The sequence below is a fragment of the Streptomyces sp. NPDC093094 genome, assembly GCF_044754345.1.
GTDB lineage: Bacteria > Actinomycetota > Actinomycetes > Streptomycetales > Streptomycetaceae > Streptomyces.
Genome location: NZ_JBIVOX010000001.1, coordinates 54,905 through 170,247, shown reverse-complemented (window position 1 = coordinate 170,247; position 115,343 = coordinate 54,905). Strand labels below are relative to the sequence as shown.

The 115,343-nt window shown below is 72.1% G+C and carries 87 protein-coding genes and 1 riboswitch (1 of these 88 cut by a window edge); of the genes, 23 read left to right on the top strand and 64 right to left on the bottom strand.

Going from position 1 to position 115,343, the window contains the following annotated elements; all coding sequences use genetic code 11:
• The 9 genes from ACIQGV_RS00675 to ACIQGV_RS00635 form a co-directional block, all read right to left on the bottom strand.
• A protein-coding gene (locus ACIQGV_RS00675; RefSeq protein ID WP_402488454.1) for a 3' terminal RNA ribose 2'-O-methyltransferase Hen1 crosses the window boundary here: on the bottom strand, positions 1-439 show its 5' end (the start). The gene continues 1,091 nt to the left of window position 1, outside the view; only the first 439 of its 1,530 coding nucleotides appear in the window; the start codon lies at positions 437-439; its stop codon lies beyond the left edge, outside the window.
• A 168-nt stretch (positions 440-607) separates the two neighbouring features.
• Positions 608-1,531 (bottom strand): LLM class F420-dependent oxidoreductase, encoded by a 924-nt coding sequence (locus ACIQGV_RS00670; RefSeq protein WP_402488451.1) that lies wholly within the window; start codon positions 1,529-1,531, stop codon positions 608-610.
• A gap of 280 nt (positions 1,532-1,811) precedes the next feature.
• A complete protein-coding gene (locus ACIQGV_RS00665) occupies positions 1,812-2,276 on the bottom strand; it encodes a DUF6099 family protein (RefSeq protein WP_402489445.1) in 465 nt (154 codons plus the stop codon).
• 274 nt (positions 2,277-2,550) lie between these two features.
• Positions 2,551-2,886, bottom strand: a complete 336-nt coding sequence (locus tag ACIQGV_RS00660) for a nucleotide pyrophosphohydrolase (RefSeq protein ID WP_402488449.1) — start codon at positions 2,884-2,886, stop codon at positions 2,551-2,553.
• A gap of 7 nt (positions 2,887-2,893) precedes the next feature.
• Positions 2,894-4,114 carry an ATP-binding protein gene (locus tag ACIQGV_RS00655; RefSeq protein ID WP_402488446.1) on the bottom strand — a complete coding sequence of 407 codons (1,221 nt, stop codon included), beginning with the start codon at positions 4,112-4,114 and terminating at the stop codon, positions 2,894-2,896.
• Between the two features lie 378 nt (positions 4,115-4,492).
• A complete protein-coding gene (locus tag ACIQGV_RS00650; RefSeq protein WP_402488444.1) occupies positions 4,493-4,882 on the bottom strand; it encodes a cell division protein SepF in 390 nt (129 codons plus the stop codon).
• A 414-nt stretch (positions 4,883-5,296) separates the two neighbouring features.
• Entirely contained in the window at positions 5,297-10,321 is a 5,025-nt protein-coding gene (locus ACIQGV_RS00645) for a hypothetical protein (RefSeq protein WP_402488441.1), read from the bottom strand.
• A 48-nt stretch (positions 10,322-10,369) separates the two neighbouring features.
• Entirely contained in the window at positions 10,370-13,423 is a 3,054-nt protein-coding gene (locus ACIQGV_RS00640) for a caspase family protein (RefSeq protein ID WP_402488439.1), read from the bottom strand.
• Positions 13,420-14,292, bottom strand: a complete 873-nt coding sequence (locus ACIQGV_RS00635) for a hypothetical protein (RefSeq protein WP_402488437.1) — start codon at positions 14,290-14,292, stop codon at positions 13,420-13,422. The genes ACIQGV_RS00640 and ACIQGV_RS00635 overlap by 4 nt, the downstream gene beginning before the upstream one ends.
• Positions 14,293-14,412: 120 nt before the next feature.
• On the opposite strand from ACIQGV_RS00635, the gene ACIQGV_RS00630 reads away from it, so the two are divergent.
• Positions 14,413-14,592: a hypothetical protein gene (locus ACIQGV_RS00630; protein WP_402488434.1), complete on the top strand. Its 180-nt coding sequence runs from the start codon at positions 14,413-14,415 to the stop codon at positions 14,590-14,592.
• 56 nt (positions 14,593-14,648) lie between these two features.
• Positions 14,649-15,044 carry a molybdopterin-binding protein gene (locus ACIQGV_RS00625; protein WP_402488431.1) on the top strand — a complete coding sequence of 132 codons (396 nt, stop codon included), beginning with the start codon at positions 14,649-14,651 and terminating at the stop codon, positions 15,042-15,044.
• Positions 15,045-15,062: 18 nt separating this feature from the next.
• Here ACIQGV_RS00625 and ACIQGV_RS00620 read toward each other — a convergent pair whose 3' ends face one another.
• The 4 genes from ACIQGV_RS00620 to ACIQGV_RS00605 form a co-directional block, all read right to left on the bottom strand.
• Complete coding sequence (locus ACIQGV_RS00620) at positions 15,063-19,241, bottom strand: molybdopterin-dependent oxidoreductase (protein ID WP_402488428.1); 4,179 nt, start codon at positions 19,239-19,241, stop codon at positions 15,063-15,065.
• A 147-nt stretch (positions 19,242-19,388) separates the two neighbouring features.
• Positions 19,389-20,219 (bottom strand): SDR family NAD(P)-dependent oxidoreductase, encoded by an 831-nt coding sequence (locus ACIQGV_RS00615; protein WP_402488425.1) that lies wholly within the window; start codon positions 20,217-20,219, stop codon positions 19,389-19,391.
• An 82-nt stretch (positions 20,220-20,301) separates the two neighbouring features.
• Positions 20,302-21,621: a class I SAM-dependent RNA methyltransferase gene (locus ACIQGV_RS00610; protein WP_402488422.1), complete on the bottom strand. Its 1,320-nt coding sequence runs from the start codon at positions 21,619-21,621 to the stop codon at positions 20,302-20,304.
• A 161-nt stretch (positions 21,622-21,782) separates the two neighbouring features.
• Positions 21,783-23,831: an APC family permease gene (locus ACIQGV_RS00605; protein WP_402488419.1), complete on the bottom strand. Its 2,049-nt coding sequence runs from the start codon at positions 23,829-23,831 to the stop codon at positions 21,783-21,785.
• 472 nt (positions 23,832-24,303) lie between these two features.
• On the opposite strand from ACIQGV_RS00605, the gene ACIQGV_RS00600 reads away from it, so the two are divergent.
• Positions 24,304-24,972 carry a potassium channel family protein gene (locus ACIQGV_RS00600; protein ID WP_402488417.1) on the top strand — a complete coding sequence of 223 codons (669 nt, stop codon included), beginning with the start codon at positions 24,304-24,306 and terminating at the stop codon, positions 24,970-24,972.
• On the top strand, positions 24,972-25,649 hold the full coding sequence (locus ACIQGV_RS00595; protein WP_402488414.1) for a potassium channel family protein: 678 nt from the start codon (positions 24,972-24,974) through the stop codon (positions 25,647-25,649). Before ACIQGV_RS00600 ends, ACIQGV_RS00595 begins: the two co-directional genes overlap by 1 nt.
• Before the next feature lie 87 nt (positions 25,650-25,736).
• Here the strand turns inward: ACIQGV_RS00595 and ACIQGV_RS00590 are convergent, their stop codons facing one another.
• The 9 genes from ACIQGV_RS00590 to ACIQGV_RS00550 all read right to left on the bottom strand — a co-directional run bounded on the left by ACIQGV_RS00590 (position 25,737) and on the right by ACIQGV_RS00550 (position 34,649).
• On the bottom strand, positions 25,737-26,465 hold the full coding sequence (locus ACIQGV_RS00590; protein ID WP_402488411.1) for a DUF3159 domain-containing protein: 729 nt from the start codon (positions 26,463-26,465) through the stop codon (positions 25,737-25,739).
• Positions 26,466-26,468: 3 nt separating this feature from the next.
• Positions 26,469-26,867 (bottom strand): OB-fold nucleic acid binding domain-containing protein, encoded by a 399-nt coding sequence (locus ACIQGV_RS00585; protein WP_402488408.1) that lies wholly within the window; start codon positions 26,865-26,867, stop codon positions 26,469-26,471.
• Between the two features lie 76 nt (positions 26,868-26,943).
• Complete coding sequence (locus ACIQGV_RS00580; protein ID WP_402488405.1) at positions 26,944-27,627, bottom strand: response regulator; 684 nt, start codon at positions 27,625-27,627, stop codon at positions 26,944-26,946.
• Positions 27,624-30,176: a DUF4118 domain-containing protein gene (locus tag ACIQGV_RS00575; protein WP_402488403.1), complete on the bottom strand. Its 2,553-nt coding sequence runs from the start codon at positions 30,174-30,176 to the stop codon at positions 27,624-27,626. The genes ACIQGV_RS00580 and ACIQGV_RS00575 overlap by 4 nt, the downstream gene beginning before the upstream one ends.
• Positions 30,177-30,311: 135 nt before the next feature.
• Positions 30,312-31,004, bottom strand: a complete 693-nt coding sequence (locus ACIQGV_RS00570) for an ABC transporter ATP-binding protein (protein ID WP_402488400.1) — start codon at positions 31,002-31,004, stop codon at positions 30,312-30,314.
• A 66-nt stretch (positions 31,005-31,070) separates the two neighbouring features.
• Complete coding sequence (locus tag ACIQGV_RS00565; RefSeq protein ID WP_402488398.1) at positions 31,071-32,270, bottom strand: alginate lyase family protein; 1,200 nt, start codon at positions 32,268-32,270, stop codon at positions 31,071-31,073.
• A 465-nt stretch (positions 32,271-32,735) separates the two neighbouring features.
• On the bottom strand, positions 32,736-33,506 hold the full coding sequence (locus tag ACIQGV_RS00560) for a DUF3710 domain-containing protein (RefSeq protein ID WP_402488395.1): 771 nt from the start codon (positions 33,504-33,506) through the stop codon (positions 32,736-32,738).
• Between the two features lies 1 nt (position 33,507).
• A complete protein-coding gene (dut, locus tag ACIQGV_RS00555; RefSeq protein ID WP_402488393.1) occupies positions 33,508-34,068 on the bottom strand; it encodes a dUTP diphosphatase in 561 nt (186 codons plus the stop codon).
• Positions 34,065-34,649, bottom strand: a complete 585-nt coding sequence (locus ACIQGV_RS00550; protein WP_402488390.1) for a PaaI family thioesterase — start codon at positions 34,647-34,649, stop codon at positions 34,065-34,067. The genes dut and ACIQGV_RS00550 overlap by 4 nt, the downstream gene beginning before the upstream one ends.
• Before the next feature lie 58 nt (positions 34,650-34,707).
• On the opposite strand from ACIQGV_RS00550, the gene ACIQGV_RS00545 reads away from it, so the two are divergent.
• Positions 34,708-35,172: a DUF3093 domain-containing protein gene (locus ACIQGV_RS00545; RefSeq protein ID WP_402488388.1), complete on the top strand. Its 465-nt coding sequence runs from the start codon at positions 34,708-34,710 to the stop codon at positions 35,170-35,172.
• Between the two features lie 53 nt (positions 35,173-35,225).
• Here the strand turns inward: ACIQGV_RS00545 and ACIQGV_RS00540 are convergent, their stop codons facing one another.
• The 4 genes from ACIQGV_RS00540 to ACIQGV_RS00525 all read right to left on the bottom strand — a co-directional run bounded on the left by ACIQGV_RS00540 (position 35,226) and on the right by ACIQGV_RS00525 (position 38,840).
• Positions 35,226-36,242: a hypothetical protein gene (locus ACIQGV_RS00540; RefSeq protein ID WP_402488385.1), complete on the bottom strand. Its 1,017-nt coding sequence runs from the start codon at positions 36,240-36,242 to the stop codon at positions 35,226-35,228.
• A gap of 13 nt (positions 36,243-36,255) precedes the next feature.
• On the bottom strand, positions 36,256-36,552 hold the full coding sequence (locus ACIQGV_RS00535; protein ID WP_003993510.1) for a DUF4193 domain-containing protein: 297 nt from the start codon (positions 36,550-36,552) through the stop codon (positions 36,256-36,258).
• Between the two features lie 395 nt (positions 36,553-36,947).
• Positions 36,948-38,180: a sensor histidine kinase gene (locus ACIQGV_RS00530; RefSeq protein WP_402488382.1), complete on the bottom strand. Its 1,233-nt coding sequence runs from the start codon at positions 38,178-38,180 to the stop codon at positions 36,948-36,950.
• Positions 38,181-38,186: 6 nt separating this feature from the next.
• Positions 38,187-38,840 (bottom strand): response regulator transcription factor, encoded by a 654-nt coding sequence (locus ACIQGV_RS00525; protein WP_007387794.1) that lies wholly within the window; start codon positions 38,838-38,840, stop codon positions 38,187-38,189.
• A 422-nt stretch (positions 38,841-39,262) separates the two neighbouring features.
• Here ACIQGV_RS00525 and ACIQGV_RS00520 point away from each other — a divergent pair, with 422 nt between their 5' ends.
• Positions 39,263-39,436 carry a hypothetical protein gene (locus tag ACIQGV_RS00520; RefSeq protein ID WP_402488379.1) on the top strand — a complete coding sequence of 58 codons (174 nt, stop codon included), beginning with the start codon at positions 39,263-39,265 and terminating at the stop codon, positions 39,434-39,436.
• 87 nt (positions 39,437-39,523) lie between these two features.
• On the opposite strand, the gene ACIQGV_RS00515 is transcribed toward ACIQGV_RS00520, so the two are convergent.
• Both ACIQGV_RS00515 and ACIQGV_RS00510 read right to left on the bottom strand, forming a co-directional pair.
• On the bottom strand, positions 39,524-40,339 hold the full coding sequence (locus ACIQGV_RS00515; protein WP_402488376.1) for an inositol monophosphatase family protein: 816 nt from the start codon (positions 40,337-40,339) through the stop codon (positions 39,524-39,526).
• An 8-nt stretch (positions 40,340-40,347) separates the two neighbouring features.
• Positions 40,348-41,475, bottom strand: coding sequence for a ferrochelatase (locus ACIQGV_RS00510; RefSeq protein WP_402488374.1), 1,128 nt, complete (start codon positions 41,473-41,475; stop codon positions 40,348-40,350).
• 206 nt (positions 41,476-41,681) lie between these two features.
• Here ACIQGV_RS00510 and ACIQGV_RS00505 point away from each other — a divergent pair, with 206 nt between their 5' ends.
• From ACIQGV_RS00505 to sepH, 3 genes are all read left to right on the top strand, one after another.
• Positions 41,682-42,920 carry an MFS transporter gene (locus ACIQGV_RS00505; protein ID WP_402488372.1) on the top strand — a complete coding sequence of 413 codons (1,239 nt, stop codon included), beginning with the start codon at positions 41,682-41,684 and terminating at the stop codon, positions 42,918-42,920.
• Positions 42,880-44,199 carry a D-arabinono-1,4-lactone oxidase gene (locus ACIQGV_RS00500; RefSeq protein ID WP_402488368.1) on the top strand — a complete coding sequence of 440 codons (1,320 nt, stop codon included), beginning with the start codon at positions 42,880-42,882 and terminating at the stop codon, positions 44,197-44,199. The genes ACIQGV_RS00505 and ACIQGV_RS00500 overlap by 41 nt, the downstream gene beginning before the upstream one ends.
• A 629-nt stretch (positions 44,200-44,828) precedes the next feature.
• Positions 44,829-45,866 carry a septation protein SepH gene (sepH, locus tag ACIQGV_RS00495; RefSeq protein WP_402488367.1) on the top strand — a complete coding sequence of 346 codons (1,038 nt, stop codon included), beginning with the start codon at positions 44,829-44,831 and terminating at the stop codon, positions 45,864-45,866.
• A 109-nt stretch (positions 45,867-45,975) separates the two neighbouring features.
• Here sepH and ACIQGV_RS00490 read toward each other — a convergent pair whose 3' ends face one another.
• Positions 45,976-46,827 carry a sulfurtransferase gene (locus ACIQGV_RS00490; RefSeq protein WP_402488364.1) on the bottom strand — a complete coding sequence of 284 codons (852 nt, stop codon included), beginning with the start codon at positions 46,825-46,827 and terminating at the stop codon, positions 45,976-45,978.
• A gap of 309 nt (positions 46,828-47,136) precedes the next feature.
• On the opposite strand from ACIQGV_RS00490, the gene ACIQGV_RS00485 reads away from it, so the two are divergent.
• The gene (locus ACIQGV_RS00485) at positions 47,137-47,940 is read left to right on the top strand and encodes a VOC family protein (protein WP_402488361.1); all 804 of its coding nucleotides are present in this window, start codon (positions 47,137-47,139) and stop codon (positions 47,938-47,940) included.
• A gap of 74 nt (positions 47,941-48,014) precedes the next feature.
• On the opposite strand, the gene ACIQGV_RS00480 is transcribed toward ACIQGV_RS00485, so the two are convergent.
• The 4 genes from ACIQGV_RS00480 to ACIQGV_RS00465 form a co-directional block, all read right to left on the bottom strand.
• Positions 48,015-48,665 carry a thymidine kinase gene (locus tag ACIQGV_RS00480; RefSeq protein WP_402488359.1) on the bottom strand — a complete coding sequence of 217 codons (651 nt, stop codon included), beginning with the start codon at positions 48,663-48,665 and terminating at the stop codon, positions 48,015-48,017.
• Between the two features lie 46 nt (positions 48,666-48,711).
• Positions 48,712-49,902, bottom strand: a complete 1,191-nt coding sequence (locus ACIQGV_RS00475) for an alkaline phosphatase family protein (RefSeq protein ID WP_402488357.1) — start codon at positions 49,900-49,902, stop codon at positions 48,712-48,714.
• Positions 49,902-50,489, bottom strand: a complete 588-nt coding sequence (locus tag ACIQGV_RS00470) for a DUF5998 family protein (protein ID WP_402488355.1) — start codon at positions 50,487-50,489, stop codon at positions 49,902-49,904. Before ACIQGV_RS00470 ends, ACIQGV_RS00475 begins: the two co-directional genes overlap by 1 nt.
• Before the next feature lie 97 nt (positions 50,490-50,586).
• Positions 50,587-53,475: a GNAT family N-acetyltransferase gene (locus tag ACIQGV_RS00465; RefSeq protein ID WP_402488352.1), complete on the bottom strand. Its 2,889-nt coding sequence runs from the start codon at positions 53,473-53,475 to the stop codon at positions 50,587-50,589.
• Positions 53,476-53,654: 179 nt separating this feature from the next.
• Here ACIQGV_RS00465 and ACIQGV_RS00460 point away from each other — a divergent pair, with 179 nt between their 5' ends.
• On the top strand, positions 53,655-53,936 hold the full coding sequence (locus ACIQGV_RS00460; protein WP_402488350.1) for an HPr family phosphocarrier protein: 282 nt from the start codon (positions 53,655-53,657) through the stop codon (positions 53,934-53,936).
• A gap of 191 nt (positions 53,937-54,127) precedes the next feature.
• On the opposite strand, the gene ACIQGV_RS00455 is transcribed toward ACIQGV_RS00460, so the two are convergent.
• The 4 genes from ACIQGV_RS00455 to ACIQGV_RS00440 form a co-directional block, all read right to left on the bottom strand.
• Positions 54,128-54,808 carry a GntR family transcriptional regulator gene (locus ACIQGV_RS00455; RefSeq protein ID WP_402488348.1) on the bottom strand — a complete coding sequence of 227 codons (681 nt, stop codon included), beginning with the start codon at positions 54,806-54,808 and terminating at the stop codon, positions 54,128-54,130.
• 190 nt (positions 54,809-54,998) lie between these two features.
• Complete coding sequence (locus tag ACIQGV_RS00450) at positions 54,999-55,763, bottom strand: M23 family metallopeptidase (protein WP_402488346.1); 765 nt, start codon at positions 55,761-55,763, stop codon at positions 54,999-55,001.
• 12 nt (positions 55,764-55,775) lie between these two features.
• Positions 55,776-55,939: riboswitch (cyclic di-AMP (ydaO/yuaA leader) on the bottom strand.
• A 235-nt stretch (positions 55,940-56,174) separates the two neighbouring features.
• Positions 56,175-57,563: a M16 family metallopeptidase gene (locus tag ACIQGV_RS00445; protein ID WP_402488345.1), complete on the bottom strand. Its 1,389-nt coding sequence runs from the start codon at positions 57,561-57,563 to the stop codon at positions 56,175-56,177.
• Positions 57,560-58,966, bottom strand: a complete 1,407-nt coding sequence (locus ACIQGV_RS00440; RefSeq protein ID WP_402488343.1) for a M16 family metallopeptidase — start codon at positions 58,964-58,966, stop codon at positions 57,560-57,562. Before ACIQGV_RS00440 ends, ACIQGV_RS00445 begins: the two co-directional genes overlap by 4 nt.
• Positions 58,967-59,261: 295 nt before the next feature.
• On the opposite strand from ACIQGV_RS00440, the gene ACIQGV_RS00435 reads away from it, so the two are divergent.
• Positions 59,262-61,715 carry a DNA topoisomerase (ATP-hydrolyzing) subunit A gene (locus tag ACIQGV_RS00435; protein WP_402488340.1) on the top strand — a complete coding sequence of 818 codons (2,454 nt, stop codon included), beginning with the start codon at positions 59,262-59,264 and terminating at the stop codon, positions 61,713-61,715.
• On the opposite strand, the gene ACIQGV_RS00430 is transcribed toward ACIQGV_RS00435, so the two are convergent.
• Positions 61,712-62,770, bottom strand: coding sequence for a CobW family GTP-binding protein (locus ACIQGV_RS00430; RefSeq protein WP_402488337.1), 1,059 nt, complete (start codon positions 62,768-62,770; stop codon positions 61,712-61,714). The two genes, ACIQGV_RS00435 and ACIQGV_RS00430, sit on opposite strands and share 4 nt — an antisense overlap.
• A gap of 319 nt (positions 62,771-63,089) precedes the next feature.
• On the bottom strand, positions 63,090-64,259 hold the full coding sequence (locus ACIQGV_RS00425; protein WP_402488335.1) for a citrate synthase/methylcitrate synthase: 1,170 nt from the start codon (positions 64,257-64,259) through the stop codon (positions 63,090-63,092).
• A gap of 117 nt (positions 64,260-64,376) precedes the next feature.
• Between ACIQGV_RS00425 and ACIQGV_RS00420 the strand changes: the two genes are divergently transcribed.
• The 4 genes from ACIQGV_RS00420 to ACIQGV_RS00405 all read left to right on the top strand — a co-directional run bounded on the left by ACIQGV_RS00420 (position 64,377) and on the right by ACIQGV_RS00405 (position 69,247).
• Entirely contained in the window at positions 64,377-65,633 is a 1,257-nt protein-coding gene (locus ACIQGV_RS00420) for a citrate synthase (protein ID WP_402489442.1), read from the top strand.
• 54 nt (positions 65,634-65,687) lie between these two features.
• On the top strand, positions 65,688-66,629 hold the full coding sequence (locus ACIQGV_RS00415; RefSeq protein WP_402488332.1) for a sucrase ferredoxin: 942 nt from the start codon (positions 65,688-65,690) through the stop codon (positions 66,627-66,629).
• A gap of 264 nt (positions 66,630-66,893) precedes the next feature.
• Positions 66,894-68,570, top strand: a complete 1,677-nt coding sequence (locus ACIQGV_RS00410) for an ATP-binding protein (protein ID WP_402488329.1) — start codon at positions 66,894-66,896, stop codon at positions 68,568-68,570.
• Positions 68,567-69,247: a response regulator gene (locus ACIQGV_RS00405; protein WP_402488326.1), complete on the top strand. Its 681-nt coding sequence runs from the start codon at positions 68,567-68,569 to the stop codon at positions 69,245-69,247. The genes ACIQGV_RS00410 and ACIQGV_RS00405 overlap by 4 nt, the downstream gene beginning before the upstream one ends.
• A 227-nt stretch (positions 69,248-69,474) precedes the next feature.
• On the opposite strand, the gene ACIQGV_RS00400 is transcribed toward ACIQGV_RS00405, so the two are convergent.
• The 3 genes from ACIQGV_RS00400 to ACIQGV_RS00390 all read right to left on the bottom strand — a co-directional run bounded on the left by ACIQGV_RS00400 (position 69,475) and on the right by ACIQGV_RS00390 (position 73,829).
• Positions 69,475-71,067, bottom strand: a complete 1,593-nt coding sequence (locus ACIQGV_RS00400) for a cation acetate symporter (protein ID WP_402488324.1) — start codon at positions 71,065-71,067, stop codon at positions 69,475-69,477.
• Positions 71,064-71,615, bottom strand: coding sequence for a DUF485 domain-containing protein (locus ACIQGV_RS00395; RefSeq protein WP_402488322.1), 552 nt, complete (start codon positions 71,613-71,615; stop codon positions 71,064-71,066). The genes ACIQGV_RS00400 and ACIQGV_RS00395 overlap by 4 nt, the downstream gene beginning before the upstream one ends.
• A 90-nt stretch (positions 71,616-71,705) precedes the next feature.
• Complete coding sequence (locus tag ACIQGV_RS00390; RefSeq protein WP_402488319.1) at positions 71,706-73,829, bottom strand: type IIA DNA topoisomerase subunit B; 2,124 nt, start codon at positions 73,827-73,829, stop codon at positions 71,706-71,708.
• A gap of 440 nt (positions 73,830-74,269) precedes the next feature.
• Between ACIQGV_RS00390 and ACIQGV_RS00385 the strand changes: the two genes are divergently transcribed.
• Positions 74,270-74,500, top strand: a complete 231-nt coding sequence (locus ACIQGV_RS00385; protein WP_402488316.1) for a hypothetical protein — start codon at positions 74,270-74,272, stop codon at positions 74,498-74,500.
• Positions 74,501-74,620: 120 nt separating this feature from the next.
• On the opposite strand, the gene ACIQGV_RS00380 is transcribed toward ACIQGV_RS00385, so the two are convergent.
• The 7 genes from ACIQGV_RS00380 to ACIQGV_RS00350 all read right to left on the bottom strand — a co-directional run bounded on the left by ACIQGV_RS00380 (position 74,621) and on the right by ACIQGV_RS00350 (position 86,148).
• Entirely contained in the window at positions 74,621-75,472 is an 852-nt protein-coding gene (locus tag ACIQGV_RS00380; RefSeq protein ID WP_402488314.1) for a S1 family serine peptidase, read from the bottom strand.
• 166 nt (positions 75,473-75,638) lie between these two features.
• Positions 75,639-77,180: an RNA polymerase sigma factor gene (locus ACIQGV_RS00375; protein WP_402488311.1), complete on the bottom strand. Its 1,542-nt coding sequence runs from the start codon at positions 77,178-77,180 to the stop codon at positions 75,639-75,641.
• Between the two features lie 424 nt (positions 77,181-77,604).
• The gene (locus tag ACIQGV_RS00370; RefSeq protein ID WP_402488308.1) at positions 77,605-78,492 is read right to left on the bottom strand and encodes a FadR/GntR family transcriptional regulator; all 888 of its coding nucleotides are present in this window, start codon (positions 78,490-78,492) and stop codon (positions 77,605-77,607) included.
• A 162-nt stretch (positions 78,493-78,654) separates the two neighbouring features.
• Entirely contained in the window at positions 78,655-80,676 is a 2,022-nt protein-coding gene (locus ACIQGV_RS00365) for an ATP-binding cassette domain-containing protein (RefSeq protein WP_402488306.1), read from the bottom strand.
• Between the two features lie 99 nt (positions 80,677-80,775).
• Entirely contained in the window at positions 80,776-81,534 is a 759-nt protein-coding gene (locus ACIQGV_RS00360) for an NUDIX domain-containing protein (RefSeq protein WP_402488303.1), read from the bottom strand.
• A gap of 163 nt (positions 81,535-81,697) precedes the next feature.
• On the bottom strand, positions 81,698-83,617 hold the full coding sequence (locus tag ACIQGV_RS00355; RefSeq protein ID WP_402488300.1) for a glycogen debranching N-terminal domain-containing protein: 1,920 nt from the start codon (positions 83,615-83,617) through the stop codon (positions 81,698-81,700).
• Positions 83,618-84,291: 674 nt separating this feature from the next.
• Positions 84,292-86,148 (bottom strand): DUF4192 family protein, encoded by a 1,857-nt coding sequence (locus ACIQGV_RS00350; RefSeq protein ID WP_402488298.1) that lies wholly within the window; start codon positions 86,146-86,148, stop codon positions 84,292-84,294.
• Positions 86,149-86,288: 140 nt separating this feature from the next.
• Here ACIQGV_RS00350 and ACIQGV_RS00345 point away from each other — a divergent pair, with 140 nt between their 5' ends.
• Complete coding sequence (locus ACIQGV_RS00345; RefSeq protein WP_402488295.1) at positions 86,289-88,454, top strand: RecQ family ATP-dependent DNA helicase; 2,166 nt, start codon at positions 86,289-86,291, stop codon at positions 88,452-88,454.
• A gap of 290 nt (positions 88,455-88,744) precedes the next feature.
• Positions 88,745-89,371: a hypothetical protein gene (locus ACIQGV_RS00340; RefSeq protein ID WP_402488292.1), complete on the top strand. Its 627-nt coding sequence runs from the start codon at positions 88,745-88,747 to the stop codon at positions 89,369-89,371.
• A 415-nt stretch (positions 89,372-89,786) separates the two neighbouring features.
• Here ACIQGV_RS00340 and ACIQGV_RS00335 read toward each other — a convergent pair whose 3' ends face one another.
• The 3 genes from ACIQGV_RS00335 to ACIQGV_RS00325 form a co-directional block, all read right to left on the bottom strand.
• A complete protein-coding gene (locus tag ACIQGV_RS00335) occupies positions 89,787-90,428 on the bottom strand; it encodes a hypothetical protein (protein ID WP_402488289.1) in 642 nt (213 codons plus the stop codon).
• 68 nt (positions 90,429-90,496) lie between these two features.
• A complete protein-coding gene (locus ACIQGV_RS00330) occupies positions 90,497-91,198 on the bottom strand; it encodes a ribonuclease HII (protein ID WP_402488286.1) in 702 nt (233 codons plus the stop codon).
• Between the two features lie 82 nt (positions 91,199-91,280).
• On the bottom strand, positions 91,281-91,904 hold the full coding sequence (locus ACIQGV_RS00325; protein WP_402488283.1) for a TetR/AcrR family transcriptional regulator: 624 nt from the start codon (positions 91,902-91,904) through the stop codon (positions 91,281-91,283).
• 196 nt (positions 91,905-92,100) lie between these two features.
• Between ACIQGV_RS00325 and ACIQGV_RS00320 the strand changes: the two genes are divergently transcribed.
• Positions 92,101-93,648 carry an MFS transporter gene (locus ACIQGV_RS00320; RefSeq protein ID WP_402489439.1) on the top strand — a complete coding sequence of 516 codons (1,548 nt, stop codon included), beginning with the start codon at positions 92,101-92,103 and terminating at the stop codon, positions 93,646-93,648.
• Between the two features lie 442 nt (positions 93,649-94,090).
• Here the strand turns inward: ACIQGV_RS00320 and ACIQGV_RS00315 are convergent, their stop codons facing one another.
• The 3 genes from ACIQGV_RS00315 to ACIQGV_RS00305 form a co-directional block, all read right to left on the bottom strand.
• A complete protein-coding gene (locus tag ACIQGV_RS00315; RefSeq protein ID WP_402488280.1) occupies positions 94,091-94,996 on the bottom strand; it encodes an ADP-ribosylglycohydrolase family protein in 906 nt (301 codons plus the stop codon).
• A 12-nt stretch (positions 94,997-95,008) separates the two neighbouring features.
• Positions 95,009-95,668, bottom strand: coding sequence for a histidine phosphatase family protein (locus ACIQGV_RS00310; protein ID WP_402488277.1), 660 nt, complete (start codon positions 95,666-95,668; stop codon positions 95,009-95,011).
• A 118-nt stretch (positions 95,669-95,786) separates the two neighbouring features.
• On the bottom strand, positions 95,787-96,392 hold the full coding sequence (locus ACIQGV_RS00305) for a YdbC family protein (protein WP_402488274.1): 606 nt from the start codon (positions 96,390-96,392) through the stop codon (positions 95,787-95,789).
• Positions 96,393-96,539: 147 nt separating this feature from the next.
• Between ACIQGV_RS00305 and ACIQGV_RS00300 the strand changes: the two genes are divergently transcribed.
• Complete coding sequence (locus ACIQGV_RS00300; protein ID WP_402488271.1) at positions 96,540-97,073, top strand: TerD family protein; 534 nt, start codon at positions 96,540-96,542, stop codon at positions 97,071-97,073.
• A gap of 3 nt (positions 97,074-97,076) precedes the next feature.
• On the opposite strand, the gene ACIQGV_RS00295 is transcribed toward ACIQGV_RS00300, so the two are convergent.
• The 3 genes from ACIQGV_RS00295 to nrdR all read right to left on the bottom strand — a co-directional run bounded on the left by ACIQGV_RS00295 (position 97,077) and on the right by nrdR (position 101,719).
• Positions 97,077-97,865, bottom strand: a complete 789-nt coding sequence (locus ACIQGV_RS00295) for a DUF2785 domain-containing protein (protein WP_402488268.1) — start codon at positions 97,863-97,865, stop codon at positions 97,077-97,079.
• A gap of 251 nt (positions 97,866-98,116) precedes the next feature.
• Positions 98,117-101,008: a vitamin B12-dependent ribonucleotide reductase gene (locus tag ACIQGV_RS00290; RefSeq protein WP_402488266.1), complete on the bottom strand. Its 2,892-nt coding sequence runs from the start codon at positions 101,006-101,008 to the stop codon at positions 98,117-98,119.
• A 153-nt stretch (positions 101,009-101,161) separates the two neighbouring features.
• Positions 101,162-101,719: a transcriptional regulator NrdR gene (gene nrdR, locus ACIQGV_RS00285; protein WP_402488263.1), complete on the bottom strand. Its 558-nt coding sequence runs from the start codon at positions 101,717-101,719 to the stop codon at positions 101,162-101,164.
• A gap of 569 nt (positions 101,720-102,288) precedes the next feature.
• Between nrdR and lexA the strand changes: the two genes are divergently transcribed.
• The gene (gene lexA, locus ACIQGV_RS00280; protein ID WP_402488260.1) at positions 102,289-103,068 is read left to right on the top strand and encodes a transcriptional repressor LexA; all 780 of its coding nucleotides are present in this window, start codon (positions 102,289-102,291) and stop codon (positions 103,066-103,068) included.
• 243 nt (positions 103,069-103,311) lie between these two features.
• On the opposite strand, the gene ACIQGV_RS00275 is transcribed toward lexA, so the two are convergent.
• The 4 genes from ACIQGV_RS00275 to ACIQGV_RS00260 form a co-directional block, all read right to left on the bottom strand.
• Positions 103,312-105,291 (bottom strand): ATP-dependent DNA helicase, encoded by a 1,980-nt coding sequence (locus ACIQGV_RS00275; protein ID WP_402488259.1) that lies wholly within the window; start codon positions 105,289-105,291, stop codon positions 103,312-103,314.
• 366 nt (positions 105,292-105,657) lie between these two features.
• Positions 105,658-106,509: a GNAT family N-acetyltransferase gene (locus ACIQGV_RS00270; RefSeq protein ID WP_402488256.1), complete on the bottom strand. Its 852-nt coding sequence runs from the start codon at positions 106,507-106,509 to the stop codon at positions 105,658-105,660.
• Positions 106,510-106,589: 80 nt separating this feature from the next.
• The gene (locus ACIQGV_RS00265) at positions 106,590-108,692 is read right to left on the bottom strand and encodes an IucA/IucC family protein (protein ID WP_402488253.1); all 2,103 of its coding nucleotides are present in this window, start codon (positions 108,690-108,692) and stop codon (positions 106,590-106,592) included.
• A gap of 36 nt (positions 108,693-108,728) precedes the next feature.
• Positions 108,729-110,102, bottom strand: coding sequence for an aminotransferase class III-fold pyridoxal phosphate-dependent enzyme (locus ACIQGV_RS00260; RefSeq protein WP_402488250.1), 1,374 nt, complete (start codon positions 110,100-110,102; stop codon positions 108,729-108,731).
• Positions 110,103-110,606: 504 nt separating this feature from the next.
• On the opposite strand from ACIQGV_RS00260, the gene ACIQGV_RS00255 reads away from it, so the two are divergent.
• Positions 110,607-111,830: a trypsin-like serine peptidase gene (locus ACIQGV_RS00255; protein ID WP_402488247.1), complete on the top strand. Its 1,224-nt coding sequence runs from the start codon at positions 110,607-110,609 to the stop codon at positions 111,828-111,830.
• A gap of 87 nt (positions 111,831-111,917) precedes the next feature.
• Here ACIQGV_RS00255 and hflX read toward each other — a convergent pair whose 3' ends face one another.
• The gene (gene hflX / locus ACIQGV_RS00250; RefSeq protein WP_402488244.1) at positions 111,918-113,411 is read right to left on the bottom strand and encodes a GTPase HflX; all 1,494 of its coding nucleotides are present in this window, start codon (positions 113,409-113,411) and stop codon (positions 111,918-111,920) included.
• A gap of 124 nt (positions 113,412-113,535) precedes the next feature.
• A complete protein-coding gene (locus ACIQGV_RS00245; RefSeq protein WP_402488241.1) occupies positions 113,536-115,041 on the bottom strand; it encodes a M1 family metallopeptidase in 1,506 nt (501 codons plus the stop codon).
• Positions 115,042-115,343: the final 302 nt, after the last annotated feature.

Sequence of the window (115,343 nt, the reverse complement as noted above, 5' to 3'; positions counted from 1 at the left end):
CGAGCGGTTCGAAGAGCCGTCGTACGAGGTCGGCGCCGCCGCGGGCGGGCAGGGCGGGCACCTCGACGGTGAGCGGCCGCGGCTGCCCCGGCAGCTCCGGGCGCGCGTGGCACACGCCCTTCATGGCGCTGGAGAAGACACCGCTCAGCGCGACCGCGAGCAGCGAGGAGGCCGCGTACGGGCGGTCGTTGACGTACTGCGCGAGTGCCGCGTCCGGCGCGCCGCCACGCCCTTTGCCCCTGCGGACCAGCGCCACCGTGTCGACCTCCAGGAGCAGCGCCGCCGTGCAGCGCTCGGGCCGCGCCTCGGGGTAGAGGACGTGCGCCGTGCCGTAGGAGGTCGAGAACGTCTGCGCCTTGTCGGGATGCTTGTGCAGCAGGAATCCGAGATCGGTGGCGGGACGTCCGGCCGTGCCGGTGGTCGTGATCGTCAGGAACATGGGCGGGCCTCTCAGGCCGGTGGACGATGGGCGTCGGAAGGTGCGTCACGTGCAGGAGCCCCCAGGACATGGTGATCCTGGGGGCTCCGGCAGGACGACGGTCCTACTGTCGCACAGGGCCTGTGACCGGCGCCTTCGGTTTCCGCGGCCCGCCGCGGAGGGGTGCCGTCACGCCAGCTGGGACTGCACCTGGGAGGAGATCAGCTCCAGGTGGTCCAGGTCGTGCAGGTCGAGCACCTGGAGGTAGACGCGGCTGGTGCCGACCTCGGCGTAGCGGCCGATCCTGTCGACGACCTCGGCCGGGGAACCCGCCAGGCCGTTGGCCCTCAGCTCGCCGGGCTCGCGGCCGATCGCCGCGGCTCGGCGGGCGACCTCCTGGTCGTCCTTGCCGACGCAGACGACCAGGGCGTTGGAGTAGACGAGGTCGTCGGCCTTGCGTCCGGCGGCCTCGGCGGCGGCGCGGACCCGGCCGAACTGGCGCCCGGTGTCCTCGACCGAGGAGAACGGCATGTTGAACTCGTCCGCGTACCGGGCGGCGAGACGCGGGGTGCGGGCCGCGCCGTGGCCGCCGATCAGGACCGGGATCCTCGCCTGGGCTGGCTTGGGCAGGGCGGGCGAGCCGGTGAGGTCGTAGTGGGTGCCGTGGAAGTCGTAGGTGCTGCCGGGCTCGGTGCCCCACAGTCCGGTGACGATCTCCAGCTGCTCCTCCAGCCGGCCGAACTTCTCCTTCGGGAAGGGGATGCCGTACGCCTTGTGCTCCTCCTCGAACCAGCCCGCGCCCAGGCCGAGTTCGATCCGGCCGCCGGACATCTGGTCCACCTGGGCGACCTGGACGGCGAGCACGCCGGGCAGCCGGAAGGTGGCGGCGGTCATCAGCGTGCCGAGACGGATCCGCTTGGTCTCGCGGGCCAGGCCGGCCAGGGTGATCCAGGCGTCGGTGGGGCCGGGCAGACCGTCGACGGAACCCATCTTCAGATAGTGGTCGGAGCGGAAGAAGGCGTCGAAGCCCAGGTCCTCCGTGGCCCTGGCGACGGCGAGAAGAGTGTCGTAGGTGGCGCCCTGCTGGGGTTCGGTGAAGATGCGGAGATCCATGTCCCCATCCTGCACCGTGACCGGCCCCGTCGATGATCACCGGCCGGGGCGGGGCGCGTGCGCCCGGCGTCGGTGCCCGGTCCGGAGGTCCGTCCATGACCGAGGAGACCGCGCCCGAGGGGTCGCTCCGGCGGACGGAGGGGGTGACGGCGGCGTCGGACGCGGATCCTTCCGCGCCGGACACGGGCCTCCGGGCTTCGGGTGCCTGCGGGCGTGCCCCGCCCGGCGAGGAAGCGGCGTCCGCGGACCGAGGGGGCCGGTCACCGGCGCCGGGCGCCCTCTACGAGGTCGCCGCGAGGGCCTCTTCCCCGTCCGCCAGGCGTCTGAGCATCTCCAGGACCCTGTCTCTCGACTCGTCCGCCGCGTCGATGGCCTCCATGCACTGCCAGTAGACGCCCTCGTCGTCGGCGGTGCTGGCCACGCCGACCAGGGCGATGCCGACCTCGCCGAGGAGGCCGCCGAGACACAGCAGGGCCTGGCGGGCGTCGCCCAGTTCGGTCAGCTGCGCCGCGCGCAGTTCACCGGTGTCCAGCGCCGGCTCGTCGAGCACTCCGCAGCCGCGGCCCGCCAGTTCGGTCAGGCCCAGCGCCTCGCCGCGCAGCTGGGGCGGCCCGAGGACCGCCAGCCTGCTGCCGATGGCCTGCGCGAGCGACTGCGCCTGCCACACCTCCGCCATGATCTGCGGCACTTCGCCGCTCCCCGCCAGTGCACGCCTGCTCGTCAGGATGAGCCGCACCGCGTCCATGCGCTGCCCCCGTCTGTCCCGACGCGCTCTTCGCACGTCCGCCCGAACTCCCTTGTTCACTACCCAGAGTGAAGGCGCCTGCGACGAAAAGCCAGAGGAAGACGGAAATCTGCGGACAACAATTCGGATTCAGGCCGGAATTTGACTGCGGAGAGTGAAAGCGGACGGCGATCTTCTGGTCGAGGCGGTCCCTCGGAGCACGTGCCCGTGCCCCGGGACGCATCCGTTCGTCTCCCGGGGCACGCGTCCGTTCCCCGATGTGCCCGTCCGGTCCTCAAGGCGCCGGGAACCGGCCTTCGTTGCGGTCGATCTTCGCGTCCAGCGCCGCCAGCGCGTCGATGCCGAGCACCTCGCACAGTTGCAGGAGATACGCCAGCACGTCCGCCACCTCGTCGGTGACGCGGTGCGCGGTGCCGGGGTCGTCCATCACCCGCGCCGACTCCTCCGGCGTCAGCCACTGGAAGATCTCGACCAGTTCGGACGCCTCGACGCTCAGCGCCGAGACGAGGTTCTTGGGGGTGTGGTACGGCTGCCAGTCGCGCGCCGCCGCGAACTCGGCGAGCCTGCGCTGGAGTCCGGCCACGTCCAGCGGCCGCGGGTCCTCTGTCATCCGTCCATCATCCGTCCAGGTCCACCACTGTCACGCCCGGTGTCCCCACGGCCCAGGACGCGTCGCTGACCGCGCCGACGCAGCGGATGTGCCCGTACGCGGACATCCGTACCGCGAGCCGCGTCAGTTCGGCCCGCCGGCGGGGGTCGAGCGAGCGGTCGAAGCCGTCGGCGAGCACGGTGAGCGTCCGCATCGCGTCGGGCACCTCGCCGGGCGCGTCCACGTCGAGCACGCCGGGCCCGGTGAGCAGCACCAGGGCGAGGGCGAGATGGCGCAGTTCCCCGTCGCCCAGCCGGGCGAAGTCCGTGCGCAGCCCGTCCCCCCGGTCCAGCAGGCCACGGACCGAGCCGCGGCCGTCGGGCTCGGCGACGACGTCCAGGACCGGCCCGGCGCAGGCGGCGCGTGCCGCCGCGACGAACCGGGCGTGCCGGCGGCCGCACTCGGCGCGGGTGCGCCGCAGCACGTCGGCGAGGTTGCCGCAGCCGGGGAGCAGCCTGCCCGTGCCGCGCGGCACGGGCACGCGCATCCTGCCGGGCCGGGGGTCGCAGGCGAAGACCGGGCGCAGGGCGACGACCATCTGCTCGGCGGCGGCGAGCACCTGCCGCTGTCCGTCCGTCTTGCCGGCCACACGCAGGGGCAGCAGGGCGGTGCCGAGCCGGTCGTCGGGCAGCGGGGCACGGGTGACGGGCGCACTGCCCGCGGTGTGCCAGGCGGCGTGCACGACGGGCCGGCCGGGGTCGCGCAGGGCGGTCTCCAGCAGGACGACGCCTCCCGCGGTCAGCCGTTCGCCCACGATCCGCAGCGTGGGCTCGGCCTGCACGGCGAGGTCCAGCCGGACCGGCCCCTGGGGGCCGTCGGCCGTGCAGCCGATACGGAATCCCCGGCGGCGCTGGGCGTCGGGCCGGGCGCGCTCCGGCACACAGGACGCCGGATCGGGGAACACCTCGTGGAGCACGGCCCCGCCGGCGAGCCGTGCGAGCGCCTCGTAGGCCCGCAGCGCCGTGGTCTTCCCGCATCCGCTCGGCCCCGCGAACAGGGTGACCGCCCCGAGCGGGAACCCGGCGCCCCGGTGTCCGGCGAACGCGGACAGCCGTAACTCGGTGAGCCTCGGCCGCTGGACGCCGGACCGCCCGGCGTCGTCGGCGGAGGGCCCGCGCGGCGACGGGACGGTCTCGGGGCACGCCGTCGCCGGCGGCGAGGCGGAAGAGGACTGGGGCGGCACGGTCATATGCGGACGGTAGGACTCCGCCGGAAGGCGAACCGTTCCGCCCTCACGGCATTCCTACGATCGAGCGACCGCGGTCACCGCGGACCCGCACCCGGGCGGGCCGGTACGGCACTCCGGCCGCACCGCGGCCGGACGCTCCAGGACACCGGGACCGCGCTTCCCGAGGCCGGCCGGACGTTTCCGTGAAGCCGGCCGGACGTTTCCGAAGCCGGCCAGGTACTTCCGAAGCCGACGGGGCCGCGAGGGGCCTCGGGCGGGGCGCGAGGGGCCTCGGCCGCGCCGGGGAAGGCCGGTACGGCGCTCCGCGTGGCCGGGCTGCGCGTTCCGGGTGTGTCCGGTCGCGCGCCCCGCCGGTGCGGCGGCCCCACGGGGCCGGTCTCACAGGCCCGGGACCCCCGCGCTCTCCATGAGTCCCTGCACCTGCGTGCCGGGCGGCGTCAGCAGGAACACGTTGCGGTCGACGCGGTGCATGCCGCTGGCGAGACCGAACACGACACCGGTGCTGAAGTCCAGGACGCGCTTGGCGACGTCGCCCTCCGCGCCGGTGAGGTCGAGCAGGACCGGGATACCGGACATCAGGGTCTCGGCGACCTCACGGGCGTCCGCGAACACATTGACCCGCAGCACCACGAACCGGCGCCGGGCCTCGGTCGTCGCCTCCGGCATCGCGCGGTGCCCCACCGACGACGGCCAGGCGTCGCGGCCCCGCAGCGGCACGACCTGGGCGAGCCCTTCCCACTGTTCATCGGTGACGTCGTGACTGTTCACCGGCTCCCCCCGATCTGACTCGCACTCATCGCCTGCACCAGCCAATTCTTACGCCAAGTCACCCGTTCAGCCCAACAGCGACACGGTGCGCGAGAGCCTCGGCGGCCCCTGGCGTTGTCGGTGGCGCCCCGCATGACGGGAGGCGGACGGACGAGAACGCCCGTGGGGGGACACCTTGCAGAGCATGACAACCGCCCAACTGCAGAAGGCATTCGGCCTGTCCGAGAGCGTCCGGGAACACCTCGCCGCGGACCCGGGCATGATCGCCCCGGTCGGCGCGGGACACACGGACGGTGTCACCAGGTGGAGCGGACAGGAGTTCGCCCGCCGGCTCGCCCGCTCCCGTCCCGACCTCGCCGATCACGTCCCGCTGCTGCTGCGGCCGCCCCGCCGCCGGACGCCACCTCGGCCCGCTCAGAGGCCCAGGTCTCCCGCCGTCGCCCCCGGTGTCGCCGTCCTCGGACACAGCCGGGCCACAGCGGCCGCCAGCTCCGGGTGGCACGGCAGAGTGCTGACGCCCGGGGCGTCGATCAGGGCGCGCATACGGCGGGAGACGTCCGCCTTGCGGAAGTGGGCCGCGATCGACGGCACCCGGTCCGCCTCACGGGAGAGCAGGGTCAGCAGCTCCGCGCCGCCCTCCGTGGCCATCTGCCAGTGCTCGGCGAGGGGATCCCCGGCGGGCACCCGGCCGGCCCGGGCGGCGGCGATCAGCGCCATGCACGCCTTTCTCTGCTGCCACTGCGCGTAGCCGGAGCGCTCGAAGACGTCCAGTGCCGCCCCGGCCGTCGCGTCGGCCCGGTCGCCGCTCGCCAGCCAGGTCATGGCCCAGGCCACCGCCGCCGGATAGGCGACCGTGTTGGGCTCCAGCGCGGGCCAGGCGTCGGGCACGTACTGCCGTCCGCCGCAGTCGGCCAGCGCCTGCGCCGCCCAGCCGATCTGGCTCCAGTGCTCCTCGGCGTCGACGACGCGCGGCCGGGCCAGTGCGCGCTCCAGGAGCAGGCCCACCCCGGGCAGCAGGAGATCGGTGGGCTGTTCGGCGTGCCGGAGCGCCTTGAGCATGCGGGGTGCCTGCTGGAGCCCCATCGACTCCGCCACCCACTCGGCCGGCACCGCGCCGAGGTCGCGCACGATCTCCTCGATCAGGTCACGGCGTCCGGTCAGCAGCAACGCCGTCACCAGGTTGGGAAGTTCACGCAGATCGGGCCGCATGCGCCGGCGCAGCCGCCGGCAGAGCCGGCCCGATTCGACGGTCTCGGCGAGCTGCTCGCCCCACTGCGGCTCCCAGGTGTAGGCGAGCATCAGCACCTCGGTGATGCCGCGCGGACTGGCCAGCAGATGCAGGGTGGACGCCCAGCGGTCGACGACCAGGGTGCGCATCCAGTTCTTGGTCTCCCTGGCCGGCACCACGCCCAGCCGCGCCAGGCCCCGGCCGACGACCCCCTGGGTGATGGGGTCCTGCTCGAACTTGAAGATCTCGGTGAACACCTGCCAGCGGTCCTCACGGCCGTCGCGCAGGGCGGCCAGCTCGGACTTGCCGAGCCCGCGACGGCAGCGTTCCACCGCGGACAGCAGGTCGTTGGTGAGCGGCGGGTGGATCACGCTGCGCAGCACCATGTCCGTGACATGGGACTCGGTCTGATCGTCCTGGGGCGTGCTGAGGGTGCTGACGGCCGTCGCGGCCTCGGACGGGTCCAGTTTGCGCAGCTGGTTCAGCGCGGTGGTGAAGGAGCCGATCCCGCGCAGCGCGCGCAGGTTCTGCGCCCAGTCCCACTGGGGGTACTCGTCCTTGAAGTTCTGCACGATCCTGGTGCTCGCGTCGATGTCGCCGCCGGCCCGCAGCGTGCCGGACATCACCTGGAGCTTCTGCGCCACGTCTCCGGCGCTCCACTGCACGGGGCTGCGCACCGCGCGGTCGACGTCGGCCTTCTTGGAGAACTCCTCGCCGATGCGCGGGTTGAGGGCGAGGCCGAGACGGTGGGTGTGGACCATGCTCTGCGGGTCGAGGGAGGGATTGCGCATCCGGTCGACGAGCAGACGGGTGTCGAGGCGGTCGGCGAGCCGCATCAGGAACTGCTGGCCGAAGTAGTCGTCCTCGATCAGCAGCATCGCCAGCTGCGGTCCCCAGGGCCGGGCCGCGCTCCGCTGGGCCTGGATGCTGGCCACGACCAGGTTCAGCGCCTGCTCCTCCAGGTCGGTCCGGTACTCGGCGCCCGCCTCCCACAGGCCCTTCAGGAAGTGGTAGATGACCGCGGGCCGGCGCTCCAGCGCCATCAGCTCCCGGGCGAAGTCCGCGCCGAGTTCGGCCGCCAGGACGGGGCCGAAGCCGTCCCGGGTGTCGCAGTAGAGGTCGTCGGCACGGCTGACACTGCTCAGCAGCATGCCCGCGCCGCGGCCGTCCTTCAGCCGGCGGACGGTGGCGGCGAGGTCCCGGGCGAGCTGGACGTCGGCGACGGGGCTGCCGCCCCTGGGCTCTCGGTAGAGCAGCGACTTGATGGTGATGCCGTGGATGTTGCGCACGGTGCGGATGAGGATCGCGGCCTCGGCGGGCGTGGAGCTCTTCAGGACCGCCGCCAGGGTCCGGCCGAGCTGGAGGTTGTTCAGCAGCCGGTTGGTCAGGCCGCGGTTGTTGCGGGCCAGGTCGGAGAGCGCGGTGCAGATCTGGATGGCGTCGGCGTGGTGCAGCGCGGCGCGGATCTGCTGCTCGTACTGCTTGATGAGGGGATCCCAGCGGGCGGTGCCGTCGAAGTGCACCATGAGGGAGATCCACGCCAGTACGGCGGACAGCGGGGTCTGGCGGGTGGGGTGCTGCTCCAGGAGCGGGCTCGTGGAGCGCTCCAGGGGGCGCAGCCCGTCACGGCCGGCGTCGGCTCCGCGGGCCTCGCGGGACCAGCGGTGGATGACGTCGTCCATGCGGCGGATGGCGATGAGGTCGTCGGCCCGGCCCGGGTCGGCCCCGCGGACGAGGGCGTCGGAGCGCGACTCCAGCCAGGCGCAGACCTCCGTGACGGGGGTGGTGCTGTCGCCGGAGAGCCTCAGCAGGGCGTGCACGAACCGGCGGCGCTCGCGGATCGTCGAGGGCCGCTCCAGGACGGTGTCCAGGCCGCCGTCCGGGCTGCCGATCCAGGCGACCAGGTCGGCGACGGCGGCGGCGGGCAGCTGGTACTGGTGGTCCCAGAGCGTCCTGAGCGCGGTCGTCAGGTCGTGCACGCGCAGCTCGGGGGTGTCGGGCAGCCGGACGAGGACCGGCGGAAGCGCGGCGGCGATCCAGGTGGGGTCGCTCTGGCCGGCGCACAGCCGCAGCAGGCGCAGGGCGGTCGGCGGATGGGACCGGGCCGCCCAGGAGGTGACGGCCTGTCGCAGGGGCCTGCTCTCCAGCAGCACGGACAGCAGTTCGGGCTGGTAGGCGGCGCAGTTGGTCATCAGGGCCCGGACGCGTTCGTGGTCGTCCTCGGCCAGCATGGCCAGCAGGTACTCCTCCAGGCAGGTGCGCCGGTCCTCGGGACTCCTGATGCCGAGAGCCTCCAGGACGGCCTCGGCCCGTACCCCGCTGGGGATGCGGGCCAGGTCCTCGTGCACGACGACGCCGAGAGCGGCGCGGGTGTCCTCGCGGACCGGGCCGAGCTGGGCGACGGGCACCCCCTCGTCGAGCAGGGAGACGGCGGCGAGCCGGCCGACGGCGGTGCGGCCGGCGTCGTCGAGGCCGGCGCAGGCCCGCTCGGCCTGTCCGCTCACGAGCCGGGCGGCCTCACGGCGTCCGCCGTCCCCGGCGGGGGCGGGTGTGACGCCGTCCCGCAGCAGGCCGGCCAGCACGGCGAGGTCGCCGGCGCTGCCCTCCACCGCGAGGGCGATACCGGCCTCGTCGGTGGTGCGGTACACGTCGGGGTGGTCGGCGACGAGCCGGGCGCCGAGCCGGGAGAGCTCCTCGGGCATCACAGGGGTCATGTACGGCATCACGCTGTGGGTGTCCCAGACGCTGGTCGCGCCGTCGACGTACCGGGTGACGGCGAGCACCGCGACCCCCAGCTCGCCGAGGGACTCCAGGGCCGCGCCGATGTTGCCGTCGACGAGGGCGTGCAGGTCCTCCAGGACGACGAGACGGTTGCGGGTGGTGCCCTCGGCCCGGGCGGCGATCAGCGCGGCGCGCACGATCGTGGGCAGGCTGCCGTCGGTGGGCAGATGGCGTCGCCGCGGGGCGATGGCGACGGTCTGCCAGCCGGCTTTCTCCAGCTTTCCGACGAGCTGGCGGGCGCACACGCTCTTGCCGCTGTTGCGGGTGCCGGACTGGATGACGCGGGAGGTCGGCAGATGCAGGAAGCGGTGGGCGAGGACGCCGGCCTGCGGCAGTTCGACGAGCCCGTCGCCGCCCTCGTGCATCCAGGAGCCGGGGCCCTCCTGGCCGGCTCCGGCCGTGGAGTGCAGGATGCGCCACTCGAAGGTGTCGAGGGTCTCGCGGGCCCAGCGCCTGCGGGTCTCCTGCCAGCGCTCGCCCCACAGCAGCCGGGCGGCCCCCTCCAGGCCCGGGTCGGGGTCGCTGCGGGTCTCGGTGCCGGTGCGCAGCCGCCAGCCCTCGTCGTCCCGCCACAGGCGGTCCAGGCCGTCCTCGCCGGTGTCCGGCAGGGCACGGCCGCCCTGGGCGTACGGGGTCCAGGTGCCGTCGTCGGCGCAGCCGGCCAGCACCAGCACGCCCAGCCCTCCGGGGGTGGGCAGGCCGCCCTCGTGGGCGAGGTAGGTGAGCGCCACGGCGGCGGCGCAGGCGCGGGCGGCGACCACGGTGGGGCTGAGCGCGTTCCGGACGTCGATGAGCGCGCCGACTTCCGGGGGCTGGAACCGGCCGATGCCGGAGACGAGCCGGCAGGCCGTCTTCAGGCCGCGTTCGACCTCGGCGGCGACGGGGGCGGGCAGTGCCGTCCAGGTGGCCCGCACGGCGCGGTCGGTGGCCGGGCCGCCCGCGGCGGTGCGGCCCCGGAAGGCGACGGCGGCCCGGGCGACGGTGTACCAGTCGTCGACCGGGTCCAGCAGCAGCGGCACCTCGTCGGGCCCGGAGCCCGTGCGCTGGGCCGGGACGGAGGCTTTCGGCGCGGCGGCCTCGTCGTGTGTGACGAGCTGGTCCAGCTCGTCGAGCAGCCGGCCGTTCAGCTCGGACACCAGGCCGGTGAGGGAGGTGCTGCCGGGGTCGGCGTACTCGGCGAGCAGGGCTCCCGCGCCGATGGGCGGGTGGCCGCCGACGAAGGCGAAGGGCCGGGCGGGCAGCCGGCCGCCGGAGCGCAGGGCGCGGTTGCCGAGGTCGATGACGGTGCGCAGCAGCTGCTCGACCCGGGCGGGCTCGGCCGGTGTGCCCTCCAGAGCGCTGGCCAGGGCGTGCGAGGCCATGCGCAGCTCGTAGTCCAGGGGATCGTCCTTGCGCGCGGCGGCCGGTCCGGCGGCCTCGGCAACGCTCACGGTGTCCTCCTCCTCCGGCACGCCCTTCGTCGGACGTGCCGTTGTCGTTCAGCGGGCGATGCGGATGACGCCCACGCTGCTGCCCACGACGATGCGGCCGTCGGGGTCGACGTCGACCGAGCGGACGTCGAGCCCCAGGTCGAGGTGGTAGGCGGTGGTGCGCCGGGCGCCCAGCGAGGTCAGCCGGATGTCGCCCTGCCGTCCCGCGCTGATGAGCTCGGGGCCGTCGGCGCCGCGGTGGATCCGCAGCTCGGCCACGGCGCCGGCGTGGGTGGTGATCCAGGCTCGGGACGTCGGGTCGTCCCACGCGGTCCACCACACGGACCCGTCGCCGGCACCGGTGTAGACGCCGGTGGCGTCGGCCGCGATCGCCGTGACGGCGCGCGACCTGCGGTCGGGTTCGTAGGTGTGCCGGTGGGTGCCGTCGGCGTCCCAGACCGTGACGTCCCGCGCGGTGCGGGCGGCGACCATGGCCGTGCCGTCCGGCCGCACGGCGGCCGCGGCGCCGCCCAGCCGCAGTCCTCGGGGGCGTACGACCTCGCCGGTGCGGCGGTCGTGGCGCCACTGCCAGCCGTCGGTGGCGGCGAAGAGCATGCCCGCCTCCGTCTGGACGCAGGCGACGATCTGCCCGCGGAGGCCGAGATCGAATGCCTGGCCGCCCTGGGAGTCGTCGATCTTCTGGATCCAGGCCCTGCCGTCGATCTGCCCGGTGAACAGGGCCGGTTCGCCGCCGAGGTAGGTGAGGCTGTGGGCCGTCACCTGGGCGGTGCGCAGGGGCAGCGCGACGGCGTTCCAGGCGAGGTGGCCGCCCGCGCGGCCCCGGGTGCGTTGTGCCCGGCCCTCGCTGTCGACGAGGAGTTCGCCGCCGTCGCGGAGGCAGAAGACACCGGCGGCGGGTTCACGGCTGGTGAGGGTGGGCCGCCAGCCGTCGGCCGAGTCTCCGGCGCGGCGGGCGAGTTCGGGCAGCCGGTGCACCTGGGCGAGCAGGGCCATCCGGTTCAGGGTGCGGCCGTCGTGGCGGTCGGCGCCGACGGCCAGCTCGGCGCACAGGGTCCGCAGCCGTGCCAGCCGGTCGCTGTCGTGCAGCACCGTCAGCGCCCGGTGCAGGGCCTCGGAGTTCATCATGAGCAGGAACTCGGGCTCGTCGAGGTAGTCCGTGAGCACTCCGGCCAGCCGGGCGTGGTGGGCGAAGTGCTCCCGGGTGTAGCGGTCGGCCGCCGACCAGTCCCGGGCCCCCGAGGACCGGACGGGCAGTGACTTGATCATCGCGTCGACGAATCCGGCGTGCGCCGCCCGCTCGTCGACCGACTCGGCCAGGTACCGGGCATACGAGGGACGCACGAACCTCCAGCCTTGTCCGTGCATGCCGCCCTCCGGAGCAGCGAGGAGATGCGATGCCTGGTCCTGTACGCGGGCGAGGTCGGCCGGTGTCGTCGGCCGGCCGGCCGCCTCCACGACGGCGGCCCACAGCCGGCCGTCGGCGGGCAGGCCCTCGCCCTGGGCGAGGGCCACCGGCAGCAGCAGGTCGGCCGCCCACTGCTTGCCCTTGCCGAAGCCGGCGAGTTGTCCGAGGAAGAGCTTCGCGTTGGTCAGATCGGCCCCGACGCGCGCGTCGCCCGGACGCTCGGAACTCAGGAACACGGCGAAAAGGTACGCCCGTAACCAGGAGTGCCCGGCTTCCTCGACCGTTTTGCGTGTCAGCTCGGCGATGAGGTCCGGGTCGGCGTCGTCCCACTCCTCGTGTCTGCCCTCGCGCCGGCGCAGCACGTGCGCGACGAACTCCGCGATGCCGTCCGGGTCGGCGTACTCCTCGGCGTCCAGGTCGACCCGGGGGCCGGTGAACCCCCGGGGCAGCTCGCTGCCGGCGAGGACGACACGGACGTGGCCGAGCGAGGCGAGCGGCTCGATCAGGTCGGTGTACAGCCGGTCGGGGTCGGCGCAGGCGTCGACGGAGTCGAGGCAGATCGTCAGAGGGCCGGGCCGATCGCGCAAAGTGTCGACGAGTGCCTGTGCGTCGCCGCGGTTGACGATCCCGTACGCGGCGGCCACCTTGGACACGACCACGGGGACGGACCGCCCGCGCACGTCGAAGAGCTTGCCGAGGGTCCCGGGCGGAGCGACCGGGGGCGCGTCGGGTCCGGCCGGCAGGGGGCTGCCCTGGGCCGCGGTGTGGATCCAGTCCAGCAGCATGGACTTGCCCGACCCGGCGCGGCCGGTCACCGCCAGACCGCCCGATGCACGGTCGCCGGTCAGGAAGGAGATCACCGCCTCCGCCGCCGCGGCCCGGCCGCAGAAGGCCCAGCCGCTGCCCTGCTGGGCCTCCCGCGGCCGTCGGATCACGTACTGCATGTACCAGGGATTGAGGAAGGCCCGGGTCAGGCCCGTCGGCGGCAGGAACTCCGGCCGGGGAGGTTCGTTCTGGCTCGTCCGGAGCCTGCCCATGCGGGTGTTCAGCTCGTCGAACAGCAGCTGCATGGGGATGTACTCGTCGTCCTTGCCGGCGGGGGCGGTGCGGACGGCGTGCGCGAAGGACTCCACGAAGTGCAGCTGCTGGGCCTCCTGCACACGGTCGACGGAGCCGAAGGCGGTGAGGACGGGCAGCTGGACGCCCCGTGTCTCCTGTTCGCCCTGGATCTGCTTGAAGCGGGACACGGCGAGGCCGGCCCAGCAGTTGTCCAGGATGATCACGACCTCGCGGGGCCGTGGCCAGGCTTTCGCCTGGAGGATGGCGAACAGTTCTTCCGGGCGGAACATGCTGGAGAGCTGTTCCTTCGAGCTCTGGTGCGCGGCGATGAAGAGGTTGCCGCCGTCGTCGTCGAGCGCGTGCCCGGAGTAGTAGAAGATCAGCAGGTCGGGAGGGGTCCCGTCGCCTTCGAGCGCACGCTCGAAGCTCTCCTTCACCTGCTGTGCGTCCGGGTTGTGCCGTGAGTCCGGGTGGATGACGCAGTCGGCGGACTCCGCCAGGACGGCCTTCATCAGACGCAGTTCGTCGTACACCGAGTCCAGGGGGTCGAAGCCCTCGCCGAAGGTGCTGGTCCCCGAGACGAGCGCGACCCGGCCTGCCCCCTGGAGGTCCTCCGCGCCCAGGGCCGCCGCCGTCACCGCTCCCCGGCGAGCAGCGCCGCGCCGACGGCCTCGGCCAGGTCGGCCGTGGTGAGGTAACGGGTGACGGCGTGGCCGCCGAGGACGTGCCTGGCGGGCCGGTACCACGGCAGGTTGACCACGGTCCGGTCGTCGACACGCTCGTCGAAGAGCGGGGCGAGCTCCTTCACCAGGGCGATCGGGTCCTCCTTCGCCGCGATGTTGACCCAGCGGCGGACGTGCGGCCAGGCACCGGCGCCGGACGGCCGGAGCCGGTCGCGGATCTCGCCGATGCCGAGGGGGGAGCCCAGGGTGACGAAGGTGTCGATGTTCCATTCGGGGTGGGCGCACAGGGCCTCGTAGGCGACGACGGATCCGAGGGAGTGGGCCACGACCACCCGGGTGTCCGGGGTGACGACGCGCTCGAACCGCTGCTGGGCGCAGGCGTGGACGGTGTCGGCGGGGTCCAGGTAGCGGCGGACCTGCCGGACCGCCCAGATCGCCACCTTGGCCGGGGGGCGTCCGAGCCGTTCGGACCTCTCCAGCCGGCGCAGCGCGGACTGGACGAGGCCCTTGCCGCCCTCCTGGGGTTCCTCGGTGCCCTGGGCGAACGCCTCCAGCAGTGCCGCCTCGAACGGGTCGCGCACGTCCCCGCTGCGGAAGTTGGGGATGTCGTCGAGTTCGTTCTCGTCGTCGCTCACGGCAGCCTTGCCGCCCTTGAGGCTTCGGAAGCAGTTGCCGTAGAAGACGGCGGAGACCCGCTCGGGCTCCGGTACGGGCAGCGCGGCGTCGGTCAGCGATGCGCGCAGGGCGCCGTACCAGGGGGTGAGCGATGTCTCCCGATGCTCGTACTGGTATCCGATGCCGTGACACATCACCACGTGCGACATGCGTCCCCCTGTCGAATCGACCTGAATTATAGGGGAGTTGTGCCCCCCGCATCCCGTTCGCACGGTTCCCGTCCCTCATCTTCACGTCCATCGTCACCCGCCGAACGGCTGGGACAGACCATGGGCGCGGCCGAGCTGGGCCGGGAACTCGGTGACGCGGGAGGCCCGTTGCTCGTCGCCGTCGTCGCCTCGGCCGCGACCCTGACGTACGGCTACGCGGCCCTGGCGGCGCTGACCGCGGCCGGCGCCCTGCTCGGCCTGGCCGGCGGCCGCCGTACGACGGCCCGGGTCTCCCCCTGACCCGAGGCCCGCGGCGACGGCCCGCAGGGACGATCCCGTCGCCTATCTTGGCGCTCATGCAGTCATACACGATCGGCCAGGCGGCACGGCTCCTCGGCGTGAGCCCGGACACCGCGCGGCGGTGGGCGGACGCGGGCCGGGTGGCGACCCGGCGCGACGAGGGCGGCAGACGGCTCATCGACGGCAGGGACCTGGCGGCCTTCTCCGTGGAGCTCGCCCGCGGCGACGCCGACGACGAGGAGGCCCCCCGCACCTCGGTCCGCAACGCCTTCCCCGGCATCGTCACCGCGGTCAAGCTCGGTGACGTCGCCGCCCAGGTCGAGATCCAGGCCGGCCCCCACCGGCTGGTGTCCCTGCTGACCCGGGAGGCCGTCGAGGAGCTGGGCCTGGAGGTCGGCATGGAGGCGACAGCCCGGGTGAAGTCGACGAACGTCCACATCGACCGCGTGTAGGCGGGCGGCCTGCCGGGCTCAGTACACGTCCCTCACATAGCGCTTGTCCGCGGCGAGCTGTTTGACGTACGCCTCGGCCCCGGCCTCGTCCAGGCCGCCGTGGACGACGGCGATCTCCCGCAGCGCCCGGTCGACGTCCTTCGCCATGCGGGAGGCGTCGCCGCAGATGTAGAAGTGGGCGCCGTCCCGGAGCCAGGACCACAGCAGGGGGCCGTGCTCGCGCATCCGGTCCTGGACGTAGACCTTGGCACGCTGGTCGCGGGAGAAGGCGGTGTCCAGCCGGGTGAGGGTGCCGTCGGCGACGAACCCGGCCAGCTCCTGCTCGTAGTAGAAGTCGGTCGCCCGGTGCTGCTCGCCGAAGAACAGCCAGTTCGGGGCGCGATGACCGCGGGCCCGGCGCTCCTCCAGGAACCCGATGAAGGGCGCGACCCCGGTGCCCGGCCCCACCATGACCGCCGGCACGGACGGGTCCGCGGGCGGCCGGAAGTGCGGCGCCCGCTGCACCCGGACCGGCACCGGCGTCCCCGGCTCGGCGTCGGCGAGGAACGGCGAGCACACGCCCTGGCGCGGGCGGCCGCCCGGATTCTCGTAGCGGACGACGGAGACGGTCAGCGACACCAGATGCGGGTCGGTGAGCGGGCTGGAGGATATGGAGTACAGGCGCGGCTGGAGCCGCCCCATCAGATCGGCCCACTCCTGCGCCCCGGCCCGCAGACCGAACCCGGCGACCACGTCGACGGCCTGGCGCCCCCACGACCACTGCGCCAGCTGCCCCTTGTTGTCGGGCCGCAGCAGCTTGCGCAGCTCGCGCGGGTCACGCGTGCGGTCCGCGGCGAACCGCAGCAGGCCCGGCGTGATCCGGGTGATGTCCAGATGACGCAGCAGCGCCTCGGCGAACGGCACCTCGCCCACGCCCTTGACCGTGACGGCCGCGTCCGCGTCCAGGCCGGTGACGGCCAGCCACTCCGTCACCAGCTCCGCGCCGTTGACCGGGTGCACCGCCAGGGCGTCCCCGGCCTCGTAGACGAGCGGGCTGTCGCTGTCACGGGTGTCGAAGGTGAAGCGGCGGACCTCCTTGCCCGCGCCGGGCAGGCTGAGCAGCCGGTTGCCGGTGAGCCGGGCGTCGACCGGCGCGGGACGGCCCGGCCGCGGCGCGGCGGGAGCCGGGGCCGGCTCCTCCGTTGCCGGTGCTGCGCCCTGTTCCGGGGCCGCTCCCGGTGTCCGGGCCCCCTCGTCCTGGAGCGCGGTGCGCACCTGCTCCAGCCATGCCTCGGCCTCGGCCTCGTAGTCCGGTTCGCAGTCGGTGCGCGGAGCCAGCCGTACCGCGTCCAGTTCCTCCATACGGTGGTCCAGCCGACGCCCGTGCCCGCAGAAGTCGTCGTACGAGGAGTCGCCGAAGGCCAGGACGGCGTACCTCCTGCCCTTCAGGCGCGGCGCTTCGGCCGAGGCGAGGGCGTCCCAGAAGCCGGCGCCGTTGTCGGGGGCGTCGCCGTCGCCGAACGTGCTCGTGATCAGCAGCAGATCGGCGTCGGACGGCAGCCGGGCGGGGTCCGCCTCGGCCATGGGCAGCAGGGCGGCGGCGTGGCCGTCGGCGGTGAGCCGGTCGGCCGCGGCGGTCGCGAACTCCTCGGCGTTGCCCGTCTGCGACGCCCACAGCACCACGATCTGGCGGCGGGGTCCGCCGGCGGACGGCCCGGCGGGCAGGAGGGAGCCGCCCGCGCTCTCGCCTCCCCCGCCCGGCTCGGCCCTGGAGTACATCCCGGCCAGGACGCCGTTCACCCACAGGGCGTGCGCCGGGCTGAAAGGCGCGTCCGGCGGGAGGACGGGCACGCCCGGAGCTCCCGACGGGATGCCGGCGAGGAAGCCGGTGAGGTACAGGCGCTCGTGCTCGGCCAGGACCGGCGGGGGCGCGGACGGCAGGGCGAACGGGGCGGGGGCGGCAGGGGTGACGGCGGGAAGCACGGCGGGGGCGGCAGGCGTGGCGGAGGCACTGGCGTGGGCCCCCACCAGGGCCGGGGCGGGCACGGCGGCGGGGACCTGCACGGACACCGGGGTGGCCACCCGGGTCAGCGACACCGCGCACACCTTGAACTCGGGCTGGAACGACAGCGGGTCGACGGCGTCGCTGGTCACCGCGTTGACGCTCAGGTACTCCCCGAACAGGTCGTTCCAGTGGAACGGCGCGAAACAGCAGCCCGGCCGCACCCGTTCGGTGACGACCGCGGGCAGCACGGCCCGGCCGCGCCGCGAGGCGACCTCCACCGAGTCGCCCTCGGCGATGCCCAGCGCGGCGGCGTCCCGCGGGTGCACCTCCACGAAGGGCCCGGGGTTGAGCTTGTTGAGCTTGGCCACCTTCGCGGTCTTCGTCAGCGTGTGCCACTGGTGCTGGAGCCGGCCGGTGTTGAGGACGTACGGGTAGTCGTCGTCGGGCATCTCCGCGGCCGGGATGTGCGGGCGCGCGTGGAAGACGGCACGGCCGCTCGGGGTCGGGAAGACGGGCCTGCCGTCGTCGTCGAGGTACCGGATCGGGTTGCGGTCCTCGCCCTCGGGGCTCGCCGCCGGCCACTGCACGGGAGTCTCCCGCAGCCGCTCGTAGCTCACCCCGCGCAGGTCCCAGCCGGTCACCGGGTTCCAGGCGCGCTTGATCTCCTCGAAGATCTCCTCGGCGCTGTCGTACGAGAAGCCCTGCTCGAAGCCCATCGCGCGGGCCACGGCGGCGATGATCCGCCAGTCGGCCGTCGCCTCGCCGGGCGGATCGGCGGCCGGGCGGGCGAGGGTGAGGTTGCGCTCGCTGTTGACGAGGACGCCCTCGGTCTCGGTCCACAGCGCGGCGGGCAGGACGACATCGGCGTACGCGTTGGACTCCGTCTCGGCGAACGCGTCCTGGGTGACGACGAACTCGGCGGTCTCCAGGCCCTCGATGACCGTCCTGCGGTTGGCGACGGAGGCGACCGGGTTGGTGCAGATGATCCAGCATGCCTTGATGTCCCCGTCGGCCATCTTCCGGAACATCTCGACCGTGCCCTGTCCGACACCGTCGGCGCGCAGCGTGCCGGGCTCCAGCTCCCACAGCTCCTCGACGAAGGCCCGGTCGGCGTCGACGAGGACGGAGCGCTGCCCGGGCAGGCCCGGTCCCATGTAGCCCATCTCCCGGCCGCCCATGGCGTTGGGCTGGCCGGTGAGGGAGAAGGGCCCGCTGCCCGGGCGGCAGATCGCGCCGGTGGCCAGATGCAGGTTGACCAGGGCGTTGGTGTTCCAGGTGCCGTGCACGGACTGGTTCAGGCCCATCGTCCAGCAGCTCGTCCACTCCCCCGCCTCGCCGATCAGCCGGGCCGCCTCGCGGATGCCGTCCTCCGGGAGGCCGGTGATCTCCGCGACGGCCGCGGGCGGATAGTCGGCGAGGAAGGCGGGCATCGCCTCCCAGCCCTCGGTGTGGGAGGCGATGAAGGCGGGGTCGGTGTGTCCGGCGGCGTGCAGCAGATGCAGCAGACCGTTGAGCAGCGCGAGGTCGGTGCCGGGCTTGATCTGCAGGAACAGATCGGCCTTGTCCGCGGTGGCGGTGCGCCGCGGGTCGACGACGATCAGCTTGGCGCCCGCCGACTTCACCCGGTCCATCATCCGCAGGAACAGGATGGGGTGGCAGTCCGCCATGTTGGAGCCGATGACGAGGAAGACGTCGGCCCGGTCGAGGTCCTGGTAGGAGCCGGGCGGCCCGTCCGCGCCCAGCGACAGCTTGTAGCCGGTGCCGGCGCTCGCCATGCACAGCCGGGAGTTCGACTCGATCTGGTTGGTCCGCAGGTAGCCCTTGGCGAGCTTGTTCGCCAGGTACTGCGCCTCCAGGCTCATCTGCCCCGAGACGTACAGGGCGAGCGCGTCGGGGCCGTGCTCGTCGACGATCGCGCGCAGCCGCCGTGCGGTCTCCTCCACCGCCGCCGCCAGGGGCGCGGGCTGCGGTTCCTCGCCGCGGTCCGGCCGGACGAGTGCGGTGGTCAGCCGCCCGGGCGCCGCGAGCATGTCCGCGGTGGTCGCGCCCTTGGTGCACAGCCGCCCGAAGTTCGCCGGGTGCTCCTTGTCCCCCGACGCCTTCAGGACGGTGCGCCGCCCGTCCGGTCCGCTGCCGACGTCGAGAACCAGGCCGCAGCCCACCCCGCAGTACGAGCAGACCGTCCGCACCTTCGTCGTCCCCGCCGCGGCCACGGGCACCTCCCTCGCTGTGCTCGGCCCGATCCGTCACCGGCTCCGACGCTACGAACCCCTGATTACGCGGGCGCTCCGCCCCTGATCACCGGGGGTTAAGGTGCGCGCACAGGGGTGGGTGCAGGGGTGTGAGCGAGGGGCGCCCCGTCAGGGAGTGCCCGGGGCCCCGTCCTGCCGGGGCGTGACACGGAAGTCGAACGCGAGCGTCCCGGGATCCAGGGCCGTCGCCCCGCCGTCGACGGTGAGCACGGCACCGTTCACGTACGACGCCGCCGGGGACAGCAACCAGTCGACGGCCTCCGCGACCTCACGCGGCTCGCCAGGCCGGCCCGCCGGAAGGAGACGGGTGACCTCCTCGTAGGCGGCGTCCACGCCGTCTCCCGGCAGGTCCGCTTCCGCGGCGAAACGCGCCATACGGCGATCGGCCATCTCGCTTCTCACCCAGCTCGGGCACACGATGTTGGCCCGTACCCCCTGGCGCCCGTAGTCGACGGCGACCGAACGGCAGAGCTGGAGCAGGGCCGCCTTGGACGTGGCGTACGGGACGTTGCTCGTGCCGTTGCGCAGCGCGGACACCGAGGCGACGGCGACCACCGCGCCGCGCGCGTCGAGCAGGTGCGGGATCGCCGCCCGCAGGAGCAGCAGCGGGCCGGTGACATTGGTGTGCATCACCTCGTCCCAGTCCTCCAGCGAGAGGTCGCCCACGGTCCCCCCGCGTCCGATGCCCGCGTTCAGCACCAGTCCGTCGAGGCGTCCGTACGTGTCCAGTGCCGCCCGGACGAGGCTGCCGGCGGCCTCGGGGTCCCGCACGTCGGAGGGATGCGCGAGCACCCCGATCTCCTGTTCGAGACGCCGCAGCGGTTCGCTCCGCCGGCCGGAGACGACCACGTGATGCCCGCCCCGGCGCAGCAGCCGGGCAGTGGCCTCCCCGATGCCTGTCCCCCCACCGGTCACGACGACGACCCGGTTCTCCGTCACTGCTGCTCCGCCCCCTTCGCGATCACAGGACACGCCCGAGCCCGGAACCCGCGCCGCAACGGCCCGGGCACCTCCGGCGCCTCTACTTCACCGGCTCCAGGATCGCCACGCACTCCACGTGGTGCGTCATCGGGAACAGGTCGAACGCCCGCAGCGTGCGCACCCGGTAGCCGCCCTCGCGGAAGTACGCGATGTCGCGGGCCAGGGCGGCCGGGTCGCAGGCGACGTAGGCGATGCGGCGGGCGCCGAGGGCGGCGAGGTGGGCGACCGTGGCGCGGCCGGCGCCCGCGCGGGGCGGGTCGAGGACGACGAGGTCGACGTCGGTGATGCCGGTGCGGGGCAGGACCGTCTCGACCTTGCCCTGCTCCACCCGCACCCGCGGGAAGTCGGCCAGGTTGTGGCGGGCGTCCTCCACCGCGCGCTTGCCGGACTCGATGCCGAGCACCGCGCCCTTCTCGCCGATGCGGTCCGCGAGGGCGCCGGCGAAGAGACCGACGCCGCAGTAGAGGTCGAGGCACATGTCGCCCTTGCGGGGCAGCAGGCCCTGCATGACCGCCGTCACCAGGGTGTCCGCGGCCTTCGGGTGCACCTGCCAGAAGCCGCCGCTGCCGACCCGGTGCGTACGGCCGTCCGCGCGCTCACGGACGAAGGGGCGGCCGTGGACGCGGTGGACGCCGCCGTCCTTCTCCTCGACCCGCATCACGGAGACCGGCTTGTCCAGCTCGACCAGAGGCAGCCGGCCGCCCGGACGCGGCGTGAGGATCACCTGGCGGTCCTGCGAGCCGGTCGCCGCGATGGCCTCCACCGACGCCATGCCGGTCCAGTCGCGCTGCTCGATGCCCAGCTCGCTGACGCCCTCGGCGGCGATCATGCAGTGCTCGATGCGCTCGACCTCGTGCGAGCGGTGGCGGCGCAGCCCCGCGTGGCCTTCGGCGTCCACGGCGTACTGCACCCGGGTGCGCCACTGCGGCACCTGTCCGGCGGGCAGCTTGTCGCCCTCGGCCGGCATCACCGTGCCGTCCCAGCCGGCCTCCTCCGGGGTGAGCCCCGCGAGCCGCTTCAGCTGCTCGGCGACGACCTCGCCCTTGAAGCGGCGCTGGGCGCCCGGCTTGGCGTGCTGCCAGTCGCAGCCGCCGCAGCGGCCGGGGCCGGCGTAGGGGCAGGGCGCCTCGACGCGGTCCTTCGACGCGAGCAGCACCTCGACGGCGTCGGCCCGCAGGAAGCGGTCGCCCTCCTCGCCCTCGGTCACCCGCGCGACGACCCGCTCACCGGGCAGGGTGTGCCGGACGAACAGCACCTGCCCCTCGGAGGTACGGGCGATGCAGTGCCCCCCGTGGGCCACGGGGCCGACCTCGACCTCGTACGCCTCGCCCACCAGCGACTTCTTCGGTTCTGCCTGCATGGCGGGTGACTCCAGATCGGGAAGGTACGGCGGGACGGCCGCCCGCGGCCGGACGGCTGACCGCCGTCGCGGGACAACAGCCCACCAGTTTACGTGCTCCGGCACGCGCGCCGGGCCGCCCGGCCGTCGGCCGGGCGGCCCCGAGGGGCCGCCCGGCCCCCTCATCCCTTGCCGCTCGACTCCTTGTCCCGCTCCTGGGCCGGACCACGCCGCACGGCGCCGGGCGCGTTCCATTCCTGGCGCTTGCGGGCGCGCTGCTTGGCGGCCTCGGAGGACTCCAGCTGGTACGGGACGGAGGTGACCATGATGCCGGGGGTGAACAGCAGGCGGCCCTTCAGACGCAGGGCGCTCTGGTTGTGCAGCAGATGCTCGTACCAGTGGCCGACCACGTACTCGGGGATGATCACCGACACGGCGTCCCGCGGCGACTCCCGGCGCAGGTTCTTCACGTACTCGATGACGGGCCGGGTGATCTCGCGGTAGGGCGAGTCGAGGACCTTCAGCGGTACGTCGATGCCGCGCCGTTCCCAGTCGTCGCGCAGCGCCTTGGTCTCGTTGGGGTCGACGTTGACCGTGAGCGCCTCCAGGGTGTCGGAGCGCATCAGCTTGGCGTAGGCGAGGGCGCGCAGCGTGGGCCGGTGGATCTTGGAGATCAGCACCACCGAGTGGACCCGCGAGGGCCGCACGCTGTCGTCGCTGGGGCCCTCGGGGGCGGCGAGCTCCCGCGAGACATGGTCGTAGTGGCGGCGGATCGCCGACATGGTGACGTAGAAGATCACCATGCCGAGCAGGGCGACCCAGGCCCCGTGGGTGAACTTGGTGACCAGGACGACGACCAGCACCAGCCCGGTGAAGAACGCGCCGAAGGCGTTGATCGCGCGGGAGCGGACCATGTGACGGCGCTTGCCGGGGTCCTGCTCGCTCGCCAGGTGGCGGTTCCAGTGCCGGACCATGCCGATCTGGCTCAGCGTGAAGGAGACGAACACGCCCACGATGTAGAGCTGGATCAGACGCGTGGAGTCGGCGCCGTAGATCCACACCAGCAGCCCGGCCGCGCCGGCGAGGAGCACGATGCCGTTGGAGAACGCCAGCCGGTCGCCGCGGGTGTGCAGCTGGCGCGGCAGGTAGCGGTCCTGGGCGAGGATCGACCCGAGGACCGGGAAGCCGTTGTAGGCGGTGTTGGCGGCCAGGAACAGCACGAGGGCGGTGGCGGCGGCCAGCACGACGAACAGGAAGCTGCCCGCGCCGAACACGGCCTCGGCGACCTGGGAGATGACCGGGTGCTGGACGTAGTCCGGGCCGACCGGTACGCCGTTGTCGAGGAGGTCCTTGGCGGGGTTCTCGGCCATCCGGACCTCGGACGCCATGGCGAGGGCGATGATCCCGCAGAACATGGTGGTGGCCAGCAGGCCCATCATGGCCAGCGTGGTCGCGGCGTTCTTCGACTTGGGCTTGCGGAAGGCGGGGACACCGTTGGAGATGGCCTCGACGCCGGTGAGCGCGGCACAGCCGGAGGAGAAGGCGCGCAGCAGCAGGAAGACGAGGGCGAAGCCGGCGAGGCCCTGGTGCTCGGGCTCGATCTCGTACCCGGCGGTCGGTGCCCGCAGGGTGTCGTCCAGGACCAGGCCCTTGAAGGCGCCCCAGGCGATCATGATGAAGACGCCCGCGACGAAGACGTACGTCGGGATCGCGAAGAGCGCGCCGGACTCCTTCACCCCCCGCAGGTTCATCAGCGTCAGCAGCACGATCACGGCGATCGCGCAGAGCGTCTTGTGCTCCACGACGAAGGGGACCGCGGAGCCGAGGTTCTCGATGCCGGAGGAGATGGAGACGGCGACGGTGAGGACGTAGTCGACCAGCAGGGCGCTGGCGACGGTGAGGCCGGCCTTAGGTCCGAGGTTGGTGTTCGCCACCTCGTAGTCGCCGCCGCCGCTGGGGTAGGCATGCACGTTCTGCCGGTAGGAGGCGACCACCGTGAACATCAGCACGACGACCGCGGCGGCGATCCAGGGGCTGAAGTGGTAGGCCGACACACCCGCGATGGACAGGACCAGCAGTACCTCTCCAGGGGCGTAGGCCACGGAGGACAGCGGGTCGGAAGCGAACACGGGAAGGGCGATGCGCTTCGGCAGGAGCGTTTCTCCGAGCCGGTCGCTGCGCAGTGCGCGCCCGATCAGAATCCGTTTGGGCACGTCGGTCAGTTTGGACACAACAGAACATCGTAAGGGTTCGAACAGCCGGTCGCCCACCGCCCCGCCCTGCTCTGCCTCATGAGTGAAATTCGGCCCCCGGTTCCGCAAGGCGCACCGGCGTCCGAGGCGACCCCATGCCTATATGACAATCACCGCCCACTCAGGCAATACCCGCCCACTCATGGCAATCCCTGCCTGTCTGTGACAACCCCTGCCCGTCCGCGGCGAAGCCACCCGCCGCACACCCTCCGGAGCCGCCATGTCCGCCGCCGCAGAACTGCTCGGAGCCGCTGCCGCGCTCGTCACCCTCGCCGTCCTGACTCTGGCGAGTGTCCGCAGCATCAGCCGCCGCTGAGCGGTATCAGCCACCGCCCGGCGGGGCAGACCGTGCACGAGGGTGCCGTCCGCCGACCGCGCGTGTGTAGCTTGGTCGCCGGTCTGAGACCCTGTTCAAGCCAAGCCAGCATCTCTTGACACCGGAAGGACGGTCGTGCACATCGTCATCATGGGCTGCGGCAGAGTGGGGTCCGCTCTCGCCCAGACCCTGGAGCAACAGGGGCACACGGTCGCGGTGATCGACCAGGACCCCACCGCCTTCCGTCGCCTCGGCTCCTCCTTCGGCGGCCGCCGGGTCACCGGCGTCGGCTTCGACCAGGACACCCTGCGCGAGGCGGGCATCGAGGAGGCCGGCGCCTTCGCCGCCGTCTCCAGCGGCGACAACTCCAACATCATCGCCGCCCGCGTGGCCCGCGAGATGTTCGGCATCGAGAACGTCGCGGCCCGTATCTACGACCCCCGCCGCGCCGAGGTCTACCAGCGCCTGGGCATCCCGACCGTGGCGACCGTGCGCTGGACGGCGGACCAGATGCTGCGGCGGCTGCTGCCCTCCGGTTCCGAGGCCCTGTGGCGCGACGCCACGGGCGGTGTCCAGCTCGCCGAGGTGCACGCGTCGGCCGCCTGGGTCGGACACAAGATCAGCCGCCTCCAGGAGGAGACGGGCGTCCGCGTGGCGTTCCTGACCCGCCTCGGCGAGGCCATACTGCCCACCTCGCAGACAGTGCTGCAGGAGGGTGACCTGGTGCACGTGATGATGCGCACCGACGAGGTCGAGAAGGTCGAGGCGGCGTTCTCCGAGGGTCCGAAGGAGGGCGGGAACTGATGAGGGTCGCCATTGCCGGTGCCGGCGCGGTCGGCCGGTCGATCGCCGGTGAGCTGCTGGAGAACGGCCACGAGATCCTGCTGATCGACAAGGCGCCCACCGCCATCTCGGTCGAGCGCGTCCCGCAGGCCGAGTGGCTGCTCGCCGACGCCTGCGAGATCACCTCCCTGGACGAGGCCGCGCTCCAGCGCTGCAACGTCGTGATCGCCGCGACGGGCGACGACAAGGTGAACCTGGTCGTCTCGCTGCTGGCGAAGACGGAGTACGGCGTCCCGCGCGTCGTCGCCCGGGTGAACAACCCCAAGAACGAGTGGCTGTTCAACGAGTCCTGGGGCGTGGACGTGGCCGTCTCCACCCCGCGCCTGATGTCGGCCCTGGTGGAGGAGGCGGTGAGCGTCGGCGACCTGGTCCGGCTGCTGCGCTTCAGCCACGGCGACGCCAACCTCGTGGAGCTGACGCTGCCGGAGGAGTCGGCCCTGGCCGGCACCCAGGTCGGCGACGTGGAGTGGCCGCAGGACACGTCCCTGGTCACCATCATCCGCGGCACGCGCGTGCTGACGCCGTCGAAGGACGACTCGCTGGAGGCCGGCGACGAGCTGCTGTTCGTGGCCGCACAGGCCCGCGAGGAGCAGCTGGAGGACCTGCTGTCGGTGCGGCGGGACGACATCGCCGACTGACCGGCTGAGCCCGACCACGACGAGGGGCGCCCCGCGCGATGCGCGGGGCGCCCCTCGTCGTGGTCGGGCAGCGGACCGGGAAAGGGTCTACTCGCCGGAGCGGGCCGCGGCCTGCCGGTCCTTCTCCTCCTGCTCGGCGGCCTCGGCCGCCTCCATCTCCGCGAACACGTCGATGGGCGGCGGCGCCTTCGCCAGGAAGACCCAGGTCAGATAGACGGCGAGCAGGAACGGCGGGATCTTCAGGGCGATCAGCACCCAGCCGAGCTGGGTGGTGTCGGCCCACCAGTACAGCGGGAAGAGGATCGCGCACTTGGCCAGCAGGATCAGGCCCCAGGCCCAGCTGGCCTTGGTGTATGCCTTCTTGCGGCCGGGGTTACGGGTGCGCCAGGAGAGGTTCTCCTTGAAGACCGGGCCGAGGATCAGTCCGATCAGGGGCACGCCGCACAGGGCCGTGACGATGTAGGCGAGCGCCAGGCCCAGCGTGTAGAGCATGCCGGGCAGATAGAAGTCCTTGGCGTTGCCGGTCATCATCGCGAAGACCACGCCGAAGGCCACGCCGAAGACTCCGCTGAAGGCGTGCTTGACGGTGTCCTTCATCGCCAGCCGGACCACCACGAGGATCAGCGACACCGCGAGCGCGGCGATCGCGGACATGTGGAGGTCCTTGTTGATCGTGTAGATCGTGACGAAGAGGAGGCCCGGCACGACCGTCTCGACCATGCCGCGCACACCGCCGAACGCCTCGAAGAGCGCGGCCTCCGTCACCGCCCTCGAATCCTGCTGGGCGTCCTGGGTCGGCTTGTCGAGTGACGTCAACGGCTACTCCCGTCCGAGCGGTCTCAGTTCGTACTTCGGGTTGAACAGCACCCGGCGGCCCCGGCTCATCGAGACACGGCCGGACGCTATCAGCCTGCGTCCGGGCTCTATCCCGACTATGGAGCGCCGGCCCAGCCACACCACGTCCAGGGCGGCGGAGCCGTCGAACAGCTCGGCCTCCAGGGCGGGCACACCCGCGCGCGGACGCAGGGTGACCGTGCGCAAGGTACCAGTAACGGTGACGACCTCACGGTCGTGACAGTCGCCGATGCGGACACAGCCCGCGGTCTCGGCGTCCTCCCGCAGCTCCTCGGACTCCAGGTCCTCCTGCGACGAGGAGAGCCGGTCCAGCATGCGGCGGAACCGGCCCACCGGCTTGTCGGATCGAGGAACAGCACTCATGTCTGAAGGGTACCGGGGGCCGCCGCCGCGTAAGTACCCCTGTGGCCCGTGGGACGGAAGCGCAGACCTGCGCGGCTCACTTCTCAAAGCGGTAGCCCATCCCCGGCTCGGTGACGAAGTGCCGCGGATGCGAGGGGTCCGCCTCCAGCTTGCGGCGCAGCTGGGCCATGTAGACCCGCAGGTAGTTCGTCTCCGTCCCGTAGGAGGGCCCCCACACCTCCTGGAGGAGCTGTTTCTGCCCGACCAGCCGGCCGGTGTTGCGGACCAGCACCTCCAGCAGGTGCCACTCGGTGGGGGTGAGCCGTACGTCCTTGCCGTCGCGGTTGACCTTCTTGGCGGCCAGGTCGACGGTGAAACCGGCCGTCTCCACGAGCACGTCGCCGTCGCCGCCCCCGACGGGCTCGGCCCGGCGTACGGCGGCGCGCAGCCGGGCGAGCAGCTCGTCCATGCCGAAGGGCTTGGTGACGTAGTCGTCGGCGCCCGCGTCCAGCGCCTCGACCTTCTCGTCGGAGGTCTGCCGGGCGGACAGGACGATGATCGGCACCCGGGTCCAGCCGCGCAGCCCGCGGATGACGTCGACGCCGTCCATGTCGGGCAGCCCCAGGTCGAGGACGACGACGTCGGGCCGGCGCTCGGCCGCCAGGCGCAGGGCACCGGCCCCGTCGTGGGCCGCGTCGACCTCGTAGGCGCGTGCCTTGAGGTTGATCACGAGGGCGCGCACGATCTGCGGCTCGTCGTCGATCACCAGCACACGGGTCATGAGGCACGCCTTTCCGGTCCTACAGGTCGTACGGGCTGGAGCCCTGCGGCGTTCACGGCCGCGGCGGGAACCGTCAGCACCATGGTGAGGCCGCCGCCCGGGGTGTCCTCGGCGGCCAGCGAGCCGCTCATGGCCTCGGCGAAGCCGCGGGCGACGGCGAGGCCGAGTCCGACGCCGGCGCCGCGCGGGGCGTCGCCGTAGCGCTGGAAGGGGGCGAAGATGCGCTCCTTGGCCTCGTCGGGGACGCCGGGCCCGCGGTCCACGATCCGCAGCTCGACCCGGTCGGCCAGGGCGCTGGCCGCGACCAGCACGGGGGCGGCGTCGGGGCTGTACTTGACGGCGTTCTCGACCAGGTTGGCCACGGCCCGCTCCAGCAGCCCGGCGTCCACGGCGGCCATGGGCAGGCTCTCGGGGACGTCCAGGACGACGCTGCCCTCGGGGACGCCGCCGAGCGCCATCGGCACGACCTCGTCGAGGTCGGTCTCGCGGATGATCGGCGTGACCGTGCCGGTCTGCAGGCGGCTCATGTCCAGGAGGTTGCCGACGAGGTGGTCGAGCCGGTCGGCGCCGTCCTCGATCCCGGCGAGCAGCTCGGCCCGGTCCTCCTCGGACCAGTCGACGTCGTCGGAGCGCAGGGACGACACGGACGCCTTGATGCCGGCGAGCGGGGTGCGCAGGTCGTGGCTGACGGCGGCGAGCAGCGCGGTGCGGATGCGGTTGCCCTCGGCGAGGGCGCGGGCCCGGTCGGCCTCCTCCTGCAGGCGTCTGCGGTCCAGCACCACGGCGGCCTGCGCGGCGAACGCGGCCAGTACCCGGCGGTCCTCGGCGGGCAGCACCCGGCCGGTCAGCGCGAGGGCCAGCCGGTCCCCGGCGGGCACGTCCACGTCGGCGTCCTCGGGGCGTTCGACGCCGGGCCCCGGGCCGGCCCGGCCCACGCAGGTCCACGGCGCGCGGTCGCCGTCCCGCTCCAGCAGCGCGGCCGTGTCCATGCCGAAGGTCTCGCGGACCCGTTCCAGGAGTTCCTCCAGGCCCGTCTCGCCGCGCAGCACGTTGCCGGCGAGGAAGGACAGGATCTCCGCCTCGGCCCGCAGCCGGGCCGCCTGCTGGGTGCGCCGGGCGGCGAGGTCGACGACGGACGCCACGGACACGCCGACCCCTGTGAAGACCGTGATGGCGACGATGTTCTTGGGGTCGGCGATGGTGAAGCGGTGCAGCGGGGGTGTGTAGAAGTAGTTCAGCAGCAGGGTGCCGAGGGCCGCCGAGGCGAGCGCCGGCAGCAGCCCGCCGAGCAGGGCCGCCGCCACGACCACGGTCAGGAACAGCAGCATGTCGTTGGCGAGGCCGAGGTCGACGGTGTTGAGCAGCAGCGCCAGCACCACGGGTCCGGCGAGGCCGACGGCCCAGCCCCAGACGATCCGGGCCCGGCCGAGCCGGGCACCGCGGGCGACCGGGAGGCCGCGGCCCTTGGCGGCCTCCTCGTGGGTGACGATGTGCACGTCCAGGTCGGGTCCCGACTCCCGGACGACGGTGGCGCCGACACCGGGTCCGAGGACGTACTGCCAGGCCCTGCGGCGCGAGGAGCCGAGGACGATCTGGGTGGCGTTGGCCCCGCGCGCGAAGTCCAGCAGGGCGGCGGGGACGTCGTCGCCGATCACATGGTGGAAGGTGCCGCCGAGGTCCTCGACGAGAGTGCGCTGGACCGCCAGTTCCTTCGGGGAGGCCGCGGTCAGGCCGTCGCTGCGGGCGACGTAGACGGCCAGCACCTCGCCGCCCGCGCCCTTCTCCGCGAGGCGGGCGGCACGCCGGATGAGCGTCCGGCCCTCCGGGCCGCCGGTCAGTCCGACGACGATCCGCTCGCGCGAGCCCCATATCTTCGACACCCGGTGCTCGCTGCGGTACTGCTGGAGGTACTCGTCGGCCCGGTCGGCCACCCACAGCAGGGCCAGCTCGCGCAGGGCCGTGAGGTTGCCGGGCCTGAAGTAGTCGGACAGGGCCGCGTCGACCTTGTCGGGCCGGTGGATGTTGCCGTGCGCCATCCGGCGGCGCAGGGCCTGCGGCGACATGTCGACCAGCTCGATCTGGTCCGCGCGCCGGACGATCTCGTCGGGGACGGTCTCGCGCTGCCGTACGCCGGTGATGGACTCCACGACGTCGCCGAGGGACTCCAGGTGCTGGATGTCGACGGTGGAGATCACGTCGATGCCGGCGTCGAGCAGTTCCTCGACGTCCTGCCAGCGCTTGGTGTTGCGGGAGCCGGGGACGTTGGTGTGGGCGAGCTCGTCGACGAGGGCGACCCGGGGGCGGCGGGCCAGCACCGCGTCGACGTCCATGTCGGTGAACACGCCGCCGCGGTGGCGCAGTTCCTTGCGCGGGACCTGTTCGAGGCCGTGCAGCAGCACCTCGGTGCGCGGCCGCTCGTGGTGCTCGACCAGGGCGACCACGCAGTCGGTGCCGCGCTCGACGCGCCGGTGCGCCTCGGACAGCATGGCGTAGGTCTTCCCGACGCCCGGTGCCGCACCGAGGTAGATCCGAAGCCGCCCGCGTCCCATGGCCCTCATTGTCGTCCGCTCGCCGTGACCCTGCGCAGGGTCGACCTTACGGCCGCCGAGCAGGGCGGACCGGACGGAAGGCGGGACCGGGGCCCGCTTTGACGCAACCCTGACGCGGCGGGCCGCCGACGCGGGTCAGTGCTCGGTGATCTCGCCGTCGTTCAGCTCCAGCACCCGGTCGGCCAGGTCGAGCAGGGTCGCGTCGTGCGTGGCGACGAGCGCCGTGACGTTCTCGCTGCGCACGACGGCCCGCAGCAGCTCCATCACGGCGTGCCCGGTCTCGACGTCGAGCTGGGCGGTCGGCTCGTCGGCGATCAGCAGGGCGGGGCTGTTGGCGAGGGCGCGGGCGATGGCGACGCGCTGCTGCTGGCCGCCGGACAGCTCGCCGGGCCGCTGGGCGGCGTGGTCGGCGAGTCCGACCAGGGCGAGCAGCAGCGCGATCCGTTCCTCGCGCTCGCGCACCTCGGCGCGGCGCAGCCGCAGCGGTACGCCGATGTTCTCCGCGGCGGTGAGGATGGGGATGAGGCCGAAGGACTGGAAGACGAAGCCGATGCGGTCCCGGCGCAGTTCGAGCAGTTCCCGCTCGCCCAGCCCGGTGAGTTCGAGTCCGCCGACGGTGACACTGCCCCCGTCCGGTGCGTCCAGGCCGCCGACGATGTTCAGCAGGGTGGTCTTCCCGGATCCCGAGCGGCCCTTGAGGGCGACCAGTTCGCCCGGGCGCAGCTCGAAGGAGACCCCGCGCAGGGCGTGGACGGCGGCGGCGCCGCTGCCGTACGTCCGGTGGACGTCCTGGACCCTCACCATGGTCTCGGTGACCACCTGGCTCATGTTCTGCCTCCCCCGTGGGCCGGGCGCCAGTATCGCGGGCGGGCACCCGGCCGATCAACGGTTCGTTCAGTTCGGGTTCTGCGCGTGGGTGAGGGTCTCCCAGGCCACGAAGAGGTTGTTGCTGCCGGCCGGACGGTTCCGCTCGGTGAGGGTGCCGGTGTTGGTCATGGCGATGCCCAGGCGGTGGTGCAGGGCGTTGTGGCCGACCTCGGTGACCGGGCCGAGCCCGAGGTGGAGGGTGCCGCCGCACAGCCAGGCGGGGACGGGGGTGCCGAGTTCGTACTTCGCCTGGAGGCCGAGCGCCTGCCGCAGCCGTTCGCCGACGTCGGTGCCGTACAGGTCCTGCCCCTGGATCCGGCTGGTCTCGGCGACGTGCGCGATCGCGGAGATGCCGTACCCGGTGTGGGTGAGGTCGCGGCAGGTCTCCTGGGTGAGGCCGGTGACGAAGGTGGACTGGCCCTGCCAGTACTTGACGATCTTGTCGCGGGTGTCGAGGTTCTGGCCCGGCACGGTCCTCGGCAGGTCGCCGTCGGAGGCGAGGTAGACGTAGGCCGCGGTGCGGGTTCGGAACTTCGCCATGGCCTTGTCGTACGAGTCCTTGTCGTCCAGGAAGACGGAGATGCCGACGGCGGCCTCCATCATCGACAGCTCCCAGTTCCCGTTGGAGTGGGAGCCATTGATGATCTCGGGCAGGTAGACGGTGCGCAGCATGGTCGCGAAGCGGCCCGCACCGGGCCAGCCGCCGGTGTACGTGTGCTTGATGATCTCGGCGGCCCTGGGCCAGGAGGAGCCCGCCCAGCCGGTCTGCAGGGGCGCGTTGCTGTTGGTGTGGTCCTGGATGACGGCGGACCAGGCGTCCATGAGCTGGATGGCCTTCCGGGCGTAGCGCGGCTCGCGGGTGATGTACCAGGCGAGGGCGTTGGTGTACGCGGCTATGGCGTCCTCGCGCTCGTCGGTGCAGCCGAGGTTGGGGTTGGAGTACGAGCCGCACTCGACGACCGCGCGGGGCTTGGGGGTGCGGTTCTGGTCGGCGTACCTGCTCGTCATCATCTGGTCGTAGGCGCTCTTCCAGGGCTGCGCGCCGGCGAGGACCTTGGTACGGGCGAAGTCGAGCTGGCTGCGGGAGACGGTGACACCGGGGTGGGCGAACGCGGTGGGGGCGGCTTCGGCGGACGGCTGCGCGAGGACACCGCCGAGGAGCAGGGCGGTGACGGTCGCGAGGAGGGGGGTTCGACGCACGACAGCTCCGTTCTCATATGTGAACATGGGGCACTCTGCTGAATGCGAGTGTCCGAGAACGTAGGTCCAGACCAATCGCGCGTCAAGAGAGCGCGCGGAAACGCCACCGGCGTCCGCACCACGAGACCACTGGGACCGGCACCGGTACCGCGAGACCACCGGGACCCGGGACCCGGCACCGCGAGACCGCGGGACCACTGGCACCGGCACCGCGGGACCACCGCCACCGACACCGCGGGACCGCCGAAACCGGCATCGTGGGACCTCCAGGATCGACACCGACACCGACACCGACACCGGCACCGCGGGACCGCCGGCACCGCCACCGGCACCGCGAGACCGCCGAAACCGGCATCGTGGGACCTCCAGGATCGACACCGACACCGACACCGGCACCGCGGGACCGCCGGGACCCGGCACCCCAACACCGTCGAGGCGCGCACGAGAAAGGGCCGCACCCCCACGGGGTGCGGCCCTTGTGCTGCTCTGTGCTCAGCGGACCTCGGTGATCTCCGGTCCGCGCTGGAGCTGGCCCATGCCGCCGGAGAAGCGCGAGCCCTCGTCCTGCTGCTGAACGCCCTCGGGCACCATCTGCGCGTCGTTGGGGAGCTTCAGGACGATCGGGTCGCGGGGCGCCATCGGGCCCTCGCCGCGGACCACGACCGTGTCGCGGAAGATCTGCTCCAGGAGCCCGGCGGCCTGCGGCTGCACCGCGCCCTGGCCCGAGATCACACCGCGCAGGAACCAACGCGGTCCGTCCACACCGACGAACCGCACGACCTGGAAGCCGCCCGTGCCGTCCGGCAGCTGCACCGGCACCTGCGCACGCAGCTCCCAGCCGAGAGGGCCCTCGACCTCGTCGATGATGCCGCCCTGCTGGGTGATGCCCGAGCCGATCTCCTCGCGCACCTCGCCCCAGATGCCCTCGCGCTTGGGCGCGGCGAATGCCTGCAGCTGGATGGCGCTGTCGCGCAGCACGACCGTGGCCGCGACGATCGCGTCGCCCGCGACCTCGACGCGCAGCTCCATGCCGTCGACACCGGGCACGAAGAGCCCGCCCAGGTCCACGCGGCCCTCGCCGGGCTCGCGCACCTCGGTGCTGTCCCACGGCCCGTCGGGGCGCGGCTCGGGCTCCAGCCTCACACGCTCGCGACCGGCACCCTCGGCGTCCTCGTACGCCTCACCGTCGACGCTGTCGACGACCTGCTCGGCCTCGCCGGCCGCGCCCTCGGCGGCATCCCTCTTCTTGCGACGTCCGAACACGTCACTGTCCTTCCCGGTCGGATACGACCGAAGCGTATCGATTCCCACCCGTCGGACCGCCGTCGGCGGCCTGACCCCTTGTCGCGGTTGCGCCGCTCCCGGCACCCACGGCGGCATGGCCGCCGGTGGACCCGAAGCCCCCGCCGGCCCGCGCCGAGTCGGGAAGCTCCGCCACCTCCTGGAAGCGGACCCTCTCGACCTGCTGGACGACCAGTTGGGCAATCCGGTCGAAACGCTCGAACCGCACGGGCTCGTGCGGGTCGAGATTCACCACGATCACCTTGATCTCCCCACGGTACCCGGCATCAACCGTCCCCGGGGCATTCACGAGGGCGACACCGCACCGGGCGGCAAGCCCGGAACGCGGGTGCACGAAGGCCGCGTACCCCTCCGGGAGCGCGATCGACACCCCGGTGGGCAGCACGGCCCGCTCCCCCGGCTTCAGCTCGCAGCGCTCGGTGGTCCGCAGATCCGCCCCCGCGTCCCCGGGGTGCTCGTACGTCGGAAGCGGTACGTCCGGATCGACGCGCCGCAGCAGCACGTCCAGTGGCTCACGGCTCACGGGTTCACCTCGAAGGCGCGGGCACGCCGGACCTGGTCCGGGTCGCTCATGGCGGCCTGGATCTCCTCCGGGCGGCCGTTGTCGATGAAGTGGTCGACCTTCACCTCGATGAAGAGGGCGTCGGCGCGGACGGCGACGGGCCCGTCGGGGCCGCCGATCCGCCCGACGGCACGGCAGTAGATCTTCCGTCCGGCCACCGCCGTGACCTCGGCCTCCAGATACAGCGTGGTGCCCACGGGCACCGGCCGCACGAAGTCCGTCTCCAGCCGTCCGGTGACCGCGATGGTGCGCAGCAGCCAGTTCAGCGAGCCGAGCGTCTCGTCCAGGGCCGTCGCGAGGACGCCGCCGTGGGCGAGCCCGGGAGCACCCTGATGGGCGGGCTGCACGGTGAACTCGGCGGTGATGGCGACGCCTTCACCGGCCCGCGCGGCCAGATGCAGTCCGTGCGGCTGCTCGCCGCCGCAGCCGAAGCACTGGCCGTAGTGGGCGCCGAGCAGTTCCCCGGGCGCGGGAGCGTCGGGGTGCCGTACCGGCCGCGCCGCGTCGGCGGGCGGCTGAAGAGCCGCGGAAGTACCACTCACAGGCGCAGACCTTACCCGCGCGTCGGCCCGATCCGGACACCGTGCCAAGCTTGGCTCCATGCAGCTCTCCACCGCCCCGTACGAAGAACGCCTCACGGCCCCCCGCACATGGTGGCTGGTCAGCTTTCTCGTGGGTGTCTCGATGGCCCTGATCCTGCTGCCGTTCGGCACGCTGCCGATGCTCGGCGGCCTGGTCGGCGGCACCGCGGCGGCGGCGGTCGTGGCCAGCTCCTACGGATCCGTGCGCATCCGGGTCGTGGGCGGCTCGCTGATCGCGGGCGACGCGAAGATCCCGGTGACCGCGCTCGGGGAGTCCGAGGTGCTCGATCCCGAGGAGGCGCGCGCCTGGCGCACGTACAAGGCCGACACCCGCGCCTTCCTGCTGCTGCGCGCCTACATCCCGCGGGCCCTCAAGGTCGAGGTCACCGACCCGGCCGACCCGACGCCGTACCTGTACCTGTCGACGCGCGAGCCGGAGCGGCTGGCGGAGGCGATCAGGACGGCCCGTACGGCGGCCTCCTAGGGCGTCCCGGGCTTCGTGGCTCCCCCACAGCCACGGGAGGGACCGGCGGCCCGTCAGCGGCCGCCCAGCTCCTTGACGACGTCCCCGACCTCGAGGGGCTGCGCCGGCTGTTCCAGCGGCGGGAGATCGGCCAGGGCGTCCCAGGGCACCTGCATCCTGCGCAGGTCAGCCCGGACCCGGGAGGCGAGCTTCCTGGTGTCGCGGCGGTTCATGACCGCCCCGACGGCGGCTCCCACCATGAACGGCATCAGGTTCGGCAGGTCGCGCACCATGCGCTTCATGATCTGCTGGCGCAGTTCGCGTTTCATCTGGCCGCCGAGGGCGGCGTTGACCGACGCCGGTTTCATCACGTCGATGCCGCGTTCGCCGGACCACGAGCGCAGGTAGGCGGTGCTGCGCTCCACGAGCGAGCCCGGCGGACGCAGTCCGTAGACCTCGTGGAGTTCGGCGATCAGTTTCAGCTCGATCGCGGCGACGCCGGTGATCTCCGCGGCGAGCTCGGCCGGCATCGCGGGCGGCACGGGCAGCATCGCCGCCGCGCCCACACCCGCCCCGACCGTCGCGGAGGCGTACGCCGCACCCGCCACGAGTTTGTCGGCGATCTGCTCGGGCCCCAGGCCCGGGAACTGCCGGCGCAGCGCGGCGAGGTCGCGCACGGGGATCCGGGGCGCGTTCTCGATGATGCGGTCGGTGACGTACGCCAGGCCCGCTCTGGCCCGGCTGCCGCCCTTGCGGGCGCCTTCCCTGGCCAGTTCCCTGGCCCGGTCCCGGACGACCGCGGCCCGCCGTCGCGCGACGGGCGCGGGGGCGCCCGCCGGTACCGGAAGGCCCGTGCGGTCGGCCACCGGTCCGAGCGAGGCCGATCCATGACGGAACTGTCCCGGCAGAACCGTTCCCGTGGGGTCCGGTTCCGGGACAGCCTTGTCCGTGGGAGCCGGTTCACCGGGAACCGGTCCCGTCATGGATGAGCCCCGCCCGTCATCACGCGCGCCGTAGGGGCCGTCGAGCGGCCCCGTGTCCGCTCTCCCGAGGGAGAAGCGGCGCTTCCGAGGTGGGGTCGAGCCAGTCACGGCCGACCCGTCCTCAGTCGCAGTCGCGGCAGATCGGCTGGCCGTTCTTCTCGCGGGCCAGCTGGCTGCGGTGATGGACCAGGAAGCAGCTCATGCAGGTGAACTCGTCCTGCTGCTTGGGCAGGACCCGGACGGCCAGCTCCTCGTTGGAGAGGTCCGCGCCGGGCAGCTCCAGGCCCTCGGCAGCTTCGAACTCGTCGACGTCGACGGCCGAAGCGGACTTGTCGTTCCTGCGTGCCTTGAGTTCTTCAAGGCTGTCCGAGTCGACGTCGTCGTCGGTCTTGCGTGGGGTGTCGTAATCGGTTGCCATGTCGCTCTCCCCCTCCGGGTGTCTGCGGTGTCTCCAGCGCACGTAACGCGTGAGAGGCCGGACTTGTGCCCGACCTGAGGCGGAGATTTTGCCTCACATCAAGGTCTGTTACTCAATCGACACCCAACCGGACTCCTCACGAGTGATCGGTTTGGGTGGCGATCGGGACCGTACACGGCCCTAACACTGCACTTCAAAGGCGCCTCCCCGTGTACTTCCCGTGATCAAGACCCCGGAAAACACGGATTTTCCCGACTTTCCGACAGCCTGCATGATCACGGAGAGTGGATGGCAGGAAATTCGCCCTTGTGATCGATCACACATCGGAAACCCCGCCCGGTGCCCGGAAAATTCCGCGCAAAGCGAACATCCCCGCGTGTGTCGGCGACATGATCTCAGACCGGGAGACTGACCCGCATCGTGAGTCCGCCTCCTTCCCTAGGTCTGGCCGAGATGTGCCCGCCGTGCGCGCGGGCCACGGACCGCGCGATGGACAGGCCCAGCCCGACCCCCTTGTCGCTGCCGGTGCGCTCGGTGCGCAGCCGTCTGAACGGCTCGAAGAGGTTGTCGACCTCGTACGCCGGGACGACCGGGCCGGTGTTGGAGACGGTCAGCACCGCCTGGCCGTGCTGGATCTCGGTGTCGACCTCGACCCAGCCGTTCTCGGGGATGTTGTACCGCACCGCGTTCTGCACCAGGTTCAGGGCGATCCTCTCCAGCAGCACACCGTTGCCCTGCACCACGGCGGGCTGCCGTCCGCCGCGGATCTCCACGCCCTTGGCCTCGGCCTCGGCGTGCACCTGGTCGACGGCCCGGCCGGCGACCTCGGCGAGGTCGACCGGTTTGCGCTCGACGATCTGGTTGTCGCTGCGGGCGAGCAGCAGCAGCCCCTCGACGAGCTGTTCGCTGCGCTCGTTGGTGGCCAGCAGCGTCCTGCCGAGCTGCTGGAGCTCCACCGGCGCGCCCGGGTCCGACAGATGGACCTCCAGCAGCGTGCGGTTGATCGCCAGCGGGGTGCGCAGCTCGTGCGAGGCGTTGCCGACGAAACGCTGCTGGGCGGTGAAGGCCCGCTGGAGGCGCTCCAGCATGTCGTCGAAGGTGTCGGCCAGCTCCTTGAGCTCGTCGTCAGGGCCGTCCAGCTCGATCCGCCGCGACAGGTCGGAGCCCGCCACCGCGCGGGCGGTGCGGGTGATCCGGCCCAGCGGCGACAGCACCCGGCCGGCCATCGCGTAGCCGAAGGCGAACGCGATCACGGCGAGGCCCAGCAGGGCGAGCAGGGAACGGCTGAGGAGGTTGTCCAGGGCGTTCTGGCGCTGCTCGTTGACGCAGCTGTTCATGGCCTCGTTGAAGGTGCTGGGCGAGGCCGACTCCGGCAGGTTGCAGATCGTGCTGGTGACCTTGCCCTCGACGATCTTGAAGGGCAGGTCGCTGCCGACGTTGAGGGCCTGCGCCGCCAGCAGATAGATGATCGACAGCAGCAGGATGCCCGCGATCAGGAACATGCCGCCGTACAGCAGCGTGAGCCGTATCCGGATGGTCGGGCGCAGCCACGGGAAGGGCGGTTCCTGCCTGCGGGGGTCCCAGGTGGGCTTCGGGGGCGCCTCGGGCGGCGCGGGGGTGGCGGCCACGGCGGATCAGATCCGGTAGCCGGAACCGGGGACCGTGACGATGACGGGCGGCTCGCCCAGTTTGCGGCGCAGGGTCATGACCGTCACCCGCACGACGTTCGTGAACGGGTCGGTGTTCTCGTCCCACGCCTTCTCCAGCAGCTGCTCCGCGGAGACGACCGCGCCCTCGCTGCGCATCAGGACCTCCAGGACGGCGAACTCCTTCGGCGCGAGCTGGACCTCCTTGCCGTCGCGGAAGACCTCGCGGCGGTTGGGGTCGAGCTTGATGCCGGCCCGCTCCAGCACCGGCGGCAGGGGCACGCTGGTGCGCCGGCCGAGGGCACGCACGCGCGCGATCAGCTCGCTGAAGGCGAAGGGCTTCGGCAGGTAGTCGTCGGCGCCGATCTCCAGGCCCTCGACGCGGTCGCTGACGTCGCCGGACGCGGTGAGCATCAGCACACGCGTGGGCATGCCCAGCTCGACGATCCTGCGGCAGACGTCGTCGCCGTGCACCAGGGGGAGGTCGCGGTCGAGGACGACCACGTCGTAGTCGTTGACGCCGATGCGCTCCAGGGCGGCCGCGCCGTCGTACACGACGTCGACGGCCATGGCCTCCCGGCGCAGTCCGGTGGCCACCGCATCGGCGAGCAGCTGCTCGTCCTCGACGACGAGTACGCGCACGTCGCTGTCCTTCCTGTGTCCACCCGCGTAGCGGAGCGCGCGCGGGCAGGGGTTTGTCGTGGGGGTGTTGGCGTCCATCCTGCCCTTTTCGGCCATAAGTCGGCGGTAAGGCGAGGTGAGCGGCAGATGGCGGGGCCGGGGACACCGGTCGGCCGGACCGGGAATGCCAGATTTTCTCGGGCGGTTGAGGTTTCCGCGGAAGGGAGCGGGGGGAGGACGGTTTACACCCCGCGATCACGCTCTGCATGTACCGCAACACCATGCGGTACGTCGCGATCCGCTTGCCGCAGAGTGGGCGTGGGTGTCCGGCACCGTAGCCGCCCCGGCACGGCAGGCCGGGCATCCGCAGGAGCCGTGATCGCCCCTTCCGAACGGCACACCCCCGTGCCACAGACCCACGACCCAGGACGAGGGGGCGCAGCATGGACGCTTTCACCACAGGACTTCTGCAGCGCATAAGGACGACCGAGTCCGACCTGACGCGGGCCCGGAACGAGGGCGACGACTTCCTCGTCGAGGTGGAGCAGGGCGAGCTCGACGACCTGCGCCGCCTCGCCGCCGAACACGGCGTGGAAGTCGGCGCTCACCGCGTCTGACCGGCTTGTGCGTACAGCAGCGGGCCCCCGGTGAATCCAGCACCGGGGGCCCGCTGGTGCGTGTGCCGGCGGCGGCAGGGCCGTCCGTCAGTCGTGCCAGGCGCCGAAGTCCTCCAGGAGGCGCTGGAGGGGTTCGAAGACGCCCGGGGTGCCGGCGACCGTCAGCTCGCGTGAAGGGCGCTCTGCGGGCCGTCCACCGGTGAGCGCGCCCGCCTCCCGGGCGATCAGGTCCCCCGCGCCGTAGTCCCACGGGTTCAGGCCGCGCTCGTAGTAGCCGTCGAGACGGCCGGCGGCCACGTCGCACAGGTCGACCGCGGCGGATCCGCCGCGCCGGATGTCGCGCAGCAGCGGGATCAGCCGGCCGGCCACCTCGGCCTGATGGGCACGGACCCCGGCGACGTAGTTGAAGCCGGTGGAGACGAGCGCCTGGTCGAGCGGCGGCGCGGGGCGGCAGGCGAGGGTGCGCTCGCCTGCCCCGGCGCCGGTCGTCCACGCCCCGCGGCCGCGCACGGCGCTGTGGGTCTCGCCGCGCATCGGGATCTCCACCACGCCGACGACGGTCTCGCCGTCCCGCTCGGCCGCGATGGACACGGCCCAGGTGGGCAGGCCGTAGAGGTAGTTGACCGTGCCGTCGAGCGGGTCGATCACCCAGCGCACGCCCGAGCTGCCCTCGCTGGAGGCGCCCTCCTCCCCGAGGAAGCCGTCCTCGGGGCGGTGGTCGGAGAGGAAGCCGGTGATCAGCTTCTCCGCGGCGATGTCCATCTCGGTGACGACGTCGATGGGGCTCGACTTGGTGGCGGCCACGCCCAGGTCGGCCGGGCGGCCGTCCCGCAGCAGCGCGCCGGCCCGGCGGGCCGCCTCCTGGGCGAGACGGAGCAGTTCCGGGTGCAGGGGGTCGGTCACGTCGCTCCTCAGGCGTAGGGGCTGTCGGCGCCCGCGGCGGCCGGGCGCGGGGCGCGGGCCGGACAGCAGCCGACGGGGCAGAGGTCGTGGCTCGCGCCGAGCGCGCCGAGGGCGCAGGGCGTGACCTCCTGGCCGCGCTCGACGGCGGCGCGCTCCAGGATCAGGTCGCGCACCGCGGCGGCGAAGCGCGGGTCGGCGCCGACGGTGGCCGAGCGGCGCACCGGCAGGCCCAGCTCCGCGGCCTTGGCCGTGGCCTCGGTGTCGAGGTCGTACAGGACCTCCATGTGGTCGGAGACGAAGCCGATGGGCGCCATCACGACGGCCGGCACCCCGGCGGCGTGCCGCTCCTCCAGGTGGTCGCAGATGTCGGGCTCCAGCCACGGGACGTGGGGGGCTCCGGAGCGGGACTGGTAGACGAGCCGCCAGGGGTGGTCGACGCCCGTGCGCTCGCGGACGGCGTCGGCGATCAGCCGGGCCACGTCCAGGTGCTGCGCGACGTACGCGCCGCCGTCGCCGTGGTCCTCGACGGGGCCGGAGGAGTCCGCCGCGGAGTCGGGGACCGAGTGGGTCGTGAAGGCGATGTGGGCGCCGTCACGGACGTCCTCGGGAAGGCCGGCCAGGGATGCCAGGACGCCCTCGGTCATCGGCTCGACGAAGCCGGGGTGGTTGAAGTAGTGGCGCAGTTTGTCGATCCCGGGCGGCTCCACCCCCTCGGCCTCCAGGGCGGCGAGCGCGTCGGCGAGGTTCTCGCGGTACTGGCGGCAGCCGGAGTACGAGGCGTAGGCACTGGTGGCCAGGACGAGGACACGGCGGCGGCCGTCGGCGGCCATCTCGCGCAGGGTGTCGGTCAGGTACGGCGCCCAGTTGCGGTTGCCCCAGTAGACCGGCAGCTGGAGGCCGTGTTCCGCGAAGTCCTTGCGCAGGGCGTCGAGCAGGGCGCGGTTCTGGTCGTTGATGGGGCTGACCCCGCCGAACAGGAAGTAGTGCTGCCCGACCTCCTTGAGGCGTTCCTTGGGGATGCCCCGGCCCCGTGTCACGTTCTCCAGGAACGGGACCACGTCGTCGGGGCCCTCGGGGCCTCCGAAGGAGAGCAGCAGCAGGGCGTCGTAGGGGCTGACATCGAGCGCGTCTGGCATGGCTCCGATCCTGCCACCCGCCACCGGCAGCCGGGAAACGCCCGGCTGCCGGGCGTGGCCGGGCCGCCGGATCCGGCTCCGGACTGCTGCATTAGGGTTACCTAACTCGTAAGCTGTACGAGTTGCCTTCACGCCTTACGAGCCACCCTTTCGCGCCATGCCCGGGTCCTGCCCGGACCGTGGCGTGCCGGACCCCCGGAGTGCCTGTGCCCAGCCCCTATCGCGCCCTGTTCGCCGCCCCCGGCACCAAGGGCTTCTCCGCAGCGGGGTTCCTCGGCCGCATGCCGCTGTCGATGATGGGCATCGGCGTCGTCACGATGATCTCGCAGCTCACCGGGCGCTACGGCCTGGCCGGCGCACTGTCGGCCACCATCGCGCTGTCCGCGGCGGTGGCGGGGCCGCAGGTCTCCCGCCTGGTCGACCAGTACGGCCAGCGCCGGGTGCTGCGCCCGGCGACGCTGCTGTCGCTCGCCGCGGGGACGCTCCTGCTGCTGGCCGCGCACTACGCGTGGCCGGACTGGGTGCTGTTCGTGGCCTGCGTCGGCATCGGCTGCGTGCCGAGCGTCGGCGCGATGGTCCGGGCCCGCTGGGCGGCCCTGTACCGGGACACTCCGCAGCTGCACACCGCGTACTCCTTCGAGTCCGTGGTGGACGAGGTGTGCTTCATCTTCGGGCCGATCATCTCCATCGGCCTGTCCACCGCGTGGTTCCCCGAGGCTGGCCCGCTGCTCGCCGGAGGATTCCTGGCGGCGGGCGTCTTCTGGCTGACCGCCCAGCGCGCCACCGAGCCGGCCCCGCACCCGCGCGAGCACCACGGCGGCGGCAGCGCCCTGCGCGCCCGCGGCCTTCAGGTGCTGGTCGGCACCTTCGTCGCGACCGGCACCATCTTCGGCGCGGTCGACGTGGTCACGGTCGCCTTCGCCGACGAGCGCGGCCACAAGGGCGCGGCGAGTGTCGTCCTCGCGGTGTACGCGGCCGGTTCCTGCGCCGCGGGGGCCGTGTTCGGGCTGCTGCGTTTCAAGGGGGCGCCCGAACGTCGCTGGCTGCTGGGCGTATGTGCGATGGCCGTGAGTATGATCCCCCTCCTACTGGTCGGAAACCTGCCGTCTCTGGCCGTGGCGCTGTTCGTTGCGGGCCTGGCCATCGCTCCCACGATGATCACCACCATGTCCCTCATCGAGCAGCACGTACCCCGCGCGCAGCTGACCGAGGGCATGACCTGGGTGAGCACCGGGCTCGCGGTGGGCGTCGCGCTCGGCTCCTCGATCGCCGGCTGGGTGATCGACGCCTCGGGCGCGGACGCCGGGTACGGGGTTCCGGCGGTCGCCGGGGCCGTCGCGGTCGTGGTGGGTTTCCTGGGCTACCGCCGGCTCGGCAGGCCGGCTACGGGTCGGGGAGGCACCGTTGGTCAGCACAGCGAGCGCGAAGATCGGCACGTGGCGTAACTGGGGCGGCAATGTGAGCGCCCGTCCCGCGCGGGAGGTCACGCCCGCCTCCGTGGAGGAGCTCGCCGCGGCGGTACGCGCGGCGGCGGAGGACGGGCTGAAGGTGAAGCCCGTCGGCACGGGGCACTCCTTCACGTCCATAGCCGCGACCGACGGTGTGTTGATCCGTCCTCAACTGTTGACGGGTATCCGCACCATCGACCGGGACGCCATGACGGTCACGGTCGAGGCGGGCACTCCGCTCAAGAGACTCAACATGGCCCTCGCGCGCGAGGGTCTGTCGCTCACCAACATGGGCGACATCATGGAGCAGACGGTCTCCGGCGCCACCAGCACCGGCACCCACGGCACGGGCCGGGAGTCGGCCTCCATCGCCGCCCAGATCAAGGGCCTGGAGCTGGTCCTGGCCGACGGTTCGGTGCTCACCTGTTCCGAGAAGGAGAACCCGGACGTCTACGCGGCCGCGCGGATCGGCCTGGGCGCCCTCGGCGTCGTCACCGCGATCACCTTCGCCGTGGAGCCGGTCTTCCTGCTGACCGCGCGCGAGGAGCCGATGCCGCTGCAGAGGGTCCTCGCCGAGTTCGACGAACTGTGGGCCGAGAACGAGCACTTCGAGTTCTACTGGTTCCCGCACACCCGGAGCACCAACACCAAGCGCAACAACCGCAGTGCCGGTCCGCAGCGGCCCGTGGGCCGGGTCGCGGGCTGGTTCGAGGACGAGTTCCTCTCCAACGGAGTCTTCCAGGCGGCCCAGTGGGTCGGCCGCGCCGCTCCGGGCACCGTCCCGGCGATCGCCCGGATCTCCAGCAGGGCGCTGTCGGCGCGGACCTACACGGACATCCCCTACAAGGTCTTCACCTCCCCGCGCCGGGTGCGGTTCGTGGAGATGGAGTACGCCGTCCCGCGCGAGGCCCTGGCCGACGCCCTCGGCGAGCTGAAGGCGATGGTGGACCGCTCCCGCCTGCGGGTGAGCTTCCCCGTCGAGGTGCGCACCGCCCCGGCCGACGACATCGCGCTGTCCACCGCGTCGGGCCGGGACAGCGCGTACATCGCCGTCCACATGGTCCGCGGCACGCCCTACCAGGCGTACTTCACCGCCGCCGAGCGCATCTTCACCGCGCACGAGGGGCGCCCGCACTGGGGCAAGGTGCACACGCGCGACGCGGAGTACCTCGCCGGGGTCTACCCGCGGTTCGGCGAGTTCACGGCACTGCGGGACCGTCTGGATCCGCAGCGGCTGTTCCAGAACGACTACTTGCGAAGGGTCCTGGGCGCGTAGCCGGGAGGGCAGGACCGGGCCGGGTCGGGCCGGGCGAGGACACTCGCCCGACGGCATCCGTCCGTGCGCGCCCGCAGGCGTGACGAATCCGCCCGCTCGTCCGCTGGAGGAACTGTCCCCTCAGGGCTCGACTCGCCTCCCCGGAAGGGCATTTCACGCATTCAGGGACCTTGCCCGGCTTTCCCGTGTCCGATCGGCGAACCTCACTAGGGAGGAGATGCGCGGACGAAACGGTCGATTCCCGCTCCGGTGTGTACGTGAAGTGCGCCACGTTCAAGATCGGTGAATCCGCTCAAGCCGCCCGCCTCCCGCGCTCCGGCGGAAGTTGAGCGGCGTGCCCATCCACCTACATGGCCCGAATGGAGTACTGTTGCGAGCCCCGGGTCCGGCCTCCGCCAGGGTGTCGCGACCTTCAAGGACCGCCGGGAAGGGGCTTGTTGCACAGGGTGACGGAGTTGGTCACTCAGCGTTGCGAATAGGTAACCGTGCCATAACGGCGATCCAGGGCCCGTGCCCGACACGCCGGGCAACTCGGCAAGGTTGTGGCAGGCTGCACCCGGGCAGGCCACACTCGACTAGCGGAAGCAGCGACGCACGTGACGTCGGCAGGCACCACCCGGGAGGTCCCCATGCCCGAACTGCGTGTCGTGGCCGTCTCCAATGACGGCACACGGCTGGTGCTCAAGGCTGCCGACTCAACGGAGTACACCCTTCCGATCGACGAGCGGCTCCGTGCCGCCGTGCGCGGCGACCGTCCCCGCCTCGGCCAGATCGAGATCGAGGTGGAGAGCCATCTCCGCCCCCGTGACATCCAGGCGCGGATACGTGCCGGCGCGACCGCGGAAGAGGTCGCGCAGATGGCCGGCATCCCCGTCGAGCGCGTACGGCGTTTCGAGGGTCCCGTGCTCGCCGAGCGTGCCTTCATGGCCGAGCGCGCCCGCAAGACACCCGTGCGCCGCCCCGGCGAGAACTCCGGCCCGCTGCTCGGCGAGGCCGTGCAGGAGCGGCTGCTGCTGCGCGGCGCCGAGAAGGACACCGTCCAGTGGGACTCCTGGCGCCGTGACGACGGCACCTGGGAAGTGCTGCTGGTCTACTGCGTCGCCGGTGAGCCCCACTCGGCGAGCTGGACCTACGACCCGCCGCGGCGGCTCGTGCAGGCCGTCGACTCCGAGGCGCGCTCGCTGATCGGCGAGTCCGACGACCTCGGCGTGCCGGAGCCCAGCTTTCCGTTCGTCCCGCGCATCGCGCGGCTGCCCCGTGACCGTCCGCTGGACCGCACCGGCGACCGCGAGCGGCTGGCCCTGCCGGCGCCCGCGCCGGAGCCCGCCGAGGAGAGTGCGAGCGAGCGGGACTCGCTGACCAGTCTGCTGGAGGCCGTGCCGAGCTTCCGGGGCGACCTGGTGGTCCCCGAGCGCCCCGCGGCCGCGGAGCCGGAGGAGGAGCCCGCCGCGGAGATCGTCGCGGAGGAACCACCGGCCACTGCCGCGTCGGCCGGGTCCGCCTACGCGGACGTCCTCATGCCGCGTTCGGTCGGCAGCCACCGTGACCGCCTCATCGGCGCCACCGACCGCCAGGCCGAGGCCGACGGCGTCCGCCCCGGCCGCCGCGCGGCCGTTCCCAGCTGGGACGAGATCGTCTTCGGCACGCGCCGCAAGAAACAGGAGTAGCCCTCGCAGGAGCGCCGGGCCCGCGTCGACGTCGGCGCGGGCCTTCTGCCGTGCGCGGCCCGGACGGCCGGGGCGCGGCCCCCCGGCGCCCGGCCTCGCGCGGACAGCCCTACTGAGGGTCCGCCCCCACCGCGACCGGGCGGGACGGGTCGGAGGACCACTCCGACCAGGAACCCACGTACAGGGCCGCCGGAATGCCCGCCACCGCGAGGGCGAGGACCTCGTGCGCTCCTGACACGCCGGAACCGCAGTACACACCGACCTCGGTGCCGTCGGCGGCACCGAGAGCCTCGAAACGCCGCCGAAGAGTCTGCGCGGGGAGGAAACGGCCGTCCTCGGCGACGTTCCGGTCGGTCGGCGCGGACACTGCCCCGGGGATGTGGCCGCCCACCGGATCGATGGGTTCCACCTCACCCCGGTACCGCTCGCCCGCCCGCGCGTCGAACAGCACCCCGGACCGGGCCAGCGCCGCCGCCCCGTCCGCGTCGAGCAGACCCTCCGCCCCCGGACTCGGCTCGAAATCACCCTCGGAGGACGTCGGTTCACCGTTCGACAGCGGCCCCTCCCAGGCCGGCAACCCGCCGTCGAGGACCCGCACGTACGGGTGACCGGTCCACCGCAGCAGCCACCACGCGCGCGCCGCCGCCCAGCCCTGCCCGCCGTCGTACACGACCACCGGCCTCGACGCCGACACTCCCGCCCGTCGCATGGCCGCACCGAATTCGGCCACATCCGGCAGCGGATGCCGGCCGTTCCTGCCCGGCTGCGAGGCCAACTCCCGGTCCAGGTCGACGAACACGGCCCCCGGGACATGCCCGGCACGGTAGGCGGCACGGCCGTCGAAAGGTGCTGCCCCGGCGGCCTTGGCGACGCTGAGCTGCCAGCGGACGTCGAGCACCACCGGCGGGTTCTCGCCCGTCAGTTCGGTCGCGAGTTCGGGTGCGGAGATGATGGCGTTCATGGCCCCCATCCTCGCGCACGGGGTGGCCGCGGCGTCCAGGTCCGGCTACTCTGCTCCGCCGGACACGTCCGGTCACCGGGCGTACCTGATCGAGCACATGATGTACTGCCGATCGACATCCGTCGGCAAAGGCACGGAAACGGTCGAGAAACTGCACACCGGGCATCCTCCGGAGTGCGGCGACTCACCGGCCGCAGCACGGCGGCGCGCCCGGAGCGCGCCGCACCACGGGTGGTGCGAGCATCGGCACGGGAATCCGCAGAGCGAAGGCGACACGGCCACCGCGAAGGGGCCGAGGAGAGAGCGACGATGACCGAGTCACGGGGTTCGGCCGGCCCGAACGGAGCAGCAGACACCCGCCATGCACCCGGCACGCCCTGCTGGGTGAGCCTGATGGTGCACGGGCTGGACTCGACCCAGGAGTTCTACGGAGAGCTGTTCGGCTGGGAGTTCAGGCCGGGACCGCAGCAGCTCGGGCCGTATGTGCGGGCCGTTCTCGACGGCCACGAGGTGGCCGGCCTCGGACAGCTTCCCCCGGACCGCCATCTGCCGATCGCCTGGACGCCCTATCTGGCCTCGCAGGACGTGGACCAGACCGCCGACAGCGTCCGGCTGTGCGGCGGCACCATCGGTGTGGGGCCGCTGGACCTGGCCGACGCCGGCCGGCTCGCGATCGGGTCGGACCCCTCGGGCGCGGTGTTCGGGGCCTGGCAGTCCGCCGCGCATCTGGGCACCGCGATCACCGGTGTGCCCGGCACGCCCGCGTGGAACGAGCTGCTGACCTTCGAGTCCGCGAGCGTCGTCAAGTTCTACGAGACGGTGTTCGGCTTCGAGCGGGAGCGGCGGGAGTCCGTCGACACCGACGAGGTGACCCTGCTCGTCGACGGCCGCCCCGTCGCCGGCGTCCACGGTGTGGGCAACGCCCTGCCGAGGGACCGGGGTCCGCACTGGCTGACGTACTTCGAGGTGGCCGACACCGACGAGGCCCTCGGCCGGCTCGTCGCCCTCGGCGGACATGTCCTCGCTCCGGCCCACGACGACGGACACGGCCGGGTGGCGACGGTGACCGACCCCGAGGGCGCCCGGTTCGCCCTGATCCAGAACCCGCGCTGACATCCGTCCGGCGGCGGGGGACGCCGTACTTGCCCGGCGCCCCCGCCGAAGCCGGGCAGCGCGGCCCGTGGAGGCTACGCGGACGGAACCGGCAGGACGTCCGGGGACAGCGCGGCCGCGCGGGCGGAGGCCGCGGTCATCCGGCGGCGGTGGTGGCGGCGGCACAGGACCTCGTAGCCGATCTCGTCGGCGGACCGGTTCACGTCGCCGACGACGACCTGAGCGCCCTCGACGACCATCTCGCCGCGGACGGTACGGGCGTTGTGCGTGGCCCGGGCGCCGCACCAGCACAGCGCCTCCACCTGGAGCACCTCCACCCGGTCGGCGAGCTCCACGAGCCGCTGGGAACCGGGGAACAGCTTGGAGCGGAAGTCGGTGGTGATGCCGAAGGCGTACACGTCCAGGCCCAGGTCGTCGACCACCCGCGCGAGCTGGTCGATCTGCTCCTCCGCGAGGAACTGCGCCTCGTCGGCGATCACGTAGTCCGCGCGCCCGCCCTGGGAGAGATGGTCGACGAGGTACGCGTACAGGTCCATGCCGTCGGCGACCTCCACCGCGTCCGTCACCAGACCCAGGCGCGAGGACAGCTTGCCCTCGCCCGCGCGGTCGTCGCGGGTGAGGATCATGCCCTGGAGTCCTCGGGCGGAGCGGTTGTGCTCGATCTGCAGAGCCAGCGTGGACTTCCCGCAGTCCATCGTTCCGGAGAAGAACACCAGCTCGGGCATGGCAGGTCGAGCACCTTTCGGTGAGGGGAACGGCGGAGGGCGGAGTTCAGGAACGGACTTCGAGCAGCGGGACGAGCTGCTCGGCCGGGGTCATCGAGCCGTGGTTGCCGACCATCACCGACTCCTTCGGCTCCCGCTCGGAGGCGATGATCAGAACGTCGTCCCGGGCGGCCGCGATCACGTCGCCGATCCGGGCGTACACCCGCTCGTCGATGTGCGGCCCGAACCAGCCCGCCGCGATCGCCTCGTCCCGCGAGGCCACCCAGAACTGCTCGCCCAGCACCTCGCGCCAGCAGGTCAGGACGTCCGCCTCCGCGCCGGGCAGCGCGTAGACGTGCCGGGCGCGGCCCTCGCCGCCGAGCAGGGTGACGCCGGCCTGGAGCTCCCAGTCCTCGTCGAAGTCGATGCGGTGCTGCTCGTCGAAGGGCACGTCGATCATGCCGTGGTCGGCGGTGACGTAGAGCGCGGTGCGCGGCGGGAGCTGCTCGGCGAGGCGCTGCACGAGCCGGTCGACGTACATCAGCTGGCCGCGCCAGGTGTCGGAGGCCACGCCGTAGCGATGTCCGGCGCCGTCCAGTTCGGCGTAGTACGTGTACACCAGCGCGCGGTCGGCGGCGGCGAGCTGCTCGGCCGCGAAGTCCATCCGCTCCTCGCCGGTCAGCCGCCCGTGGAAGGTGCCACCGCTGAGGGCGACCTTGGTGAGCGGGGTGTTCTGGAAGGCGGGGGACGACACCTGGGCGGCGTGCACCCCCGCGTCGTGGGCGAGCTGGAACACGGTGGGGTACGGCTGCCAGGCCCCTGGCTGCGTCCACGGATGCCAGCGGAGCTGGTTCATCAGCTCCCCGGTGGCCGGGTTGCGCACGGTGTAGCCGGGCAGGCCGTGGGCGCCGGGCGGCAGACCGGTGCCCACGGAGGCGAGCGAGGTCGCGGTGGTGGCCGGGTAACCGGTGGTGAGAGGACGCCCGGTGCCACCGCGCGAGGTCGTCAGCAGCGAGGTCATGAAGGGCGCCTCGTCCGGGTGCGCGCGCAGCTGCTCCCAGCCGAGGCCGTCGATCAGGAAGACACAGGCCCGGTCGGCCGCGGCCAGCTCCGTGATCGCGGGCGACGTGCCCGGGACGCCCATGCCGGCGGCGAGCGTGGGCAGCAGGTCGGCGAGGGATCCGCTGCCGTACTCGGGAACCGGTGCGGAGTCGACGGCGAGGGGTTCGGGGTGGTCCCAGGAGGCGGGCTGGATCATCAGCGGGCGGTGTCCGCGGTGGCCTCGGAGATGGCCTGCGCGAAGACGAGCGCCTGGCGCACGGTCTCCGGGCCGTCCCCCGCCTCGCTGACGCGCAGGCTGAGGTCGTCCGCCGTGGAGCTGCCGGTGTAGCCGTGGTCGGCGTCGCAGTTGGGGTCGCCGCAGGCGGCGGGCTCCAGGTCGATGCGGGAGACCGCGCCCCAGCCGATGGTCAGCACGATCTCGCGCGGCAGGGTGCCCGGCGTGTACTGCTCGGGATTGGCCACGACCCGGCTGACCACGACCGACGAGATCCGGTCGAGTTTGACCGACTCCGTGGAGGTGGTGGCGTACGGGGTCGGGGACGTGGTGTCGGCGGCCTGCTCGTCGGTGTGGCTGACGATGAACCGGTTGCCGGTGAGGACCAGCACGGTCACATGACGGCGGACCTCGTTCTGGTCGAACGTGGTTTCCTGGTGGACCAGGTACGACTTGATGGGCTCGCCGCCCACGGCGGCCTCCACCGCCTCGGCCACGAGGGCCGGGTAGTAGCCGCTGCGCTCGATCGCGGCACGCAGCCCCTGGGTCGTCGTACTGGTCTTGGCCATGCCGTCCATCCTACGGGGACGCACTGACTGCGAGGGACCGGTCGGACGTGCCCGGGGCCGCGGAAACCGTGCCCGGGGCCGCTGCGCGGGGCGCCGGTCAATAGGCGGGGAGCGTGCGCGGACCGAGGTCGTCACGGGCCGGGGGCGGCGCCAGGCGCACGGAGGCGCCGAGCACGCTCAGGCCCTGCGGGGCGACCACGACCGGCTCCAGGGTGACCGCGACGACCTCGGGGTGGTCGTCGACCAGCCGGGACACCCGCAGCAGCAGTTCCTCCAGGGCCGGGGTGTCGACCGGGGTCGAGCCGCGCCAGCCGAACAGCAGCGGCGCCGTCCTGATCGACCTGACGAGCGAGGCCGCCTCCCGGTCGGTGACCGGGACCAGCCGGTGCACGGTGTCGCCGAGCAGCTGCGAGGCCGCCCCCGCCAGCCCGAACGACAGCACGGCACCCGCCGCGGGGTCGATCACGGCCCGTACGACGGTGTCGACGCCGCGCGGCGCCATGCGCTGGACGACCGGCCGCAGCTCCTCCGGCGTGCCGAAGAGGCCGGCCAGTTCGGCGTACGCCCGTCGCAGCTGCTCCTCGTCGGCGAGGTCGAGCCGGACCCCGCCGAGGTCGGCGCGGTGCCGCAGATGGGGGGCGGTGGCCTTGAGGGCCACCGGATAGCCGAGCGTCCGCGCGGCCCGTGCGGCCTCCCCGGGCGTCGGCGCGGGCAGGGCCCGCAGCACGCTTATCCCGTACATGCCGAGCAGGTCGCAGGTCTCGTCCGTGCCGAGGGTCAGTCCCTGGCCGCGTGCGAGCAGCCCGTCGATGAGGCGGGCGGCGCCCCTCTCGTCGATGTCCTCGTACTCCGGCACCTTGCCGGGATCGGTGGCCTCCCGCCGCCACCGGGCGTAGTTCACGGCCTCGGCGAGCGCCCGCACGGCCCGTTCGGCGGCGGGGTAGGCGGGGATGAGCCGGGAGGCGGGGCCGGGAGCGGGCCCGGCGGCGGCGGCCGGGGCGGGCTGCGGGCCGGCGGGGCGGGGCGGGGTCCCGCGCTCGGCCGGATCCGGGACGGGAAGGGGGCCGGCGCCGTCGCCGGCGACGGCGCCCGTGGTCCTGGAGCCGGCCTGCGGTGCGGTGCTGGCCGCGGCCGACAGTGCCGCGGCCAGCCCGCCGAGTTCCACGTGCACCACCAGCACCGGCTTGCCGGGCACCTCCTGCGCCGCCGACCGCAGCGCCTCCGCCAGTTCGGCGTCGTCCGGTGTCCCCTCCCCGATCGCCGGGATCGCGGTGACCACGACCGCGTCGCACAGGTCGTCGCGCAGCGCCGCCGACAGGGCCCCGCGGAAGTCCTCCGCCGAGGCCCCGGTCGTGAGGTCGACCGGCGGCAGCGGCCGCAGGCCCTGGGACAGACACGCGTCGTACGTCAGCAGCCCGAGCGACTCGGAGTTGCCGAGGATCGCCACCCGGGGGCCGCCGGGCAGCGGCTGGCGGGCGAGCAGCAGGCCCGCGTCCACCAGCTCCGTGATGGTGTCGACGCGGATCACCCCGGCCTGGCGCAGCAGTGCGGAGACGGTGCCGTGCGGCAGCCGTGTCGCCCGTACGGCATGCCCCTGGGGCGCGGCGCCGCCGTGCCGGGCGCCCTGGACGACGACCAGGGGCTTCGCCGCCGCCGTACGCCGCGCCAGGCGGGTGAACTTGCGCGGGTTGCCGATGGACTCCAGGTACATCAGGGCCACGTCGGTGTCCGGGTCGTCGTACCAGTACTGCACGACATCGTTGCCGGAGACGTCCGCGCGGTTGCCGGAGGAGACGAAGGTGGACACACCGGTGACGCCGGTGACCCCTCCCCCGCGCCGGTGCAGCCGCGACAGCAGCGCCACGCCGATGGCGCCGGACTGGGCGAACAGGCCGATACGGCCGGGGCGGGGCGGTTCGGGGGCGAGGGAGGCGTTGAGGCGCACCTCGGGCGAGGTGTTGATGATCCCGAAGGCGTTGGGGCCGATGATCCGCATGCCGTACGCGCGCGCGTGGCGGACCAGTTCGCGCTGGCGCTCGCGGCCTTCGGGGCCGCTCTCGGCGTAGCCGGCGGAGATCACGACGAGGCCCTGCACGCCGTGTTCGCCGCACTCGGTGACGACCTCGGGGACCTGCTCGGCGGGGACGGCGACGACCGCGAGGTCGACGGGCCCCGGGATGTCCCGCACCCGGCGGTGGACCTGGACGCCGTCCAGGTCCTTCAGGTCCTCGGGGAAGGCCCGGTTGACGGCGTACAGCTGCCCGGTGAAGCCCGCCTCGCGGATGTTGCCGAGGATGCTGCGGCCCACGCCGCCCGGGGTGCGGCCGGTGCCGACGACGGCGACGGAGCCGGGCGCCAGCAGCCGCCGTACGGACCGCGCCTCGGCCCGCTGCTCCCGCGCGCGCTGCACGGCGAGCGAGCGGTCGGTGGGCTCCAGGCCGAACTCCAGGCGGACGACGCCGTCCTCGAAGCTGCGCTTCTGGGTGTAGCCGGCGTCGGTGAACACCTTGATCATCTTGGTGTTGGCGGGGAGCACCTCGGCGGCGAAGCGGCGGATGCCGCGCTCGCGGGCGACGGCCGCGACATGCTCCAGGAGGGCGGAGGCGACGCCGCGTCCCTGGTGGGCGTCCTGCACCAGGAAGGCCACCTCGGCCTCGTCGGCGGGCGCGGAGGCGGGCCGGCCGTCCGCGCCGATCCGGTCGTAGCGCACGGTGGCGATGAACTCGCCGCCGATCGTGGCCGCGAGTCCGACCCGGTCCACGAAGTCGTGGTGCGTGAAGCGGTGGACGTCCTTGGCGGACAGGCGCGGGTAGGGGGCGAAGAAGCGGTAGTACTTCGATTCGTCCGAGACCTGCTCGTAGAAGCTGACCAGGCGCTCGGCGTCGTCGGCGGTGATGGGGCGGACGCGCGCGGTGCCGCCGTCGCGCAGCACCACGTCGGCCTCCCAGTGTGCGGGGTACTCCTGCCGGTCCGGCGCGCTTCGCATGGGCCCCAGAGTACGGCTCGCGTACGACAACGGCGCGGGGCAGTCTGTGGAGGACGGAGGCCGGACCGGGGCCGAGGTCCGGTGTCCCGCGCCGGGGCGTGACGGGGCCCGTTCCGGGCACGCCCCACGTTGTGGAACACTGGTCTAGACAACCCTGAGCAAGTGAAGGGCAGCATCACATGGCTGAGCGCCGCGTCAACGTCGGCTGGGCCGAGGGCCTCCACGCCCGCCCCGCCTCCATCTTCGTCCGAGCCGCCACGGCCGCCGGCGTCCCCGTGACGATCGCCAAGACCGACGGCAACCCGGTCAACGCGGCTTCCATGCTGGCCGTGCTCAGCCTGGGCGCCACGGGCGGCGAGGAGATCGTCCTGGCCTCCGACGCCGAGGGCGCCGACGCCGCTCTCGACCGCCTGGCCAAGCTGGTCTCCGAGGGCCTCGAGGAGCTCCCCGAGACCGTCTGAGCCGCTTCGGCGGCCCGGCACGGGGCCGCGTCGTCCGCCCGGACGGCGCGGCCCCGTTCTTTTCTCGTTCACCGGCCGGAATTATCGGCGCACACCGAAGGGCGCACAGCCCGAATTACGGCCGCACGCGAAAAAGGGCAGCGGAAATACACCCGCCCCGAATAGCCACTTCTTTGTATACGGTGCGCGTGTTAATGCCGCACACCCGACATGTTTACGGGAGGTTGCGAGGTCCTCACACGGTCGCCGGGAAAGCGCAGCCGGTGCGCGGCGCTCGCCCGTTCGGTGTGCAGGGCGGTGATCGTCCGCGCGCGTTCGCCGTCCCCGCGCGCGACGGCGTCCACGATCGCGCCGTGCTCGGCCCAGGACTCCACGGGCTGGGCGGGCGCGTCGACCGTGTACATCCAGGCGATCTTGTGCCGCAGCTGGGCCAGCACCGTCACCAGGGCGGGGCTGCCGGACGCCTGGGCGAGCGTCTCGTGGAACCACGCACCCAGGGAGCGCAGGTCGTCGCTGGTGCCCCTCCTGGCCCGCTCCTGGCCCAGCCTCACCAGACCGCGCAGCACCTTCAGATGGGCCTCGGTGCGCCGCTGGGCGGCTTTCGCCGCGCCGAGCGGCTCCAGCAGCAGACGCATCTCCAGCACGTCCCCCGCCTCCTGCTCGGTCGGCTCCGCGACGCACGCGCCCGCGTGCCGCCGCGTCACCACGAACCCCTCCGCCTCCAGCGTGCGCAGGGCCTCCCGCACCGGGACGCGCGAGACGCCGTAGCGACGTGCGAGCAGTTCCTCGGTGAGCCGGCCGCCGCGTTCGTAGACACCCGCGATGATGTCGTCCCGGATCGCCGTGCACACCGAGTGCGCCGGAACACGCATGACCGACCTCCGCCTTAATCCCCGTGAAACGTCGACGATTGACGTGTGTTCCGTGACTCTATTGCAATGAGCCGGAATTTCCGACGGCGGACCGGAATCCATGGATATTTTTTGGACAACCGGCCCCCGCGGGCGACGGAAAACCGAAAGCCCCGGCTCGGGAGCCGGGGCTTCGGGGAAGAACTGTCGCTCAGATGTTCACACCGTGCGAGCGGAGGTAGAAGACCGGGTCGAGGTCCGAGCCGTACTCCTGGGTCGCGCGGGCCTCGAAGTGCAGATGCGCGCCGGTGACGTTGCCGGTGGCGCCGGACAGGCCGATCTGCTGTCCCGGGGTGACCGACTGGCCCACCGCGACCGCGACGGAGGACAGATGGCCGTACTGGGTGTACGTGCCGTCGTGCATCCGGATGACCACCTGGTTGCCGTACGCGCCGCCCCAGCCGGCCTCGACGACGGTGCCCATGCCGACGGACTGGACGACCGTGCCGCTGGAGGCGTGGAAGTCGACGCCGGTGTGGCTGCCGGAGGACCACAGCGTGCCGCCGGTGCGGTAGCCGGTGGACACGTAGGAGCCGGCGATCGGCGACACGAAGGTGTTCAGGCGCTTGCGCTCGGCCTCGCGGGCGGCGCGCTCCTGGGCCTCGCGGGCGGCCTCGGCGCGGGCCTCGGCGCGCTTGACGGCGGCCTCCTCGGCCAGCTGCTCGGCGAGCGCCTCCTCGGCGGCCACCTTCTGCGCGGTGGCCTGGGCGTCGATCTGGTCGGCGACGGTGTCGCCGATGGTGACGACCGGCAGCAGGCCGGTCTGCTCGGGCTCCGGCTCGGCGGCCAGGGCCGGCGCGGCCAGGGTGCCGATGACACCGGTGGTGGTGAGCGCGGCGACACCCGCCGCGCGGACGGTGGAGTGCTGCATCCGGCTGGGACGACGGTGCTTCCCGGTGGCGCGCGTGAACGCCATGAAGTGGCTGGTCCTTTCCTTCCCTCTCGCCTACCGGGTTAGCTGACGGGTTCGGAGCAGGAAGGTCTCCTACGGACCCCCTCGCCTCAGGCGCGGGCATCCGATTCACCCCAGGGACTTCGGTGGGTCCCCGGCTCCCCCGGCTCGCGCCGTGGGGGACTCGGCGATGGCTGTCCGGTGCCGCGGTTGCGGCGCACTGCCTGACGTACAGCCCGCATGACGCTAAGGGGATCATCTTTCGATCCTCAAACCGATCGGGGTTTTTGTAGCGCACGCCACAGGGCAGACAGGCAGCCTCTCCCGCAACCCATCGCCAACTCGGACAAATTCAGATAAACATGGAGCCCTGGTGACGCTCCGGTCACCAGGGCTCCATGCGCGCGTGCTGTCGGCGTACGCCTCCGCTCGGCTCTACTCGGCCGTGACGACGGTGACTTCGCCGATGCCGAGGGCCTCGACGGGCTCCTTGATCTGAGCCGCGTCACCGACGAGGACGGTCACCAGGCGGTCCACCGGGAAGGCGTTGACGACGGCCGCCGTGGCCTCCACCGTGCCGGTGGCGGCGAGCTGCTGATACAGCGTCGCCTGGAAGTCGTCGGGCAGATGCTGCTCGACCTGGTCTGCCAGCGTGCTCGCGACGGCGGCGGCCGTCTCGTACTTCAGCGGCGCCACCCCGACGAGGTTCTGCACGGCCACGTCCCGCTCGGTGTCGGTCAGACCGTCCGCGGCGAGCGTGCGCAGCACCATCCACAGATCCTGCAGCGCCGGACCGGTGTTCGGGGTGTCGACGGAGCCGCTGATGGCGAGCATCGACACGCCCGAGCCGTCGGGCGCGGAACGCAGCACCTGGCCGAACGCCCGCACGCCGTAGGTGTATCCCTTCTCCTCGCGCAGGACGCGGTCCAGGCGGGAGGTGAGGGTGCCGCCCAGGCAGTACGTGCCGAGCACCTGCGCGGGCCACACACGGTCGTGGCGGTCGGACCCGACACGCCCGATCAGCAGCTGCGTCTGGACCGCCCCGGGGCGGTCCACGACGACCACCCGGCCCCTGTCGTCGGCGCTGACCGGCGGCACGGGCCGCGGCGCCGCCTTGGAGCCCGTCCAGGCGCCCAGGGTCTCCCCGAGCAGGGCGTCCAGGTCGACGCCCGTCAGGTCGCCGACGACCACGGCGGTGGCGGTGGCGGGGCGCACATGGCGCTCGTAGAAGGCCCGCACGGCCGCGGAGTCGATCGCGGCGACGGTCTCCTCGGAGCCTTGACGCGGCCGGGACATGCGCACGGAGGCCGGGAACAGCTGCCGGGACAGCTCCTTGGCCGCCCGGCGGCCCGGGTTCGCCATCTCGTGCGGGATCTCGTCGAGCCGGTTGGTCACCAGCCGCTCGACCTCGCTGTCGGCGAAGGCGGGCGCCCTGAGGGCGTCGGAGAGCAGCCCGAGCGCCTTCTCCAGGCGGGAGGCCGGGACCTCCAGGCTGAGGCGGACACCGGGATGGTCGGCGTGCGAGTCGAGGGTGGCGCCGCAGCGCTCCAGCTCGGCGGCGAACTCCTCGGCGGAATGCTTGTCGGTGCCCTCGGAGAAGGCCCGGGCCATGATCGTGGCCACGCCCTCCTGGGCGGCCGGCTCGGCGTCGAGCGGTGCGTCCAGCAGCACCTCGACGGCGACGACCTGCTGGCCCGGGCGGTGGCAGCGCAGCACCGTCAGGCCGTTGTCGAGCGTCCCGCGCTCGGGCGCCGGGAACGCCCACGGCTTGGCCGCGCCCGCCTCGGGCCGGGGGTGGAAGTCCATCGGGGCGAGCTCGGTCACTTGGCCGTCTCCTCGTTGTTGATGTCGCCGGCCTCCACCGTGGCTTCGGCCTCCGGGTCCTCGGGGAAGTCCTCGTCCTCGGTGTGCTCCGCGGACTCGGGGGACAGCGGCTCGTAGACGAGCACGGCGCGGTTGTCGGGGCGCAGGCGCTCCCTGGCGGTCTCGCGGACCTCCTCGGCCGTCACCTCCAGCACGCGCTGCACCGCGGTCAGGGCGAGCTGCGGGTCGCCGAACAGGACGGCGAAGCGGCACAGTTCGTCCGCGCGGCCGGCGACGGTGCCGAGCCGGTCCAGCCACTCGCGCTCCAGCTGGGCCTGGGCGCGCTCCATCTCCTCGGCGGTCGGTCCCTCCTCGGCGAACCGGGCGAGCTCCTCGTCGATGGCGGCCTCGATCACGGGCACCTCGACGTCGCCGGAGGTCTTCACGTCCAGCCAGCCCAGCGAGGGCGCACCGGACAGCCGCAGCAGACCGAACCCGGCCGCGACGGCCGTACGGTCACGGCGTACGAGCCGGTTGTACAGGCGGGAGGACTCGCCGCCGCCGAGGACGGTCAGCGCCAGGTCGGCGGCGTCGCACGCGCGCGTGCCGTCGTGCGGCAGCCGGTAGGCGGCCATCAGCGCCCGCGCGGGCACCTCCTCCTCGACGACCTCGCGCAGCTGCTCGCCGATGACGTCGGGCAGGGTGCCGTCGCGCGGGGCGGGCTTGCCGTCGTGCCCGGGGATGGAGCCGAAGTACTTCTCGATCCAGGCGAGCGTCTGCTCGGGGTCGATGTCGCCCACCACGGACAGGACCGCGTTGTTGGGCGCGTAGTACGTCCGGAAGAACGCACGCGCGTCCTCCAGGGTCGCCGCGTCCAGGTCGGCCATCGAGCCGATGGGCGTGTGGTGGTACGGGTGGCCCTCGGGGTAGGCGAGCGCGGTCAGCTTCTCGAAGGCGGTGCCGTAGGGGACGTTGTCGTAGCGCTGGCGGCGCTCGTTCTTGACGACGTCGCGCTGGTTCTCCATCGACTCGTCGTCCAGGGCGGCGAGCAGCGAGCCCATGCGGTCGGCCTCCAGCCAGAGGGCGAGCTCCAGCTGGTGGGCGGGCATGGTCTCGAAGTAGTTGGTGCGCTCGAAACTGGTGGTGCCGTTGAGCGAGCCGCCGGCGCCCTGCACCAGCTCGAAGTGACCGTTGCCCTTGACCTGGGCGGAGCCCTGGAACATCAGGTGCTCGAAGAGGTGAGCCAGGCCGGTGCGTCCCTTGACCTCGTGACGGGAACCGACGTCGTACCAGAGGCACACCGCCGCGACCGGGGTCAGATGGTCCTCGGAGAGCACCACGCGCAGGCCGTTGGCCAGGCGGTGCTCGGTCGCTGTCAGGCCGCCGGAGCCTGCCTGGTCTGTGGCCGTGTGACCCATGGGCATGTACGTCCCTTCGATCGCGGATGCGGTTGCTGAAAACCGCTGTTCTCCTGCCGGTCCTGCCACTGTATGCAAGCGTGCGGACGGCCGGTGGAGTTCCCGGCCGCCGTACGCCGAGAGCGAGATCCCGTAGCCTGCGGACAGTCATGCCACCACGGGCGATGCCGGGTCCTGTTCCGGTGTTGTCAGTGCCGAGGTCCACAATGGTCCGCGTCAGAATCCGTTCACGCTTCCGCAGGAGCGAGCCGAAGGGGTGCGACCCCAGGCGAACGACCAGAACAAAAGGAGCCAGGCAGCGATGGCCCGCCGCAGCACGAAGACCCCGCCGCCCGACGACACGTACGAGGAGAAGATCCTCGACATCGACGTCGTCGACGAGATGCAGGGCTCCTTCCTCGAGTACGCCTACTCGGTCATCTACTCCCGGGCCCTCCCGGACGCCCGCGACGGCCTCAAGCCGGTGCACCGGCGCATCGTCTACCAGATGAACGAGATGGGGCTGCGCCCCGAGCGCGGCTATGTGAAGTGCGCCCGCGTGGTCGGCGAGGTCATGGGCAAGCTGCACCCCCATGGCGACGCGTCGATCTACGACGCCCTGGTGCGCATGGCCCAGCCCTTCTCGATGCGGGTGCCCCTGGTCGACGGCCACGGCAACTTCGGCTCGCTGGGCAACGACGACCCGCCCGCCGCGATGCGGTACACCGAGTGCCGTATGGCCGAGGCCACGAGCCTGATGACGGAGTCGATCGACGAGGACACGGTCGACTTCGCGCCGAACTACGACGGCCAGGAGCAGGAGCCGGTCGCCCTTCCGGCCGCCTTCCCGAACCTGCTGGTCAACGGCGCCTCGGGCATCGCGGTCGGCATGGCCACCAACATGCCGCCGCACAACCTGGGCGAGGTCGTCGCCGCCGCCCGCCACCTGATCCGCTACCCGAACGCGGACCTGGACGCCCTGATGCGGCACGTCCCGGGCCCCGACCTGCCCACCGGCGGCCGGATCGTCGGCCTCTCCGGGATCAGGGACGCCTACGAGACGGGCCGGGGCACCTTCAAGATCCGCGCCACCGTGTCGGTGGAGACCGTGACGGCCCGGCGCAAGGGCCTCGTCGTCACGGAGCTGCCCTTCACCGTGGGCCCCGAGAAGGTCATCGCCAAGATCAAGGACCTGGTCGGCTCGAAGAGGATCCAGGGCATCGCCGACGTCAAGGACCTCACCGACCGTGAGCACGGCCTGCGCCTGGTCATCGAGATCAAGAACGGCTTCGTGCCGGAGGCCGTCCTGGAGCAGCTCTACAAGCTGACCCCGATGGAGGAGTCCTTCGGCATCAACAACGTGGCCCTGGTCGACGGCCAGCCGCTCACCCTGGGCCTGAAGGAACTGCTGGAGGTCTACCTCGACCACCGCTTCGAGGTCGTGCGGCGGCGCAGCGAGTACCGCCGGGGCAAGCGCCGCGACCGGCTGCACCTGGTGGAGGGCCTGCTCACGGCTCTCGCCGACATCGACGAGGTCATCCGCCTCATCCGGTCCAGCGAGAACAGCGCACAGGCCAAGGAGCGCCTGATGGAGCGCTTCTCCCTGTCGGAGATCCAGACGCAGTACATCCTGGACACGCCGCTGCGCCGGCTGACCAGGTACGACCGCATCGAGCTGGAGGCGGAGAAGGAGAAGCTCAACGCGGAGATCGCGGAGCTGACCCGGATCCTGGAGTCGGACGCGGAGCTGCGCAAGCTGGTCTCGGCCGAACTGGCCGCGGTGTCGAAGAAGTTCGGCACCGAGCGCCGTACGGTCCTGCTGGAGTCGGCGGGCACCCCGGCCGCCGCCGTACCGCTCCAGGTCGCCGACGACCCCTGCCGTGTGCTGCTGTCGTCGACCGGTCTGCTGGCCCGCACGGCGAACGCCGAGCCGTACGAGGACACGGACGGCAGGCGCACCAAGCACGACGTGATCGTCTCGGCGGTTCCCGCGACCGCCCGCGGGGAGATCGGCGCGGTCACCTCGGCGGGCCGGCTGCTGCGGATCAACGTCGTCGACCTGCCGCAGCTCCCGGACACGGCGTCCGCGCCGAATCTCTCGGGCGGGGCGCCGCTGGCGGAGTTCGTCTCCCTGGAGGGCGACGAGACGGTGGTCTGCCTGACCACGCTGGACGAGTCCTCCCCCGGGCTGGCCCTCGGCACGGAACAGGGCGTCGTCAAGCGCGTGGTGCCCGACTACCCGTCCAACAAGGACGAACTTGAGGTCATCACCCTCAAGGAGGGCGACCGGATCGTCGGCGCGATCGAGCTGCGCACGGGCGAGGAGGACCTGGTCTTCATCACGGACGACGCCCAGCTGCTGCGCTACCAGGCCGCGCAGGTCCGCCCGCAGGGCCGTCCCGCGGGCGGCATGGCGGGCATCAAGCTCACCGAGGGCGCGAAGGTCATCTCGTTCACGGCGGTCGACCCGGCGGTGGACGCGATGGTGTTCACGGTGGCCGGCTCGCGCGGCACCCTGGACGACTCCGTGCAGACCACGGCCAAGCTGACGCCGTTCGACCAGTACCCCCGCAAGGGCCGCGCCACCGGCGGTGTGCGCTGCCAGCGGTTCCTGAAGGGCGAGGACTGCCTGTCGCTGGCCTGGACGGGCGCCGTCCCGGCCCGGGCCGCGCAGAAGAACGGCACGCCGGTCGAGCTGCCCGAGCCCGACCCGCGCCGCGACGGCTCGGGCGTGTCCCTGGCGAAGACGGTGTCGGTCGTGGCGGGCCCGGTCTAGGGGCCGGGTTCCGCCGAGCCCTGCTCGTCGGGCTCGCGTACGTAGCGCAGGACGCCCCACATGCCGAATTCGTCGGCGTGCGGGGCGTCGCTCGCGCAGGCTTCCAGCTCCTTGGCGAGCGCCCGGGTGTCGATCCCTGCGCCGATGAGCACGAGCTGGGTGAGGGGCGCGTCGCCGCCCGGCCACGGCTCGGGCTCGAAGCGCAGGAACCGGCCCACGGCGTGGACGCCGTAGCGGTTGCGGACGTCGTACGGCCCGAAGTCGGCGTATCCCTTGATCCGGTACAGCCCCTCGGAGCGGCTGTCGAGGAACGCCATCAGCCGGCGCGGGTCCATCGGTGTCCGTGAGACGAACGACAGGGTGTCGTAGGCGGAGTGGAGATGGCCGTCGTGGACGTCGTCCGCGGTGTGCTCGTGGAGGTCGTCGAAAGAGAGCTGTCCGATGCGCTCCTCGCTCGGCCGGCAGTCGAAGAGGAACTCCGGGTCGAGGCGTCCGTAGGAGGCCGGCACGACGGCCGCCCCGGCGGCGAGGGTGCGCACGAGGCCGAGCACCCGCCCGGCGTCGGCGGCCCGGTCGGTCTTGTTGACGACGACGAGATCGGCGAGGGCGAGATGCCGGTCGATCTCGGGGTGCCGGGCGCGCGTGCCGTCGAACTCGGCGGCGTCGACGACCTCGACCAGCCCGCCGTAGACGATGTCCGGCAGCTCGCTGGCCAGCAGCATGCGCACCAGTTCCTGCGGCTCGGCGAGTCCGCTGGCCTCGACGACGATGACGTCGACACCGGCCTCCGGACGCGCGAGCCGCTCCAGGTAGACGTCGAGTTCACTCGCGTCCACCGCGCAGCACAGGCAGCCGTTGCCGAGGGAGACGGTCGAGTCGCCGAGCGCACCGGCGACGGCCATCGCGTCGATCTCGATGGCCCCGAAGTCGTTGACGATCGCCCCGATGCGGCTGCCTCCGCTGTGGTGCAGCAGATGGTTGAGCAGGGTGGTCTTGCCGGAGCCGAGAAATCCGGCGAGCACGACGACGGGGATCTGCCGCGGACGGGGACCCAATGTGCGACCTCTCTCACGCCCACGCGCGCACCGGATCGCGGCCGGGGCACGCCTTCGAGGATGGAATGCCGCCCCAGGATACGAGCCGTGGGCAGGACAGTTCGTCGCATTGCCGACTGTCGGCTGTCGGCCGTCCGCCGTCGACTGTCCCTGTCCGCCGTCCGTCGTCGGCCGTCGTCCGTCGTCCGCCGTCCGCCGTCGGTCGTCGTCCCGTTCCGGACGTCCGGGCCGGGCGTCCCCGGGGCCGCAGGGCTCCGGAGCCGCCCCTGCCGTCCTACGGCGGTCCGCCGCGGTCCGCCGTGGTCCGCCGCGGGCCGGATCAGGCGGCCGTCGGCGGGACCGCGACCGGCGGCACCGGACCCACATAGCGTGCGACCGGACGGATGATCTTCGGGTCCTGGGCCTGCTCCAGGATGTTGGCGCTCCAGCCCACCACGCGTGCCGCCGCGAAGGTCGGCGTGAACATCTCGCGCGGCAGCCCGCACAGCTCCATGACCAGGCCGGCGTAGAACTCGACGTTCGTGTGGAGCTCACGACCGGGCTTCAGCTCGGCGAGCACCGCCTCCACCCCCCGCTCGACCCGGACGGCGAAGTCGACCCGGGACCCGCCGAAGTCCTGCGCGATCTCGCGCAGCATCCGGGAGCGCGGGTCCTCGGTCCGGTAGACGGCGTGCCCGAAGCCCATGATCCGGTCACCGGCCAGGACGCGCTCCCGCACCCAGGAGTCGATCCGCTCCGGGGTGCCGATCGCGTCCAGGGTGTCGAGCGCCCTGCTGGGCGCCCCGCCGTGGAGCGGGCCCGACAGCGCGCCGACGGCGCCCACGAGACAGGCGGCGACGTCCGCGCCCGTCGAGGCGATCACCCGCCCCGTGAAGGTTGATGCATTGAATCCGTGATCAATGGTCGAGATCAGGTATTGCTCGATCGCCCGGGTGCACCGGGGATCCGGCTCGACGCCGGTCACCATGTACAGGTAGTTGGCGGCGTGGGAGAGGTCGTCGCGCGGCGGGACCGGGTCGAGTCCTCGGCCCAGCCGGTACAGCGCCGTCAGCAGCGTGGGCACGGCGGCGGCGGCCGCCACCGCGTCCGCGCGGCGCCGGTCCGCGTCGAGGTCGTACACCGGCCGGAAACCCTTGGCGGCACCCAGCAGCGACAGCGCCGTGCGCAGTCCGGCGAGCGGGCCGGAGCGCCCGCCCGCCGCGGCGATGGCGGGCAGTGCCGCCGCCACCTGCCCGGGCAGGTGGCGCAGCGCGGCCGTCTCGGCGAAGAACGCGGCGCCGCGCGCGGCGTCGGGGAGTTCGCCGTGGACCAGGAGATGCCAGACGTCCTCGAAGCCGCGGGTCTGCGCGAGCTCGACGGCCGAGTACTGGCGGTAGTGGTAGAAGCCCTCGCGCCCCCGTACGTCGCCGATCTGGGTGTCGGTGACGACGACACCCGAGAGTCCTCGCGGTACGTCGACGAGAGTTGCTGCGGATCGGTTGACGGACATGTTTCCTCCCTGGACTTGATTCGACTGTCCATGGTTGACTCAATGTCTGTCAATATTGATTGACTCAATATTTCATCAACCTGTTGTGAATGTGGATACGGTGACCCCATGACCTCCATGCGCGATCAGCAACCCGGTGCCGGCCCCGCGGAACGACGGCTGACCACCAAGGAGGCCGCCGAGGTGCTCGGCGTGAAGCCGGAGACCGTGTACGCGTACGTCAGCCGCGGCCAGCTCAGCAGCCGACGCGTGCCGAACGGCCGCGGCAGCACGTTCGCCGCCGAGGAGGTCGAGGCGCTCGCACGGCGCAACAGACGCGAGAGCGCGGCGAGTCCGGCCCTCGGCGGAGAGCTGTCCGTGCGGACGCACATCACGCTCATCGAGGAAGACCGGTACTACTTCCGGGGCGTGGACGCGACACAGCTCGCCGCCCGCCACTCGTACGAGGAGATCGCCGAGTGGCTGTGGACCGGGCAGATGCGGCCCGGGGTCTCCTTCGCAGCCCCCGAGGCATCGGTCGCCGTGGCGCGTCGCGCGGTCGACGCGCTGCCCGAACACGCCGGCCCCGCCGACCGGCTGCGCGTCGCCGCCATCGCCGCGGCCACGGCCGACCCCCTGCGCTTCGACCTGTCCGAGGACGCCGTGCTCGGCACCGCGCGCACCCTCGTCCCGACCCTCGTCGCCGCGCTGCCCCCGGTGCTCGGCCGCCGCCGCGACGAGGGCCCGCTGGCCCACCGCCTGTGGCCGCGGCTGTCCGGCAGACAGCCCGACGAGGCGTCGCTGCGCGTCCTGGACACGGCGCTCGGTCTGCTGGCCGACCACGACCTGGCCGCCTCGACACTTGCGGTACGGGTGGCCGCCTCGGCCCGTGCGCACGCCTACGCGGCGGTGTCCGCGGGACTGGGCGTGATCGAGGGCCCGCTGCACGGCGCGGCGAGCGGGCTGGCCCACCGCATGCTGCTGGAGGTGCTCGACCAGGGCGACGCGGGACCCGTGATCGCCGAGGAACTGCGGGCGGGCCGGCGTGTCCCCGGACTCGGGCACCGGCTCTACGCCAGCGAGGACCCCCGCGCGCGTGCCCTGTTCGCCCTCCTGGAGGAGGTCCCCGGCGCCGCGCCCGCGCTCGCCGCCGCCCGCGACGTCATGAAGACGACCGCACGCCACACCCCGCTGCACGCCAATGTGGACCTCGCCCTCGCGGTGTTCACCGTGTCCTCGGGAATGCCCGCCACGGCCGGGGAGACCGTCTTCGCCGTCGCGCGGACCGCGGGCTGGATCGCCCATGCGCTGGAGGAATACGGCGAGCGGCCGCTGCGGATGAGGCCGAGCGGGCTCTACGTCGGCCCCAGAGCGCCTCGACCCCTGCCGGAGTAGGACACGAGCCCGGCGAGAAGTCAGCTCGGGTCAAGTCAGGTTAGGCTCACCTCTGTGAGTACGTGTGCGACCGTCTCGCGGGACTTCGACGAGCCCGTTTCCGGGACCGCGGCCCCGGCGAAGACCTGGCTGCTGCTGGAGCAGCCGGGCCCCTGGGGTGCCCGGGCGCTCACCTCCAGCCACCTGGACCCCGCTCTCGGGCGTGCCCTGGAGGCCGCCGCGAAGGGCACCGGCGTGCGCATCGCGCTCATCCGCCGCTCCGGACGCCATGCCGACAGCCACTCCCCCGCAGCCCGCCGGGTGTACGTGTCCCACACCGTGCCGGGCCGGGTCTGGCTGCGCGAGGCCACGACCGTCGATCCCCGGCTGCTGCTCGACCTGGACTTCGCCGCGCTCGGCCGGGGCGACCACAGGTCCTTCGACGCGGCGCTGGGGGGCCGGCCCCACACGGACGGCCCGCTGGCCCTGGTGTGCACCAACGGCAAGCGCGACCGCTGCTGCGCCCTTCTCGGCCGCCCCCTCGCGGCCGAGCTCACCGCCTCCGGAACCGACGGTGTCTGGGAGGTCACCCATCTGGGTGGTCATCGTTTCTCCCCCACCGTGCTCGTCCTGCCCTACGGCTACGCGTACGGCCGCGCCGAGGCCCACGGCCTCAGGGAAGTGCTCCACGGCGTCCGGGAGGGCCGGATCGTCGTGGACGGCTGCCGCGGCGCCTCCGCGTGGGAGCGGCCCGGCCAGGCGGCCGAGCTGGCCGTGCGCGAGGCGGCGGGCGAGTACGCCGCGGAGGCGCTCAGTGTCGTCCGCACCGACGGGGCGGCCCCTCGCTGGGAGGTGACCGTCGCACACGTCGACGGGCGCCACTGGCGGGTGAGCGTGGCCCAGGGAGCATCCCTGCCACCGCGTCCGGAGAGCTGCGGCACGTCGATCCTCGGCGCACCCGCGCGGATGGACGTGGTGTCCGTGCGCGAACTGCAGACGGCTGCGCTGGCGAGCTGACTCGGGGAGACGGGACGCCCGCGCCGAGGCCGGTGCCGGCGCATCGATCCGCCCGGCCCCATTGCGGCGCGACCGTCGGCCTGCCCGATCCCGCCATGACGTAGGGCGGTGATCCATGCATTCGGCACCCGATCCCCGCATTCGGTGCCCGATCCCTCTGCCCGGCGTCGATCTCGTCCACATTGATCAATGGCGTCGACTCGTTCAAGAGATCAATGCCACACCCTTGCGGCAGCCGAGGGCGGTCCACGTACCGTCGGGGACATGAGCCCCACTCCCCCCGCACGCCGTCTGCGGCTCGGCCTGCCGCGCCGGGTGTTCTCGCAGGTGCTGCTCATGCAGGTGGCGATCGCCGCGGGGGTCGCGGTGCTCGCGACCGGGCTGTTCCTCGCGCCTCTCGGCGACCAGCTGGACGACCAGGCGATGCGCCGCGCGCTGGCCATCGCGCAGACCACCGCGGCGCAGCCGCGCATCGCCGAGGACGTCGTGACCACGCCCGCGACCGCCGACGGGCCCGTGCAGCGGGAGGCGGAGCGCGTCCGGGAGGCCACGGGGGCCGAGTACGTCGTCGTGATGGACCGGCGGGGGGTGCGCTGGTCGCACACCGAGCCCGCGGAGATCGGCCGGAAGGTCTCGACCGACCCCAGCCAGGCGCTCGCGGGCCACGAGGTCATGGAGATCGACGAGGGCACCCTGGGCCGCTCCGCACGCGGCAAGGTGCCGTTGCGTGACGGCCAGGGCGACATAGTCGGCGCCGTCTCTGTGGGCATCGCGTACGACAGCGTCAGGGACCGGCTGATCCACGCGATCCCCGGGCTGTTCGCCTACGCCGGCGGTGCCCTGGCGGTCGGAGCGCTGGCCGCCTGGCTGATCGCCCGCCGGGTGCAGCGGCAGACACGGGACCTGGCCTTCTCGGACATCTCCGGACTGCTCGCCGAGCGCGAGGCCATGCTGCACGGCATCCGTGAGGGTGTCGTCGCCCTGGACCGTTCGGGCCGTATCCGCCTGCTGAACGACGAGGCCGGGCGCCTGCTGGGCGTCGGGGACGAGGTCGTGGGCCGTTCCCCGGACGAGGCGCTCGGCGAGGGGCGCACCGCGGACGTGCTCACGGGCCGTGTCACCGGCACCGACCTGCTGACCGTGAGCGGCCCGCGTGTGCTGGTCGCCAACCGCATGCCGACCGACGACGGCGGGGCCGTCGCCACCCTGCGCGACCGCACCGAACTGGAGCAGCTCGGCCGGGAACTGGACTCGACCCGCGGCCTGACCGACGCGCTGCGCGCCCAGGACCACGAGCACGCCAACCGCATGCACACCCTGCTCGGGCTGCTGGAACTGGGGATGTACGACGACGCCGTCGACTTCGTCGGAGAGGTCGTCGGCGACCACCGGGCCACCGCCGAGCAGGTCACCGAGAAGATCCACGACCCGTTGCTCGCCGCCGTCCTGGTGGGCAAGGCGACCGTCGCGGCGGAGCGTCAGGTGGCCCTGCGGGTGTCGGACCGCACCTGTCTGCCCGACCGGCTGGTGGACCCCAGGGGGCTGGTCACCGTCGTCGGCAACCTGGTGGACAACGCCCTCGACGCGGTCGCCGGCTCCGCGCACGCGCGCGTGGAGGTCGAGCTGCACCCCGAGGGGCACGCGGTCGTGCTCCGGGTGCGGGACACGGGCCCCGGCGTCCCTCCTGAGCAGCGGGAGCTGATCTTCACCGAGGGCTGGTCCACCAAGGAGCGCCCCGCGCACCGGGAGCGGGGCATCGGGCTGTCCCTGGTACGCCGGCTCGCCGAGCGCCAGGGCGGCACGGCGACCGCGGGCGAGGCCCCGGGCGGCGGCGCGGAGTTCACCGTCGTCCTGCCCGAGGCACTCGCCGGCCCGGACCTGGAAGCCGCCCTGACCGTGCCGTCCCCCGGGCGGACGGCCCCCGAGGAGGAGTCGCGATGATCGAGGTCCTGGTCGTGGACGACGACACCAGGGTCGCGCGTGTGAACGCCGCGTACGTCGAGAAGGTGCCGGGCTTCCATGTGGCGGGCGAGGCGCACACCGCCGCCGAGGCGCTGAGCAGGCTGGAGGAGCTGCCCCACCTGGATCTGGTGCTCATGGATCACTGTCTGCCGGACGAGACGGGGCTGGAGGTCGTCCGGGAGATGCGCCGCCGCGGCCACCACACGGACGTGATCATGGTGACGGCGGCCAGGGACGTCTCGACGGTGCAGGAGGCCATGCGGCAGGGGGCGCTCCAGTACCTGGTCAAGCCGTTCGCGTTCGCGGGGCTGCGCATCAGGCTGGAGGCGTACGCGCGGCTGCGCCGCACCCTGGACGGCGGCGGCGAGGCCGAACAGGCGGAGGTCGACCGGATCTTCGGTGCCCTGTCCGCCTCCTCCGAGCCCGACCTGCCGAAGGGGCACTCCCCCACCACCGCGGAGCTGGTGCGGCAGGCGCTGATGCATGCCGACGGCCCGCTGTCGGCCCAGGAGATCGCCGAGCGCACGGGGGTGAGCCGCCAGACCGCCCAACGCTATCTGAAGCTCCTGGAGCGCACGGGCCGCGCCACCCTGACCCTCAAGTACGGTGACGCGGGCCGCCCGGAGCACCGCTACGTCTGGGCGACCCTCACCTGATCCCGGTCGGCCCGCACCTGATCCCGGTCGGCCCGTACCTGGACCGGTCGGCCCGCACCTGATCCCGGTCGGCCCGTACCTGGACCGGTCGGCCCGCACCTGATCCCGGTCGGCCCGTACCTGGACCGGTCGGCCCGTACCCGCGCCTGGACCGGGTGGCCCGTACACGTGCCTGGACCGGGTGGCCCCGGCGGGTCCGCGGACGCCGCGTCGGGTGCGCCGCCCCGCTACACCGCTCCGGCCCCCGTCAGCGACCGTACTTCGGTCTCGGCGTGCTTGGCCTCGTCGGGCTCCTCGGTGGAGGTGACCGTGCCGAGCCAGCCCGCGAGGAAACCCATCGGGATGGACAGCAGACCAGGGTTCTGCAACGGGAAGACCTGGAAGTCCACGCCCGGGAACAGCGAGTCGGGGCTGCCCGACACCACGGGTGACAGCACGACCAGCAGCACGGCCGGGACCAGCCCGCCGTAGACCGCCCACACCGCGCCGCGTGTGGTGAACCCGCGCCAGAAGAGCGAGTAGAGCAGCACCGGAAGATTCGCGGACGCCGCGACGGCGAAGGCCAGACCCACGAGGAAAGCGACGTTCAGGTCCCGGGCCAGCAGCCCCAGCGCGATCGCGACCACGCCGACGCCGACCGCGGCGATCCGCGCCACGGCCACCTCGCTGCGCGGCTTGGAGTTCCTGCGCCGCAGGGACGCGTACAGGTCGTGGGCGACGGACGCGGAGGAGGCCAGCGTGATGCCGGCGACCACGGCGAGGATGGTGGCGAAGGCGATGGCGGCGACGACCGCGAACAGGACCGTCCCCCCGGTGGAGTCCGCTCCGCCGCCCAGGTCGAGCGCAAGCAGCGGGACGGCCGTGTTGCCGGAGGCGTTCGAGCCGCGTACGGCGTCTGGTCCCACGATCGCGGCCGCGCCGAAGCCCAGCACGATCGTCATCAGGTAGAAGCCGCCGATGAGCCCGATCGACCAGACCACGGACCGCCGCGCGGCCCGCGCGGTGGGCACGGTGTAGAAGCGCGACAGGATGTGGGGCAGCCCGGCCGTGCCCAGCACGAGGGCCAGGCCCAGACTGATGAAGTCGAACCGGGCGGTCCAGTCCCCGCCGTACCTCAGCCCGGGTGCGAGGAACTTGTCGCCGTGCCCGCTGCGTTCGGCCGCGGTGCGCAGCAGGTGGTCGAAGTCCCCGTGGAACCGGACCAGGACGAGCACGGTCAGCGCAATCGCCCCGCCCATCAGCAGGACCGCCTTGACGATCTGGATCCAGGTGGTGGCGCGCATCCCTCCCAACGACACATAGATCACCATGAGCGCGCCGACCCCGATGACGGTCCAGGACTGCGCCGCCTCGCTCGTGCCGCCCAGCAGCAGCGCGACCAGGCTGCCCGCACCCACCATCTGCGCCACCAGATAGAGAACGGACACGGCGACCGAGGAAGTTCCCGCAGCGATCCGGACCGGCCGTTCACGCATCCGCGCCGCGACGACGTCGGCCAGCGTGAACCGCCCGCAGTTGCGCACCAGTTCGGCGACCAGCAGCAGGACCACGAGCCAGGCGACCAGGAAGCCCACCGAGTACAGCAGGCCGTCGTAGCCGAACAGGGCGATCAGCCCGGAGATGCCGAGGAAGGACGCGGCCGACATGTAGTCGCCCGCGATGGCGAAACCATTTTCTATGGGAGAGAACAGCCGCCCGCCGGCGTAGAACTCCTCGGCGGAGCCGTGCCGTCTGCGGCTCACCCATGTCGTGATCGCCAGGGTGACGGCGACGAACGCGCTGAACAGCAGCAGGGACAGGGTCTGGTGATCGAGCGTCACGGAGCACCGCCCCGCGCACCGCGCGCCAGCTCCTGGGTGTCCCAGCGCAGTTCGAGCGCGGCCCGGTCCCGGCGGAGCCGGGCATGGCGGGCGTAGGCCCAGGTGAGGGCGAAGGTCGTGAGGAACTGCCCGAGTCCGGCGAGCATGGCCACGTTGACCGCGCCCACGACCGGACGGCCCATCAGCCCGGGCACGGTCGTGGCCGCCACGACGTACCCGAGGTACCAGACGAGGAAGGCGGCGACGGCCGGCACGACGAACCCGCGGTACCGGCCGCGCACCTCCTGGAAGGCGGCGCTGCGCTGGACCGCGAGATACACGTCGGCGGTGGCGAGGGCCTCGTCGCGGTGCTCCACGCGCGCGGGGGGCACGGCCCCCGCGGCCTCCTCCGACTCGCCCCAGCCCGCGGCCAGCGCGTCGTACCAGGGATCGTCGTAGGCCACCGGGCCGGAGGGGTCGGGGAGCTGGTGTTCGGTGGCCCGGTGGCGGTCCGCCGGTCTCGCGGGACCGTCCCCGCCCGAGCGGGGACGGTCATGGGTTGAATGCATGCCCAAGGATGGACAGACCGGGAAGATCCCTGGCTCTTCTTCCTCGGGCTGTTCACCCCTTCAGGTGACCCGCCCCCGCGCGGGCGGTGATCAGGCGTCGATGCGCGACCGGTCGAGCGTCGCCGCGGAGCTGGAGATGAACTCCTTGCGCGGCGCCACGTCGTTGCCCATGAGGAGGTCGAAGACCTGCTCGGCCGCCTCCAGGTCGGACAGGTTGATCCGGCGCAGGGTGCGGTGGCGCGGGTCCATGGTGGTCTCGGCCAGCTGGTCGGCGTCCATCTCGCCGAGGCCCTTGTAGCGCTGGATCGAGTCCTTGTACCGGACGCCCTTGCTCTGGAACTCCATGAGCTTGTCGCGCAGTTCACGGTCCGAGTACGTGTACACGTACTTGTCCTGACCCCTCTTGGGCTGGCTCAGCTCGATCCGGTGCAGCGGCGGGACCGCGGCGAAGACCCGGCCGGCCTCGACCATGGGCCGCATGTAGCGCTGGAAGAGCGTCAGGAGCAGGCAGCGGATGTGCGAGCCGTCCACATCGGCGTCGGTCATCATGATGATCTTGCCGTAGCGGGCCGCGTCGATGTCGAAGGTGCGCCCCGAGCCCGCCCCTATGACCTGGATGATCGCGCCGCACTCGGCGTTCTTCAGCATGTCGGTGACGGACGACTTCTGGACGTTGAGGATCTTGCCGCGGATCGGCAGCAGCGCCTGGAACTCGGAGTTGCGGGCCAGCTTGGCCGTGCCGAGCGCGGAGTCCCCCTCGACGATGAAGAGCTCGCTGCGGTCGACGTCGTCGCTGCGGCAGTCGGCGAGCTTCGCGGGCAGCGACGAGGACTCCAGGGCCGTCTTGCGGCGCTGGGCGTCCTTGTGCTGGCGGGCCGCGATACGGGTGCGGGCCGCGGCGACGACCTTCTCCAGCACCACCCGGGACTGCTGCGCGGCATCACGCTTGGTGGCCGTCAGGAACGCCTTGAGTTCCTTGGAGACCACGTTGTTCACGATGCGGCGGGCCGCCGAGGTGCCGAGCACCTCCTTGGTCTGCCCCTCGAACTGCGGCTCGGCGAGACGGACCGTGACGACGGCGGTCAGACCCTCCAGGGCGTCGTCCTTGACGACGTCGTCCTCGGCGACGCGCAGCAGCTTCTTGGCACGCAGCACCTCGTTGATGGTCTTGGCGACCGCCTGCTCGAAGCCGGCGACATGGGTGCCGCCCTTGGGCGTGGCGATGATGTTGACGAACGACTTGGCGGTCGTCTCGTAGCCCGTCCCCCAGCGCAGTGCGACGTCGACGCCGAGCTCGCGCGTGACCTCGGTCGGCGTCATCTGCCCGTGCTCGTCGAGGACGGGGACGGTCTCCTTGAAGGTGCCCTGTCCGGTGAAGCGGAGGATGTCGCAGATGGCCTTGTCGGAGGCCAGGTACTCGCAGAACTCGCTGATGCCGCCGTCGTAGCGGAAGGACTCCTCGCCCTTGCTGCCACCCTCGCCGAGGCCGTACTCGTCGCGGACGACGATGGTCAGGCCGGGCACCAGGAACGCGGTCTGGCGGGCGCGCTGGTGGAGGTGGTCGAGGGAGAGCTTGGCGTCCTTGAGGAAGATCTGGCGGTCGGCCCAGTAGCGCACGCGCGTGCCGGTGCGCGTCTTGGGCAACCGCCTGGACTTGCGCAGTCCGCCCTTGGCCTCGAACTTCGCGTCCGGGCCGCTCGCGGCGAAGGCGCCGGGGACGCCGCGCCGGAAGCTGATGGCGTGGGTGCTGCCGCCGCGGTCGACCTCGACGTCCAGCCGCGCGGACAGGGCGTTGACCACAGAGGCGCCCACGCCGTGCAGACCGCCGGAGGCGGCGTAGGAGCCGCCGCCGAACTTGCCGCCGGCGTGGAGCTTGGTCATGACGACCTCGACCCCGGACAGACCGGTCTTGGGCTCGACGTCGACGGGGATGCCGCGGCCGTTGTCGCGCACCTCCACCGAACCGTCGTCGTGCAGGATCACCTCGATGTGGTCGCAGTACCCTCCGAGGGCCTCGTCCACGGAGTTGTCGATGATCTCCCACAGACAGTGCATCAGACCGCGACTGTCGGTGGATCCGATGTACATACCCGGGCGCTTGCGTACGGCCTCGAGGCCCTCGAGGACGAGCAGGTGCCGCGCGGTGTAGTTGGAACCGTCCCGGTCTGCTCCTGCCAGCAGCGCTGTGGACGGCACGGACGTATCGGCGGTCACGCGGTTCGCTCCTCGCTGAATTTCAGGTGGGGCCCTTCTGGGTAAGGGCGCGGCTTCGGTTGCCGCTCAGAGGGTACCGATGCCTGGTAGAGCCGTTGTAACGCCACCCTCACCCAGAAGACAGACTAGTCCAGGATCGTATAGGTGTTCGATCCCTCGATGGGGTGAAGTACATATCACGTTCCCTTCGAGGCATGAACCATTTAGGCTCCGGGCACGTCCTCATGAACAACCGGCAACCCCGCCGGGAGGACCTGACACCGACAGACAGCGCGAACCCGTACGACACACAGACACGTGATACGGCACATTCGCCGCCAACCGGCAGCAGACAGCCACTCGGAAAGATTTTTCGAAAGAAAGCCTCGAGCGGGAACGATTTCGGGCTGGTTGGATGTTGACCCTGGTACGACAGCTCGTCGAGCTAGAGAAGAGGCGACGTGACTACTGTTCTGACCCCCGCGAGCCCGCTGACGGCCGCTGATCGCTGCGACCGCTGCGGCGCCCAGGCTTACCTGCGCGTCGTGCTGCTGAGCGGCGGAGAACTGCTCTTCTGCGCCCACCACGGTCGCAAGTTCGAGCCGGAACTCAAGAAGATCGCCGCTGAGATACAGGACGAGACGGAGCGGCTCACGACCGTTCCCGGATCCACCTCGGACGAAGAGCGCTGACCTTCCGCGTCAACGACGAGCCACACCGGCCAGGCCGGTGACCGGGCGGCGGCCCCTGCTTCTGGGGGCCGCCGCCCGCACTCGTGGACTTTTGGGACGACCGGACCTTCCGCAGGCGCTCTACCGGGCCCCTGTGGCGCTCTGAGCACCGCTCCAGCCGAGTGTGCGGAGAATCTCCGACACTCGCGTGTACACCCCGGGACTGCCCGGCTCGCCGCAGCCGCTGCCCCAGGACACCAGCCCGACCAGACGTCCCTCGGCGACCAGCGGACCTCCGCTGTCCCCCTGGCAGGCGTCCGGGCCGCCTTCCGCCTCCCCTGCGCACAGCATGCTGTCGGCGCGGTAGGTGCCCTCCGCGCTGCCCGGGTAGGCACGGGCGCACATCTCGTCGGGCAGCACCCTCACGCGTGCCGCGCGCAGGACGTAGGCGTAGTCGCCGGCTCCCGTGGCGTCGCCCCACCCGTAGACCGTGGCAGCGGTCCCCGGCGCGTACGCCGGATCGCCGTCCGCGGCCACCGGGACGACCGCGTCGGCCGCCACCGGCTCGGCGAGGGAGAGCACGGCGAAGTCCCCGGCATTGCCGTCGCTGCCGTAGGCCGGATTCACCCAGACGTCGCTCACCCGGATCTCCTGCCCCTGCCGCGACCGCAGATCGGTGCGGCCCACGATCACTTTCAGGTCGCGCACCCGGCCCGGCGGGGCGCCCAGGACCTCCTCGCTCAGGCAGTGGGCGGCGGTGAGGACCGTGCTCCGGCCCACCGCCACACCACCGCAGAACTGTCCCGCGCGTGTACCCCCGAACCGGTCACGGCTGGACAGGGCGACCGTCCAGGGACCCTGCGAGATGTCGACCGGGAAACCGCCCACGACCACGCTGTCGGCGGCTGCGGGGGCGGCGGACGCCAGCGGTATCGCGGCTGCCGCGGCCGCCAGGACCAGCGGCCGGACCAGGCTCCGGACAAGACGACGCATACGCGCTCCTCACTCTGAGTTCGTCATGAGACACCCAGAGTGTTTCAGGGCGAAGCGCCCCGCACCCGCGCGCAGCGACGAGGGCCCGGCCCCCTGACGGGGAGCCGGGCCCTCGTTGTCGTACGCCTGCCCGTACGGCGGCCTGGTCGCGGTCGACCCGGCCGGCCTAGTCCAGGTAGTCCCGCAGCACCTGCGAACGCGACGGGTGGCGCAGCTTCGACATCGTCTTGGACTCGATCTGGCGGATGCGCTCACGCGTGACGCCGTAGACCTTGCCGATCTCGTCGAGCGTCTTCGGCTGACCGTCGGTGAGACCGAAGCGCATGGACACCACGCCCGCCTCACGCTCGGACAGGGTGTCGAGCACGGAGTGCAGCTGCTCCTGGAGGAGCGTGAAGCTGACCGCGTCGGCCGGGACGACGGCCTCGGAGTCCTCGATGAGGTCACCGAACTCGCTGTCGCCGTCCTCACCGAGCGGGGTGTGCAGCGAGATCGGCTCACGGCCGTACTTCTGGACCTCGATGACCTTCTCCGGGGTCATGTCGAGTTCCTTGGCGAGCTCCTCCGGGGTGGGCTCACGGCCCAGGTCCTGGAGCATCTGGCGCTGCACGCGCGCGAGCTTGTTGATGACCTCGACCATGTGCACCGGGATACGGATGGTGCGGGCCTGGTCGGCCATCGCGCGGGTGATCGCCTGACGGATCCACCAGGTGGCGTACGTGGAGAACTTGTAGCCCTTGGTGTAGTCGAACTTCTCGACCGCGCGGATCAGACCGAGGTTGCCCTCCTGGATGAGGTCCAGGAAGAGCATGCCGCGGCCGGTGTAGCGCTTGGCCAGGGAGACCACCAGACGGAGGTTGGCCTCCAGCAGGTGGTTCTTGGCGCGGCGGCCGTCCTCGGCGATGATCTCCAGCTCGCGCTTGAGCTTCGGGGCGAGCTTGTCGGCGTTGGACAGCTTGTCCTCGGCGAACAGACCGGCCTCGATGCGCTTGGCGAGCTCGACCTCCTGCTCGGCGTTGAGCAGGGGGACCTTGCCGATCTGCTTGAGGTAGTCCTTGACCGGGTCGGCGGTGGCACCGGCCGCGGCGACCTGCTGCGCGGGCGCGTCGTCCTCGTCCTCGTCGGAGAGCACGAAGCCTGCGCTCTCGGTGCCCTCCGGCTCGTCGCCCGGCTTGGCGTCCTCGAGGACGTCCTCCTCGACCAGCTCGGCGTCGTCCTTCTTGGCCGTGGTCTTCTTCGCCGCAGTCTTCTTGGCGACGGTCTTCTTGGCGGCCGCCTTCTTGGCGGTCGTCTTCTTCGCTGCGGCCTTCCTGGCGGGGGAGGCTTCCTCGGCGGGGTCGACGTCAGAGTCTGCGGCAGGCGCGGGGGCGGCAGCGGATGTGGCGGTGGCCTTCCTCGTGGTCACCGTCTTGGCCGCGACCGTCTTGGTGGTGGTGCGCTTGGCCGGACTCTTCGCTGCGACGCTCTTTCGGGTGCGCTTGGGCTCTGCAGCACTGACCATCAGCGTCACACCCTCTTCCTCGAGGATCTGGTTGAGGCTGCGCAGTACGTTCTTCCACTGAGTGGCCGGAATCTGGTCAGCTTCGAAGGCCCGACGCACGTCATCGCCGGCGATCTGCCCCTCAGCCTTTCCCCGCTCAATGAGCGCCATGACAGAGACGGACTCGGCGATCTCCGGCGGGAGCGTACGGGATGTGCTGGCCGACACGAACAACCTCTCGGAACGTTGGAAAACGGCTTCCGGCCCCGTCCACGACGGACAGGGGCCGACCACCGGCTTGGGGATGGGCCGACGGTGCGGGCGGGGGCCGGGGAGATGCACAGCGCCTTTCATGGCGTCCGTATTCCCTCCGCGGCTGTCACCTCTTAGGTCATCGCGTTGTTTCCCCGAGTGTTACGCCCAATCTGCGTGGCCCGAGTCACACCCCGTAAGCGCTCAAAAGCGATCAACTACGGACAAAAAGTCTAGTCGGATGTGCGATCCGGGCTCACGGGGCGAGCGGGCCGCGGCCTCGCGCCGTCGGACCCCGCAGGAACCAGGGTCCTGCGGGGTCCGACGGGGAGCGGTACGCCGTCCGGCGATGCCACAGGAGGGGGGAGGCATCTCCGGCCGCGACCGCCCGTGGACGCGATCAGTGCTCGCGCGGTGCGGGCACGACGCGCTCCACCTCCGGGTGGACGGTGAGCAGCTGGCGCATCGCGGCCTCGGCCGCCGCGCCGTCGCCTGCCGCGAGGGCGTCGGCGATCCTGCCGTGGTGCGCCAGCGACGACTCGTTCGGCCGGTCACAGCCCGTGACCGGACCGCCGGACACCTGGAGGGCGGCCGAGACGATGCCCGAGAGGTGTTCGAGCATGCGGTTGCCGGCGACCTGGATCAGCAGCGAGTGGAACTCGGCGTCGGCGCGCGAGAAGGTCAGCGCGTCACCCTGCGCCATCGCGTGGCCCATGATCTCGACCATGTCGGTCAGCCGCTGCTGGACCTCCTCACGGCCGTGTCCGGCGGCCAGACGCGCGGCGAGCGGCTCGATCGTCCAGCGCAGTTCGCTCAGCTCGCGGCGCTGGTCGTCGCGCTGCGGCCCGAAGGCACGCCATTCGATGATGTCCGGGTCGAGCAGGTTCCAGTCGCTGACGGGACGCACGCGCGTGCCCACGTTCGGCCGGGCGCTGACCAGGCCCTTGGCCTCCAAGACCCGCAGCGACTCACGGACGACGGTGCGGGACACCTCGAAACGCTGGCCGATCTCCTCGGGAACCAGCGGGCGGTCGGCTCCCAGGTCGCCCGAGACGATCATCTGGCCGAGCTGCTGGACGAGTTGGCCGTGGAGCCCGCGTCCGCGGCTGCCCGCGGCACGCCGGCCCACGCGGCCCAGCTCGGGGTCGGCCCCCTCCCAGGCGGGGGATCCGACGCGGTCGGCGACGGGAGCCTCCGCGAAGGGGTAGCGGTCGAGAGCGCCCGGACCGGCGAGACCGGCATCGGAGGTGCGGGCGGAGGTCATCATGGTGTGCGCAAGGGTACTCACGGATCCTTTGTCGGCGCTGTCCCCAACTCCCTTGAGGTCTTTGGTGAAAAGCACACGAAAGGGTGATCGCTCACCCCGTCGCAATTGACGCCTTATCGGAAAGAAATGGGCGTTCTTCGGGAAGTTGTGCGCAGCCTGCGTCCGGAACGGGCTCAACACCCCTCATCGGGCCCCGCGCCGTAGGCTCGTGAGCAGATATGTGCAGAACAACGCGGTGAGCGACAACGTCAGCGCGCCGCCCACGGGTTGGACGACCACCCGTGCCAGCCCGTCCAGATAGCGCTCTCCGCCGAAAGGCCACTGCGACAGAAGCAGTTCGCGCAGCCGCATCGGGAATCCGGCGGCGGTTCGCACGGACGGTCCCTCCAGGACCTCTTGTACGAGGGGCACGACCACCACCGGCACCGCCACCACCGCCGCCAGACCCGCCGTCGTCGAGCGGAAGATCCCCGCCGCCAGCACACCGGCCCAGGCGCAGCCCACCACGAGGCCGAGCCAACTCGCGCCGAGCGGCAGCCAGTCCGCGGGGACCTTCGAGAGCTCCTGTCCGTAGACGAGATAGAGCATCTCGGCGTCGCACCCCACGGTCAGCACCGCCAGCGCCAGCGCGGCGACCGTGGCGACGAGGAGTTTCGCGGCCAGCAGCCCCAGCCGACGGGGCACCGTGCCGCGATCCGCCGCCAGGGCGGGGTGGCGGAACTCGTCGCCGAACGCGAGCGCACCCAGCAGCCCCGCACCGAGCGCCGCGGGCGGCAGGGGCAGTTCCTGCGGCCACGCGGCCAGCAGCCTCGACTGCGGGGTGTGCCCGACACGGGCCAGGAACACGGCGGTCAGCGCGGACACGACCAGCGCCGAGGCACCGACCACGAACCCGGTCCCGACACCGGCCGCCCGGCGCAGCTCGTACCGCAGCGGGCGCAGGGGGCTGGGAGCGGAACGGACGGAGATGGGGGGCGGGAGGGAGGGGTGCGGGGCGGGGCTCCCGGAAGGCGAGGACGACGACGGTGCAGGTGTGTCGAAGGTGTCGGCCGTGCCGGGCGCGTCGGCCGCGCTGGATGTGTCGGCTGTGTCGGCCGTGTCGGCTGTGTCGGCTGTGTCGGCTCTGTCGGCTGTTTCAGGTGTGACCGACGAGGCGTGTGAGGCGGCAGGCGTGTCCGGCTGCGGCTCGCACCCGGCAGGTTCGGCGGGTTCGGCGGGGTCGGCAGGGTCGGCGGGTTCGACAGCCGCAACCCCGTCGGCCAGGGGGGCGCCCGTCGCCCCGGTCACCGGCTCCGTGCCGACCCGCTCACCGCCGAGCAGGACCGCACGGGCCCCCATGTCCCCTGTCTCGTCAGCGAGTTGATGAATGAGGACGTCATGGCGGAACGCCGTCTCCCCGACGGCGGCACAGGTGCTGCCGTACACGAGGAGGCGGTTGCCGTCCTCTCGGACGATCTCGACGGAGCGGCGTGCGGTGCGGGCCTCCTTGGCCAGCAGGGCGGCGAGGCGGGCGGCGTGCGGGGTGCGGACGGCCACACGGGGGCGCAGCCGGGTGCGCGCGAAGTCCTCGGCGTCCTGGTCGGCGACGACCCTGCCTTTTTCGAGGGTGACGATCCGGTCGGCCGTCCGAGCCGCCTCCTTGGGGTCGGAGGCGGTGAGGAGGACGGTACCGCCCTGTTCCGTGTGGGCTCGCAGAACGTCGTACAGCCAACGGATTTCGCGTGCGGAGAGCCCGTCGGAGGGATCGTCGAGGACGAGGGTGTGGGGGTCGGACAGCAGGGCGCAGCCGAGCCCCAGGCGGCGGTCCATGGCACGGGAGAGGGTGCCGAGGCGTTCGTCGCGCAGACTGACGAGGCCCACCGCTTCGAGTACTTCGTCCGCTCGCCGAACCGGTACGCCCGCCGCCGCGCAGAGCATGCGCAGGTGCCCTCGGACGCTGCGGGCCGGATGCCCGGGAACGTCCCCCAGGAGCACGCCGACCTCGCGCGAGGGGTGGGCGATGCGGTGCAGGGGTCTGCCTCTGAAGTAGGTGATTCCGCGGCCTTGTTGGAGTTCGAGCATCAGTCTGAGCACCGTCGTCCTGCCCGCGCCGGGCGCACCGAGCAGCGCGGTGAGACGGCCCGCGCGCGCCTCGAAGGACACGTCGTCGACGGCGGCGGGAAGGCCCTTGCGGGAGTTGCTGGTCAGTCCGAAGGCCTGGATCACCCGCAGCAAGATAGCGCGCTATATCCGTTTTTTCGGGCACCGAGTGGACTGTTGACCCCGTCTCATGACGGTTCTTGCCGCCTTGTTCGCCCTGAGGGCTCAGACTTCGGGGCGCAGCATCGGCGGGTTGAGCAGCGTGGCGCCACCGGCTCTGAAGAGCTGGGCGGGACGTCCGCCCTGACGGGTGGTGGTTCCGCCCGTGGGCACGAGGAAGCCTGGCGTTCCCGTCACCTTGCGGTGGAAGTTGCGCGGATCGAGGGCCACGCCCCAGACCGCCTCGTAGACGCGACGCAGCTCGCCGACGGTGAACTCGGGCGGGCAGAACGCGGTGGCCAGCGACGAGTACTCGATCTTGGAGCGGGCCCGTTCGACTCCGTCGGCGAGGATCTGCGCGTGGTCGAAGGCGAGCGGTGCCACGGGCTCTCCGTCGCGTCCGTAGCCGCCCTGCTCCAGCAGTTCCTCGACGGGGGCCCAGCGGGCGTTGCTCGCGTCCCCTCCGGCGCGCGGCGCCGGAAGGTCGGGCGCCAGCGCCAGGTGGGCGACACTGACCACGCGCATCCGGGGGTCGCGCTTGGGGTCGCCGTAGGTGGCGAGCTGTTCCAGGTGGGCGCCGTTGTCCTGGACCGGCACGTCGGGGTCGTGGGCGTGCAGCCCGGTCTCCTCCACCAGTTCCCGCGCGGCGGCCTGCGCCAGGTCCTCGTCCGCCCGCACGAACCCTCCGGGGAGCGCCCAGCGTCCCTGGAACGGCGACTCTCCCCTGCGCACCGCCAGCGCGCACAGTGCGTGACGGCGCACGGTCAGCACGACCAGGTCCACGGTGACGGCGAAGGGCGGAAAGGCTGACGGGTCGTAGGGCATGCCGCGATCATAGTCGTCTTCCTGACGATAAACACTCCCTTCTCCGGCCGCATCCGCCTGCGCTCCTCCCCGGTCCCCGTGCGTGGCCCCTGGGCCGTCGAGGCCGGGCGGCGCGGCATAGCGCGAGGTCATGCCGGTCTTCACGGCACGGGACGGTACGAGGTCACCCGCCCGGCTGCAGCCCTTCGGCGGCCTCCTCCACCATCGCGAGGCCGAGCCGGCTCACCCTTACGGAGAAGGGAGCGCCGGCGATCCTCAGACCGGTCAGGCCCAGCTCCCCCAGGGGCGCGCCGCGCAGGGGACGCAGAGTGACGGTCCCCGCCGGGGCGTCGGGGCGGATCCCTGCGAGTGTGGTCAGCAGCAGGACTCCGGCGGCCGCCGTGGTGGCGGCGGGGCGGCAGGCCGCCGGGTGGGGAAGCGGAGCGCTCGCCGTGGTGCGCCGCTCCGCCGCGTACATCTCCGGCAGACGGTGGCCGAAGCTTTCGGCCGCTGCCAGCAGACCTCGCAGCAGTGAGGTCGCCTCCTTCTCGTGGTCCGCGGCGGCGAGGCCCGCGACCGCCACGGCCGTCTCGTGGACGCGCACGGCTCCGGTGCGGTGGCCGAAGGGGTTGTAGCCGACCTCCTGCACGCCCAGGGTGCGCAGGCCCCAGCCCGAGTCCCGCTCCGGTTCGCCCAGCAGTCGTGCCAGTTGTCCGGTCCGCGTCTTGTCGAGCAGCCCTTCGGCGGACCTGCCTCCACCGAGCAGGCCCGTGTCCAGGAGGTGGGCGGCTGTGGAACCCAGATGGAGAACGGGGCGACCGTCGGGAGTACGGGCCGCGGCGGGGCGGCCTCCATTGCTGTCCTCCAGCCAGAAGTCGTCCCGGAACGCGGTCCGCAGGCTGCTCGCCCACTCCCTCAGCCCGGCGCCTCCCGGTCTGCCGCAGGCATCGAGGAGATCGGCTCCGAGCAGGGCGGCCCGATGGGCGTGCGCCTGGGTCTCGCACCGGACGGGTCCGGCGGGTTGAGGGTCGGGCAGGTGGATGCCGTCGCCGACGGTTCTGCGCAGCCAGTTCAGGCAACGTTCCGCCGCGGGCAGCAGTTCCTCCGTCTCCTGCTGCGGCAGGCCCCAGCGGCGGGCCTCGGCCAGGAGGACGGGGAACAGCAGCGTCGCCTCGGTGCCGGTGCAACCGGGAGGAAGATGCGTTCCCGCGTCCCGCCGGGGGCCTGGGATCATGCCGGACTGCGAACCCGGACCAGCGAGTTGGGTGCGGGCGAGGCTGCGCAGGGTGCCCGCGGCAAGGCGGGTGCCGAGGGGCAGTGCCATCCGGGCGGCGGTGAGCGCCTCGGCCGGTGCGAGGCCGCAGCGCCAAGGGGCCCCGGCCGCCGGAAAGATGTCGGCAGGGTGTGCCGGGTCCCGGAGGAGGAGCGCCTGGAGGTCTTCGATGCTGGTCCGCAGCAGCCCGGTGACGCGAGGGTCGTCGCCCGTCGCCCGGGCCGCGGCGAGCGGGCAGGCGGCCGTACGGCCCACCGGGCGAGTGGCCCCGGCCGCGTCCGGCCGGACCCGTAGCTCCACGCCGGCACTGCCGCCCGGAGGGATCTCCAGTTCCCAGCGCAGCAGTCCGGCGGAGGCCAGGACATCGGTGGGCGGCGGCTCGGCGGTGACCCACGATCCGCTCCCGGCCCCGGTCCAGCGCAGACCGGAGCCATGGACGCCGGCGGGCAGTTCGGGGCCCGCGCCGCCGGCGACGACGGCGCCCAGAAGGGCGAGGTCCGAGCCGAGGGCGACTTCGACGGGAAGTCTCAGCGGGCGGGAGGCGGCGCTGTGGAGTGTGATTCGCTCCGTGCCGTCGGCGTGACGGACGCGCTCGACCATCACGTCGGGGTCGGGGCCGACGTTCGGCGAGGTGCGCAGCGTGCCCACGAACCGGACCCGGTCGGCGCCGGTCATCTGTGCCTGCACGGGGATCGGTTCGCGTCCGGCGACCCGTACCAGGCAGCGGGACAGCACACGTCGGCCCGCGTGATAGATCCCCTCCAGTCCCTGACCGGTGAGCTGTCCTTGCTCCGTGGACACGGCGAGGCCCGGTAGGCCGACACAGATCATGACCGTGTGCGCGGGCGGCGGTTCGGCCGGTCCCCGAGGCGGTGGGAGCGCACCGGACGCCGACGCCGGGGAGGATGCCCCGTGGGGCGTCCGCGGCTGGGCGTGTGCGGCCGGACTCCGGTCGGGCCACCGGGTCTCCGGCCGGGCCGAGGACCGGCGGGCGGTGGGGACGAGCGGGTGATCGGTGTCGGCCGGGGCGCCGTACGTCCGACGGGGTGTCCTGTCCGATGGCGATGGACGGCCCTCGCGAGGGGGACCGCTGCCGGTGGCACGGGTGTCGTCGGCGAAAGGCACGGGGGAGGGTGGCTGACCTGCGGAAGATGAAGGCGGCTGCTCGCCGGGGGGCGAGGGCGGCTGGTCGGCGGAGGGTGGAAGCGGCTGGTCGGCGGAGGGTGGAAGCGGCTGGTGCATGCGGCACCTTTTCTGCGCTCGGTTCGCCTCGGGCGGGGTCGGCGGCGGTTTCCGTGAGGGCTGTGGAGGGGCGGCGGAGCCTGGTCGGCCGGGCGCTCCGCCACTCAGGTGAACGGGGCCGGGCTTGCTCCGGTCACGCCCCCGACGGCACAGCCGAGCCGAACGGACGCGCAGCCGCGCACCGGCACCGCCGACGGCCCGCGCCACCCGCGAGGCGACGCTGCGGCACCCCCGGATGCCGGCTGCTCCGCCGCTGCCGAGGCTCACGCGTCGCCCTCCGTGCGATCGGTCTCGGGCCGGGGGTCCGTGGAAGGGCAGGAACGCCGGCGTCGTAGCGCGTCCTTCGCCGAGGTCCGCCGGGGACGGGTTCCGTCCGCTCGCGCGGTGTCCGGACCGGTCGGCCCCGGCCGGGTCGCGCCCGCTCCCGCGGCGGGTGTACGCGGACGGGGCACGCGGGTTCCGCGCGGATGAAGATCACGGGTTGCCCGCGAACGGGTGGCACCTGTCCGGCGCGGCTCGCGGGCCGCGTCCCGCGCGGGTGAGCCGTCGACGGCGGCCGGGACGTGGTCGGCGCGGTGGGGGTGCCGGGCCGCCGGGGACGGGTCGGGCTGCCGCGCCCCGTCGATGTCGCTCGGCGCGGCGGGGGCGGTGGGGCTGACGTCGTGGACGGAACCGGGTTGCACAGAGCCGACGCCGCCGGACCTGGCCGGGGCGGCAGGTCCGGGGTCCGCGGGCCCGGAGTCGCCGGACCCAGGTCCCGCAGGCCCGAGGTCACCGAGCCCGGGGCCGGTCGAACTCGGCACGGCGTGACCGAGGTCGGCCGGTCCGGACGCGGCAGGATCCGGACCGGCGGCCGGGCCGGTCCGTGTGTGCTCGCGGTCCCCGCGCTCGGCTCGCAGGCAGCGGCGGAGCGATTCGGGGTCGAGGCCCTCGTTGCACGCCTGGTGGAGGAGGCGGGCGAAGAGATAGCCGGGGTCGGCGCCCAGGGCCATGGCGAGGGCTTCGCGTGCTTCGAGTTCGTCGCCGGTCGACCAGGCGACCCAGCCGGCGAGGGTCAGCGGAGCGGCGGCGTGCTCTCCGTAGGGTCCGACGCAGCGACGGGCCAGGGCCCGCCAGAGCCGGAGGGCTGGGCCCGCCTCGTCCCCTTCCATCCATTCGGCGGCGCGGTCGCGTGTCGCCCGGTCCTGCAGGCCCAGGACCAGGGCAGCCGCCTCGTCGTGCGCGAGCAGGTCGTCGTCCCTGTGGTCGGCGGCGAACGCCCCGGGCACGGAGGGTGCCTCCGCGAGACGGCGCATGACCCGCCGGGCCAGGTCGAGCGTCTCCCGGGCGACGGACGCGCGGCCCGCCTCGTCGAGGATCCTGGGGACCAGCTTCATGCCCGCGGCGTCCAGGGCGGCCTCCTGCCGGAGTGCGGCCGGGGTCTCCCAGGGCTGCAGCCGGGCCCTGAGTTCACGCAGGGTGCCGCGCACCTGGAGCCCCGCGTAGGTGGCGGCGGCCGCCAGCACCGACGTGCCGGGCAGGCCCATGGGCAGGCCCTCCGGCGGGCAGCAGGTCTTCTGGTCGCAGCAGTACGACCAGAAGCGGCCGCCGGAGATGCACAGGGCCTCGATCACCGGCACGTCCAGGGCACCGCATTCGACGCGCAACCGGTGGGCCAGCGGGCGCAGTCTGTCCATGACCTGACGGCCCGTCTCGCCCTGCTCTGGTTCGTGGCAGAGGTAGACGACGATCTGCTCGGGCCGGGCGCCGCGCCGCTCGCCGCCCCGGACGAGGCCGTGCGCCAGTTGCCTGGCCGCGGAGGGCCAGTCCTCCTCGCTCGCGGGGATGCCGAGCCTGGCCCGGCCGCCGAACCTGCCGCGGCCGGCCCTGTCGTGCAGGGCGACCATCACGATGCTGTCCTCGGGGCGGTATCCCAGGACGTAGGGCAGGGCGTCGGCCAGCTCGGCCGGAGTGCGCAGGGTGACCTGGTGGACTGCGGGGTCTCCCGCGGCGAGAGGGTGTGCGGGCCCGGCGGGCGTGAGGCGGCTCTCGTCATGTCCGCGGTCCGGGTGGATGTGCCCGTCCCGCCCGATGATGTCGTCGTTTCCGAAGGATCCGGTCGATTCGCCGTGATTCGTCATGCGCAGACGATCTCGCGGATCGTGATCCTCCGCTTGCCCCTGTGGATAACTTCGACCAGGGACACGTCACAAGGCCAAGGCTTGCCTCGTCCGGCACCGGAGGCACACGCGATGTCGGTGGCGTCCTGTTGTATGGACGCATGGAGCACACGAGCAACGCGGATCTGCGCGCGGAGGCCGACACGGTCCTCGCCCGTCTCGTCGGGGACGTCACGGGCGAGGCCCGGCTGCGCGAGGACCAGTGGCGGGCCATCGAGGCGCTGGTCGCCGACAAGCGCAGAGCCCTGGTCGTCCAGCGCACGGGCTGGGGCAAGTCCGCGGTGTACTTCGTCGCCACCTCGCTCCTGCGCTCGCGCGGCAGCGGCCCCACCGTGATCGTCTCCCCCCTGCTCGCGCTCATGCGCAACCAGGTCGAGGCGGCCGCCCGGGCCGGCATCCGGGCCCGGACGATCAATTCGTCGAACACCGAGGACTGGAACACCGTCCAGGACGAGATCGCGGCCGGCGATGTCGACGTCCTGCTGGTCAGTCCCGAGCGGCTCAACAATCCCGACTTCCGCGACCAGGTGCTGCCGAAGCTCGCGGCGGCCACCGGTCTGCTCGTGGTCGACGAGGCCCACTGCATCTCCGACTGGGGCCATGACTTCCGTCCGGACTACCGCCGGCTGCGGACCATGCTCGCCGACCTGCCGCCGGGCGTCCCCGTCCTGGCGACCACCGCCACCGCCAACGCCCGCGTCACGGCCGACGTGGCCGAGCAGCTCGGCACCGGAGGGACGTCGGACGCCCTGGTGCTCCGGGGCCCGCTGGACCGGGAGAGTCTGAGCCTGTCCGTGCTGAGACTCCCGGACGCGGCACACCGTATGGCCTGGCTCGCCGACCACCTGGACGACCTGCCGGGCTCGGGAATCATCTACACGCTCACGGTGGCCGCCGCCGAGGAGGTCACCGCCTTTCTGCGGCAGCGCGGCCACACCGTCTCCTCGTACACGGGCAAGACGGAGAACGCCGACCGCCAGCAGGCCGAGGACGACCTGCTGAACAACAAGGTCAAGGCCCTGGTCGCCACCTCCGCCCTCGGCATGGGCTTCGACAAGCCCGATCTCGGGTTCGTCGTGCACCTCGGCTCTCCCTCCTCCCCCATCGCCTACTACCAGCAGGTGGGCCGCGCCGGACGCGGCGTCGCACACGCCGAGGTGCTGCTGCTGCCCGGGAAGGAGGACGAGGCGATCTGGGAGTACTTCGCCTCGCTCGCCTTCCCCGCGGAGGACCTGGTGCGCCGCACCCTGGACATCCTCACGCGCGCGGAAGGACCCCTGTCGCTGCCCGCCCTGGAGCCGCTGGTCGAGCTGCGCCGCTCCCGGCTGGAGACCATGCTCAAGGTCCTCGACGTGGACGGCGCGGTCCGGCGCGTCAAGGGCGGCTGGATCGCGACCGGCCGACCATGGACGTACGACGGCGAACGCTACGCGTGGGTCGCACGGCAGCGTGCGACCGAGCAGCAGGCCATGCGGGAGTACGCCTCGACGACGGGCTGCCGCATGGAATTCCTGCAGCGGCAGCTCGACGACGAAGCCGCGCGCGCCTGCGGCCGCTGCGACAACTGCGCGGAAGCGCGCTTCACCGCGGACACCTCCACCGCCGCCGTGGACGCCGCACGTGTCGATCTCGGGCGGGCCGGCGTCGAGGTGGAGCCCCGGCGGATGTGGCCGACGGGGCTTCCGGCGATCGGGGTGAACCTCAAGGGACGGATTCCGGCCGGTGAGCAGGCCGCGCCGGGGCGGGCACTGGGGCGGTTGTCGGACATCGGCTGGGGCAACCGCCTGCGGCCCATGCTCGCGCCCCGCGCCACGGACGGCCCCGTGCCGGACGACGTGGCGCGCGCGGTCGTCGATGTCCTGGCCGACTGGGCGAGAGGTCCGGGCGGGTGGGCCTCCCCCGCGGCGGACGCGCAGCCGCGGCCGGTGGGCGTGGTCACCGTCGGCTCACGCACCCGCCCGCAGCTGATCGGCTCCCTGGGAGCACGCATCGCCGAGGTCGGCCGGCTGCCTGTGCTGGGGGCCCTGGAGTACGCGCACGACGTGTCCCACATCCCCCGCAGCAACAGCGCCCAGCGCCTGAGGACGCTCGACGGAGCCCTCGTCGTACCGCCCGCGCTCAGGCAGGCCCTCGCCGAGGCTCAGGGGCCGGTGCTCCTGGTGGACGACTTCACAGAAACCGGCTGGACTCTCGCCGTGGCGGCCCGCATGCTCCGGCAGGCGGGCGCGGCCGGGGTGCTGCCTCTGGTTCTGGCCGTCCAGGGCTGAGGTCGCGCGACTACTCCTGGTCAGGACTCCGTGACCCCGTCGTGAGATGTCGGCTGGTTCACTGCCGTCCCGGCATCACCGGGGAAATCATCGGGTAGAGATATACGACACGGATCACCAGATAACGGGCGGTGGCCCCAATTGCTCGTTGCCGCATCCAAGTTCGGCAGGAAGAATTGAGGTCCGCTCCCCGCACGGCTCGGCCGTGATCAGGTAGGGCTTCACTGCGGTGCGCGCTCCCCCGAATCCGATCCCGCCCGCAGTATGGGCGCGTAGCCGAAGGGAGGATCGTGACCTTCGGAATAGCTCCGTCTCCCGCGGCGTCGATGTCGACGTCCGCCGACCTGTCCGCCACCTCCGCCACTCGCGTGCTCGAACCCGCGGAGTGGGCCGCAGCCGGGATCCCCCTGCTGCGCAATCCGCGTGAGGTCGTCAGCGGACTGCACGCCCGGCACCGTCCCGAGCCCGCGACGGCGATCGTGGCTGTACTCGATCCCGACGAACGGCTGCGGGCGAGCGCCTCGTTCACCCGCCGGTCGGCGTCGGCCGACGGCTGGATGTTCCGCAACGTGCTGTTGTCCCAGTTGCGTCGGGTGATCCCGCACGACCTGCGGCGCCGCACACCGGTACGCACCGCCGTCCTGCTCTACTGCCGGGACGGAGACGCTCGCTGGACGGAGGAGGACGGGGCCTGGATGTGGGGCCTGCGGGACGCCTGCACGCTGCACGGGTTGCGCTGCGGTGCCTACATCACGCTGACCGGTGAAGGCTGGCAGGTTCTCGGCGAGGGCCGAGGGGGACGTCGCCCCAACGCGGACTCGCCGCCCGAGCCTTTCGGCTTCGCGGAGGCGCCGCCGCCGCTGCCGCGTACCGGGGGCGCGGCCTACGGCGGTCTGCGCCGCGTGGCGGCCCGCTGACGGCCGGGCCGGCTCACCGGGGAAAACGCATTGCGGCGGCAGGGTCACCCTGACCGCCGTTTCTGCCACCGCGACGACCCGATCGTCCGCACCCTCGGCCCGACGCGACCACGGCGCCCTCCGGCACGATGTGCCGGAAACGCACGGAGCCCGGGCCACAGGGCCCGGGCATCGGCGTGGTTCAGGCCCACGGCATCCGCGGATGCCGATGACCGGTCCGGGGGCAGCGCGCCGTTCCACCGGGACGGGAACTCCGGCCGGGGCAGGAGACCTGACGGACGGGTGTCTCCTCCTCCGCACACCGGACGGAGGCACGCCTGATGCGCGCCTCCGGTCTGCGTGCAGCGGCCCGGACGACTGCCACAGGCGCGGCGAAGCCGTGGCCCGCCTCGCCCCTGGACGTCTCAGGCCCGGCTCAGACGCCGGCGCCCAGAACCGAGTTGATCTGCTGCGGGTCACCGCAGACGATCAGCAGGGCACCGGCCCGGGTCAGGGCCAGTGGCAGCGCCTGGGCGGCCACGGTGTCGGAACCGCCGTTGATCGCGACGACGACCACCGGCCGGGTCGCGGCACGGCTCACGGCAGCGGCGTCGGCGTAGAAGACGTCGTCGCCGGAGTCGTGCTGGGCCCAGTAGGCGGCCTCACCGAAGGACAGCTCGTGGGCGGCCCAGGGGTGCGGTTCGCCGGTGGTGAGCACCAGCACCTCACCCGGGGCCCGGCCCGAGTCCAGGAGCAGGTCCACCGCTTCCTCGGCGGCGTCGAGCGCGCCCTCGGCGGAGGCCGGGAGCAGCTGGATCTGCGGCACGGCCGGCTCCGGGCCGGACGCGGCGGGAGGCTTGGGGCCCGAGGGACCGGGCTTGGAGGCGGCCACGTCGCGTGCGGTGCGCTGAGCGGGCGGCGTGGGCCGGAGCGGCCCCGGACGACCGGGGCGCGACGGCGCCGCGGGGCGGGGGCCGGGTACGGGGCGAGGGGTCGGCGCGACACGGCCGCTGGCCGGAGTAACGCGGGGACCCTGGGCACTCTCGTGAATCTGAGGCTCCTCGGGGATGAGAGGCATGAGCTGATGTCTATCAAACGGTGGTGCGGCTCGCGTCGGCGGGTGGCACATACATGCGAGCGGAACGGTCAGAAATCGAAGCCGAGCTGACCCTCGATTTCCGGAACGCTTCCGTCCGCCCAGCTGCGGGCCTTCTTGAGGTGCCGCCACTGCGGCAGCGCATCAAGATACGCCCACGACAACCGGTGGTAGGGAGTGGGTCCCCATTCCTCCAGTGCGGCCTTGTGCACCGGTGACGGATACCCGGCGTTGTCCGCAAAACCGAAGTGTGCATGGTCGACACCCAGTTCGGCCATCATTTTGTCGCGCTGCACCTTGGCGATCACCGATGCCGCGGCGACGGCCACGCAGGACCGGTCGCCCTTGATGACCGTTCGGACCCTCCAGGGAGCACCGAGGTAGTCGTGCTTGCCGTCCAGGATGACCGCGTCGGGACGCACCGGCAGGGCGTCCAGTGCGCGTACGGCGGCGAGCCGCAGGGCTGCCGTCATCCCCAGCGCGTCGATCTCCTCGTGGGACGCATGCCCCAGCGCGTAGGACGTCACCCACTTCTGGAGTTCGGCCGCGAGTTCGGTCCGGCGCCTGACGGTGAGCAGTTTGGAGTCGGTGAGACCCTCGGGGGGCCGGCGAAGACCGGTGACCGCCGCACAGACGGTGACGGGGCCGGCCCACGCGCCGCGGCCCACCTCGTCGACACCGGCAATGGTCTTCGCTCCGGTCGTGGCGCGAAGGGAGCGCTCGACGGTGTGAGTAGGTGGTTCGTACGGCATGGCGCCCATAGCCTACGACGCCCGGAACCCCCCGCGACACCCTGGTTTCCCCACCGGCCGCCTAGGGGTCCGAAAGCCGCCGTCAGAGGGCGGCTGGACGCAGGAGCGGCAGCATCAGATGGTCGATCATCTCCTCCAGATCCTGGTCGTTCCATTCGCTGGTGCACAGCTTGGAGCGGTACATCATCAGTGCCGGAATGGCGTCGTAGACGTAACCGTTCGCCGCGTCGGGCCTCACCTGCCCCCGCTCGATCCCACGGGTGATGACCTCCCGCAGCATCTTGATCGTCGGCTCCACGACACCGTCGAAGATCACACCATGGAAGCGCTCGGCCTGGGTGGGATCACATTCGTGAATGACCGCACGCAGGGCGTGACCGGGACGCGAGAACATCGCGTCGCGCGCCGTACGGCACAGGGCCAGCAGGTCCGCCCGCACGTCTCCCAGATCGGGCGCACCCTCCAAGGAGGGCAGACCGGCCTGGAGCGCGTCGGCGACGAGGTCCTCCTTGGACGGCCAGCGCCGGTACACGGCGGCTTTCCCGGTCTGGGCGCCGGCCGCGACGCCCTCCATGGTGAGCCCCTTCCAGCCGACCGTGCTGAGCTGGTCCAGGGCGGCGTCGAGAATTGCGCGTTCGAGTACAGCGCCGCGCCGACGGAGGGAGGCCGACCGAGCGGGGGCGGCCGTCCAGCGCGAGGTAACCATCGAGTCTTCTCCAGCGAGCAGAAGCAGGGATCCCGGGAGCGGCCCGGGTGTTCGGGGACACATCACCTGGCGGCGACGGGGGAGGCGGCACGACGAGGCGAACCGAGTGAACGCTTGCGTTCACTAGCGGGGGCTCACTACCGTTGACGCGACAGTGAACGCCTTCGTTCACTAAGGCACTTGTGGGGGACCCATGGTGACGACCTCTCAGTTGACCCAGAAGCAGAAACCAGGTGCGGCACGCCGGGAGGGGCATCCCGGTATCGCGCTCACCGTCATCGCGGCCTGCCAACTCATGGTGGTCCTCGACGCGACGATTGTGAACATCGCGCTCCCGCACATTCAAGACGCACTCAGCTTCAGCACCACCGACCTCACCTGGGTGGTCAGCGCCTACACGCTCACCTTCGGCGGGCTGCTGCTCCTGGGCGCACGCGCCGGTGACATCCTCGGCCGCCGCCGGGTGTTCATGACCGGCATCCTGCTCTTCACCTTCGCCTCGCTGCTGGGCGGACTCGCCCAGGAACCCTGGCAGCTGCTGGCGGCGCGAGCCCTGCAGGGTGTGGGCGGCGCGATCGCCTCGCCCACGGCCCTGGCGCTGATCACCACGACCTTCCCGGAAGGTCCGGAACGCAACCGCGCCTTCGGTGTCTTCGCCGCGGTCTCCGCGGGCGGCGGCGCCATCGGTCTGCTGGCCGGCGGCATGCTGACGGAATGGCTCGACTGGCGGTGGGTCCTCTTCGTCAACCTGCCGATCGGTGTGCTGATCGCCGTGCTGACACCGATGTACATCAGCGAGTCGGAACGGCACCCGGGCCGCTTCGACATCGCGGGCGCGCTCACCTCGACCGTGGGCATGGCGTCGCTGGTCTACGGCTTCATCCGGGCGGCCGAGGAAGGCTGGCGGGACGGCCTGGCGCTGGGCTCGTTCGGCGTCGCGGTGCTGCTGCTGGTGGCTTTCGTGTTCATCGAGACGAGGGCCAAGGAGCCGATCACCCCGCTGAAGATGTTCGCCGACCGCAATCGCTCCGGCACGTACGTGATCATGCTGAGTCTGGCCGCTGCGATGTTCGGCATGTTCTTCTACATCGTGCTGTTCGTGCAGAACGTACTGGGCTACAGCCCGATCAAGGCGGGGCTGGCCTTCCTGCCGGTCACGGCCGCGATCGCGGTGGGCGCCGGCCTGTCGCAGCGGTTCCTGCCGGTGCTGGGCCCGAAGCCCTTCATGATCACCGGTTCCACGCTCGTGGTGCTCGGCCTCTCCTGGCAGTCGTTCATCAGCCCCGACAGCTCGTACGCCGGTGGGGTGCTCGGCCCGATGCTGGTGTTCGGCTTCGGCATGGGCCTGAACTTCGTCACGGTGACGGTGACCGCCGTCTCCGGCGTGGCCCAGCACGAGGCCGGTGCCGCCTCGGGACTGCTCAACGCCACCCAGCAGGTGGGCGGTTCCCTCGGCCTGTCCATCCTGACGACCGTGTTCGGGACGGCCTACGCGGACGAGGCCGAGAAGCAGGTTCCGGACTTCCTGGCCAACGGCACGGCGGAGCAGAAGGCGCAGTTCGCACAGACCCATCAGCTGCCCGCGCCCTGGGGGCACGAGGTGCTCGCACAGGGCATCGCGACCGCTTTCGTCCCGGCCGCGGCGATGGCGGTCCTCGCCCTGGTCACCGCCGTGCTGGTGATCCGTGTGCGCAAGAGCGACCTGGCGGCCCTCTCCGGCGGCACCGGGCCGATGGCCGGCTGACAGGCCGGCACGCCGATCCGGCCACGGCAGCGCGCCGACGGGCGTTACGGGGGTACGCCCACGGCTGCCGGGCCGGATCGGGCAGCGCGCCGCACACAGCGCACCCGCGATCATCAGCACCGCGCTCCGCGAGGCGGGCGGAATCACCAGGGCCAGGCGCGTGAACAGCGCCCGCAAGATCTCCATGACCATCACCCCTCCGCTGCCGTCCGGCACCGCCTGCATCTGTCTCGCGCAGTGCTCACCACGACAACGCGCCGGCGTCACGGAGAGTTCCCGGCGGACACGGAGAGTCTCCGTATCGGAAGAGCGGGCGGACCGAGGCCCGAGGGACGGCTGACCGCGCCTCCTCGGAGCCTCCCGGCGACCGCCCTGGAGAACGCGCCGCCACCCCAAGGAACGCGCAGCGGCCGCCGACCGGAGAAGCGGGTGCGGGCCGGCCTCAGCCCACGGCCGGTACCCAGTCCGGCATCGTCTCCGTGCGGTCGACCCATTCGGCGGGCGGAGTCCCCGCCTTCCCGGCGGCGAGCACACCGCCCACGATCGCGCAGGTGGTGTCCACGTCACCGCCGACCTGTGCGGTCGTCCAGAACGCCTCCTCGTAGTCACCGAGGCGCCGAGCGGCGGACCAGAGGGCGAAGGGCACGGTGTCGTGGGCCGACGTGCGCCGTCCGCAGCCCAGCACGGCCGCGACGGTGGCCGCGTCGCCGTAGTCGAGCATGTCCCGGGCCCGCCGCAGACCGGCGCCGACGGCGCTCTTCGGCACGAGGTCCACGACACCGTCCAGCAGCGCCTCGGGACCGGGCGGCCCGCTGGGGGCGGCGACCAGCGCGGCGGCCGCCGCGACGGCCATGGCGCCGACGACGGCCTCGCGATGCTGGTGCGTGGGATAGGCGGAGATCTCCGCCTGGTGCGTGGCCTGCTCGGGGTCGTCCGCGTACCAGGCACCCAGAGGCGCGATGCGCATCGCGGCGCCGTTGCCCCACGAGCCCTGCCCCTTGAAGAGCGCGGCGGACAGCTCGCGCCAGTCGCCGCCCTCGCGGACCAGCCGCAGAAGCCGGTTGACCGCGGGACCGTACCCGCGGTCGAAGTCATGGTGCTCGGCGAAGGACAGCGCCAGGGCGTCCTGGTCGATGCGGTGGTGGGCGGCGAGGACGGCGACCACCGAGCAGGCCATCTCGGTGTCGTCCGTCCACTGCCACGGGCCGGCCGGAAGCTCTCGCTGCTTGAGCAGCGGGTAGTTCACCGGCACGAAGAACTGGGAGCCGAGCGCGTCGCCCACCGCCAGTCCGCGCAGGCTTGCCAGGGCGCGCTCCAGGCGCCCGTAAGGTGAGGAATCTGCCGTCATCGCCCTGCCACTCTATCCAGTGATCCCGTACGGTTCCGGATCTCGCCAGCGTTCGAATGGCCGGTCGAGCGTGTACTTCCCGTCGTCCCCGAGAACGAGCATCCGCACCTCGCCGTTCCCGGGGTTGGACAGCGACTCGAATTCGGCGACCGTCCAGTGGAACCAGCGCATGCAGAACAGCCGCATGGCCAGGCCATGGGTCACCAGCAGGACGTTCGGCGGATGGTCGGGCGCCTCGAAGCTGCGGAACAGGCTCTCCAGGAAGCCGCCGACCCGGTCGTAGACGTCGGCCCCGCTCTCGCCCTGGGCGAAGCGGTAGAAGAAGTGCCCGTAGGCGTCCCGGTACGCCTTCTGGAGCCGTACGTCGTCGCGGTCCTGCCAGTTGCCCCAGTCCTGCTCGCGCAGCCGGGGCTCCTCGCGCACCCGTATCAGCTCGGGATCCAGGTGGAAGGCACGCAGGGTCTCGTGCGTACGGCGGTAGGGGGACACATAGACGCTGACGCGTTCACGTCCGAACACCTCCCGCAGACCCTTGCCCGTCTCCTCCGCCTGCCTCCAGCCGCGCTCGGTCAGTGCGAGCGCGTGGTCGGGCTCACGCTCGTACACGGTGTCATCAACATTGCCGGTTGACTCGCCGTGCCGGACAAGGACGATGCGCCGTGGTCGTGCCATGCCAAAACCCTAGATCGAACGAGGCCCTGCCGAGCACCCGTGCGGGCTCCATACGGCGTAGGTCACACCGTTCACACATCAATGAACACACTTTGCTCACCGATCACATGCGGAGCGATCACACCGTCCAGGTCGGCTCCAGCTCCACGATGTCACCCGTGAGCGCCGCTATGTCGGCCTCGGTCTGGGCGCGCAGGGCAAGCCGTTCCACCCGCTCGGTACGGTATTTCCCGTGCTCGGCGGCGGACCGCCACATCGAGAGGATCATGAACTCGTTGCCCGGCGCCTCGGCGAACAGCCCGCGGATCATGCCGGGCGAGCCGGCCATCGCCGGGTTCCAGACCTTCTCCTGCATCAGGGTGAAGTTGTCCACCCGGTCCTCGCGGACACGGCAGAGGGCGACCCGGATCAGGTCCGCGTCCGTGAAACGGGGCTCGAAACCGGTCTTCACGTCGAAGCGGTACTCGAACAGCCGGACCTGTGCGTCCTTGAAGGTTCCCGCCTGGGCCGCAGCCAGCCGGTCGTGGGAGCGCGCCATGAAGGAGTCGTAGAAGGCCCGGCTCTCCCAGAAGGCGAAGACATGGGCCACCGACGGCCGCCCCCGGCTCCAGCCTCCGCCCTGCCCGCGAAAACCCGGCTCGCCGGGCAGCCCCGCCCACTTCCGCTGCCCCCGCTCGAAACCGCGGCGGTCCACCACGGTGCAGCGAATCCACTTGACCAGCACCGCGCCATGGTAAGGCCACGGCGCGGGGCGGGGGTCACGCTCGGGCACACCGCTGTCCGGCAGCGGGGCACGCGTGCATGGCAGGATGGCAACCGGCCTCAACCGCAAGGAAGTTGAGTCACGGACACAGGGGGAAGGGGAATACCGGTGAACGACCTCATCAAGGGCATCCACAAGATCGAGGTGGCCCTGAAGTGGGATCCGAGCCCGATCGGGCAGCCGCCCACCGACCTGGACATAGTGGCAGCCACCTACCTGCAGAGCGCCCCGTACGGCGATCCGGCGTACGTCGTGCACTTCGACAGCCGCTCCCCCGACGGCACGATCCACCTCAACCGGGACAGCAAGGACGGCAAGGGCTTCGGCTGGGACGAGGTCATGATCCTCGAGCTCGACCGGCTGAACGCCCGCTACACGCGCGTGCTGGTCGGTGTCATCCTCCAGCAGCGTCCCGCGCGGCGGACCTTCGACAGCGTGGCCAATCCGGGACTGCGTATCCGTGAGGGGTACACCGACCTGGCCGTGGACGACTTCGCCGCGATCTCCGGGGCGACGGCCGCCACGGTCGCGGAGTTCATCCGCGACGAGGCCGGCAACTGGGACTTCCAGCCCGGTGTGCGCGCCTTCGAGGACGATCCGGCGACCTTCATCAGGACCATGGGCGAGGCCGGCCGCCCCTGAGTCTCATCCGGTGTACGGAGCCACGACGGCGAGGGTGCCCGCGAGGCCGTCCAGAACCGCTTCGCGGTGGGTGACCAGGTGCGGCGGTTCGTCGGTGTCGCGGGTGCGCAGGCCCCGGTCGGCGAGGACGTAGAGCATCCGCAGCGTGCGCATGGTGTTGGAGGCCCACGCCGGGACCGGCCCCGGTTCGCCCGTCCGGAACGCCTTCTCGACGGGGCCGAGCCAGGCGGTGGACTCCTCCACGCCCAGGTCCGGGCGGCTGAGGATCTGCGCGAGCGCGTAGGCCAGACGGTCGTCCTCCTGGGCGTCGAAGAGATGCTCGGTGGGGGCCAGCAGCCGGGCGACCGCGAGGTCGGCCAGCCGTACGGGATCCTGGCCGGGCCGCCGGGCCAGAACGGCCAGCAGGTCGGCGCCGTGCGCGGCCGCGTGCAGCCAGCCCAGCTCGGCGTCGTGTCCCCGCAGGTCCCGCTCGGCCGGGTACCAGTCCGCGAACGGGCGCCACCATGCCTCGTGCCAGTCACCCGCCTCGGCGATCCTCGCCAGGACCAGCGGCGCGAAGGCCCGTGCCTGGACGGCCGGGTGCGTGAAGTACGCGGTCACCCGCTCCCCGAGATCCTGCCGTTCGGCCGGCTCCAGGACGGGCGTCCAGCGCGCTGCGGCGGCGTAGGCGCCCTCGTCACGGACGCGGGGGTCGGCCGAGCGCAGGCCGTCGAGAAGGGCGTCGAGCGCGGCCGCGCGGGACGCGCCGGTCAGAGCGCGGATGTCACCGTCGTACCGCTGTGAGGAATCCATGCGCGGAGATTACGGCGGGAGGGGCACAGCGCACGGCGGAACGAGTGCAGCGGAACGAGCGCACAGCGGAACGCACGGCGCACGGCGGCAGGAAGGGCGGGGAACCGCACGAGCGGACGGAGACACCGCCGCGCCGAACGGCACGCTCACACGCGTGCCCTGCGTGAACCACAGGGCACGCGTGTGCACGCGAACAGCGAAGAGGGGCGTCGGCACATGGTCCGACGCCCCTCTCACTCAGTGCTCAGCGCTCAGCTGCAGCCGCTGGTCGAGCCGCAGCCCTCGCAGATGTAGCAGGAACCGGCCCGCTGCATCTTGGTGCCGCAGGAGAAGCACAGCGGGGCGTCGGCCTGGATGCCCAGCTGCATCTCCACCAGCTCGGCGCTGGTGTGGGCCTGCTTCGGGGCGGGCTTGACCGCCTCGGGCTCCGCCTTCGGCGCGACGACGGCCTTGAGCTCCTGGGCGCGCGGCGCCGACTGGGCGAGGCCCTCGACGTCGACGTCCTCGTCGTCCAGCGGCTCGTAGGAGCCCGTCTCGAGGTGACGCTGGCGCTCCTCGGCGGAGTGGATGCCGAGGGCCGAGCGGGTCTCGAAGGGCAGGAAGTCGAGCGCCAGGCGGCGGAAGATGTAGTCGACGATCGACTGGGCCATCCGCACGTCCGGGTCGTCCGTCATGCCGGCCGGCTCGAAGCGCATGTTGGTGAACTTGGAGACGTACGTCTCCAGCGGCACGCCGTACTGCAGGCCGACCGAGACGGCGATGGAGAAGGCGTCCATCATGCCCGCGAGGGTCGAGCCCTGCTTGGACATCTTCAGGAAGACCTCGCCGAGACCGTCGTCCGGGTAGGAGTTGGCCGTCATGTAGCCCTCGGCGCCACCGACGGTGAAGGAGGTGGTGATGCCGGGACGACCCTTCGGAAGGCGCTTGCGGACCGGGCGGTACTCGACGACCTTCTCGACCTTGGCGGGAGCCGCCTCGGCCTTCGCCTCCGTCTTCTTGTCGTCGTCCTTCTTCTTGGCCGAGAGCGGCTGGCCGACCTTGCAGTTGTCGCGGTAGATCGCGAGGGCCTTGACGCCCATCTTCCACGCCTCGAAGTAGACCTCCTCGACGTCCTCGACGGTGGCGGTCTCGGGGAGGTTGACCGTCTTGGAGAGGGCGCCGGAGATCCACGGCTGGATCGCGGCCATCATGCGGACGTGGCCCATCGCGGAGATGGAGCGCTCGCCCATGGCGCAGTCGAAGACCTCGTAGTGCTCGGTCTTCAGGCCGGGGGCGTCGACCACATTGCCGTGCTCGGCGATGTGGGCGACGATCGCCTCGATCTGCTCCTCCTGGTAGCCCAGACGGCGCAGGGCCTGCGGCACGGTGCCGTTGACGATCTGCATCGAGCCGCCGCCGACCAGCTTCTTGAACTTGACCAGGGCGAGGTCGGGCTCCAGGCCGGTGGTGTCGCAGGACATCGCCAGGCCGATGGTGCCGGTGGGGGCGATGACGGACGCCTGGGAGTTACGGAAACCGTTCTTCTCACCGAGGCGCAGCACGTCCTGCCATGCCTCCGTGGCGGCGGCCCAGATCGGCGTGTCCAGGTCGTCCATGCGGACGGCCGTGCCGTTGGCGTCGGCGTGCTGCTTCATGACGCGCTTGTGGGCGTCCGCGTTGCGGGCGTAGCCGTCGTACGCGCCGACGACCGCGGCGAGCTCGGCGGAGCGGCGGTAGGCCGTGCCGGTCATCAGGGAGGTGACGGCACCGGCGAGGGCACGGCCGCCGTCGGAGTCGTAGGCGTGGCCGGTCGCCATCAGCAGGGCGCCGAGGTTGGCGTAGCCGATGCCGAGCTGACGGAACGCGCGGGTGTTCTCGCCGATCTTCTGGGTCGGGAAGTCCGCGAAGCAGATGGAGATGTCCATCGCGGTGATGACGAGCTCGACGACCTTGGCGAAGCGCACGGCGTCGAAGGACTGGCTGCCCTTGCCGTCGTCCTTGAGGAACTTCATCAGGTTCAGCGAGGCGAGGTTGCAGGACGTGTTGTCCAGGTGCATGTACTCGCTGCAGGGGTTCGAGCCGTTGATGCGGCCGGACTCCGGGCAGGTGTGCCAGTGGTTGATCGTGTCGTCGTACTGGATGCCCGGGTCGGCGCAGGCCCAGGCGGCCTCGGCCATCTTGCGGAAGAGGGCCTTGGCGTCGACGTCCTCGATGACCTCGCCGGTCATGCGGGCGCGCAGGCCGAACTTGCCGCCCTGCTCGACCGCCTTCATGAACTCGTCGTTCACACGGACGGAGTTGTTGGCGTTCTGGTACTGGACGGACGTGATGTCGTCGCCGCCCAGGTCCATGTCGAAGCCCGCGTCGCGCAGGGCGCGGATCTTCTCCTCCTCCTTGACCTTGGTCTCGATGAAGTCCTCGATGTCGGGGTGGTCGACGTCGAGGATGACCATCTTGGCCGCGCGGCGGGTGGCGCCACCGGACTTGATCGTTCCTGCGGAGGCGTCGGCGCCGCGCATGAAGGAGACGGGACCGGAGGCGTTGCCTCCTGAGGACAGCAGCTCCTTGGAGGAGCGGATACGGGAGAGGTTCAGGCCGGCGCCGGAGCCGCCCTTGAAGATCATGCCCTCTTCCTTGTACCAGTCGAGGATCGACTCCATGGAGTCGTCGACGGCCAGGATGAAGCAGGCCGAGACCTGCTGGGGCTGCGGAGTGCCGACGTTGAACCAGACAGGGCTGTTGAAGCTGAAGATCTGGTGCAGGAGGGCGTACGCCAGTTCGTGCTCGAAGATCTCGGCGTCGGCGGGCGAGGCGAAGTAGCTGTGGTCCTCGCCGGCCTTCCGGTACGTCTTCACGATGCGGTCGATCAGCTGCCTGAGGCCGGTCTCGCGCTGCGGGGTGCCGACGGCACCCCGGAAGTACTTGCTGGTGACGATGTTGACCGCGTTCACCGACCAGAAGTCGGGGAACTCGACGCCACGCTGCTCGAAATTGACCGAGCCGTCGCGCCAGTTGGTCATGACGACGTCACGGCGCTCCCACTGGACCTCGTCGTACGGGTGCACGCCGGGGGTGGTGTGGATGCGCTCGATACGCAGTCCCTTGGTGGCCTTGGTGCCCTTGGAACGGGAACCTCGCGCCGGACCGCTCGCCGTCTCTGTCATGCCGCCTCCCTGTACGGGCGAAAACGCCCTGAAGTGCCCCGATGTTCCCGAGACACGTTGTTCTGTCTGGTGCTGCGGGCACCCGCGTACCGCCCGCAGCAGGTCTTCTCCTGGCCGCCCCGACCCGGCCGGACCGGACGTCCGGCCCGCCGGTCAGTCGGCGGCGCCCGCGGGCTCGGGGACCTGGACGGTCTCCCCGCTCCCGCAGTCGTTCTCCTGGCTCCCCGTGACACCGTTCCCGCGGTCGTCGTCGTCCGCGGCGGTGCATGTGGTCTGCCTCAGCTCGGCGATGGCCGTCTCGAAGTCCTCCAGCGAGTCGAACGCGCGGTAGACCGAGGCGAACCGCAGAAAGGCGACGAGGTCGAGCTCCTGCAGCGGACCGAGTATGGCCAGCCCCACGTCGTGCGTGGTCAGCTCGGCGCTCCCGGTGGCCCGCACCGCCTCCTCGACCCGCTGGCCGAGCTGGGCCAGCGCGTCCTCGGTGACCGGCCGCCCCTGGCACGCCTTGCGCACGCCGTTGATGACCTTGGTGCGGCTGAAGGGCTCGGTGACGCCGGACCGCTTCACCACCATGAGCGAGCACGTCTCCACGGTCGTGAAGCGACGGGAGCAGTCGGGGCACTGGCGGCGCCTGCGGATCGACGTGCCGTCGTCGGTCGTACGGCTGTCGACGACCCGGCTGTCGGGGTGCCTGCAGAAGGGGCAGTGCATGAACTCCCAACCCTCCTCACAGCAGACTCAATGGCCTCAGGAGCCCCTTGGGCCCCTCGAAGCAGCCACAAGCATAGGCGATGCCGGAGACCCCGAAGACCGGGGGGACCACAACTTGTGGGCTGATGCCGCCATCCAACCACTAGATGTGGGGATTGGCTCATACATGCACGCCGGGCCGCGTGTCGCACCCCACGACCTGCGACGAGACGCCGGACATCCCGACAGGCGGCGCGTCGCACGGCCCGTCGCCATGCCCTTCGGGGCGGTTCGGCGCTACCGTGGGCGCCGCGGAGGCGGATGCGGGACCTCCGCGCGGGGACGAGGGGCCGGCACTCGGCGAACAGGGCACCGGACGGCAGACCGGGGCACGCCTCCACGGAGGCGGCACCGGCGGTGAAGCGTATGGCAATACGCCCTTCCGCCCGCCAGGCAGCGCGTCAGCTATACACCCGGACATGTGATCGCGTCAGACGAATCGCGGTTTTTCACTCGAACGTGTGTTTGGCGCAACCTTTCGAAAGCAACTACCGTTGTCCGGGCAGGGAGACAATTCGAGAGGGGCCGACGTGACCACCACCACAGACAGTGCCACCATCACCGCCCAGGACCGCTCCCAGGGCCGACTCGAGCCGGTGCATGCGATGAACGAAGCCGTGAACCCCGAGGGGCACAAGCGCTCTCTGCCGGGCCGACCTCCAGGCATCCGGGCCGACAGCTCCGGGCTCACGGACCGGCAGCGCCGGGTGATCGAAGTGATCAGGGACTCCGTGCAGCGCCGTGGCTACCCGCCGTCGATGCGGGAGATCGGCCAGGCGGTCGGACTGTCCAGCACGTCCTCGGTGGCGCACCAGCTGATGGCCCTGGAGCGCAAGGGCTTCCTGCGCCGCGACCCGCACCGCCCGCGCGCGTACGAGGTACGCGGCTCCGACCAGGCGGCCACGGTGCAGCCCACGGACACCGCGGGCAAGCCCGCCGCGTCGTACGTGCCGCTCGTCGGCCGGATCGCCGCCGGTGGCCCGATCCTCGCCGAGGAATCGGTCGAGGACGTCTTCCCGCTGCCGCGGCAGCTGGTCGGTGACGGCGAGCTGTTCGTCCTGAAGGTCGTCGGCGACTCCATGATCGAGGCCGCGATCTGCGACGGCGACTGGGTCACCGTCCGCCGTCAGCCCGTCGCCGAGAACGGCGACATCGTGGCCGCCATGCTCGACGGCGAAGCCACCGTCAAGCGGTTCAAGCGCGAGGACGGCCACGTCTGGCTCCTCCCGCACAACGCCGCCTACGAGCCCATCCCCGGCGACGACGCGACCATCCTCGGCAAAGTGGTGGCCGTCCTGCGCCGCGTCTGACCCTCCGGCCGGCGGGCCCAACCGACCACCCGCCTCCCTGACCGGGCCCCGGAACCTCTGCGCCGGTTCCGGGGTCCTGTGCTGTCCAGGGGCCTCTGCTGTCCAGGGGCCTTCTGCACACACGGGCGGGAGGCCCGCCCGCCGCATTCGAAGGCGAGGGGCGGGCGCCCCCTCGCTGGAGGGGCGGGCGCATCGCCTGCCGGGGAGGCGGGCGCATCCCGTGTCAGGGCACGCCCGCTCCCGTCACTCCTTCTCCTCCTGCTGCTGCGCCGCGGCGTCGATAGCCGCCAGCGACTTGCGCACCTGGTTGCGGTCCATCGTGTACCAGAAGTCGGGCAGCGACGCCTTCAGATAGCTGCCGTAGCGGGCCGTGGCCAGACGCTGGTCGAGGACGGCGACCACTCCGCGGTCTCCCGTCGCCCGCACCAGACGACCGGCGCCCTGAGCCATGAGCAGGGCCGCATGGGTCGCGGCGACCGCCATGAAGCCATTGCCTCCGGCGTCCTCCACCGCCTTCTGGCGGGCGCTCATCAGCGGGTCGTCCGGGCGCGGGAACGGGATCTTGTCCATGACCACCAGCTGACAGCTCGGGCCGGGCACGTCGACGCCCTGCCACAGCGACAGCGTGCCGAACAGGCACGTCCTCGGATCCGCCGCGAAGTTCTTGATCAGCTCGCCCAGGGTCTCCTCGCCCTGGAGCAGGATCGGGTACTCGGGGATGCGTGAGCGCAGCTCCTCGGCCGCCAGCTGGGCCGCCCGCATCGACGAGAAGAGGCCGAGCGTGCGTCCGCCAGCGGCCTGGATCAGCTCCGTCAGCTCGTCGAGCATGTCCCCGCGGTCGCCGTCCCGCGCGGGGCGTGCCAGGTGTTTGGCGACGTACAGGATGCCCTGCCGGGGATAGTCGAACGGCGATCCGACGTCGATGCCCTTCCACTGCGGCAGGTCGTCGCCCTCCGTGCCTTCGGGGCCGAGCCCGAGGGACGCGCCCACTCCGTTGAAGTCGCCGCCCAGCTTCAGCGTGGCGGAGGTGAGGATCACCGAGCGGTCCGCGAAGAGCTTCTCCCGCAGCAGGCCCGAGACGGACATCGGGGCCACCCGCAGGGAGGCTCCGAAGCGGTCGTGGCGTTCGTACCAGACGACGTCCCACTCGAAGCCGTGCGTGATCCGCTCGGCCACGTCGTGCACCGTCTCCACCGAGGCGAGGGCCTGTTTGCGGACGGCGTCCTCGTCCTGGACGGACTTGTCCCGTGTGGCGCCGATGGCCGAGATGACGGTACGGCAGGCGTCGCGCAGCGCCATGAGGGCGTAGCCGAGATCCTCCGGGATCTCCTCCAGGCGGCCGGGCAGGGCCAGCTCCATGAGCCGTTCGAAGCCCTCCGCGGCGGTCTGGAGCTGGTCGGCGGCCTTCTCGTTGACGAGCTTCGCCGCGCGCCGCACCGCGCGGTTGACCTGTCCCGGGGTCAGCTCTCCGGTGGCGACCCCGGTGACGCGCGAGACCAGTTCATGCGCCTCGTCGACGATCAGCACCTCGTGCTGGGGCAGGACGGGGGCCCCCTCGATGGCGTCGATCGCCAGCAGGGCGTGGTTGGTGACGACGACCTCCGCCAGCTTGGCGCGCTCGCGCGCCATCTCGGCGAAGCACTCGGCGCCGTACGCGCATTTCGTGGCTCCGAGGCACTCGCGCGAGGAGACGGACACCTGGGCCCAGGCCCGGTCCGAGACGCCCGGTGTCAGGTCGTCACGGTCACCGGACTCGGTCTCGTCCGACCAGTCGCGCAGCCGCAGCAGGTCCTGGCCCAGCTTGCTGGTGGGCGCGGCGGCCTCGAACTGGTCGAAGAGCCCCTCCTCCTCGTCCTGAGGCATGCCCTCGTGGAGGCGGTGCAGGCACAGATAGTTCGACCTGCCCTTGAGCATCGCGAACTCCGGGCGGCGGCGCAGCAGGGGGTGGAGGGCGTCGACCGTGCGCGGCAGGTCCCGCTCCACGAGCTGGCGCTGGAGGGCCAGAGTGGCGGTCGCGACGACGACTCGCTCCCCGTGCGCGAGCGCGGGCACGAGATAGCCCAGCGACTTTCCGGTGCCGGTGCCGGCCTGGACCAGCAGATGCGACGCGTCGTCGATCGCTTCCTCTACGGCTTCGGCCATGGCCGCCTGGCCGGGGCGTTCCATGCCGCCGACGGCGGAGACGGCGGCATGGAGGAGTTCGGGGAGTGAGGGCTTCGTCATAGCCCGACCACCCTACGGCTCGGCACTGACAAACGGGGGGTCGCGAGTGATGTGAGGGGTGGGATCAAGGCTGTGGGTCTCTTGTGGGTGAGGGGCGGGTGACGGCTGAGGTCGGCGGGGTGCCGTCCGGGAAGCCGTCACGGACGAAGGCGGACGGAGACGGACGGAGACGGACGGAGACGGACGGAGGCGGAATTCCGCCGCGGGCCGATGGAGGCGGATCACCTCGGATTCCGCCGCGGACGAATGGAACCGGATCGCCCCGGGATTCCGTCGGAACCGGATCGCACCAAAATTCCGTCACGGGCGGACGGAACCGGATCACGCCGGGCGGTGTACCAGAAGTGACGACAATGTCGCGCAGGGCTACAGCAGATGACGCAGGGATCGGTCTCGGACCATCAGGGCGGCCCGCTTCCCGGGAAGGCCGATCTCGGCGGAGAACCGGAAGCCTGCGGTGAGGAAGGCGGCGATGGAGGGGATGTTGCAAAGATCGGGTTCCGCGATGACGCGTGCGCAGGCGGGCCTGCTGTCGAGCGTGAGATCGGCGACAGCTCTCAGAAGCATGCTGCCGAGCCCTCGCCCGCGGTCGGCGGCACCGCCGATGAGGAGGTGGATGCCGGTGTCGTGCGGTCGGGCCGGGTAATGGCGGGCAAGCGGGTCGAGGTCTGCCCGGTAGATCTCCCAGTAGCTCATGGGGCTGCCGTCCAGCAGGCCGAGGCAGGGGACGCTGCGCCCGTCGCCCGTCAACTGCGCCCGCACGTGCTCCCCGGCCACCTGCGGGGGTCCGGCCAGTTCCCAGAAGGCCGCTACGGCAGGGTCGTTCATCCAGCGGACCACGAGCGGCAGGTCTCGCTCCGGCTGTACCGGGACCAGCCGGAACTCGCCCGCGGAGGTGGCCGTCGGACCCCATGACTCCACCCGGTCCAGCAGGTCGCCCCTGCCCGCGAGCGGTCCGGCGTGACGCCACCCCGCGGCTTCCCCGGGGACGGGCGGCGCCGCGGCCTCCTCGGGGAGCGACGCCACCGGCTCGCCGCGGAGGCCCGCCAGGAAGTCGTCGGGCAGCCGTAGGTCCAGCGTGTCCTCGACGTCCGTCCCCAGGGCGCCTGCGGGCCCCGGGCCGAACTCGGCGACAGCGGTGGAGCCGTCGGTGGCATGGCCGGAGCCGTCACGGGCGGAGACGGGGGCTGGGCCGGCACCGGGGTCGGTGGGAGGCACGACGCTCCTCTCAGGGGGCGGGACGAGGCGGGTTCCTCAGGAACGAAAGGGGTCGGTGTGGGCGGCGGGCGACGGAAGGCTCAGGAGTGAAGGGGGTTGGCGATGGTGACGTAGACCGACTGGGTGTCCACGGGGCCGACGAGTTCGTCGAGGCCGCGCAGCCGGGTCAGCAGATTGGCCTTGCAGCGCAGGACGGGCGAGTCGAGCAGCCGGGAGGGCAACGAGGTGGGCAGTCGGGCCGGGCCGGTGGCGACGCTCTGGAGGAAGCGGCGGAACGCGGCGAGCAGCAGCCGTTCGTCCGCGAGGCGCTGTGACCCGAAGGCGCCCACGAGGCCGAGCACGTTGTTGATGGCGAGGTAGTAGGCGAAGCGTTCGTCGGTGACCTCGTCGGAGACGAAGGTGTCGCTGTGCTCGCCGATGCCGGGAAGCCGGGCGTCGATCTCGTCGCGCCGGGAGGCGCGGAAGTAGTAGCCCTGGTTGTCGCGGTAGCGGCCTCCTGCGGGCCAGCCGTCGGTGTCCAGCAGGAGCAGGGTGTTCTGCTGATGCGCCTCCAGCGCGATGCCGGCTTCCGCGTCCAGCCACAGGACGGGGCGGACGACATGTTCGAGATAGCGCAGGAACCACTCGGCGGCGACTGCTCCTCGGGGACGTCCGGTCCGCGCGGCGAGGCAGGTGACCAGCTCGGCGAGACGCGACCGCAGCACGGTTCCGCCCAACCCTCCGCGGCGGTCCTTGGCACCCGTCAGGGGTCTGGGCCGAGGGGCGACGAGCCCGGCGACACAGCCGGCATCGTCGGACGGAGCGAACGGGTTGTGCCGGATCACCACGTCGAGCCCTGGCACGGGGCTGCCGTCGGGCCCGTCCACGGCCAGCCATGCCGGGTCCCGGACGATGTCGAAGCCGGGGTGGGCGGCCTGCCATCGACGGGCCAGGCCGCTGCGCAGCAGCCGGTGGACCTCGACTCCGCGGTGGAGTTCCTTGCGCAGGTTCTCTCGGCAGGAGTTGGTGATCCGCAGGCCGAGCGACAGCTTCAGCATGGCCGGAGCGGTGCTCCGGTGGACGGTTCGTACGGAGGAGGTGGGATGCCAGGGGGCGCCGTGGACGCCGAGATCCTTGAGCAGCCCGGCGTCGAACAGTGCTGTGACCTCTGGGCGGTGACGGATCTCCCTCATCTGCCAGGGATGCAGCGGCAGAGCGGCGTGGCCGTCGGGCAGCGGCAGATCCGGACCGGCGAGACGTGCGGTGAGCCGTGCCGCCGGGACGGAGCGGCCACGCTCGGTCCAAGCCGAGTCATGGGCCAGGGCGGAAGGCGAGACAGCGATCCAGTGCAGGGGAAAGGAGCCGCGCAACTCGGGTGAGTACAGACGCCCTTCGGATTCCGTGAGACCCTCGCGGCTCTTCGGGGTGGGATGCAGCGGGTGCCCCAGCACGAGTGCCTGCTCGGCGGCGAGGAAGAGGTCGGAGCTGTCTGCGGTACGGGCACGCCGGTCACTGATGAAGGTGGCGGTGCGGCGGACCGAGTCGGCGACGCGGGCGACCAGGTCGGTCCCCTCGTCCCCCGCGGGCCCGGAGGCCGGGGCGCCACCGTTCCCGGCCGACGCGGCGGAGCACGCCTCCGCGCCGGAGTGTTCCTCCGTGGCGGAGCATGTCTCTCCTGCCGGGTCGCTGTACGGCTCCCGGGCGGGCGGGGCCGCGGCAGGGGCCGAGTCGGTCTCTCGGGCCAGCAGGGCAGCGAGGGTGACCGCGGCGACCGTGGACGCGGAAGCAGGTGCGCCGTCCAGGGACGGTGCGCCGAAGCGGTGCCAGCCGGTCGGCGACCAGTAGGGGACGGGCACCAGCAGGGCGGTGGCGCTGGCCGGGAGCGGGATGCGGAGGATCCCGTCCGCCGGGGCCGGGAGGCCGGTCTCCCGGACCCAGCAGCGGAGCAGGTTCTCCGTGGCCGCGGCCTGGGCGGCGGCCCGCGGGTCGGGATGCTCCAGGGGCTCAGGGAGGTCGGGGGCGCGGGAGGCGTGAGCGGGCGGGGCGCCCGTCTCCGGAGGAAAGCCACGCGGCTCACCCGCCTCGGGCGCGGGGGCGTGTTGCCGGGGGACTGCAGGGTCCTCCGGAACGGGAGGCGGCTCGGTGGTGTCGGCTGCCTGTGTCGAGGAGCGGGAGGTGCGGTCAGGAAGGGGAAGGATGTTCACGCGGGTTCCTCAGGGGGTGGTGCCTCAGGGTGGTGGTCACAGCTGTTCCCGCGCGGGGAAAGGGGCCGACGCCGTCGTGCGGCCGTATGTCGCCTCCTCCATCGCGTCGGAGAGCCGGTCGACCACGGCCGCAGCCTGCTCGTCGCTGACGGTCAGGGGCGGAAGCAGCCGTACGACAGGGGAGTCATGGCCGCCGAGGCCGACGATCAGACCTCGTCGCAAGCACGCGCGCTGGACGGCGGCGGCCAGTTCGGCGGCGGCCGGACGAGCGGGTTCGCCGCCCGGCAGGACGTCCTGCTCGGGCGGGAGGAACGTGATGCCGATCATCAGCCCTCGGCCTCGGATCTCTCCGACGCACGGGAACTTTGCGGCAATTTCAGCGAGTTGGCCCAGTATGCGGCGCCCGAGGGTGTCCGCGCGTTCCGCCAAACGGTTCTCGCGGACGTGGGCGAGGGTCGCCGCGCCGGCGGCCATGGCCAGTTGGTTGCCGCGGAGCGTGCGTGCGGGGGTGTCGGCCTCGAAGTCGGTGTGGTGGACGACCAGGGACAGCGGCAGGCTGCCGCCGATGGCCTTGGAAAGAACCATCAGGTCGGGTGTGACACCGCTGTGCTCGACGGCCCAGAAGGCTCCGGTGCGGCCGACTCCGGTCTCGGTCTCGTCGGCGATCAGGGGTACCGACCGGGTGGCGGCGAGACGGCGTACCTGCCGCGTCCAGCTGTCGGGGACGGGGCTGATCCGGTCGTCGCCGCGGACGGCCTCGACGATCACTCCGGCCGGCCTGGCGGACTCCGGCCAGAGGGAGGCGAGTTGGAGGTCTGTCTCCGTCTGCGGGCCGGGGGCGGCGCCGGGCGACCTCTGTGCGCCGATTCCGGCACCGGCCGCCCGGCCCGAACCGGGCTCGCCCGCCGGTCGGGGGGCGTCAGCGGCGGGCTCGGCAATCGAGCGTGGACCATGGCTCGTTGCCGGGGGGACGAGGGGCGCTGCCGGAGGGCTGAGGTGGAGGACCTCGGTTTCGCCCGTCACGGCCCGCACGAGTCGGCGGGCTTCTTCCATGGCGCTCGCGGGGGAGGGTCCGCAGAACCGTACACGTGCGTGCTCGGCGAGGCCGGGCGGCAGGGTACGGAGGAGTTCGGCGACGAAGTCGTCCTCGACGGGGGTGCTCAGATCGGGGACGTGCAGAGGGGCACCCGAGTCGAGCACCCTGCGGATGGCCGCGAGGACGACGGGGTGGTTGTGGCCGAGGGCGAGAGTGCCCGCGCCGGAGAGGCAGTCCAGATAGCGGCGGCCGTCGGCGCCCTCGATGGTCAGTCCGCGCGCACGTACGGGCACGATCGGCAGTGCGTGTGCATAGGTGCGCGCCCCCGCTTCCCGTGCCGTCCTGCCCCTCGAAGTCTCCTCGGTCACGGTCACGCCTCTCCGTCCTCCCGCTTGTCCGGAGCCGAGACCTCGCCCGTGCTCCCCACCCGCCCGGGGGACGTGACATCCCCCGGCCCCGTACGACCCCGACTCCCCCGTGGATCCACCGAGTTCTCCACGCCTCACCGATTCACCGGCTTCCCGGATCCACCGGCTTCCCGGCCCCGGACGCTCCCCCGGCGGCGTTCGAATCGCCCGCCCACCGCTACCAACCCCCGACCGGCCACGGGGTTACGGGTGGCGGCAAGATCCCTGGGGTGAGGGGGGCTCGCGGCCGCCGTAGGCGTGCGGCCGCGCGACGCGTCGGCGACAAGGCGTCAACTCGGTTGCTGAGCGGACGATTGCCAGGTCAGACGGCTTGTATCCGAACCGTTGCCGTTCCGTCGGAACTCGCCCACAGCGACCGCATAGTGTGGGGTGCCGTTCCAGGAGCCCCTGCCGCACGCGGGAGTCCTGGCCTCAAGCGCCACGTTCGTCCACCTCAGGGGGAGTCAGCACATGCGATCCATACGGCCGTCGTCCACCGCTCGCCGAGGGGGGAGCGCGCGCCGCGGACCCGCCCGCGCCGTGGCCGCTGTCGCCCTCGTGTCGGCGCTCACACTGGCCGCGACGGCCTGTGATTCGGGCGACGACACGGCGGGCGGCGACCCGTCGGCCTCGTCGGTGGCCGGCGACGACAACAAGATCAAGATCCCGGACGACATCAAGAGCCGGCTCAAGGAGCACGGGATCGACATCGACAAGTGGCGGAACGGCGCCTGGAAGAACTGGGACAAGGACGACTGGCTGCGCGAGGCCGACGAGTTTATCAACCCGATCATCGAGGACCTGTGGGACCCGGACCGGATGCGGGACGCCGAGGAGCCGGACAAGGGTGTCGACGAGAACGACATCTCCGGTGACCAGGGGGTGACGGACCCGACGCCGGAGCCGGTGGAGGCTCAGGCGGTTTCGACGCCGTACCACGCCAATGTGCCGGTCGCGGGCAAGGTCTTCTTCGACTCCCCCGAGGGCACGATGGTCTGCTCGGCGACGGTCGTGCAGGACCCGGCCCACCCCGGCAAGTCGAACACGGTGTGGACGGCGGGCCACTGCGTGCACGCCGGCAAGAGCGGCGGCTGGTACCGCAACATCGCGTTCGTGCCGTCGTACAACGACGCGGGTCTGTCGGCGACCGAGCAGGAGACCGCCTCGAAGGAGCAGGTCGCTCCGTACGGGGTCTGGTGGGGCGACTGGGTGCAGACCTCCGACCAGTGGATCGAGCAGGGTGGCGCGACCGGCGGTGACGGCGCGTCCTACGACTTCGCGGTGATCCATGTGACGCCGGAGGAGGGCGGTTCGGGCAAGTCCCTGGAGGAGACGGTCGGTTCGGCTCTGCCGGTCGACTTCAACGCCCCGGCCGTGCCGAAGGTGGACAGCATCACGGCGACGGGTTACCCCGCGGCGGCACCGTTCGACGGCCAGTCGATGCACCAGTGCGAGAGCAAGCCCGGCCGGCTGTCGCTCAGCGACTCCGACCCGACGATGTACCGCATCGGCTGCACCATGACCGGTGGTTCCTCCGGCGGCGGCTGGGTCGCCGCGGGGGCGGACGGCAAGCCTGCGCTGGTGTCCAACACCTCCATCGGCCCGGTCACCGGCGGCTGGCTGGCCGGCCCGCGGCTGGGCGAGGTCGCCGAGGGCGTGTTCAACGAGGTGAGCGAGAAGTACGCCTCCCAGTGAGGCACCCCGCCCCCAGCTCGTGACGAACTGAGCATGCAGAAGGCCCGCCCCGGCGAGGGGCGGGCCTTCTGTCGTGCGGTGGGCCGGTCAGGCGACCGACGCCGGAACGTACGGCGCGAGTTCCGCCGCGAGTTCCTCGTGCACCCGCGCCTTGAGCAGGGTGCCCTCCGCGGTGTGCTCCTCGGAGATCACCTCGCCCTCGTCGTGCGCACGGGCGATCAGCTTGCCGTGCGTGTACGGCACGAGCGCGTCGATCTCGACCGAGGGCCGGGGCAGCTCGTTGTCGATGAGTTCGAGCAGCTCGGCGATGCCCTGGCCGGTGCGGGCCGAGACGGCGATGGAGCGCTTCTCGTTCCGCATCAGCCGCTGGAGCACCAGCGGGTCGGCCGCGTCGGCCTTGTTGATCACGACGTACTCGGGCACATCGGTGGCACCGACGTCCCTGATCACTTCGCGTACGGCCGCCAACTGCTCCTCCGGGACCGGGTGCGAACCGTCGACCACATGCAGGATCAGGTCGGCGTCGGCGACCTCCTCCATGGTGGAGCGGAACGCCTCGACCAGGTGGTGGGGCAGATGCCGGACGAATCCGACGGTGTCGGTCAGCGTGTAGAGCCGGCCGCTCGGGCTCTCGGCCCGCCGGACGGTCGGGTCCAGGGTCGCGAACAACGCGTTCTCGACCAGAACGCCCGCGCCCGTGAGGCGGTTGAGCAGCGAGGACTTGCCTGCGTTGGTGTAACCCGCGATGGCGACGGACGGCACCTTGTTGCGCCGGCGCTCCTGGCGCTTGATGTCGCGGCCGGTCTTCATCTCCGCGATCTCCCGGCGCATCTTCGCCATCTTCTCGCGGATCCGGCGCCGGTCCGTCTCGATCTTGGTCTCACCGGGACCACGGGTGGCGAGACCGCCGCCCTTGCCGCCGCCCATCTGACGGGACAGCGACTGACCCCAGCCTCGCAGCCTCGGCAGCATGTACTGCATCTGCGCGAGCGCGACCTGCGCCTTGCCCTCTCGGGACTTGGCGTGCTGGGCGAAGATGTCGAGGATCAGGGCCGTACGGTCGATGACCTTGACCTTGACGACGTCCTCCAGGGCGATGAGCTGGCCGGGGCTGAGCTCACCGTCGCAGATGACCGTGTCGGCACCGGAGTCGATGACGATGTCGCGCAGCTCCAGGGCCTTGCCGGAACCGATGAAGGTGGCCGGGTCCGGCTTGTCGCGGCGCTGGTAGACACCGTCGAGGACGTGGGCGCCGGCCGTCTCGGCCAGCGCGGCGAGCTCCGCGAGGGAGTTCTCCGCGTCCTGCAGGGTCCCCGAGGTCCAGACGCCGACGAGGACGACCTGCTCCAGACGGAGCTGCCGGTACTCGACCTCGGTGACATCCTCGAGCTCGGTGGAGAGACCCACCACGCGGCGCAGGGCCGCGCGCTCGGAGCGGTCGAACTGGTCGCCGTCCCGCTCTCCGTCGATCTCGTGGCTCCAGGCGACGTCCTCTTCCATCAGGGCATCGGCCCGAAGACCTTCGGGGTAGCTGTGCGCGAGGCGCTTGTTGTCCTGGGAAAAGGAAGAAGAGGAGGTCATTGGGTCCTTACGTCGATAGGGATTCCGTCACTGCTCACAACGTACGAGTACCCCGGGAGATTCCCGCTCCCACGTCGTGGCCGCCTGAAGATGGTCGCACGGCACGCCACGTCTCGTCACGGCGTTATTTCCGGGTGCCCGTGGGCGCGGCGGAGGTCCAGTCCGGATGCCCGGGCATCGGCGGGGTCTTCTCTCCGTACAGCCAGGGCTCGAGGAACGCGTCGAGGTTCCTGCCGGAGACGACGGAGGCCAGCTCGACGAAGTCGTCGGTGCCGGCCGTGCCGTCCTTGTGGAGGCTCACCCAGGCCCGTTCCAGGCGGTCGAAGGCGGGGTGGCCGATCTTCTGGCGCAGGGCGTACAGGACGAGCGCGGCCCCGTCGTAGACGTTCGGGCGGAAGATGCTGATCTTGCCGCCGGGGTCGGGGGCCTTGGGCGCGGCCGGGGGCCCGCCCGCGGCGCGCCAGCGGTCGGAGGCTCCGTACGCGGCCTTCATCCGGGCCTGGAGCGGCCGGTCGGCTGTCTCCTCCGCGTACAGGGCCTCGTACCAGGTGGCGTGCCCCTCGTTGAGCCACAGGTCGGACCAGGTGCGCGGGGTGACGCTGTCGCCGAACCACTGGTGCGCCAGCTCGTGCACCATGATCGACTCGACGTACCACTTGGGGTACAGGGGCTCGGTGAACAGCTGCCTCTCGAAGAGGGAGAGGGTCTGCGTCTCCAGTTCGAAGCCGGTGGAGGCGTCGGCCATGAGCAGGCCGTACGTCTCGAAGGGGTAGGGCCCGACCTTGCCCTCCATCCAGGCGATCTGTCCGGGCGTCTTCGCGAGCCACGGCTCCAGCGACGCGCGGTGCTCGGTGGGCACGACGTCCCGGACGGGCAGGGCGTGCGGGCCGGTGCGGTGCAGGACGGTGGAGCGGCCGATGGAGACCTGGGCCAGTTCGGTGGCCATGGGGTGCCGGGTCCGGTACGTCCACGTCGTGGCCCCTCGCGCGCGGTCCACGCCGGTGCGGAGGCCGTTGGCGACGGCCGTGTAGCCGTCGGGGGCGGTGACGCGGATGGTGAACAGGGCCTTGTCGGAGGGGTGGTCGTTGCACGGGAAGACCAGGTGGGCGACATCGGCCTGGTTGGCCATGGCGAGGCCGTCCGAGGTGCGCACCCAGCCGCCCTCGCGCTCGGCGTCGTAGACGGGGTCGCTGGTGTGCCGCACGGTGATCCGCATCCAGTCGCCCCGGGCGAGCGGCGTCTCCGGTGTGACCACCAGGTCCTCACCGGCGGTGACGAAGCCGGCGGGCCTGCCGTCGACCTCGACCGAGCCGACCTCGCCGTGCGCGAAGTCGAGGTTCACGCGGTCGAGCGCCCGGGTGGTCCAGGCGTCGATGGTGGTGACGGCCCGGAGGGGCTTGCTGTTGGAGCCGGAGTAGTCGAAGGACAGGTCGTACGACGCCACGTCGTAGCCGGGATTTCCCAGATGCGGGAAGAGACGGTCACCGACGCCGAGCGGGACGGGCGGGGCGCTCGCGGCGACGAGGCACACGGAGACGGCGGAGGCCAGCAGGGCCGCCTTCAGCCGACGGGAACGGCGGCCGGGGCGAGCGGAGGACCCGCGCGGGGCGACACGGAAAGTGAGCGGCATGCACCACGGCTACCAGCGCGCGGGGGCCCGGCCGTGACGACGCGCGACGGGCCCACCCGAACGAGATCGTCCGCGCCGACGGACGACGGGACCGGGCCGGGCACCCGGCAGGACCGGCGGACGACGGGACCGGGCCGGACGAACCGGACCGGCGGACGAGGGGACCGGGCGGAGCGAACCGGACCGGCGGACGACAGGACCGGACCGAGCGAACCGGACCGGCGGACGACAGGACCGGACCGAGCGAACCGGACCGGCGGACGACAGGACCGGACCGAGCGAACCGGACCGGCGGACGACAG

What these genes read in the sequence shown, in the direction of transcription:
- ACIQGV_RS00670 (WP_402488451.1), bottom strand. Translation starts at nt 1,531, where the DNA reads ATGGATCTCCGCATCTTCACCGAACCCCAGCAGGGCGCCACCTACGAC.
- ACIQGV_RS00665 (WP_402489445.1), bottom strand. Translation starts at nt 2,276, where the DNA reads ATGGACGCGGTGCGGCTCATCCTGACGAGCAGGCGTGCACTGGCGGGG.
- ACIQGV_RS00660 (WP_402488449.1), bottom strand. Translation starts at nt 2,886, where the DNA reads ATGACAGAGGACCCGCGGCCGCTGGACGTGGCCGGACTCCAGCGCAGG.
- ACIQGV_RS00655 (WP_402488446.1), bottom strand. Translation starts at nt 4,114, where the DNA reads ATGACCGTGCCGCCCCAGTCCTCTTCCGCCTCGCCGCCGGCGACGGCG.
- ACIQGV_RS00635 (WP_402488437.1), bottom strand. Translation starts at nt 14,292, where the DNA reads ATGTCGCACGTGGTGATGTGTCACGGCATCGGATACCAGTACGAGCAT.
- ACIQGV_RS00630 (WP_402488434.1), top strand. Translation starts at nt 14,413, where the DNA reads ATGGGCGCGGCCGAGCTGGGCCGGGAACTCGGTGACGCGGGAGGCCCG.
- ACIQGV_RS00625 (WP_402488431.1), top strand. Translation starts at nt 14,649, where the DNA reads ATGCAGTCATACACGATCGGCCAGGCGGCACGGCTCCTCGGCGTGAGC.
- ACIQGV_RS00610 (WP_402488422.1), bottom strand. Translation starts at nt 21,621, where the DNA reads ATGCAGGCAGAACCGAAGAAGTCGCTGGTGGGCGAGGCGTACGAGGTC.
- ACIQGV_RS00595 (WP_402488414.1), top strand. Translation starts at nt 24,972, where the DNA reads ATGAGGGTCGCCATTGCCGGTGCCGGCGCGGTCGGCCGGTCGATCGCC.
- ACIQGV_RS00585 (WP_402488408.1), bottom strand. Translation starts at nt 26,867, where the DNA reads ATGAGTGCTGTTCCTCGATCCGACAAGCCGGTGGGCCGGTTCCGCCGC.
- ACIQGV_RS00580 (WP_402488405.1), bottom strand. Translation starts at nt 27,627, where the DNA reads ATGACCCGTGTGCTGGTGATCGACGACGAGCCGCAGATCGTGCGCGCC.
- ACIQGV_RS00575 (WP_402488403.1), bottom strand. Translation starts at nt 30,176, where the DNA reads ATGGGACGCGGGCGGCTTCGGATCTACCTCGGTGCGGCACCGGGCGTC.
- ACIQGV_RS00570 (WP_402488400.1), bottom strand. Translation starts at nt 31,004, where the DNA reads ATGAGCCAGGTGGTCACCGAGACCATGGTGAGGGTCCAGGACGTCCAC.
- ACIQGV_RS00565 (WP_402488398.1), bottom strand. Translation starts at nt 32,270, where the DNA reads ATGTTCACATATGAGAACGGAGCTGTCGTGCGTCGAACCCCCCTCCTC.
- ACIQGV_RS00545 (WP_402488388.1), top strand. Translation starts at nt 34,708, where the DNA reads ATGCAGCTCTCCACCGCCCCGTACGAAGAACGCCTCACGGCCCCCCGC.
- ACIQGV_RS00535 (WP_003993510.1), bottom strand. Translation starts at nt 36,552, where the DNA reads ATGGCAACCGATTACGACACCCCACGCAAGACCGACGACGACGTCGAC.
- ACIQGV_RS00520 (WP_402488379.1), top strand. Translation starts at nt 39,263, where the DNA reads ATGGACGCTTTCACCACAGGACTTCTGCAGCGCATAAGGACGACCGAG.
- ACIQGV_RS00510 (WP_402488374.1), bottom strand. Translation starts at nt 41,475, where the DNA reads ATGCCAGACGCGCTCGATGTCAGCCCCTACGACGCCCTGCTGCTGCTC.
- sepH (WP_402488367.1), top strand. Translation starts at nt 44,829, where the DNA reads ATGCCCGAACTGCGTGTCGTGGCCGTCTCCAATGACGGCACACGGCTG.
- ACIQGV_RS00490 (WP_402488364.1), bottom strand. Translation starts at nt 46,827, where the DNA reads ATGAACGCCATCATCTCCGCACCCGAACTCGCGACCGAACTGACGGGC.
- ACIQGV_RS00485 (WP_402488361.1), top strand. Translation starts at nt 47,137, where the DNA reads ATGACCGAGTCACGGGGTTCGGCCGGCCCGAACGGAGCAGCAGACACC.
- ACIQGV_RS00480 (WP_402488359.1), bottom strand. Translation starts at nt 48,665, where the DNA reads ATGCCCGAGCTGGTGTTCTTCTCCGGAACGATGGACTGCGGGAAGTCC.
- ACIQGV_RS00475 (WP_402488357.1), bottom strand. Translation starts at nt 49,902, where the DNA reads ATGATCCAGCCCGCCTCCTGGGACCACCCCGAACCCCTCGCCGTCGAC.
- ACIQGV_RS00470 (WP_402488355.1), bottom strand. Translation starts at nt 50,489, where the DNA reads ATGGCCAAGACCAGTACGACGACCCAGGGGCTGCGTGCCGCGATCGAG.
- ACIQGV_RS00465 (WP_402488352.1), bottom strand. Translation starts at nt 53,475, where the DNA reads ATGCGAAGCGCGCCGGACCGGCAGGAGTACCCCGCACACTGGGAGGCC.
- ACIQGV_RS00460 (WP_402488350.1), top strand. Translation starts at nt 53,655, where the DNA reads ATGGCTGAGCGCCGCGTCAACGTCGGCTGGGCCGAGGGCCTCCACGCC.
- ACIQGV_RS00455 (WP_402488348.1), bottom strand. Translation starts at nt 54,808, where the DNA reads ATGCGTGTTCCGGCGCACTCGGTGTGCACGGCGATCCGGGACGACATC.
- ACIQGV_RS00450 (WP_402488346.1), bottom strand. Translation starts at nt 55,763, where the DNA reads ATGGCGTTCACGCGCGCCACCGGGAAGCACCGTCGTCCCAGCCGGATG.
- ACIQGV_RS00440 (WP_402488343.1), bottom strand. Translation starts at nt 58,966, where the DNA reads ATGCCCATGGGTCACACGGCCACAGACCAGGCAGGCTCCGGCGGCCTG.
- ACIQGV_RS00435 (WP_402488340.1), top strand. Translation starts at nt 59,262, where the DNA reads ATGGCCCGCCGCAGCACGAAGACCCCGCCGCCCGACGACACGTACGAG.
- ACIQGV_RS00425 (WP_402488335.1), bottom strand. Translation starts at nt 64,259, where the DNA reads ATGTCCGTCAACCGATCCGCAGCAACTCTCGTCGACGTACCGCGAGGA.
- ACIQGV_RS00420 (WP_402489442.1), top strand. Translation starts at nt 64,377, where the DNA reads ATGCGCGATCAGCAACCCGGTGCCGGCCCCGCGGAACGACGGCTGACC.
- ACIQGV_RS00410 (WP_402488329.1), top strand. Translation starts at nt 66,894, where the DNA reads ATGAGCCCCACTCCCCCCGCACGCCGTCTGCGGCTCGGCCTGCCGCGC.
- ACIQGV_RS00405 (WP_402488326.1), top strand. Translation starts at nt 68,567, where the DNA reads ATGATCGAGGTCCTGGTCGTGGACGACGACACCAGGGTCGCGCGTGTG.
- ACIQGV_RS00395 (WP_402488322.1), bottom strand. Translation starts at nt 71,615, where the DNA reads ATGCATTCAACCCATGACCGTCCCCGCTCGGGCGGGGACGGTCCCGCG.
- ACIQGV_RS00380 (WP_402488314.1), bottom strand. Translation starts at nt 75,472, where the DNA reads ATGCGTCGTCTTGTCCGGAGCCTGGTCCGGCCGCTGGTCCTGGCGGCC.
- ACIQGV_RS00360 (WP_402488303.1), bottom strand. Translation starts at nt 81,534, where the DNA reads ATGCCCTACGACCCGTCAGCCTTTCCGCCCTTCGCCGTCACCGTGGAC.
- ACIQGV_RS00355 (WP_402488300.1), bottom strand. Translation starts at nt 83,617, where the DNA reads ATGATCTGTGTCGGCCTACCGGGCCTCGCCGTGTCCACGGAGCAAGGA.
- ACIQGV_RS00350 (WP_402488298.1), bottom strand. Translation starts at nt 86,148, where the DNA reads ATGACGAATCACGGCGAATCGACCGGATCCTTCGGAAACGACGACATC.
- ACIQGV_RS00345 (WP_402488295.1), top strand. Translation starts at nt 86,289, where the DNA reads ATGGAGCACACGAGCAACGCGGATCTGCGCGCGGAGGCCGACACGGTC.
- ACIQGV_RS00335 (WP_402488289.1), bottom strand. Translation starts at nt 90,428, where the DNA reads ATGCCTCTCATCCCCGAGGAGCCTCAGATTCACGAGAGTGCCCAGGGT.
- ACIQGV_RS00330 (WP_402488286.1), bottom strand. Translation starts at nt 91,198, where the DNA reads ATGCCGTACGAACCACCTACTCACACCGTCGAGCGCTCCCTTCGCGCC.
- ACIQGV_RS00325 (WP_402488283.1), bottom strand. Translation starts at nt 91,904, where the DNA reads ATGGTTACCTCGCGCTGGACGGCCGCCCCCGCTCGGTCGGCCTCCCTC.
- ACIQGV_RS00315 (WP_402488280.1), bottom strand. Translation starts at nt 94,996, where the DNA reads ATGACGGCAGATTCCTCACCTTACGGGCGCCTGGAGCGCGCCCTGGCA.
- ACIQGV_RS00310 (WP_402488277.1), bottom strand. Translation starts at nt 95,668, where the DNA reads ATGGCACGACCACGGCGCATCGTCCTTGTCCGGCACGGCGAGTCAACC.
- ACIQGV_RS00295 (WP_402488268.1), bottom strand. Translation starts at nt 97,865, where the DNA reads ATGGATTCCTCACAGCGGTACGACGGTGACATCCGCGCTCTGACCGGC.
- ACIQGV_RS00290 (WP_402488266.1), bottom strand. Translation starts at nt 101,008, where the DNA reads ATGACAGAGACGGCGAGCGGTCCGGCGCGAGGTTCCCGTTCCAAGGGC.
- nrdR (WP_402488263.1), bottom strand. Translation starts at nt 101,719, where the DNA reads ATGCACTGCCCCTTCTGCAGGCACCCCGACAGCCGGGTCGTCGACAGC.
- ACIQGV_RS00275 (WP_402488259.1), bottom strand. Translation starts at nt 105,291, where the DNA reads ATGACGAAGCCCTCACTCCCCGAACTCCTCCATGCCGCCGTCTCCGCC.
- ACIQGV_RS00255 (WP_402488247.1), top strand. Translation starts at nt 110,607, where the DNA reads ATGCGATCCATACGGCCGTCGTCCACCGCTCGCCGAGGGGGGAGCGCG.
- hflX (WP_402488244.1), bottom strand. Translation starts at nt 113,411, where the DNA reads ATGACCTCCTCTTCTTCCTTTTCCCAGGACAACAAGCGCCTCGCGCAC.
- ACIQGV_RS00245 (WP_402488241.1), bottom strand. Translation starts at nt 115,041, where the DNA reads ATGCCGCTCACTTTCCGTGTCGCCCCGCGCGGGTCCTCCGCTCGCCCC.